This is a genomic window from Lysinibacillus sp. GW821-FHT14F06, assembly GCF_058803665.1.
Genome location: NZ_JBXAPF010000001.1, coordinates 338,389 through 438,896, shown reverse-complemented (window position 1 = coordinate 438,896; position 100,508 = coordinate 338,389). Strand labels below are relative to the sequence as shown.

Sequence of the window (100,508 nt, the reverse complement as noted above, 5' to 3'; positions counted from 1 at the left end):
GAACGTAGATCAACCCCTCGTTTTGAAAAAGGGCTATACTTTTTAAATTGTCACCTTGATTTCATGGACATAATAGTATTCAACAACATGAGGCTAGTTACTCAAATAATATTGAGTAACTAACCTTCATTAGATTAATTCATTGCGTGATACATAAACGCTAATCGATGTAACCCATATATATTTATTATCTATTGTAAGTAATAGTATGAGTATTATATAAAGGTAATAGTGCTATAAACTTTGATATATCAACCTTTTCAAGACTTTTCTTAAATTAAGAATGTATTTCACAATTAATATTTCGTGTAAAAACTGATGTAACCAGCATGACTAAATCCGTAACTGACATAGCCAAACATGTAACTTTCGTACTCAAAAATGTAACTCGTTACGTTTAAAAGTATTCATGAACTCAAAAAAACATCAATTACTATAAAAGTAATCAATGTTCTTCTTATCTTGAAAACGGTTATAAATAAAATATATTTGTCAGCTCTTTTATCAACTTTTTCATATGATTATCTTTCAATTTGTATAATCCGATATAAAAACGCCACAAATTGCGCTCTTGTTACTGGCTCATTTGGTCGGAAATTACCATTATCGCCTAAGGCAATCCCTTCACGCTCTAACACTGCAATATAGCCTGTACTCCAATGGGTGCTATCCACATCTGCAAATGAACTTGTGCCTTTTGGTTTTAGTCCAAGCACGCCAACAAGGATTTTCGCTAATTGTGCCCTTGTCATGTTTTCATTTGGACGAAAATTGCCGTTTGACCCATCCACTATGCCTGCTTGTTGTAATATCGTGATCGCTTCGTAATATGGAAGTGTTGACGGTACATCGGAGAAATCCGTAGCTTCTCGTACTTGGTCAAATGGAAAGGCTCTTGTTAGTAATACTGCCACATGCATACGACTGATAAATTCATTCGGATGGAAAGACCCATCTGCATAGCCTTTGATAATACCTCGTGTCGCTAGTTCCTCAATCATGTCTTTTGCCCAATGATTTTTGTTGATGTCACTGAATGTAACGCTTGGCTTTGTTGGCTGTGGTTCTTTTGATGGTGTCTGTTTTTCCACAGGCAATGCCGTCCATTTAGCGTAAAGTGAGATATTTTCTCGTATAACCGTATCCTCTGTCCATGGCTTTCTGAATGCTTCGTCTCGATACCAGCCATTAAAGCGATAGCCTTCTCTTATTGGCACAGGTAAATTTTTTATTTTCGTATTATACGTCCATTCCATTGGTGCTAACACTGTGCCACCATTTGTATGCAGGGTGATTTTCACAGTTGATGGTGGTGAATAATCATTATCATTTGATGTAGGTGGCGTTATCAGATTACCATCCCCACCTGTTGTTGGTGGCTTCGCTATCCACTCGGCATACAGTGTGATATTCGTCTGACCCATTCCAAATGTGGCGTTGGCTGTATAGAATGCACCTTTCCCATCTGCTGACGTGTTCCAGCCCTTAAACATATAATTCGTTCTGACAAGTTGACCGCTATTGCCTTGTACTGTTACATTATCCTTTTCTTCATATGTCTTATTATCTTGTGGCACAGTGCCACCTGTTGCTCCATTTTTATCATACGTGACAGTGTATGTTGGGTTCATTGTCCATTTTGCATACAATGTGATGGCTTCTGTGACGATATCTGTTGCGAAATTCCATGGTGCTGTGAATGCCATATCCTTATACCAACCGACAAATGTATGTCCTTGTTTGCTTGGCGCAGTTGGTGTACTTGCCTGCGTATTATACATCACTTGTTGCATTGTTATGGCACTGCCATCATTTGAATCAAAAGTTACATTATAACTATTAGGTGTCCACTTGGCATACAATTTAAGCTTTTCTGTCCCCATTGTAAAAGATGTGTTTTCCACATAGTCCTGCCCTTGACCGTCTGCTCGTGTATTCCACCCTGCAAATGTATGGCCTGCTCGTTCTAAAGTGCCCTTATTTTGTATAGTTACAGGCTGCCCTTGGTTATAAGTCATTTTATCAAATGGTACATCTCCTGCTGTTGCGCCATTTTCTTCATAAGTCACATCATAAGGGAATGCCTCATATGCACCTAAGTCAATTGCACCTACTTGACGATGGTTACCCGCAAGGTCTTCAGTTGCGTTTGTGAATATCAAATAGTCGTCTTTATTCCCCGTATCAATCGCTGGAGATTTTGCCCGTAGTCGATAGTCTTGTTGAGTAGAATCAATGAATATCTGCTCTAGCGTATACATTTCAGTTCCGATATCTGTTTTTGTTTTGTGCAATTTAGCTACCATGCTTGTGCTTTCATTTACATCTAATAAACTATTGTTAATAATAGGCGTCGTTTTAAGGAATGGTGGTTCGTTAGTATTACCTACAATAATACTGTTCTGAATAGTAGCTACTCCACCATAAATAGTCGCTTTCTCCGTTCCTGTGGTGTTATTGCCATTCATCGTGACATTGATTAGTCCGAGAACAGAAGGGAACATGAAGCCTTTCTGATTATACACAGCGCTTCCTGACGATGCTTCGTTTGCATACACTAGCGAATTAATTAAAGCTACACTTGTGCCATCTCCTTCATTGTATATGGCTCCTCCTTCGCCTGTTGCACGATTGTTATGAAATGTTGCATTGGTTAGTGTTGTTTTACTGCCAGGACCATTGTACATTCCCCCACCAAGTGTTGCCTGGTTGTTCTCAAATACGATATTTTTTAAGGTCGGACTACTGCTAAGATTGTACATACCACCCCCTACATTATGCGGTCTAGCACTATCATTTGCGTTTCCATCTTTGATTGTCACCCCATCTAAAATGGCTTTATCATTCAAATTTAAGCCTGCATGATAAAAGACATGATAAGCATTATCTGTATTATCGCCCTGTGTGCCAATATCGCCACTTAAAATGGTTGGATTCTTCCGCCAATCTCGTGCGGTGACAATGGTTTCTGTGCCTTTAAAGCCTCCATAGATAGCTACATTATTTCGCAATTGGAAACTGACTGTACGTGGTTCACCTGGCATACCCATTTCTTTTGTGGGTGTATATGTTCCTTGTGCTAGCCAAATTTGTACCACTGTTGCACCTGCATTTAATTTATTGGATGCTTTTTCAAGTGCTAGTTGTAAATCGTTATAGGCTTTTCCCCAATTCTCGCCATCGCCTCCCGATCCATTTGTTGCATTAACATAAATAATCACACTATCTGCTGTCGTTGCTTGTTGCGTGATAGTGGCACTATCTGGAGAAGTCATTGTCATCGTGGTGGTTTGCAATGGCGGTAAATTCTCGATTGCCATTGCTGGCAAACTCCCAAATAGCGTTTGCATGAACAAGACGATTATCACTATAAGTTTGAGGGTTTGCTTTGTTTTTCGTTGCATCTATGTTGCTCCTTTCGATTGATGTTGTTTTCACATGGATAGATTATACAGAGCGAAGATTAAAACTAGGTTAAAAAATAAAAAGTTTTACGTAAAACAAAAAGCTTGGGAGGAAACCTCATTCCTCCTCAAGCCCTTATTCATCCACTAAGACTTAAACATATTTGTTGCATGACTATTTACTATTCAATACCCAACTCATCATTCACCATTTGGTTATTTTCTTCATCTGTTGGCAAATAAATTGCTTCATTCCTTTTTGTTAAGTCGGATTCAGAAACTAAATTTAGATTTCCTTATTCCCATGATTCATTAGGGAATTTGATTTGAAAGCCTTTCCTTCCATGCCATCCTCCACGAATATTGGCCGTATTCGTAATTTTTCGGTATGTTTTCGTTTTAAGCAGGTGCAAATATATTCATTCTTTTCTCTATATTCCTTCCTGACATCATCGTTTATTGAAATCAATACTCTTAATAAAGTACACATTTCATCATCTAAAGGGAGAATTAATGGTCTATGCGATTTCATTATCTCTGCTTGTAATTTCAAAAGCATATTATCAAAATCAATATTCTGTTCTCTTAACGCTCCCAATGTTTTAATTCGAATACATTGATTTATCCAAAAGTGACAACAAGAGTGCCAGTTCTCTTTCTGTAGCAGCTTCCTTAACGCTTGTATTTGCATTTATTTTGATGTTTGTCCAAAACTTGATTATATCAGCCATTATCGTGACACTTGCTTAAAACAGCTTTAATTTGCTTTAAACGACCATGTAGAGAAGTGTCCTTTGCATTTTTGAAACTTAATAAATATTGATAAATTTTTTCATTGTTGATTTCGTGAAGATATTCAACTTTAGTAACTTCAACAAAACGCTTAAAATTATAGTTATAACTATCAATTGTCCTTGGTCTTAATCCGTTTAGTCGCCATTGTTGATTTAAAAATTTGTCTTGCGTGTTTAATTGTTATATTTCTGTTGTCCAACTCACCAAAAGTATCCATTTTAACTATTGAGTTATTGATTTTTTTCATCATTTCTTTCTTTTTCAGCTTTGATAGTCAATAAGTTTAAATCAATGTTTGCGTTCACTTTATTAATTGATTTTGACAAACAAAAAACCCCCTAACATTTTGTTAGAAGGTAAAAGTTACATCAGAAAAATAGATGATTTTTTTATTAAGTTCTATTCGTAGTTTTTTTCGCTACTCTACTTTAGTTCAGAAATTAAACTAAATCTTCACCGAAGAATAAGCCAATTTCGCGCTCTGCAGAAGCAAGAGAGTCAGAACCGTGGATGATGTTGTGAGAAACAGTTGTTGCGTAGTCACCACGGATTGTACCTGGGTTAGATTCTTCAGGTTTAGTTGCACCCATCATAGTACGAGCAAGCTTGATTACGTTTTCGCCTTCCCATACCATTGCGAATACAGGACCAGAAGTGATGAATTCTACTAATTCACCAAAGAATGGACGCTCAGCGTGCTCCGCATAGTGCTTTTCTGCTAATTCTTGAGGAATTACCATTAATTTAGCACCTTTCATTATAAAACCGCGACGTTCGAAACGGTCTACGATATCTCCTACTACTTGACGTTCTACGCCATCAGGCTTAACCATTAAAAAAGTTTTTTCGATTGCCATGTTAAAAACACTCCTTAAATTCGTCTAACAGGTTTTACACCTACCGATAAATATTAACAAAAAATGAGCTTTTGTACAACAAAAAGCTAGAATTTACGCTTGCCCATAAACAAAGCAACATCACGCAGTTTTTTCTTAACGGGATGTTTTGGTAAAGCATCAATTTCCTGCAAGGCTTTTTTCAAATATTTATCACTCATATGATTAGCTTGCTCAATCGCACGAGATTTACGCACATACCGTAACATATTTTGTCTATCTATCTCAGTTAATGTACCCGCAAATACCTTTACAAGGTAAGACTGCATCTCTGGATCATCCTTTAATAATAAAATCGGTAAGGTAATATTTCCTTGTAGTAAATCACTACCTGCTGGCTTGCCTAATTCTTTATCCGTCGCCATAATATCTAAAACATCGTCTATAATTTGGAAGCTCATACCTACAAAATAGCCGAAGCGTTTCAAATGTCTTACTGTTTTAGTATCGACACCTGCTGCTACTGCACCGAGCTCACAACTTGAAGAAATCAGCAATGCCGTTTTGCGTTTAATACGTCTAAAATAATCCTTTAAACCCTGATCTAATCTAAACTTATCCTCGATTTGAATGACCTCTCCGTTACAAATCTCCACCATTGTTCGCGCTAAAATTTGATGAACTAATGGGTCTTCAAGCTTCGTTATATATTCTAGTGCACGTGCAAAAATAAAATCGCCCGTGTACATTGCTACTCTATTATTCCATTGGGATTTGACAGTCGGGCGTCCTCTTCGCATATTGGAATCATCAATAACATCATCATGCACAAGTGATGCCATATGAATAAGCTCTAAAGGCACAGCAACATCCTTCATTTTCTGGATATCATAGTCCCCAAATTTTGCACCAAGCAATACAAAAATTGGCCGTATCCGTTTGCCACCAGCTTGTAATAAATGGAGAGAAGCATCATTGATCAAATAGGAAGAAGAGTTCACTGCTTTTTCTAGTTCTTGTTCAATGATATCGATATCTGATTTCAAATCGGAATAGAGTAGTTTTAACTTCATCTTTTCCACGCGTGAAAACCTTCCCCCATTAACGTACCTTTTTAAAGCCCATATGCATTGCCGAAGCACCGCCACTGTATGCTTTGTACGTTACTTTTTCTAAACCTGCCTGTTGAAACATTGCCGCTAACTTTTTCATACCTGGGAAATCATTTGCAGATTCCTGTAGCCAAGAATATTCTTTATAGCTTTTCGCAAATATTTTACCAAATATCGGCATTATATATTTAAAATAAAAACGGAATAATTGTCGATAGCCTGGAATTTCTGATTGTGATGTCTCTAAGCAAACAACCATTCCTCCTGGTTTTACAACACGATTCATTTCTTTGAGCACCTGTAAATAATCAGGAACATTACGAAGACCAAAACCAATCGTCACATAATCAAATGTATTGTCTGGAAAAGGCAGTTCCATGGCATTCCCATGTATAAGCTCGATTTGAGGATATGGCTTAACCTTTTGCTCCCCAACTTTCAGCATGTTTTTACTGAAATCAAGCCCCTTTACTTCTCCATTTTCACCAACAGCATGTGCCAAGGCAATTGTCCAATCTGCTGTCCCACAACAAACATCCAGTGCCTTTGATCCAGGTTTTACAGCCATGTGTTTCATCGTATCATTACGCCAGCCAACATGCATCTGAAAACTAATAACGCCATTCATTTTGTCGTAGTTATCCGAAATACTTTCAAATACTTCGTGAACGTGCTCTTCTTTCGTCTTAGCCATTTTGAAAACCTCTCTTATCCATTAGTAGAAGCAATAGATGCCTCTACGCGTGCTTGTAGAGCCTGTTTCACATCACCTTGTATAAACGATGCCTCAGTAATATCCTGTAATAGCTCTTTTTTTAATTGCACAACTTTATCCTGGATGACACTGTAATAGGTTGTGCCATCATACCTTGCACTCTCTTCAAGTGCCTTGCTCATTAAAGACACTTGTCCACGATGATAAGCCACCCATTCTCTCTCTAAACGTAAAATAATTAAGCTTTTTTCCACTATTGGAATATACTTTTCGAATGAATAAAGCTCAAAAAATTTGGCGATTAACCCTGATTCTATAGTGCTCATTGAAGCAATCCATTGTTCAATCGATCTTTTTGTCGCCTCATACACCTTTATTTGGTGTTCACAGCGTGCGACAATGCCTTGTGACAAATTTCGAATTAAAGCGACATTTCCAGACATCGCTAAAATCTCATAATAGCGCCCACTATAAAAATCTCCAGCTAAAACGGTTAGCTGCTGTTCTTTAGATGTGGCATCTAATTCTTTTATATGATCGTGCGCCGCAAGGGCTGCGTACACAATTCCAACTGTAATTGCAGCTTCTCTTTGCTCCTGCTGCCACTTCTCACCATTCAAAAAAGGAACTAACAAGTAAAACAATTGATTTTCATCAAGCACAGGCGCCCCTGTGTATTTTTGCAAAGTTCTATGACGAACATCCATGAAAATCTCTGTTTTTAATTGTGCAATTGAATTTTGAATGTATGTTGCATTCATAGACCTTACTCCATTCACTTTCAAATACGTTAGTTACTTTTATCTCCTAACGTTTGCTTACTGAGTCATTATAGCATACGCGACGATTTGTCATAAAAAAATTTCGCTTCCATCAACATATTAGGCAACAAGCTTTTCACCATCAAAATAGTTGAAATCCAACTGCCTTTAAAATCGGATTAAAACAATACTAAGTTTACACATCTAAGCAAGTTATATGTGTCCCATAATAGACATACAGTTTTTATTTTTTAGCCTCACTATGAATAACACCATGAGCTGTATGAATTTGCGCTTTTCCACGAATTTTCATAGCAGATGTATGTTCAGTAAATTGAGCAATCATCACTTCGCCTGCATCTAATTTTTCAGAATGGTGGAATTTTGTATCTGTCCCACGCGTTAAACCGATTACATGCACGCCATCTTCCTCTGCTTGAATAACAATATAATCTTGTGACATTATTTGTACACTCCTTAAATCCGACAAATTCTTAGTCCATCATAACATAATTAGACATGCAATTTAAGACATTTGAATAAATGACAATACTTCTCTTCGTTTTACTTCATCTTCCTCATAAATGCCACGTGCAACCGATGTCACAGTCTTAGCGCCAGGCTTCTTTAATCCACGCATCGTCATGCACATATGTTCCGCTTCAATCACCACATAAACTCCTTTTGGAGATAGCATTTCCATAATCGTGTCAGCTACAGAGGAAGTTATACGCTCTTGTAATTGCGGACGACGAGCAATTGTTTCAACTGCACGCCCTAATTTACTTAGGCCTGCAACTACTCCATCGTTAGGTATGTATGCCACATGAGCTTTTCCGTAAAAAGGAACCAAGTGATGCTCACACATTGAATAAAATGGGATGTCCTTCACAAGCACTAATTCCTCATGATCTTCATGGAAAACTGTTTTAAAATAATCTCTTGCATCTTCATGTAAGCCACTAAACATTTCAGCATACATTTTAGCAACTCGTTTTGGTGTATCCAGTAAACCTTCACGATTTACATCTTCTCCTACAGCTTCTAATATCATTTTTACTGCTTCTTCTATTTTCAATAAATTAACATTCGACATTCGTAAAAAACCTCCTGCGTATCAAAACATTACACATTTCCCTATGCATCGTAGCATATCCAAAAGGTTAGCGCAAAACGACATACCTGATTAAAAAATTTCCAATACTTACCGAGCAATGAAACCATTCTGAAATTTTGGGAAAGAGCATATTCTTGAATTATGCATATACTATCTAGAATGCTTCATTTACAATAAAACATCCCTTTTCAAATCCACTATGTATTAATAATTATCTTGCATATCATTGTAAGCCCTCAGTAAAAGTTAAAAAGAGCAGCCTCCATGTTCGATTACATGAAGACTGCTCTATGTAACTACTAGACGTGTATTATTTTACAGCGTCTTTGAGCTGTTTACCTGGTTTGAAAGCAGGTACCTTGCTAGCAGCGATTTCGATTTCTTTACCAGTTTGTGGGTTACGACCTTTACGAGCCGCACGTTCACGTACTTCAAAGTTACCAAAACCAATTAATTGTACTTTGTCACCCTTTGCAAGAGCATCTTGAATTGTATCAAATACAGCTTCAACTGCTTTAGAAGCGTCTTTTTTAGAAAGACCTGCAGCTTCAGCAACAGAGTTTACTAATTCTGTTTTATTCACACCATTCACCTCCTCTCAAAGGGTCATGAACCAATTCTGTAAAAAGAGTAACACATAGAAAACCGCGACGCAACTGTATTCATTCATGATTATAACCAAAAAGTCAGTTTTTCACCCAAAAAACAAAAATAACAGGACTTTTCGCATAAAAACGAAAAGCCCTGCACTAATTTTTTGCGCTTTATTTTTCTTTTTATTTCTACAAAATAAACGTAACTAATCCTCTGTCACCCTCGTTCACCATTCGTTCGATTGTTTGACGCATACGCTTTTTGGCTGTAGGTGGAACAGCATCCATTTTATAGCGTATTCCTTCTTTTAACACTTCATGCAATGGGGTTCCGAAAAGCTGTGTATTCCACAATGCATCACGATCATGTAAATAAGCATGATTTAAATCCTTAAGTAACTGTTGACTATGGAATTCAGAGCCAATTAACGGAGCAAATTCAGATTCCATGTCTACTCGAATGATATGATAAGATGGTGCCTTTGCTTTCATACGGACACCAAAGAAATTATTTTGCTTAATGAGCTCAGGTGCTGTTGGCTCAAATTCCTGCATCATCGGCAAAGTTACACCATAGCCAGTGGAATCAGCATCGTTAATAGCTGATTTAAAACGTTTTTGTGCTTCCTTTGCCTCAGCCGCTTCTTTAATAAATAGTAGCCAATCTTTCTTTGTTTCAATTGGTTCTTCTAGCCATTCATTACACACTGATTTATATAGCTCTCCCTGTAATGATACTCGTATAACCGCGGTCCCAGCCCCAGAGTCTACATGCACCACTTCACTTTGATCGATATAATCAATGGCTTTAAAGGCATCTGACGCCTGTTGTACATCTCGAATTCTCATAACTGAGGATAATACTTCTTCCATCGAATCAATAAGGGCCACATTCAATGGATGTGATGCATCTAAAACATCTAACCAATCGGGCTTTTCTACTTCTATTGTACGGATTGGAAATTCAAATAACGCCTCTTGCAGGATATATTGAACATCAGTTTCGCGCATTTGATCAATTGAAATCGCAATTACAGGGACATTATAACGCTCAAATAATTCATTTCGGAGCTGAACTGTCTCCTCTCTTGCTGGCATTTGACAATTTAACACAATGACAAAGGGTTTTCCAATATCAGTAAGTTGCGCTACTATCTCTTCCTCTGCCTTCTCAGCTGCACGACGACTAATACCATTCACTGTTCCATCCGTTGTGACAACTATTCCAATGTTGGCATGATCTCGAATTACTTTATCTGTACCAATTTTCGCCGCTTCCTGGAAAGGAATTGGATCTGTGTGCCAAGGTGTATGCACATATTTTGGACCATTTTCGTCCTCATATCCCTTTGTCCCATCAATAATATAGCCAACGCAATCTGCTAAACGAATTTGGAATGTCATTTCATCTTCACCGACCGCAATACGTGTTGCTTGGGCAGGCACAAACTTCGGCTCAGCAGTCATAATGACTGGCCCCGGTGAGCTTTGCGGCAATTCATCTTGTGCTCGCATTCTTTCCGTTTCATCCACAATATTCGGTAATACAACTGCTTCCATAACCTTTTTTACAAATGTAGATTTACCTACACGTACTGGACCGACAACACCAATATAAACATCGCCATTTGTGCGCTCTGCAATTTCTCTAAATACTGCTTCACTCAAGGTTTCTGCCTCCTTTATCTACGCTTTTTCACTATATGCAAGTCCTTAGACAAATATGAAAAAGCCCCCTACAAATGTAAGGAGCTTATCAACTATTCTTTTTTAGTTTGAGATTCGGCCTCTTTCTTGACCTTTTCTATCGCTTTTTCTCTAGCCTTTTTTGCATCACTATCATAGGCTTCCATAAAATAGGTTGGTTCACCATTTTCATCAACCGTATATGGCACAGAATACGCTGGTACCACTGGATATTTATCAATAAGCAGCTGACGAATATCTTCACCAGGTTTCACATCAGGATTGTCTCCTTTTAGCAGTTGTCCTAAATCAATTGAGTAGTCGACATGCATTTCACCATCACCTGTCATAAATAAAGGTAATTCGGCACCGGAATAAGGACTTTTTACAGTAACATCTTTTTTATAGCCTAATTTTTGAAAGTCAATTTGAAACACATTATCTGCAGTATTTCCTTTTATCGGTAAATATTGAGATGACATTTTACGAATATTAATCTCACGGATACGCTCCGCTGCATTTAAATCGACTAATTTAACTTGTGCCTTATTCTCAGGATCCCAAATAATATATTGGAAAATACCACCTTTTTCATAGGCATTCCCAGGAATTTGTGTAAGATATTTCGGCATAAGTTTCTCAAAATCAATTAAATATTTTATATAAATATCAGTATCCAGCTCACTATTTTTAATAGGAACTAGCCCACCAGTTGCTTCACGATATTCATCCACTGCACGCTGAACCGCTGCTAATTGATCTACATCCGGGACTACTTTAGCCCTCTTCTCGTCTTCAGGAGTTACACACCCTACTAGAAGGATCGCGGTTGCAAGCACCATTACAATAGCACTTAATTTCTTCATGTCACTTCCACCTCATTATTTTTTATGCTGGCCATGTGGCAACAATCAATACCATTAAGAAAGTACCAAGCCCAAACAATATGTATGCTGATAAATTTACGATTGTACGTAAAAAAACATTTGAAATCTTATGACGTGCTAAATAAATTAAACCGACCGAGATAATCATAAAGCCGATACAATAAAATGATACCCACATTACATCTAAGGCAGGCATATGTGCTAACGGACCCATTTAAGACAACCACCTTTCTTTAATGTCACAAAACAATCAAAGATTATTATACTATGTGCTTTCGTTAAAAAGAAATAGTTGGCCACTAACTATCATCAAATGGACAACCTTTTGATAAGCACACAATAAAAGTGTCACAGCATTACCGCTGGGACACCTTATTTATGTCTATATTATGACAAAACTATTTAACGATTGAATTTATGAAATCTCATCAATTTCTCGCTTTTTCATACGCATCATTAATGCATCAACAGCTATTTTTGGTTCTACATCATTAAAGAGCACACTATACAGTTCTGTTGATATCGGCATGGCAACATTATATTTCTCTGCTAATTGATAGGCTGCCTTCGTTGTACGCACACCTTCTACCACCATGCCCATTTGATCAAGGACCTCTTGCAGCTTCATCCCTTTTCCAAGCAAATGACCTGCGCGCCAATTTCGGGAATGTACACTTGTACACGTTACAATCAAATCACCCATGCCTGTGAGTCCTGCGAATGTAAAGGGATTCCCCCCCATTTTAACACCAAGGCGTGTAATTTCAGCTAATCCTCGAGTAATCAGTGCTGCTTTAGCATTATCACCATAACTTAAACCATCTGTAATCCCTGCAGCTAATGCAATAACATTTTTTAGTGCGCCACCAATTTCTACGCCGATAACATCTTCATTTGTGTAAACACGGAAAAACTGATTCATAAATAGGTCCTGTACTTTTTCAGCTGCCCCAATATTAGCGCAGGCTGCTGTCACAGTTGTTGGATGATGTAAGACAACCTCCTCTGCATGACTCGGACCAGAAAGCACAACAATTTCCTCTATGAATTCAGCTGGAAGACTCTCTGCTAGAATTTCTGAAATTCTTTTTAGTGAATCTGGCTCTATTCCCTTTGAAACGTGAACAAATAGAATTTTTTTATCGAGAGATACTACTATTTTTTCACACACTTCTCGAATGGCCTTTGTAGGTACAGCAACTATAATTATTTCTGAATGAGCAACTGCCTGAGCAATATCACTTGTAGCATGCAAATTTATTGGTAATATTGTTTCTGGTAAATATTTTTTATTCGTATGCACGCTGTTTATTTCTTCAGCTTGATCAGCTCGATGAGTCCATACAAGCGTATCATGTCCATTCTCTGCAAGTACCATTGCTAGCGCAGTTCCCCATGAACCTGCACCTAACACACAAACTTTTTTCATTCAAAATCCTCCTTTTTCATAGCACCTGTAATAGATTTTCAATACTGCTTGACCTTTTTTTGTAAAAAGACGCCATCCAACAAAAAACGTCGGATAGGCGTACTGTCTGTGTATCAATTTTCTAGGCACGAGCACGAGTAATTAAACGAATTGGCGTCCCTTCAAAATCAAATGTTTCTCGAATACGGTTTTCTAAAAAACGTTCATAAGAGAAATGCATCAATTCAGGTTCATTTACAAAAATCACAAACGTTGGCGGCTGTATTGCAACCTGTGTTGCATAGTAAATACGTAAACGGCGACCTTTATCTGAGGGAGCTGGATTACGTGCCACAGAATCTTCAATTACTTCGTTTAAAATAGATGATTGAATTCGCATTGAATGATTTTCACTTACACGCTGGATAATCGGTAAGATTTGATGTACCCGTTGTTTCGTATTAGCTGATACAAAAATAATTGGTGCGTAGTCTAAGAATAAGAAGTGCTCTCGAATTTGTTGTGTAAAGACGTTCATTGTCTTCTCATCTTTTTCAACTGCATCCCATTTATTCACAACTATGACAACAGCTTTCCCAGCCTCATGCGCATAGCCGGCAATTTTTTTGTCCTGCTCTTGTATGCCCTCTTCTGCATTTAGCACCACTAGCACAACATCGGAGCGTTCAATGGCACGTAAGGCGCGCAACACAGAATATTTCTCAGTCGTTTCATAGACCTTCCCCTTTTTGCGCATACCCGCTGTATCAATAATGACATATTCTTGTCCATCGTACTCATACGGTGTGTCAATCGCATCGCGCGTCGTACCAGCAATATTACTAACAATAACGCGTTCCTGCCCTAAAAATGCATTCACTAACGAGGATTTCCCTACATTAGGACGACCAATGAGCGAGAATTTAATAACATCATCCCCATATTGCTCTTCATCCTCTTTCGGGAAGTGATTGGCACATTCATCTAATAAATCCCCTAAGCCCAAGCCATGAGAGCCTGAAATCGGCCAAGGCTCTCCAAAGCCAAGTGCATAGAAATCATAAATCATCTCGCGCATATCTGGATTATCAATTTTATTCACTGCTAAAACGACTGGTTTCTTTGTTTTGTATAAAATTTTAGCCACTTGCTCGTCTGCAGCTGTTACACCCTCACGACCGTTTGTCATAAAAATAATAACATCAGCTTCTTCAATCGCAATTTCAGCCTGTTGGCGAATTTGCTCTAAAAACGGCTCGTCTCCAATCTCGATACCACCTGTATCAATAATATTAAAGTCATGTGTTAACCACTCTGCCGAACTATAAATACGGTCACGTGTTACTCCTGGGATATCCTCCACAATCGATACACGTTCCCCAACGATACGATTAAAAATCGTCGACTTACCTACGTTCGGACGACCTACGATGGCTACTACTGGTTTCGTCATCTGTACTTCATCCTTCCAAACTTCTTGTCTTTCGCTATTATACACGAAAAATGCCATTATATCATATCATATCCATTAAATAGAGCGCTATGTATCGTGACTCTGTCAATTTGAAGATCATATCCCCAATTTTAGGAATTCTATCCTGCACTTTGAAGGTTTTATCCTGCACTTTATGAATTCTATCCATCACTGCGTAGGTTCTATCCTGCACTTTATAAATTCTATTTGTCACTTTATAAGTTCTATCCGCTGCGCCAACAATAAATAAGCGAGAACGCAACATGCATCCTCGCTCGACTAGATTATTTAAAGTTCTTTAATTTATCACCAATGACATCACCAAAAGAGAAGCCTGTGTTTTCTTCTGGTAATTCATAGTCAATTACTTCTTCTGCGTCAGGATTTTCAAGTAAATCTTTAATGCTTAGAGCTAGACGCCCTTCCTCACCATTGACGTCAAGTACTTTTACTTGTACCTCTTGTCCTTCTTTTAAAGCCTCATGTGGTGTATTAATATGCTTATATGCAATTTGCGAAATATGCACTAAACCTTCTACGCCCGGGAAAACCTCCACAAATGCACCAAATGACGTTAGACGTTTTACTTTGCCATCTAATACAGTTCCTTTAGCGGCACGCTCCTCGATATTCGACCAAGGTCCAGGAATCGTTTCCTTAATAGACAATGAAATACGCTCGTTTTCTGGATCAACTGAAAGAACTTTTACCTTTACCTCTTGTCCCTCTGATAAAACCTCACTCACATCACTTACATGCTCATGCGACACTTGTGAAATATGCACAAGGCCATCAATACCTCCAAGATCAATGAATGCTCCGAATGATGCAATTCGTTGAACTTTTCCGTTTAACACGTCACCTGCTTGAATATCATTAATGACTTGTTTCTTTTGCGAAGCCTTTTCCGCTTCGACCACAGCACGATGTGATAAAATTAAACGATTTTTCTCCTTATCAAGCTCGACAATTTTAAAACTCAGTGATTTGCCTTTATAGCCTTCAAAATCGTCAACAAAGTAGTCTTCTACAAGTGATGCTGGTACGAAGCCACGTACACCTAAATCTACGACAAGACCACCTTTAACAATATCTTTGACTTCCGCTTCGAATACTTCTTCAGCGGCAAATTGTTGCTCAAGTGTATCCCATGCTTTTAAGGCATCAACTTTACGTTTTGATAAGACATAGTTCTCTTCTTCAACCTTTGTAATCATCAACTCTAATTCATCTCCAGCAGAGATAACATCAGACGCTTTTTCAATGTGTAAGCTTGATAATTCACTGATTGGTACGATACCATCAAACGGTGCACCTGGAATTGAAACAGTTACCGCTTTTTCATCAACCTGCTCCGCAATACCTTTGACGATATCACCTTCGTTAAACGTTTGTTCTGCATAGTTCATTTCTTCAGACATATGTAACCCTCCTTCGCATCTTCCCTTACTATTTTATTCGATATTGAAGACAAAGACAAAAATAAATCCTTTAAATTCAAAAAATGTCTGAAATTTTAGGATTTATACCATTTTTTCTTGCGCTAATCTTAAAATAGCTTGTGCTGCATCGTCAATGGACAATGATGTCGTATCTAAAAATATAGCATCCTCTGCTTGAATAAGTGGTGATGCTTCACGCTCACTATCAATTTTGTCGCGCAGAGCAATTTCTTCCTGAAGCTTTTCAATGGATGACTCTATCCCGCGCTTTTGATTGTCAATTAAACGGCGTCTTGCCCGTTCCTCTACTGTAGCAGACATAAAGACTTTTAATTCCGCATTTTTTAGCACATGTGTAGCAATATCTCGCCCATCCATCACAACGCCACCATTAGCTGCAAGTTTTTGCTGCTGTGCTACTAACAGTTCTCGAACCTTTGCATGAGCGGCTACTTGTGAAACAGAGGAAGTTACCTCATTTGATCGGATTTCGGCTGAAACATTATTACCATCCAAAAAGACAAGCTGCCCTTGCGGAGATGGATTTAATTCGATTGTGCTTGCTGCAAGCATTTCTGCTAATTTTGTTTCATCATCTAAATGTATGTTCTGCTGCATTGCTTTATACGTAACTGCACGATACATTGCACCTGTATCGATATAAGTAAATCCAAGAGTTTCTGCAACTATTTTAGCGATTGTACTTTTTCCAGCACCAGCAGGACCATCAATCGCAATTTGAATGTTTTTCATCATAAATTCCCCTACTTTCTATCACACCATATTGTAACATATAAAGATAAAAAAACCCTCTAACTCGCAGAGGGCTTTTCTTAAATCCATGACAATAGGGATGCCACCATAATTTAACAACATTTGTCACTCGCTCAAAAATTAGTTTCAAAAGTCAAAGGGGTTTAATTCTTTACGTCGATTGACTAGCTGACGTTCAAAACAGAAACGTACGATATGCTGCTGATCGACATCATCTGTATCGATTAACCGAATCGTTGAAATAGTTTTGCCATCTTTTTCAAAGATCCGCACGATAGTTGCTTCCGTAATAACATATTTTACATCCCCATTGGCATATGGTAATACGATTGTGATCTTAACCTCATCACCGTCTTTGAAAGCCACTTCTCCTTTTAACATAACTGCTAAACCGCCAGCACTAATGTCTTCTGTGACAAGCTGATATTTATAATCCTTAAACTGTATTGCCACATCTACAGGCGTTTCCACACGTACATACTCACGACGTTGAATTTTGATAAATTCTTCTGCCTTTGGGCAATGCAACATAATCATTGGTACGTTGCCTGCTTTACGCCCAATCACTTCTGTATTAAAAGCAAAGGATTGTTTGTCTTCGGTACGAAAAGTTACTCTAAATTCAGAGCCATCTATTAAAAATGCTGTTTTTTTTGTTTCAATATTTATCGGATAATCAATGTAAAGAATATTATCTTTTTGTTCTACAACTTTACAGCGGAATTTTTCAACACGCTCTGTATAAGTAGGTTCAAGTTGTAAAAGTGTACCAATTTTTATTTCCATGAGCATCTCCCCGAACAAAAATATATTTTCATTATCGCATGAGATGCTCATTTTGGCTATACGAACTGGTAGTTTTTTCTTGGATTAAGTTAAATATTCCACCTTTAAAACATTGTGATTTTCTGCATCAATGACAATCCTGAAGGTTTCAGGTGATTCACCATCTCGAACCGCAATCACTTCATAACAAAGACGCTGTTCAAATTGACCATTATCTGTATAAATATTTTTTACTTCCTCCACTTTAACATCCTTGTCGAAAAATGTTTTCCAGTCAATTGGTTTTGCAGTTTGTTGTTTAATTGACTCTTCCTGTATATATTCCATTGCATTCGCGCCAAGCAACTCTCCAGTATCCTTCGCTAGTTTTAACTGAACGCCATCTGCATAAATGACTGCATTATCGCCAGGGTGCACACGTGCAAATGTGACATGCCAAGCTTGATGGTTTTCACGAGATTCTACAAATGCCACATCATTTATACCAAGTCGTTTTAAATGTTCTTCAGCCTTTTTCATAATCTCATCTTGCGAAAGCCTTGCCTCGTCTACAGGTCGCTCAACTAAATAGGATAATAAATGTCCGCCCTTTTCGGTTAAGTCCACATATCCTAGACGAATCCCTTGGTGGAATTGGATATGATAAAACGGATATGGTGCTGTATCACTACTTTTCGTCACTGTAAATGTGGCATCCTTAATGATAGGGAACATATTTTTCACTTTTTCTAATGCTTCCTTTTCCGTAATAACGGAATCTTGTAATGCTTTTAGCTCTATTTTTTTCTGCCAATCGGACTCACTTAATGTCAATGGGAAATCTTTTTCACTGTAATCTTTTAGTGTTTTTTGAACATTATCAAATGTTGTATTTGGATTTTTATGATCTACTTGTCTCAGCCAAACATCCATTTTACCGTTATTCTTATAAAAATCGACTGTTGCTGCTGACCATTCATCCGAAAGTGATTGTAAATTTGTAGAGATCTGTGGCATTTTTTCACGCCACGCTTGGTAATCTCCTGTTTTAGCTGTTTTCTTTGCTTCATCTCCTAGACGCCCTAAGTAACTTAGCCATTGGTTAGAAAGTTCCTGACCAATAGGAATATTCGATATGGACGATCTAACATCGGAGCTTAATCGCCACACAGAATCTAACTCATTGTGAATGGCTTGATCATCCTGAAACAACAGAGATTGTGAAACAGAGCGTTGTAGATGAGATAACTTCTCTGAGGCATCCGTTAATTTATCAGTATACTGGGCAAGTACGGTACGTTGTAAGCTTTCCTTTTCTCCATGTATATGAATGCTGTATGCACCTAAGCCAATAACGGCTGCTGTAAGTATAGCAAGCATGGTTTTCATTTATTTTCCTCCTTTCTATGAACAGAAAATATGTTCTCCAATTTGTTTAATTTGTGGTCGTGACCAAATCCACTTACTTGTAGCTGTTTTCGGATTAAAATAATAAAGGGCATTTTCTGACGGATCCCAGCCATTCATAGCATCAATGACTGCTTCTTTTGCTCGTTGGTTTGGCTCTAGCCAAATTTGCCCATCTGCCACTGCTGTAAACGCTAAAGGTTGGAATATGATACCGGAAATTGTATTTGGGAAATCAGGACTTTCCAAGCGATTTAAAATAACAGCTGCTACCGCTACCTGTCCCTCATAAGGCTCCCCCCGTGCTTCACCATAAACCGCATTTGCTATTAGCTGTAAATCTCTTTCTGTATACTTAGGAGGAACTTGTGTTTGAGTGCCATTATTATTACTACTACCACTGCTTTTACCGCCACCGCCTCCACTGTTGCCAGTAGTATTCTTAACCTGCTGTTCCAACGGTACGCCACCAAAATAGGTAAATTGATTGCCTGCATTTAATTGGGCTTTTACCCATCCTTCATCATAGTCAGAATATCCAGATAATGTTTTTTTTGTTTTAGCCCCAGCAATTCCATCCACTGGTAAACCATATTTTTCTTGAAAATTTCGCAAAGCCCAATATGTGTTATAACCAAATTTGCCATCAATTTTACTTTTATAAAACCCTAAGTATTGTAGCCTTGCTTGTAACTCAATGACATCATCTCCATAAGCACCACGAGTAATCTGCTGCTCAGTAAATGCAATGGCGTCATTTTGCGGAATTGTAAATATACTTATCGCTAGTATCAAAGCAAAAACTATGCTTAATAAACGCATGATTATCACTCCTTTTTTTTCATAGCTTGAAACAAACGACTCATTTTATACATTTAAAAAATAGAAAAGCGTAGAAATCTTTTATTGATTTCTACGCTTTATATTTTTTTATGCATATGCAAATGCTGCACAAGGTGATAGTGAGCAAGTTTCACTTTTCTTAGGCCAAACCACCATAAAAATAGCATAAAAGGTATCATTAAATATACCCAGTAACCTTTAAATGATAATATTGTATTATATAAAATGTGTAATACTACCGGTGCACAAAGCGCCATAGCAATCATTTCATTCGTCTTTGCATGCTTCGAGAATTTGGCACGTCCATAATAATAGCCCATTACAACACCGAACAAGGCATGGCTTGATACAGGCAATAAAGCTCGCATAAATGCCGTATCTAAACCGAATGAAAATAAATATAATATATTTTCAACCGTTGCAAAACCAAGCGATACACTTGCACCATACAGTATGCCATCATAGGGATCATCAAATTCAACATGATTGTAGATTGCGATTAAAAGCACAAACCATTTAAAAAATTCTTCAACTACACTAGAAAAAACAACATCCTGTAGATAAAGATATTGAAAAACCCCTTCCTCTGTTAGAACATATTGTAAAAACAAGATAGGAAATGTTAAAAATGCACCATACAAAAACGTTTGAAGTAAGGTTTTTCTTGGCTCCGTTGCCATCTGATTGCGCAAATAGAAATAACTAAAAAGCGCTAGACCGGGAGCAATGGCAGCTGATAATAAAATGATCATGTTGCCGGCTCCTTTCAACATCAATTTCGCATTGACATAATTTAAAAACCATGACATCCTTTTGAGGGCTTTGGGACAGCTAAAATTGGTCACATTAGCGCTCTCACAAGATGTTAAATTCTTTACCTAAGTTAATTTTTATAAGTCTGTAAATACATCTATTGAGAAAATACATTTGTAAATCTCAGATGGAAAATACCTATGACATTAAACTTCCGTTTTCGACAAAAAATATCTATTAGCTGAAGTTAAACTGCTATTATTATACCATGTAATGACAAATTTTTTTAAAAGGAGCTATTATTTTTATGAAAAAAACAATTTTATTAATTCATACAGGTGGCACAATATCTATGGCAATGAGTGACGAGGGTGCTGTCATGCCAAATAAGGAAAATCCTCTTATGCAAGAAAGCAGCAAGCTCGACTCATTAGCAACGATTATTGAAACGGAAGCTTTTAACCTTCCATCACCACATATCACTCCAAAAGAAATGCTACTATTACGCAATCTAATAATTGATAAAGTATCAGTGGAAACAATTGATGGCGTTGTGATCACACACGGAACAGATACATTAGAAGAAACAGCTTATTTTTTAGAGCTGACAACTGATTTATCGATTCCTATTGTCTTAACGGGTGCAATGCGCTCTTCCAATGAACTTGGTGCAGACGGAATTTACAATTTAATGGAAGCAGTACGTGTAGCTGTAGATGAAGAAGCGCGTGAAAAAGGTGTGCTTGTTGTCATGAATGACGAGGTCCATCTCGCTGTCAATACGACAAAGACAAGCACTAGTTCTGTGAATACCTTCCAATCACCTCAATATGGACCCATCGGCCTTATTACAAAATCAAGAATATTATTCCATCATGCACCTATCCGCCGCCAATATGTTGATATACAAGGGTTATCAAAACGAGTGGCCATGCTGAAAGTCTATGCAGGCATGGAAGTCGATTTACTAGATGTTGTCCTCGCATGTAAATATGATGGCGTAGTATTAGAAGGACTTGGACAGGGCAATGTACCACCAACCGTTGTGAAGGGAATTGAGAGCTTATTAGAACGTGGTATTCCTGTTATACTCGTTTCCCGTTGTTTTAATGGTATTGCAGAAGGTGTTTACGGCTATGTAGGCGGTGGCAAAATGTTAGAAGACCTAGGCGCTATATTTGCCACTGGTATTAATGGACAAAAGGCGCGATTAAAATTATTAATAGGGCTCAATAAATCAGGTACTCCACTTAACTTAAAAGATTTTTTCATGTAAATTAATGTATTTCATTCTCCTTGTATCTTATGCTTTAACTACCTGTTGATAATAGCCCAAAATCTCTTGGAGTCGAACAATGGCTTGTTCAAAATCTGGTTGGATAACCGATAGCTGAATGAAATCATTTTCACGTAAATAACGGCTATCTCCATGAACAAATAGTTGATTTAAGGTTAAATCTGTACATAAATGTGACAGAGCCTTCGGACATTTTAACGTGATGAGCATTGGGTAATAAGTTGTTGATAATTTATAGTGCATGAACGGTAGCTGCAGTAGAGTCTCAAAACGCTGCTGTAGCAGTTCATAGCGTGCTGGATATGCCTGAAGTGCCGCTTCTACATTTCTAACCAAGGTTGCAGGCAATGTGAACGGAATGGCCCCCTGCTGATAGTTCGCTAAATCCAAATAAGCTGGTAACGAAGTTGAAGGCTTCATATGTTTCTGTGAAAAAACAAATGCTAGGCCACTTAATCCACCTATTGCCTTGCCACTCACAGCTGTTGCTAGATAACAATCCTTTAAAGAGAATGGCAACGCCCCAAAAGTGCTAATACAATCAACGCAGAGCTTGATATCGTAACATTTTGTTAGCTGCACAAGCTGCTCTAAGTTATTACAAGTACCTGTTGAGGTTTCACCATGTACAGCAAGCAACCACTGATAACATTCCTTTTGTAGCAATGCATCAATATTCGCAAAATCAAAAGCTTGCCCCCATTCCTGCTCAACTACATCAAAATCCAATGTCCAACGCTCCGCCTGCTTGCGTAAACGTTCTCCAAATTCTCCATTTGTTAAAATAATTCCTCGTCCTAATTGCTGTGCTTTTAGTTGTCCAAGCATCACTTCATTCGCTAATGTACCAGTCCCAACAACGATGGCAACATTGTGAGCCTCAGATAGTTGCAGGAGCTTAGATGTCACACGTTCATAAAGGGATTGAAATGCAGCGGTGCGATGAGATAGATCTGAATATTCTATCGAGCCCTCCTGCTTAACTGGACCTGGATAAAATGTATGACCTCCAGTTACAAGTCTATGCTGGAAGGACTGTTCAAATTGCTGTCTAGTTAATAGCATTGGTAAAAACATAGCATCCTTTGTCCCGACAGCAGGTGCAAATTGCTTGAATCCTATTTGTTTATATAGCTTTTCTTCACGAGTTGTGCCAGAAATGACAGCTGCCGTATATCCCTTCTCATAGGCAAAGGCATTCAAAGCTTGTGATAATTTTAATAGTACTCGCCCTGTTCGATAAGCCTTCTTTACAGCAAGTAAACGAATTTCGCAAAGCTTGGCACATTGTGCTGGTGATAAATATTGTTCCACCTTTCCAATCTTTTCATCAATGGAAAATGGTCGTTGATCTCGAAAGGCTACCATCCCGATTAATTCACTTCCTTTATAGACAACGAGATATGTATTTTCCTGATGAAAGCGATCGACCTTCTTTTTTGCAGAATTAGGTTCATGTTGTGGAATTTCCTCCACAAAGGTTTCATAATTTAAACGAGCAATCGCTTCAAACTCTTTATCAGTATGGGCTATTTTGCACCAGTACATCTTGTCACTTCCCTTTTTCTAATGATTCCTTAATATTTGGTATATGCTTGATCAGCATACAAAGCATAGCAATGAGTATCGGTATGTATAGTTGAAAATTTCCAGTTTGGACAATAGCCGCGCTATATAAGACAAATCCTCCAACCATACCAAGGGTTAGACTTCTAGTAAGGGCAAGCATAAGTGCAGTTCCTAAAATCATCCAGAAAAATAGACCTGGCGAAAGAGCGAGGCCGACCCCAATAAAAGTAGCTACTCCTTTTCCACCATTAAATTTCAACCAAACAGGGAATAAATGGCCGATAATAACACAGGTCACTCCTACATTTATTACCCACTCGTCAAGGTGCCATAAACGTCCTAGGAGAACGACTGCTACACCCTTCAGCGAGTCGCCCAAAAATGTCCATACAAATGCCGCTTTGCCAATTACACTCCCTGCATTACGGGCACCTAAGTTTTTACTTCTTTCTTCTTGAAGGTTAATCCCATATGCTTTTCCAACGAAAAAAGCCGTCATAAAGTTTCCTATTAAATAACTTAAAAGCCAGTACAACCCACTCAAATGGATACCTCCATACATCGTCAATTAGCTGAATTTCAACCTCAAATTACTTAAAAAAGCTGTATAAGCCACATGCCTATACAGCCATAAATTTATTTTGTTCTTTTAGCAATCGTTTGTGCAATACAATCGCCATGGAAGCGACCATTCTCGATAAAAATCTCATTGGCATTATTTCCTGCTGCAATCACACCAGCAATAAATAATCCCTCAATATTCGTTTCCATCGTCTCTGGTGTAACAAATGGACGACCTGTTTCATCATCAATAAATACGCCCATAGCTCGAATAAACGAATGATCCGGATGATACCCAGTCATTGCAAATACAAAATCATTTTTTAAAATTTCTTCTTGGCCATCTGTCTCTAAAACGACCTCATGCTCACGAATTTCTAGCACATCTGTATTGAAGTGCATCTTCACTTCTCCATTTCGTACTACCCCATCAAATTCTGGTAATACCCATGGCTTGATGCTAGATGAGTACTCATTGCCACGATAGACAACTGTTACACGTGCGCCGGCTTTATTTAACTCTAGCGCAGCATCCACCGCTGAATTTTTACCACCTATCACTAACACATCCGTATCAAAAAATTCGTGTCCTTCTTTAAAATAATGGAAGACTTTCGATAATTGCTCTCCCTTAATATTTAAATAATTGGGATTGTCATAGTAGCCAGTTGCTATCACAACATAGGGCGTTTCATATATTTCTTTATCTGTTGTAACTGTAAACAAAGCGTCATTTTTCTTCACGCTATTCACTTTTTCAAAGCGATTTACCTGAATATTTTTTAATCGCACAACTTCTCGATAATACACAAGTGCTTGATTTCGTTTTGGCTTGCGTCCTTCAATAATAAAAGGCACATCTCCGATAGCTAGACGTTCACTTGTACTAAAAAAGGTTTGATGTGTAGGATAATTGTAAATCGCGTTGACAATGTTTCCTTTTTCAATCACTATTGGCTGTAATCCAATATTTTGCAAAGCTATTGCTGCTGCTAATCCACATGGGCCGCCTCCAACAATGATGGCATCTGCTTGCTGCATTTCTTGACACTCCTATCAAATTCGATTAGCGAAAGATGCTAATCCTCTGCTTTCATACAGTATAAAATAGATTCCATTTTCATTATACGCCTTCTATCAGAATTTGGTTGTTTATTTACCCGAAATTTCAATGTCAATAATATGACACTGTGGTTTTGCACCAAGTCTAAAAGGTAATAATGTTGTACCATAGCCGTTACTTACTAATGTCATGACACCTTCACGCTCCCGATAAGAGCCATTCGGATGAGCACCATAAGGACCAATTCTAATTTGCCCGCCATGTAAATGTCCGCCAATCATTAAATCAGCTCTAAATTTTGCACGTACTCTCGAAAAAACACCAGGATTATGAGAAATAAATACAACTAAATCATTCTCATCAACTTTTTCAAATGCTTTATCAAAGCTATATTTTTTTGTCGATGTGTCTTCAATTGCACTTAACCAAAAACGATTTTTTTTCGACAAGAGAACAGCATCATTCGCAATAATTTGGACATCATGCTCATTTAATATGCTCCTCAGCCGCTCCTCACCTACTTCTCTGTCATTATTTCCCCAGACAAAAAAAGTCGGGCCTAAAGAGGTTAGCAATTTTAAATTGTCATGAATACGTTTAATCGGTGTACGTCCATCAGCAAAATCTCCACCAATAATAACCGCATCAAACTGATTATCTAATCCTTCAATCATCTGGCGATTAATTTTGCGTAAATGTGTATCCGAAATAAAAAACAGCCGAATCTTTTCCTGTTTACCCTTTAATGGCAATTGATGATGTAAGACATTGTTTTCATGTGCCACCTTCCACATATAGAGCAGGAACACAATGACTACTAAAACCAATAGTCCAATATAAATCATTCTCTCACATCTCCTTACGAAAGCAAAAAGACGATTCGTTTGTATGAAGAATCGCCTTTTTACTAAATCAGACGTACGCCTCAACCTTTTTGTTGTTAACGTTTGTCCATTATTTTATACTAGAAAAACTTCATTGCCAAAGAATGACACCCATTTTTCTTACGGTAATTTAATGACTTGACCAACCATTACTGTATCTGAAGACATGCCATTTGCTGCACGGATTTTCGCAAGCGTTGCTTCACTTCCATCACCGTAGTGATTCAAGGCAATACGGTATAAATTTTCGTTTTCCTTCACCGTATGCGTACTTGCTTTTGCAGCATTCTTTGCCTCTTCAGCCTTACGTGCTTGTTCAGCTTTTTTAGCCTCTTCCGCTTTTCTTGCTGCCTCTGCTTGCTGTTTCGCTAATTTTGCTTGCTCAGCTTTTTTAGCTTCCTCGGCCTTTCTAGCATCTTCAGCCTTTTTAGCCTCCTCAGCCTTCTTTGCTTCCTGAGCAGCTTTTTGCTCAACTGCTAATTTTTCAGCGTCTTTTTTAGATTGTTCCTCTGCTTCCTTATTCGCTTTATCATCTTCTTTATTATTGCCAGTTTTCGCAGAGGCATCTCCTTTATTTTCTGATTTATCAATCTCTAAAACTGTTCCAGGAGTATTTTTTTCAGCCTCTTCAATCGTTTTACCTGGTTCATAAAATTTCATAAAATAGATTAATATTGAAAATGGAATCAGGATAAAGATTACAAAGAGAATCGTCATTAATGGCATTTTACGTTTTGTCTTTTTTGGCTTTTTATTAGGACTTCCATTTTTATTCATTCTGGAAACTCTTGATAAAGTTTGCTGATCCTTTTGTTCATCTTCAAATGATTGTCGATGCTCTTCAATTTTATCGCGGTAATCTTCTTTACTCATTCGACCTTCCCCCAACCTTACTACGCTTTCTATCATTCTATTATGACGAATTTTGCGAAAAAAGTAAATGACCGTCAGTTGTAGCCTAAAAACCCAATAAGAGTTGCTTTAAACGGTTTTCCCATGGCATCATCTCTATTTTCTTTTCTTCCTTCAAGCGTACTTTATTGATTTCATCATAATGGATTCCACAGTTTTCACAACAGTTTTCCGGTTTTTTCTGCAATATTTGCCCAAAATACCCGACTAGTTGTGCGCGAATACAGTCTTTTGTCTGAGAAATTTTTTTCATTTCATCAACAGCCCTATATTTTTCTAATGCCAATTGATTTAATCGTGCCTTTACTTGTTCCATACTTTCTTGCTGTAACCAATAATCTAGCACACGAAAGGCCGTTTCACTTAGCTCCCCACTTTTCAGCATTTGGGATGGTTGTATACGTTGATGTAGTAATTCTTGATAGCGTTCGACATGACCAGAAGACGGTAAATCTCCTGTTACAACAAATTTCGCAAGCTCCTCGTCACCTTCACAATATAGTAAAATGGCTAAAGCTGGCTGACCATCACGACCTGCACGACCTATTTCCTGCATATAATTTTCTACATTCGCAGGCATCGTTTCATGGATGATCTGCCGAATATTTGGTTTATTAATCCCCATACCAAAAGCATTTGTTGCCACAATCCAATCAAGTTCGCCATCAATAAATTGCTGCTGGATAAACTGACGATCCTCTGCACCATAGCCAGCATGATAAGCTGCCGTACGTATACCAGCTTGAATCAGCACCTCACAGTATTGTTCTGCACGCTTTCTTGAGGACATATATAGTATACCTGGTCCTGCCGTCTTTTTGATATGCTGCAATATCCACTGCGCTTTATCACCTTTATCCTCAAAGGGAACACGACCTAAATGAATATTAGGGCGATCTACATCGTACATAAATTCAAACGGGTCATTTAAGGACAATGTTTTACATATATCTTTTACGACCTTATCCGTTGCAGTTGCTGACAGTGCTAAAACCGGGGAGCGATTCACCTGAGAAAACCATTGACCAATCCGTAAATAATCCGGTCGAAAATCAAAGCCCCATTGCGAAATACAATGTGCTTCGTCTACTACAATAAGACCTAGCTTCATTTGTGAAAGTTTTTCCTGCACTTGTGGCTGAAGCAGCATTTCTGGTGAAGTAAAAATAAATCGATATTGCTCTAAAAAATGCAGGGCGTATCGTTTTTCAGTGATGGTTAAAAAAGAGTTTAGTGCGACGACTCTCTTTTCACCAAAGCGTTTAAGCTCTTCAACCTGATCCTGCATTAACGAAAGTAAGGGAGAAACAATAAGTACTGGTTTTTGCAAAATGTAGCCCGACAATTGATAACATAGTGACTTCCCCATTCCAGTTGGTAATAAAGCGATCACATCTTTTTCTTGAAGAATCGCTTCAATCACCTCCTTTTGACCAGGACGAAATGTTGTATATCCAAAATATTTGGCCAATGCTTGTTCAAGCTCCATTTACACTTCTCCTTTCGCAAGGATAAGTTTTAATTGGAAATAACTCATGCCTTCAACTACTTCATGTAATGTTTTTAACTTCTTTGTTTGATACTGTTTCGAGGCTTGCCAAACCTTTTCTGCTTCCTCATAAGAGACGAAAGAACCAATGGAAAAGTTCGGTTCATACATGGCTAATTCTACTAAATGGTCCTCAATTGTACTTTGTTTAAGTTTTCTTATTTGCACAATCTGCTCAATTGAATAGCCCTGTTCATATAATTGTGCTGTTTGCTGTGCAGAATCGGTGATTAATGCCTTCACCCTTAGTCCTTCTGCGATTTCACTAAGCAATGGATACCCCTTTTGATGTACTTCATTTAATAATGTATGTAGAAGCTCAATAAATGCTAATTGACTATCTAAAACGTTTTCTTTACGCTCACTAGCAAGCTGCTGCCACGTCCACCCTGGTAAATTATGGCCACTTAATCGATATAGGACAAGCTGTTTATTGGTTTCTGCTAAAGGCAATCCTGCAAGAGCTCTTTCGCATTCTGCTAATAATTGCTCCTGTAAATGCCCATTTTGATAATTTTGCTTAAGTAAAAATGATCGAACCCATGACTGAATCGTAACATCCCTACTGATCGGGGAAAAAGAACGAACTCCAGCACTTTGATAGGAGAGACTTTGTACAATTAAAGACAATCTTGCAAAAAAAATATGCTCATTTCCTCGATAGTGCCATCCATCAAATAAAAAAGCAGGTGTTTGCTCTGCTCGCTGTAAACCTAGCTTTTTCATGGAATAGTGACCTGATTCCTGCATATTTAACCAACTATATTGCGAAAATAATTTTACAGCATCATCAAATGTTGGTCTCGGCAGCTTTGCCAATAATCCAAAGTATGGATGCAGCTGAAATAGCCCAATGTCTTGTATAGTCTGGCCTGAACGCTTACCTTTTAATATATGATAAGCAGCAGAAATCGTTCTTTCGTTATTGAGCTTTTGAAAGATTTGCAATAGAATTTGATGAAACATAGACGCAAATTCCTCCAATTTCATAGTATTTATGTTGAAATGTCAGATAAACATCTTTAAAATGAGTATGAAGCTTTGTAGGAACATTGTAAAAGGAGAGAATAATAATGGCTAAATTCACAATAGTTGATAAAGATACATGCATCGCTTGTGGCGCATGCGGGGCCGCAGCACCAGACATTTATGATTATGATGATGAAGGTATTGCCTTCGTTATTTTAGATGATAACATGGGGACAGCTGAAGTTCCAGAAGATCTATTAGAAGACATGCAAGACGCTTTCGAAGGCTGCCCAACTGACTCTATTAAAGTTGCAGATGAAACATTCGAAGGTGACGCATTAAAATTCGAATAGATGAAACGCAATTTGTACTTTTGAAGGCATCCAAAGCTGGGTGCCTTCTTACTTTTAAAACGCCTTAGATTAACATAAAAATTATAATGCAAGCTATTGGATTCATCTCTAAATAAAATAGAGATGTATTTTTTTGTAAAGCCTCTTGTAAAATTGCATTCCTCTGTTATCTTGTTATTGCAACCATTTTTTATGTATGATAAGATTTTAGTAGTTGGTACTAATAACAGATATTATTTCATAAAGGGGTTCGTATAAATGATGGATAATTTATTACAATTAAAAGATAAAAATATTGTGGTAATGGGTGTAGCAAATGATCGTAGTATTGCTTGGGGCATCGCAAAACGTTTATTTGATGTCGGCGCAAATGTTATTTTCACATATCGTCAAGAACGTTCATTGAAAAAATTACAAAAGCAATTAGAAAATATCGGACAATCAGATTCACTGATTGTGCAATGTGACGTGAACAGCGATGACAGCACTAAGTCTGCTTTTGATGAAATTGGTTCAAAAGTAGGCGTTATTCATGGTATTGTGCACTCTGTAGCGTTTGCCAATGCAGAAGATTTACACAACCGCTTCTTAGAAACAACTCGTGACGGCTATGCATTTGCACAAGATACTAGTGCGTATTCCCTTATCTCAGCAGCAAAAGCGGCACATCCATATATGACTGAAGGCGGTTCAATTGTAACTATGAGCTATTTAGGCGCAGAACGTGTACTTGATGGCTACAATGTAATGGGCGTAGCGAAAGCAGCATTAGAGGCTTCAATGCGTTACCTTGCTGCTGATATTGGGAAAGATAATATTCGTGTCAATGCGATTTCAGCCGGAGCAATTCGTACACTTGCGGCAAAAGGCGTTCCTTCTTTTAACACAATTTTACACAAAATCGAAGAAACCGCTCCATTAAAGCGTAATGTTCAGCAAGACGAAGTAGCAGATATGACAATTGTGATGCTTTCACACCTATCACGTGGTGTTACAGGCGAAACAATTTACATTGACGCTGGCTATAATATTATGGGATAAATACAAAGAAGCATGGAAAATCGTCATTGATTTTTCATGCTTCCTTTTCTTAGTTTGTACGAAATGAGATGATTGGGAGTGAATTTCTTTAGCATTCACTTAAGGAGAATCAACATGGACAAAAATATGGACAACACTGAAATCATTTATCTTTCTGACGCATCTGAATGCTTCATACATCCATTTTATAATAAACAAATCGTCTTTACAGGGGCTCTGTCCACTATGACACGTGCAGAAGCTGCGAAAAAAGTGCGGGCATATGGAGGGATTGTGCAAGGTGCTGTTACAAAGGAAACAGATTTCGTTATACTTGGAAAGAACCGTCGTGGGTTCAGTACAAAACAATTAAAAGCCGAGCAATTGATCAGACTCGGCCTAGACATTCAAATAATAGTTGATGAAGATTTTATTTGGCTTATTTCGATGTAATAAAAACATTGATTTAAATGAAAAAGGTATGCAAAGTACTTTCTTCACACACCTTTTTACATTATTAAAACACTGATACTCTTTCAATTAAGTGCAAAAACTTTAACTCAGTGCCAATTGACCAGCTACAGATTAATCACTTCTATTATTTGATTACCTTCGGAGCTGGGTAATCAAAGCCCTTTGTATCCACTTCCACCTTTTTCATTCGCTGATCTTCCAATGGCTTATCTGCACCATCTCGTTCAGTAGCAACAATCGTATCTACTGTTTCCATCCCCTCAATCACTTTGCCAAAAGCAGCATATTGACCATCAAGATGTGATGCTGTATCTACCATAATGAAAAATTGAGATCCCGCAGAATTCGGGTCATTCGAACGTGCCATTGAAATAACACCACGTTCATGCTTCAAGTCATTATTAAGACCATTAGAAGAAAACTCACCTTCTATCGAATAGTCTGGTCCACCCGTACCATTACCTGAAGGATCTCCACCTTGAACCATAAAACCAGGAATAACTCGATGGAAAATAAGACCATCATAAAAAGCTTTGTTAACTAAAGAAATAAAATTAGCTACCGTATTAGGTGCTGTAGTAGGCTCTAATTCAATGACGATTTTTTCGTCATTTTCCATCGTAATTGTCACAATTGGATTTTCCTTCACTTCGGAAGAATAATCTACTTTCTCTTCTGACTCCTGTGCCTTATTTCCCTTGGGTTGTCCTTCTTCTTTTGCTGTTCCACAACCTGTCACAATAAAAGCAACTGTAAGCAAAGCAAAGACAAAATAAATTCTTTTAAAACGTGCAAACATATAATTTCCTCTCCTCTTTTTAGCTCGTCTATTTATTATACCGATTAGTTTGCTTATGACAAATCATAGTTTATAGTTTTACATAACGTTAATCCTAAAACATAGCAAATATCGTTTGAATTAATAGAATAACACCTGCAGCAAATAGCATTATTGTATCAATTTCGCCTTGGCGTAATTGCGTCCGGATTTTGAATTGTACCTAGGCCTGCACGAGGGCCGACACGATGTCGGTCATTTCGGTAATGACACAGGACGTGGCGTTTTTACCGAGGCAGGTCAGTTAGCCGCTTTCGCAGGATGCGAAGATTTTAGGCTAACATCCTTTTATTCATTCCATTGAAAATCCGTGACATCTGCCAGAGGCTTTATCTTCATTCAGTAGGTGTTTGAATATTCACTGAAAAGGAACCTTAACCGCATTCATCTCACCACCTGTAGAGATAGGAGACTTCTGCTGAATTAAGATAAATCAATCTTGAAAAAAGCTTTTGGTCAAGCCTATTAAAGATAACTTGCCCTGCAATTAAACCTATTAGTAAAATTGGCAATGCATATAAAGTGTTAACCCAAACTATTTTACTTGTACCTGTCATAGTTAATTGGAAGAGTAAACCAATAAAGTAGATAAAAATATATTAGGCTAAAGTAGTAGCTCTCATCACTTCTTTACTTTTCATTGTACCTGCAAAATAAAGTAATAATGGGGGACCCGCCATCCCAATACTTGTAGTTAATAATCCTGATAAAAAGCCTACTCCATAATCTCTTTTTGTCGTTGGTTGAATAGAAAAATTTTTAATAAGTAGAATTGTTAATCCAATTAATGTAATAGCAATAATAAATTTAAAAGTGGTTATATTAACAATCGAAAATATCAAACTACCAAATGGTGCGCCAATTAAACTACCTATTACAATTTTCTTTAACAAACTAAAATCAACATCCTGTCTGACCTTCCATATTAATGTAAATGAAATACTAGAGATAAAAGGATATTGATGTGTATAGCTTCCGGTGGCGAAAATAGCAGTAACAATAGCGGTGTGGCAATAATAGAAAAGTCAAAACCTGAGCTTGTTTGCAAAATTGAAGCAAACAAGATAATTAAAAAAAAGATAATAAGTTCTAGCACAATAGCACCTCACAATAACAATAATTCCTAGTGACCGACTGCTATATGTTGTTTTTTAATAGTTCCCTTTAATAATAAAGATAGTAAGCATGCAACGGCTAAAAATACAGTAATCATCGTAATAACACCAATCCAGCCGAAATGCATCCAAAACACGCCTCCCACTGTACCTCCAACACTAGAGCCGAAATAATAGAAAAATAAATAAAGTGAGGATGCTTGTGCCTTATCATGTGTGGCACGCTTACTCACCCATCCGCTAGCAATTGAGTGTGCCGCAAAGAAGCCAAATGTAAAGATAGTAATACCAATAATCTTCAAACTTAGAAGGCCATTCAGTGTAAGTATGGCACCTATCAGCATAATAGCAATTGACAATAGCAGCATTTTTTGACGTCCATATCGATCAGCTAAACTACCAAACCAGGCAGAACTGAATGTACCGACCAAGTAGATAATAAATATCCAGCCAACAATTGTCGCACTTAAATTATAGGGCGGTGCCATTAATTTAAAGCCTATATAGTTATACAGCGTAACAAAGCTTCCCATCAAAACAAAGCTAATGCCAAACAAACAAAGCATAGATGGGTCCTTTAAATGCTGTATAAGTGAAGTCGTTAGTGCTTTTATTTGCAAAGGTCGTGCTGTAAAATGCTTGGAATTCGGCAGCATCCAGACAAATAAAATGCTGATGAGAAGACTAATTATACCAAGGACAATCATGCCTACCTGCCAATTATAAAGATCCGTTAATGTTCCGATAATAACTCGTCCACTAAGTCCCCCTACTGAATTTCCACTTATGTATAAGCCCATGGCCACACCCAAACTGGATGGGTTGATCTCCTCTCCTAAATAGGCCATGGCAATGGCTGGCAAACCTGCAAAAGCGACTCCCTGTAATACACGTAGCACTAAAATCATTTCAAAATTAGAGGCAAAGGCAAGAGCTAGGGTAAGGACTGATGCGGCAAAAATCGAAATGGTCATTAATGATTTTCTTCCCCAAGCCTCCGATAATGAGCCAACAATAATCATGCTAATAGATAGCGCAAAAGTTGTCACTGATAGCGATAAGCTTGCAACGGCTGGTGACACATCGAACTCCTCTGCAAACGTTGGCAGTAAAGGCTGCGTAATATAGAGGTTGGCAAAGGTAATAAAGCCCGCTAAAAATAAAGCCCAATTTGCTTTATGAAACGCCTTTGTTCCCTTTTGAATATAGTCCATTTGTCTCACTCCTTAACGTACAACCAATAATACTATTATTCTAATACAATTTTCTTTAAAACACACGATAGACCGTCAAAAAATCGACAAATTTTTTTCTAGTTTTATTATTAATGTTATATTTCATTTGACAATTTCTCTATAAACAATTTCTCTATTTTCCCTTCTATGACTTTTACATAAAAAATTAAGATTTACTATTTTGAGTTGGCAATTATTGTGCTACAGTGAAAGTAATCATCTAGCAACCATTGTCAAAATGAGCTTCGATGACTAGACTATTTTCGTTGCACAGACTTGGAGGAATTTTTATGAAAATTATTGAAGCCTTATCCCTTTCAGTACCGTATATCCACCTTGCATTAAAAGAGGAAGCAATTGTAGCTGTTGTTGAGAAAGAAAGTCAAATAGTTGTGAAATATTTAGCAGGCAAACGAGTAGATTCAGGCTATAAAGATGGTCAAAAAGTAAATACAAATGATCAAAATGTTTTCATTGCTTTTAATGGTCAAAATGCGGATGTCGTAATACCAAAGGATGTGTATGGCGTGGCCATCAATGCTTTTTCATTCCCAATTCGTGAAAATGGTAAAGTCGTAGGTGCTCTTGCATTTGGACTGCCAATTGACAATGAGCTTAAACTCGAAGATTATATGAGCACAATGGATACTATCGTGAACAGTTTACAGGACAAAGTACATACAATTGCCTCACATTCTGAGGAGTTAGCTGCCACAAGCGAGGAAATTAACAAACAAGCACAGCATGCCCTTGAAGATTCTGAAAAAACAAATGAAGTAACTGATTTAATAAAAAGCATCTCTCGCCAAACGAATTTACTTGGTTTAAATGCATCCATTGAGGCAGCTCGTGCTGGTCAGCATGGCGCTGGCTTTAACATTGTGGCACAGGAAGTCAGAAAGCTTTCCTTCGAAACCTCCAGCGCCACTGAAAACATAGAAGCATCATTACGAAATATCAATCGAAATCTTGAAAATCTGAAGCAAAATATGGGGCAAATCAATGACGCTACCAATGAACAGGCCCAGCTCGTTCAGGATTTCAGTGAAATTATTGAAGAGTTATCTGTTCTTAGTCGTGAAATGAAGAGCTTTATGCACGATGCCTTAAAATAACAACGAGGTGAAAGATATTGATGATAAAAATCAATCCAGATTTATACTTACGCACCATTACCTTAGAAGATGCAAATAACGTTTTCGCATTAACAGACAAGTCCCGTTCCTATTTGCGTGAATGGCTGCCGTGGTTGGATTTCACCAAAGAAGAAGCCGATACATCAGCCTATATTGAAGGGTGTATAAAGAGGCAGGAGGCACAGACTAGCTTTTCGTTTGTTATCGTTTTTCACGATGAAATTGTTGGCATTGCAGGCTTTAATACCATCAATCCTAGTAATAAAATTGCGGCAATCGGCTATTGGCTCAGTGAAGGGGCACAAGGACATGGGATTATGACAAAAACCGTTAAGGCCTTACTACAATATGCATTTGTTGTATTACAACTCAATAAAGTGGAAATCCGTGCTGCTGAGGGCAATGAGAAAAGCCGCGCCATTCCTGAACGACTAGGCTTTACTACAGAAGGTACGATTCGTGCTGCAGAATGGCTATACGATCATTATGTAGACCATGTTGTTTATGGTATGCTTGCTAGTGAGTGGCAGGACAAAAAGTAGCCACTGTCCTTGAACTTATTCTAGCAGGATATATCATAAAATGACATAAAGCTTCTTAATTTTAAAAGCTCAAACAAGCATAACCCCGTTCTAAATTTAGGACGGGGTTAAAATATAGTAAATCGCATGAAAACCTAAGTTTATCTATATCTTCGCATATCTCATTGACTGACTCTTTTATATATTTATTCTGGAACGTTTATACATATTCATAGTAACAAAACAGCTAATAATGATAATCACAGCAGACAGCAATAGTCAATAAAGACCTGATGACTTTAGTCATCAGGTCTCTATTTCCCATTATTGCTCGACAGTTTCCTTCACTTCTTCTTGCTCAGCTATAACTGGTGCCTGCTTTTTTTCTAGGCCTGCTGCAATTTGCTCTAGCTCAGGACGTAATGTATGCTTACCTGCATAGCTTTCAATAAGCTCCTTGACATCAATCCCTGAAGTTTCCTTTAAGGATTCTTGTAAAGTGGACATAAGGTTTGTTGCATAGGAAGTTACCTTGTTAGCACCACCACCTTCTCCACCACCAGTATCGACAACTGTAATCTTATCAATATTACCAAGAGGACTTGCAAGCTCCTTCGCATATTCTGGCATCATGCGTACAATCATATCTAAGACTGCCGCTTGACCGTAGTATTCAAAGGCTTCAGCGATTTTACGTTTCGCCTCCGCTTCTGCAAGACCACGCAGACGAATAATTTCTGCATCCGTTTCCCCTTTCGCACGCTCTGCATCCGCTTTTGCAAGACCGTCCAGACGAATTTTCTCTGCCTCGGCCTGTGCTAATGATTCAATACGGTATTTCTCTGCATCAGCCTGTGCGAGCTCACGCATTTTTTCGGCAGCTGCATTTTGCTCAACAGCGTAACGATCCGCATCTGCCTTTTTCTTCACTTCTGAATCGTATTGCTTCTCACGACGTAAAATTTCTTTTTCCTCTAATTCAATTTGCTTTTGACGTTCAATAATGCGAATTTGCATTTCCTGCTCGGTAACTTCCTGCTTTGCACGTGCAGTTTCCAGCTCATACGCTTGGTCTGCACGGGCTTTTGCGATATCCTGTTCACGGCGGAATTCAGCTACTTTTAATTGATTTTCTTTTTCCGCTTCAGCAATTTCAGTTGCACGCTCAAGCTCAGCCTTTTGTGCTTCTTTCGATGCCTCAGCACGTTTAATACGCGTCTCTTTATCTGCATCCGCAGTTGCGATATCTGCATCACGCTTAACCTGGGCAATTCGAGGCTTACCAAGAGATTCTAAATAGCCATTTTTATCACGTACATCCTTAATCGTAAAGGATACAATTGTCAGACCCATTTTTGCTAAGTCTTGGGATGCAACACGTTGTACTTCCTGAGAAAATTTATCACGATTTTTATAAATCTCCTCCACTGTCATTGAGCCTAAAATAGAACGTAAATGCCCTTCTAATACTTCACGTGCTTCATTTTCACGCTCATCTTTTTGCTTCCCTAAAAACTGCTCTGCTGCGGTTGCAATTTCAGAAATTGACCCGCCGATTTTAATGATAGCAGTCCCGTCAGCCATCACTGGTACTCCTTGCTCTGTATATACTTCAGGTGTTGTTACATCCAGCTTACTAGATAATAGGCTTAATGGCTGTGCTTGCTGGAAAATAGGAAATACAAATGTACCGCCACCACGAATTATTTTAATACGATTTCCTGACTCATCCTTATGTACATTTTTTGAGCCAAGATAGCTGCCTGTTACAATCAGTGCTTCATCAGGACCCGCTGTTCGATACTTTGTCACATATAGTGCCACAAGTGCGATTAAAATAAAAACTACTATTCCTATCACAATTAAAATTTCCATGGACATATAAATATCTCTCCTTTAGACAAATTTCTTCTCATAGGATCTTACAAAAAGTGTGCCTTCCTTAACTTCCACAACAAGTACCGTCGTATCATAGTCGATTGCCTCATTGTCATAGCCAGTTGCTCGCTTAGAAATCATGCCACTTGATGTTTCAATCACAACCTCTCCAAAGCCGTCACTTGGAATTGGGACAATAACCTTTCCAAGCTGACCACCAAGCGATTCTTCCGTATAGGCTAACGAAACATCCGCTGATCTAAGCGGAACAAGAACGAATAAATAAAATAATGCACTTAAAATTGCTCCGATGATAGCAGCCGCAAAGATATTCCAAACGCTAGGGAAAAAGGCTAACTTTTCTAAAATAAATCCAGCTGCTGACATCAACGTAATGAAAGATAGAATGACACTTGGATTAAAAATCGGTAGACCCTCACCGATGCCTTCGACAGCATCACCAAAAAACATAAATAATAGCGTTGCAAGACCAGCGAAGATTAATACCACTAAAAAGATTTGCTCGAGTGAATAGCCAAATAGCGTCAAGTTGTTCACCCCTTTTCATTGTATTACCTACTATACGGATGTACACATTCAAAAGTTTCATAATTTTTCTCATTTTTCTAACAAAAGAAGAGGAGCATAAAACATGATGCTCCCCATGATATGTATTAAATGTATGATGTATTAGTGCACTATGCGTAATTCCACGTCATGCCTGCCATATTGGACAGAAATCTCTTCAGATTCCACTAGTATATCAAGTCGATATCCTCTGATGGCACCACCTTTATCAGCAGCAATGGCCTTAAATTTTTCAGTAGGCGTTTTAATTTCAACAATAGTTCCTAATGGGATAATGGCAGGGTCCACAGCGACAATGCGTAAATCCTTAAAATAGATGGTCTTCTGTACATTAATGCCTGTAGCAGTAATGCCGCTACATCCTATGCAATCTTTACCGTAGTAAGTAGCGTGAAAATTTAGCCATTTCTGATCTTGTAAACTACTATTTTTTAGCTTTAATTGCTCTTTTCGAATTTCCTGTTTCCGCTTTATTCGATTTTGCTCTAGCTGCCTTAGATGATTTTCCTGTCTGATTCTTTCAGCCTCTCTTTGAATCATTTTAAATGCATGCTCATGAATGTTTTTTGGTGTATTCTGAAGAATCGCTTCCAATTCTATTTTCTTATCAACGATTTCTTCTCCCGTTTTTTCTAACATAAAAAATGAAAAGAGTAAGCTAAAGAATACTATTAACACAACTTTATATTCATTCATAAGCTAGTTAAACTCCAATTATATTTTGAAATATTGAATATGTATTTTTTATATTTAGTATGTATGTATATTTTCTCAAATCTCTAGTGCATTCATTTTTTCTAAAAAAGACTCAATGATTTTTATCGCTTCCCACTCCAGGTAATCCATTTCCTTAGCAATCGTTAAATTCAAGTCACCCATCTCCTTATAAGCTAATGCCATGGCAAGACAATCTACTTTGAAACCCTTTGTAATTTCATTCTTTACAGTACTCATTTAACTCATTCCCTTCATTAAATGATTCATAGTATGATGCAACTATGTTGTTTTTTTATTGATTTCTAACAAAAGGGCATCTAACTGTCTAAGCTTTGCTTCACTATCTGACTCAGTAGCTAATAATGCTTGATCACGCTTCAATTGTAATTCCATAAATGTTTGTTCAATTAATCTAATAGAATCCATCAATTCCAATTGAAGCTTTTTACATTTATTGATACATTCCTTTACATTTGATTCGTTTTCGAATACTTGTCCTTGGTGGATCATACTAAATACTTCCCCAAAATCTTCCATTACCTGTTTCATCTCAGTTAAAAAGATTTTTTCCACGTTTATCTCTCCTTTTCATTTTTAAATTAATTCATTCAAATTGTTTTAAGCATATGGTTTATGCATAGTTATTAATTATTTTTTGAATTACTTTTTCCTTATAGTTTGTCGATGTACAATTCTTCATCTTACTGATGGAAACAATTGCAAGTGCTTCAGCCTCTAACATGCTAATTCTTCCTCTCGATTGCTCGACAATCTCAGATGCTAGTTCTTTCATTAAATGCTTGTCCAAGCGTAACACCTCATTTTTTAGATTTCCCCCAAAGTTTCTCTCTAAATCCTTTCGAGAATTTTATAAGCAGGGTAGTGAATATCTAAATATTCTTTGAGTCCTTTCAAAGATGTGATTGTTTTATCAATAATAGATTTTCGTTGAAATCCATTGTATAAATAAATAATATGTTGAAATTCGACGACACAATAAATATTTTCTTGATCTCCATCTAATTGAACTAAGCTGTCAAAATGGATTTCCCAATTTGATGACTTTTTATAAATAAACTTTCTATCACCTATCCCCGTTATTAATTGATCCTCCACCTCCGTCTGTTTATCCATCAGTATTAAACTAGTTACTGAACTATCCATACATTGGCATTCGAGAGCATGTCCTCCTTCATCATTTAAAATTACATTCGTTATACCCCCGTAGAAATCTCTCATAAGCTCCTCGGAAATATCACGATCATTGTAAAGTACCAATTCTAATACTGCCGTCGTTTCTCTTACATTCATTTACATCCCCCTTTAAAATTGTATGGACCGACACCATACAAAAATAGCTTGTTTTCATTCTATCACGAACATTTGTTCGTTTTCAAGTCTATTTTTAGAGAATATTTACAATTATTTAGAATGTAGTATTATATGTAAATAAAAAAAACTGGTATTCAACCAGTTCTAAATGTCCATTCTTATCTGTCCATAGTTTGTATTTATAAAATCTAAGTCTATTTTATGCCGAAGTATGGAGTAACTAACATACTGGTTATTTTTATCCACATACCCAGTATCATATTTACTAGCAACCTTCTCTAATATTTCTTTATTGACTACTTTCACCTCATTCTGGCGAATCAATTCCCAAACATACCACATCATTCCAGATACCTGTATCGTACTTGCTATCAAATTATTATTATCAAAAATTACTTTCGCTAAATCCAATGCTCTATTGCCAAAGGATGCCCTTAATTGGATATCCTCACTCTTTGAATTTGCCTTCTTAAAAATATAAGTACTATCGGAAAAATATTTTTGTCCCTGTTTTGGCTGCATACTGGTAGAGGAAACCTTATCTAATTTTTCTAGCCTCCAATAAAGCTCATCTGAAATTTCAATAATCCTGCTATATCCCTTATTATTCGTCAGTTTTGCCAAGTATACCCCATTGCTATTTTCTAAATCAGCCATTTTTAAATTTAAGATTTCACTATAGCCTTCCCCCTTAATTCCCTCAAATAAACAGAGAAGAAATACAGCATGTCTTTGATCATCAAACAGGTTCATATAGCCAAATAATTGCTCTCTCGTATAACGGATAATGGAAGCTTTATAGACAAATGTACTGCAATATTCCATAGTAATACTGCTAGGAAGTCGTTGTGAGCGATTATTCGAATAGCCATTAGCTATTGCCCATTCAATATATCTAATGATGAAACCAATCGACGCACTTAACGATTGTGGACTAGGCGATTTCAAGCTGTAAAATAACTCTTCAAGCTCTACCTTATTCATATCAAATATATCTTTACTTTTTTGATTTTCGAGAATCGTTGCTTTATTAAATAATGATAAATAAGTAGTTAAACTATTTTCTTGGATATCTAATGAAGTTAAATACCACTCTTTAATATCTTTATTAAAAACATTATCTTTAAGTATCATTTTTTACACCTCATTCTTTTAGTAAATGTTGAAATACTGTTTGAATTTTAGTTCTGCTACGTGCACTCATGCTCCCATATTTAAGAATTCCAATTTCCTCCCATAATGGATTATCCATTGAAAAATCCATTTTATTGAGGTAAAGACGTAAATTATCAAAGGGAATTTTATACTCAAACATACTAGCTGCTAATTCAATATGACCTATGAACATTCTACTCTTAAACATTAAAGAGCTTTTATCTGATAAATTTGATTTATAATAGGCGAAAAGATATATCATATAGTCATTTATCACCTTCGCAGCCTCTATGACTTCTAGACGATTCTCTAGATGGAAGCTATGATCGATGGCATCCGACAATTCTGAGAAAGTAACAACTTCCCCATATGAATATTTAACATTTGAATTGGAAGTAATTCTTCCCTTTAATTCCCCACCTGCCTTTAATTCCATAACAACCTCATCGGCTAATTTATCCTTTGCTAGTTCCTGTAATCTCGGTTTAGGGATTGGATTGGCTTTTGCCATATCGACCTGGACTCTTTTACATTGTGCCTCCGTCATATTCGAAAAAATCACAATCATAGTCCCTTCCAAATCAACCTTCTTCATATAGGCATTATAAATAGAAAAGGTTCGATGGGCTCCATCTAAAACATCTATTTGTGTGCCCTCTAGCAATGTGAGCGTTTTTTCTCTTTCATCATAAATTAATTCAACACCATCCTCCCCAGTGCCAACTTTAGCATTATAGCGTAGTGTTGAAGTTATTAAATCTCCATCTAACGTTTGTTTTTCAATCTCGCGCAAAGATTTAGGATTTAAATTCATAACCTCGATTATTTCGTTTTTGACTCTCTTCTTTTTTGCCTGTCGCTGAATATTGGGATTATACATGGTGATCCCACTCATCCACAGCTTACCAATAATTGAATTGGGGATAATCGCTACATACTCATTGTGCCCTGTTTTTATAACATTCTCGAAAGTATATGGTAAAGTGATAATTTCTTCATAAGGTGATTCCTTTATGTACAATCGCAGCTCTTTAATTTCTGAAGGATTGAGCCATTCTTTGATCCACTCTTGGTCGCTATCTGCAAACTTTAAATGAAGCTGTTCACCAAGTAATAATAATTCCTCCAGCTGTGCCTCTATTAGTTTATCGCTATCATTTATCAGTTCAATAATATTGCCAATGCTTATGTTATATTTGTTAAGCTGTATGGCAATTTCATCTAAAATCCCATTATGTTGAACTAACAGAGGAATTTTAGCTTTTATTTGTTCAATTAATAATTCTTTCGTTTTGCCAACTTTCACCTCTACACGCTCCCTTATCTATTGACTATAGTCAATAGTAGCATAAGCAATTTTAATTTGTAAATTTTTAAATTATTTCATTTAAATATTTAATAGATAAATTAATTTAAAATATTGATTTATTTTCAAATTAAATTATAATAGGATAAATCATAAATTTTGGAAAAATAAAAGGGGATGTTGTGATGGCTTTTCAAACATATAAGGATACAAAGTATAGTCAACTTGTGCTATCAGATGTAATCGTTATTAAAGAACTGTTAACTTTTCGAGGCTCTATCGATGATACCAGCTTTAATCAAGGGGCATGTGCGACCAATTCATTGAAATTAAATACAGAAGTGATTAGCTTATTTGCAGATTTAGATGAATTAATTAAAAAATCTTTAAATAAAGAGCAAATTAAATTACTTCATTATATTGCTCAAGACTATTCTTACTATACTATAGGAAAAATTTTAGGAATACCTGTTAAAACAGTAGGAAGTAAATTTAATACAATTTGTTTACGAATAAAACAGGAAAATGATCGACAATGGCGCAAAGCTACCTATATTAATAAGTTACAGTTAAAAACGAAAAGCTGTAGTAAATGTAAAGATATTCTCCCTGCTACAGATGAATTTTTTAGTGTCAATAACAGCAGTAGAGATCTCCTCCATTCACAATGTAAAAAATGCAAAAAATAGGCTTGGGCGAAAAAAGTGGATTTTACCCTGCACCAGCCAACATAATATGTAGAAGGAGAAATAATATGAAATTACAATTACCTAATTCGATCATTGAATTGCGTATGGAGCTTCCTATAGAAGATAGAGTTCAATACATACAATCGCTTTTAGAAAAAGAAACAGTGGTTTATCGAGGGGAAAAGATCACATTAGATGATTATTTTAGCATAACTGCTCAAACCTATCATACAATTATAATTCTAGACATGCTTGCCTATTACATAACTAAAGGATATTTTACAAGGGATGAACTTTTACTTGAACAAGAGAATTTAACATTTATGAAAGAAGCGAAAAAGCGTCATAAAAGAAGCAGGCAAATTATGAAACTATTGAGAAATCGCAATACGCACCATCGCTTACAGGATAATTACGTGCTTTCTCATCACAAGCTAAAAGAGATGGCTAAGGGCTCTAGCAGACATAATACATTTTCAGGTATCTCCTATTTTGAAGCGATTAGCTTTGGGATTGAAGATGTGGAAGAGGATTTTATCTAATAAGTGAATTAATGCAAATTATGAAATTTTCTAATCGGGCTGTATAGTTTACAGCCCCATCATGAAGGTTTCATATAAATAGAGGAAAAATTAGTAGTAGACCTCTTTTGACAATCTTTTATATTACATGAAAGAAGGTGATGCCAATTGTATGAATAAATTAATGTAAAAAACAATATTATCCTTTTTTCCTATATTGAAACCTTCAAAAATAGCACTCTTCTTTAGGAGGATAAAGGAGAATGAAAATCGTAAAAACAATAACTGAATTTTATCACTCATTAGTAAATGATGAGAAGCTCCTCCGTTTACTATATTACCTGCCCAAAGATTCACAGGATGATCCCCTCGATCCTTTAAAAATGAATGTCTCTCAATTACCTGAGAAAGACCGTATTCTTCAAAATGTAATAGTTATCGGTGATAAAACTAGTGATTTAGCGTTAGAAACAAATAATTGTAGAATTTGTTTCTACACGGGTTCACGTATGCCTCAAAAAAATTATCTGAAAAACATCAACCAATTTACAGATAACCCATATTCAAGCAACCAGCAATATATCTTTGATATTTATACCCCTGCTTCTGCCAACAATATTGATTTTCGACTAGATTGGCTTGGTGAGGTACTAAATGAGGTATTGTTTCAGGAGGACATTGAAGAATTTGGGGATTTAAGATTCCATAGTGGGCTCCCAATCACAACTGTTCCAAATGGCTTTGTTGGTTATCGTTGGACCTACATCATGCACTCTGGACAACAGCCTATGGGATTTAAATCATGAATATGGTCACTAAAAAGGCATTTGGAAAACCAATTACATATAAAGGATTAACTATTTACCCTGTACAAATGAAGGATGCAGATGAATTTTATGAGGCTGTACAGTGCTTACTTTTACCTAAAAACGACTTTCAACAGCCTGAAATCGTCAGAATGTCTTACTTATTATTTTTGCTCACGATGACGCAGAATGAGGATGGACAAATCTTGCTTGAAAAATTAATGGCCTTATACCGTCTAGTCTTTAAAACAGAGGACATACAAATATCGATAAATGAAAAAGGTATGATCTTGATAACGGTCAATGGCATTTCATTGCATGAGCGTGATTTTGATAAAATTAAAACTTTTATTAGTGAGCAAAATCTAATTGATTTAGAGGATGAATTTATCGATCCAGATACAAAGAAAGCCATTCAGGAAGCACGGGCATTTATGGCAAAAAGAAAAACAAAGCAGGCTGACTTAGAGCAGCAAATTATAGCTTATCATTGTAAATCTGGACTCCCCTACCATGAAATTGAACAATTAACACTTTACCAATTCCATAAAGGATTAATTCGAATGGACTATATGGTAAGCAGTGATGCCATTCTCAATGCTCGATACTCAGGCATGGTTGAATTTAAAAATGAGCAAGAGCTTCCCCACTGGCTAAGTCATATCGAGGAGCCAAAGAAAAATGAGGATGTCATTATCACAAAATCAGCATTTGATCAACAAATGAAAAAACTAGGGCTTGCCTCTAGTTAAAATAAAAAACAATTACAAAAAGGACGGTAATCTTTTATGACACAACAAAATCAATTTTTAACTTCAGTAGCAAATGTTCGTTTATTTGATCGCTTAACAGATGAATTAATTTTAAATGGTAAGACATTACTAAATTCGTCCATGACTCAGGCTATTCAGACTCAGGCCATCCATGCTGGAAAAGGCTCTAAAAAGGTATATGAACTGAACTATCAAAAGGAATTAACATTCTCTATTGAGGATGCTGCTTTCGACACTGCCTATATCGCTTTACAAAATGGTACAGAAATTAATCACCAGTTGGCTGAGTACTACACAGACGAAATTATTTTACTTGATGCCAATGGTAAAGGTACTCTTGCCGAAACACCTATTGGTCAGGTCCATGTTGAGCAGCTAAACGGCACATTCACACAATATGCACCTGCTGGCAAAGAAATTACGGTTCCTGCATTAGCTGGTAAGGAAGTACAGGTGGTCTATGCTGTTCAGGAGATGATGGATACAATTGAAATCTCTGCTGATTCCTTCCCTAAGGCTGTACGTATGGAATTAAATGTAGATATCCGTTCGAATAATGGTAAAACAGGTGAAGTCATTATTGAGGTGCCAAACTTCAAGCCGAATGGTGCCGTTGAAATTTCAATGACACATGAGGGTGTAGCATCTTCTTCTCTAGCAGGTAGCTCACTTGCTGATAAAAAAGGAAACTATGCATATATTAAGCTACGAAATTTATCTGAGGAAAAAGTACAATTTACGGCATTAGCTGCAAATCCATCACGTCTAGTTCTAGATTCTGCTGTTGCTGGAGATTCTCAGCGTATTTCAGTATTAGGTATTCGAGGTGCGGGCTATAGCAATGTACTTTTACAAAATAGTGATTTAACGTGGACATCAAAGGCTCCAGCAATCGCAAGTGTTAGTGCAGATGGTGTCGTAACGTTAGGTGCCTCCGCAAAAGCAAATGATCAAACAATGATTGAAGTAACAGACGGAACATTCATTGAAACTATTGCTGTAGACATTATTTAAATGAATTAATGTAAAATGGGTAGAGATTAAATCCTCTACCCTTTCTATTTAACTTCTTTCAGCAAATGTTTTTTGTATCGAAAGCATAGCGGCAGATGTTTTATGCACGTAAGCGTAGTGGCAGTAGCAGATACAGAAGTCTCCTACCTCTATAGGTGGTGAGATGAATGCGGGTTTAGGTTGCTTTTCAGTATGGTGTCCAAACACCTACTGAAAGAAGTTAAAGCCTCTGGCAGATGTCACTGAATCGGATTTAATAAAGGATGTTAGCCTAAAATCATCGCATCCATTCGATAACGGCTAACTGACCTGCATCACGCAGGCCTAAGCACAAAGCCGATTCCAGACGCAATTATGCTGAGGCATAATTGATTATAAAGGAGCTTAAAAATGACAAAACGTGAAACAAAATTAACGTTAACAGATATTCAAAAAGGTGCTGATGCCATAAATAAAAAACAAAAATTTTATATTGATAAAGAACAAGGAAAGTTTATCTATTACTATCCAAAGTTTAGTAAACGTAAAATTACGATATTAATCAATGATTTAGCTAACTCGCTTGAATATGCTCAGCAGCATAAGCTGGAATACTTTGAAAATGATTATGAGCTAAATAATTATATCTTCTTTTTAATCATTAAGCATTTTACGGATTTACAAAGTGAACTAAAGGGTAAGCCCATTGAAACACATTTTGCCACGATGAATTATCTCGTGGATATTGGCTGGTACGACGTATTTTTAACGAAAATGTTTACGATGCAGGAAATCTCCAGTGTATTAGAGGAAATTAATAAACGATTGCAATTAAGCATTAAATTTTTAGAAATGGAAAAAGAGTACTTCAATATTTTACAAGCAACTGCTGCTAAGGACACCGAAGGAACTTCTGATGATTTTTAGCCTCTGCCCATAAATAGTTAAAATTTTGAACTACTCCCCTACCTTCTTTGGGTGGGTACTTGAATATTTTAGGATATTTACTGTTTTATACAACAATAAAGAAAGATGAATCGATTAATATGGCTGCCCTGTATTAATCGGTTATCTAAAATTAGGAGGGAAAATCGATTGAGTGCTGGTGGTGGACAAACAAAACCAATAGAGCTTTTAGCCGCTCTAGGTATCAATGACGATATTTCAAGAAAAAATATACAGACATACATCAAAAGATTAAAAAACATACCTGCTATTAAAATGAATTTAGATGTAAACGGACCTAACACTCAAATATTAGGAGAGTTTGAAAAACAATTACAAGCCCTAGAGCAACAGCTACAGAGCGTTAACCAAAAATATCAAGCAATCGGAAGTGGCTCAACCCCTTCTCTCACATTTTTTGATGAATTGAAGGAGCAGATTTCTCACTCTGTGAAATCAATTAACTCCCTTTCTCAAGCATTTGGTGATGCCAACATCAATGTCAGTAAATTTTACAAACAGCTAGCAAAAACCCCAGCTGGTGACCTACGAGCATTAGAAAATATTGTCACTAAGCTAAAAACAGAAGTAGAAACAATCAGTGTAAATCATATTCAATTTGAGGGTGTTCAAGAAACGCTCGCAAATCTACAAGCTTTAGAATCCAATTTATATTCAATATATGAATTAAATAAGGCCTACGCAGATACAGCCGACTTTGAGCAACTAACTTCTCAGATAACAGATTTAAACACCCAGTTATCCAATATTCAGCTTGGTGAAGGCTTAAACATAGCAGGATTATCAGACATCCCACAACAACTAGAAAAGATTAACCAAGGTATCGAGGCCTTCGGAAAAAATACAGCAGCTGCAGCTCAAAGTGCTACTGTGTCAATATCTACTATAACGAGTTGGATGGGTCAAGCATCCACCTTTAAAACATTTGCAGAAGAAGTTAGCGGTACAACTTTTTCTCCTAAGGCAATTAGAGGATTTAATATAGCTGGAATCGTCTTAGGTTTTAGTGAGTTTGCAATAGGTAAATTTTTGGAACATAAAGAAAAAGCAAAACAAAAGCTTGAGGAATTAAAGACTGAAGAACATGAAATATTGAACGCCTATACATCAAACGCAAAAGAAATCGATGGGCAGATAAATAAATATGCACAATTAGAAAAATCAATGGCGTTAGGAAATGCTGATCCTACTGTCTTTGCAGAATATCAGGATATTTCTAATCGGCTTGGTGAACTCTTACCTCATATTGTTGCCCATGAAGATGAATATGGTAATAAAATAATTGGCTCTTCAGAGGCTCTAAAAGTAAAAATTGAACTTCTGAAAGAACAGCAGGCTTTAGAATCACAAATTGCTGAACAAGAAGCAAAAGAAAAACGTGATGAAAATATTGATACACGTAAAGGAGCTATTTCTGATCTTAAAGACAAGCAAAAAACTATAGCCCAAAATGCAGCTATAATCTTAGACTCCAATATGGCTTCTAACATCCTAAATGATGAAAAATTTTCGGATGAAAAAGGTAAACCATTACTTAAAACAGCAGCAGATTTTGAAAAAAAATTAAACGAAATAAAAAAGCTACAATCCATTGCTGAAAAAAGCGGCGATAATGACTTAGTTGACTACTATCAGCAACTTAGCAACGATGTTAATCACTTTATGGAGGAAATAGCTGATAATGAAGCCAAATTAAATCAAAAAATTTCAGCTCAAAAATCTGACTATATTTCCAATCTTGCTTATATTATTAATGAAAATGATAGATTAACAGATAGTTTAAAGAACAACGCTGAGGGTTTTGCAGCGCAGTTAATTGATGTTACGGATGTAAAAGATTTAGAAACATTACAAAATTCTTTAACAGCATTATTTTCAAACGAAAACGCCTCTACATTAATAAATGATGTTATAGGTTCCTTTCAAAATATGGAGAATGCAACTACTGAAACATTCGATTCCATGGCTAGTAGTGCAAAGGATAAGCTATCTAATGTTAAAGCTGAATTAACTGGGCTAGGCTTAAGTGAAGAAGAAGTAAGTAGCATTATGAAATCTCTAAATTTACATTACGACGACACGATTTCAACTCAAAAGAAACTGTCAGTTGAAATGAGAGCCAATCATTTAACATTCGCTGAAGCAAAAGCTAAAACTTCAGAATTAAAACAAGAGGTACAGAATTTCCAAACAGTTTATGAACAATTAGCTGGAGTTGAACAAACACAAGTACAACATACAGATGATTTATTAAATCAATATGATGCATTAACCAGACAATTAGCGAACTATTCTGAGCAAACACTCCAAGATATATTAAACAAAGAATCGTTAACTTCTGAGGAACAATTTTTAAGAGATACCTTAGACAAACGAATGGGAATAATGAGAGAGCTATCTACCACCTATCCAGATTTATTAGAAAACGATTCAAAATTAATAGGTCTCTCATCAGAAAAGTTAAATGCAATTGAAAATGAAAATAATGCCTATCAAGTTTTGCTCAAGGCATATAAATTATACAATCAAGATAAATTAAATGATGACCAAAAAAATACAATTGCATCAGCTCAATTAGCGTTAGAGCGAATAAAAGTTATAAAAGATGAGTTAAATGCGTTACTACTTAGAGATTCTTACTTCCAAGAACTGTACGATGAAGCCGAAAAAAAAGGTGATTATATGGCAATGTATCGTATAGGGCAACTAATGGTTGGTTCTCAAAGTAAGATCGATGAAAAAAATGGAGAACTTACCAAAGATCAAAAAAGCTTAAATGGTCTTATAAATAAAATTAACTCTTACATTAAAACTACTGAAGGTTCAACCAAAAAATCTCAGATTGCCAACAAAACAACAAAAGATTCCATCTATATCACAGATAAATTTAAACAAACCTTAGAAAACCTCAACCTTGAGATTCAAAAGCAAGTAAAAATTCAATCTACTTTTCCAAAGCATTCTGATGAATATCGAAAATCACTGCAGGCTCAACTTGCGCTTGAAAGAGATAAATTAAATTTACTTGAAAACCAAGAAAAATCTCTTAAATCTCAAATTTCTTCCGGAAAAATTAATAAGACTGGAACGGTTTCAAACGCTTCCACATCTACTACATCTCAAAAGCTAAGTGGTTGGTCGGGTAAAATATCAAGTAACTTTGGAAATAGAATGTTAAACGGTGAATTAGATAATCATCGTGGCATAGATATTGCTATGTCTCGAGGAACTAAGGTAGACGCAAATATTAACGGCAAAGTAATTGCTAGTGGTCGAGCAGAAGATAATGACTATCATTCATCCTACGGTAATATCGTTGTTATTCAAGATGCTAATAATTTAAAACATATTTACGCTCATTTAGATAAAGCAGTTGCTAAATTAGGTTCAACAATTGAAGTAGGACAGCAAATTGGAACTGTTGGCTCAACTGGTAACAGCACTGGTCCACATTTACATTATGAAATTAATAAAAATGGAAATGTACCAATCAACCCCATTGATTACTTAAATGATGCAAAATCAGGCACAGTAAGTTCTACGAATTATACTGCTGTAGAAACAACTCTACAGGCCATAGATCAGGCAAAATCAGAATTGGTAAGGATGCAAAGTGACGTTCTTAATCAAAAAGAAGTAATTGCAAAGATTGAAAAAGATATTATTGATTCCCAATTATCTTATTTTGATTGGAAACGTGGCAACATTCAATCTAATTTAGACTATGAAGATGCGAAGCTAAAATTGGTCGATAAAAGCTCTAGTAGATATACAAAAACAATCGATTTACAAACAAAGTATTTAGAACAAAAGCAGGCCGTAAATAATGAGGAATTAAAATACATAGAAGATTTAATAAAAAATGGGTCTTTATCTGCAGTCACACTTGATGAGATGAAGGGCAAATTATTAGAATTAAAGACGGAAATGCTTGACACAAATAATGCTATTTCACAAATGGCATTGAATAAGCTTGACATATTTGAATATCAACGTAGTCTACCTGAATCACAGCTTGACTATGAAAATGTCAAAATTAAGGAGCTAGATACGAATTCAGCTAGATATGCGAAGACATTACAGCTAATGACCATTTATATGAATCAAAAACAAAATGTTAATCGTAATGAGTTGAATTATTTACAGCAGCAGATTGCAAGTGGTAAACATTTTGGTGAAATGTTAGAAAAGCTAAAAGAGCGTTATGTTGAACTAACGACTGAAATGAAAGCTTTAGATATTGAAATTCGCGAAAAGAATTATGAAATCGTCCTAAATATTAAAACTCAGTACGATGAAAAAAATGAGGAAATTCAATATCAAATTGATAGAAGTAAACTTATCCAGTCGATGTACAAAGAAGGCTCAGCTGATGCGACTCGTGAAATAAACTTTCAAATTGAGAAAACAAATGAGTTATATAACAACACTGTAAAAGAAATTGAGGAATTACAAGATAAATTACATTTTGATTTAAACCCAGAGGATATTAAAAAAATAGGAAAAGATTTAGATGAACTTAGTTTATTAGAAATACAAATAAGGGCCAATTTAAAGGATTATGATAAACAACTTGAAGACAGTGAAAAAAAAGTAGTAGATGAACTTGCCAATAAATTATTTAATGCCTACAAAGAATATATACAAGAAAAACGGGATGCTCATATAAAAAGCATCGACGAGGAAATTAAATGGGAAAATGAACGTCACGACAAGGTCATGGACAATTATAAAGATGAGATGGATTTATTTAGAAAAAATGTCCAGGATAAATTACTGCTAATTGATCGCCAAGAGTCACAACGTGATTACAACCAGGATATTAATAAACTTGAAAAAGATCGCAATGATATTCAAGGACAATATAATCTACTTCTTCTCGATAATTCACATGAAGCAAAAGCAAAACGGAAAACGTTACAGGAGCAGCTTCAACAAATTGATGAGGAAATTTCCGAAAAACGTCATGACAGAGAAATTGAGCTACGAAAGGAATCTTTAAATGATCAGTTAGAGGCGAAAGAAACAGAAATAAGTCAAAAAGAAGAATTAGAAACAGAATACCATGAAAAAGAATTAAATCTACTAGATGAGAAAAAACAATATTGGGAGCAACATTATACAGATCAATTAAATAATGAACGCAAATTGAAAGAGATTAAAGAGAAAATTCGTAATGAAGAATTTGAATCCTTAAAACAGGAATTTGGCGATTATAAAAATTGGTTAGTGGAAAGTATGCCTGAATTACAAAAAACTCTCTCTGAATCTATGGAAAAGGTCGGAAGTTCCATAAGGCAAAACATAATTGATGAATTAGATAATGCAATAAATAAAATTCAAGAATTTAAGTCACTAACAGAGGCAAACGGAGACTTTGGTTCTTCAAATAATTATAATAATCCTGAAAACAAATCGACACTAATCGAAGGAGATATGCAAGTTCTGTTGGGTAAATTTATGACAGATGTTCTTGCTAAGAATGAGACAAATTCTATACGTCAGGCAAATATTCGTGAAAAGGCCCATAATTTAGCGAATGAGGGGAGGTTAAAAAATAATTCTCAAATACCTATAAATATTGACTTTAAAGACTACATAACAAGTACATTATCTGATGTTGATCGCCTTAAGTTAAGCCAATATTTTAAGGAGCAAGCTAAAAAAGTTGTCATTACGCCTGATCTCCAATCACTTATTGAAAGGGAAGCGGATCTCTTAAAGTTAAAAGGTAGGAGTTATGTTTTACAGAACTCCGCTTCTGCCCTACAAGGAGGAATTACAAATTATTCAAGCAATGGCATTGACGGATTAGGTGGCAAAGCAATGATTGTTCATCCAAATGAATTAATTAACTCCCCTATCGATACAAACAACTTATTGTCAATGGCGAATATATTGGAAAGAGCAGGCTTATTTTTCCGCCCATTGTTTGATCGACTTCCATCATTCACTAATACCTTTAGCACCGTTCAAGCCGCTTCTGCTTCAACCTACGGAGATATTAATATTGAATTTAACATAGACAAAATGAATGGTGATATGAATGATTTAACGAAATTCAGCAAAATGATTAACACCGACTTATTACGTAAGAGAGGGATGAGAAATTAGTGTTAGAATCAATTCATTTTATGTATGACAATATCTCATCAAAGGATATGGGCGTTTATATAGGATGGTCTTCGGGCAATTTGTTTGAAGAAAATTTTCTCCCCATACGACGAATTATTGAGAAAAAAGTCACTAATAATGAAATACCTTACTTTCAGAGAGTGGAACATGAACCACTCTCTTTTAAATTGTCTTTTTATCTAGAGAATTGGATAGACGATGGAGACTTAAGAAAAATTGCACGTTGGCTTTTCCAGCCATATTATAAGCCACTGGTCTTTGATCATCATCCGAATCGAGTCATGTATGCCCTTGTAGAAGGTGATTCTACCTTAATCCATAATGGGCTTAAACAGGGTTATGTGGAATTAACAATCAGATGCTCCTCCCCCTATACTTATTCTCATGAGCAAATTATGGATAACATTGAATTCAGAGAATCAAATAAAAGCTACCTATTAAAGGATGACATCTCTACATTTGCTCAAGGTGAATGTCAAAATGTGAAAATCACTGCAAATGGACTAACTATTGATGAGATGAATAACACTTGGGGCATTCTGTATGCCAATACTAATCATTGGAGTGATATGTAAAAATGGAGACGACAAAAAAGCTAGGATTAAAAATAGTAACTGATTCATCATTTGAAAAGGATGATATAAAAGAAACGATTGTTAAATATGGGACAAACTTCAATAAACTAGAAGACTATCTTACATCTTCAGTTCAATCTATTGAAGAATTACAGGATAATACACTTTACTCCATTGGTCATATCCTTTGGAATAAAACACCTATCACTGGCGGTCACATTGGATGGGTCGCAACACGTGAAGGTATTCAGGCAAAAAAATGGAAGTCAAATAAAAATTATATAGTAGGTGATTTAATTAAAGCAGATCCTGATAATGGCGGGCTTTACGAGTGTATAGTTGAGGGAAAAAGCACCACTACTCCCCCAACTTTTCTTTCAGGCTTACATCTTGAGTTTTATGATGCAAATGGGCAAAATTGGCGTAAAGAGTATAACTATGAAGTTGGGGATCTAGTTTTTTCTACAAATGGCAGCAAACAGTTCTATTATATTTGTGAAACTGCTGGATACTCCTCCCCCTCCGAGCCAGAATGGTCATTAGTTCAAAACAATACTGCATTTATTGACGGCTCAGTGGTCTGGAGAAAAGCAAAAACGATTAAATGGAAACGTATCGGTAATAGCTGTGAATTTAGACCATTCGGAAAAATAGAATAGAGGTGCTTATATGAAAAACTGGGGTTCTTTATTAAATATCAAAGGCTCATACACCTCCAAGATTCATTCAATATCAACGAATTCACCGAGTTATTTAACGACCATTGCCGCCAATATTTTAAATGTACATAACAAAGAAGTTCATTTTTATTTTTCAGCGTCCTATGATTACATCACATGGACAGACTGGAAAGAAATAAATTTAAATGAAACAAATCTGTTAGATGAATATGAGCTTAAAGGATTAGCCTTTAAATATAAAATTACGATGAGTGCCTCTAAGGAACATGAAAAGCCATATGTACAATCATTTTCTATCCAATTTGATCCATGTGCTGTTTTTGAAAACTTAGGTGATTTTAATATTAAACCAAAAGTATGGATTAGAAAAAAGAATGGGAATGGAGACATAGAACTAACTAATACGATGACCAATCAAAAAATGCGGTTACGTAATTTATTACATGATGAGGAAGTCTATATTCATTGTCAAAAGGAAGACATCGTATCAAATAGGCAAAATCTTGGCGTCTATCGATACGATGACCATAATGATGAATTTTTAGAGTTAGTAACTGGGAAAAACTATTTAAAAGCAAGTGGCGACTTTGACATGCAAGTTAGATATCAGCACATATTTATTCAACAATAATTTCCTTGAAAGGAGGTGATAAAGTGAATTTAGGTGATATTAACTATAATTTAAAAGCTGTACAGCCAAAAATTTTCCTCTGTCAACCAAATAAAAAAACCATTGCACTGCTAAGTGAAGCCTATGATATTAGCTACAATACAAAAATATCAGTATTAAACCAATTGACCTTTAAAATACCAACCGTCATCATGGAAGACGGTGTTCCAAAGGATAATGAAAACATTCAAAAAATAAAAAATCGCTATTTATTTAAACTAAAGTTTGGTCCTACTACGGAATACTTCCTATTAAATGAATCAAACAAATCCTATAGTGAGGATGAGTCTATCCAATACACGGCTCTATCTCTAGGCGTTCAACTTAGCGATAAAAATATTAGAGGATACGAAGTAGTCAGTAAAACACTTGCACAAATTTCAAATGAAATATTATCATCTGCTAATACAAATTGGCAAGTTGGCTATGTAGACAGTGTTTTTGAAACATACCGCAGCTATGAGGTCTCCTCGAATAACATCCTAGAAATTATTTATGAGCTGGCGAATATTTGGAATGCTATTATAGTCTGGGACACCATTAAATGTGAGATTAACTTCTATAGACCTGATAACATTGGAAACAATAAAGGTTTTTATATTAAAGATGGGAAATATTTAGAAAGCTTTAATTTATCAACGAACACAATTGATACTATAACTCGATTAAAGGCCTATGGTCAGGACGGTCTAACAATACATCGATTAAACCCCACTGGACAGTCCTATTTAGAAGATTATAGGTATTACATGTACCCTTTTAAACGTGAGAATGGAGTTGTTATTAGCCACTCTGAATATATGAGTGATGCATTATGTATCGCAATAGAGGACTATCAAACATTAGTACAATCACTCTCAGAGAAATTCACTAATTTAACTAGCACTATTACAACACAACGCTCCATTATTCAAACGGAAGAACAACGTTTTAGCAGTCTTCTAACCGAACGAATAGTTATTGAGGATGAATTAGATTTATCCAACGCTAATTTTCAATCAAACACCCTTGCCCATCAGGACATTATCAATCGCTTAGATGCAAAAAGAGCTGAGATATCTAACCAAGAAGCCTTTATGCGAGATTTAAAATATCGATTAAATGATTATGAAAGGGAATTAGAAAGCTTAAGAAAAAAATTACTTAGAGAAAATAATTTCTCAAAGGAATTATTGGCAGAGCTATCAAATTTCGAAATTGAAAAAGAATATACCAATGATTCAATTGTGGATGAGGCCGATTTACTTGAAGAAGCGAAAGAAGTTTTTCGACAGTTTTTAGAGCCCCAAATTAAATTAGACATTAATATGATTGATTTTTTAACAATTACAGAATGTCAAAATGATTGGGACAAGCTACATTTAGGTGATATCGTTAATGTTCGGTATGACAGATTACAGGTTGATGTAAAAGCTAAGATTACAGAAATCTCTTATGATGTTGAAAAAGAAACAATCTCCGTTATTATTACAAACGAAATTGATGAGCAAAATACATGGTTAGATAAAATTGAGAAGGCTGGGAATACCTCTACTCTTGTTCAAAAGGAAAAGTGGAAGTGGAGTCTCTCTGAAGAAAATAATGGCGCCATCAACGAGATTATTAATAATAAATGGGATGCATTAAAAAACGCTGTAATGGCTGGCTATAATCAACAAATTGAAATAAGTGAACGCGGTATTATTGTCAAAGACTTAACAGATCCATTAAGCTGGCTCGTTATTCAAAATGGCTTTTTAGCCATTACAAACGATAACGGAAACTCCTGGAAACATGCGATTTCAAAGGATGGTATTTTTGGAGAAAGAATCTTTGGAAAAATCATTTCTGGGGTTAATCTTGCGATTGAAGATGAATCTGGAATCTGGCTGACACGTGGCTCACGTACAACTATTTATAATCGTAATCGAGATGAGGTAATGCGGCTAGGACTTGTAACGGATGAGGATGAGCCTGAATGCTTTGGATTAACTTCTTGGAATGATATTACAAGGGTTGCTATCACAACTTGCGAAGGCTTTTCAGTTAGTCAAAAAGATGGTGACTCTTGGAAAAAAATATTATGGGCAAATACAGAGGGAAACCTATATTCTCGAAATATGGTTGCCGAAAATATTAAAATTGTCAATAACTTAGATCAGTTAATCTTAGATGCTGAAAAAAACTATTTTGATATTGGATTATTTGACAAAATCGTAGCGGATGGCAAATTAACCACATTAGAAAAATTAGAATTGATTAAAGAGTTGTATAAAATACATTCCGATTATAAGTTATTACTGCAGCAAGCACAAAAGTATACATTCAGTGATAGAGACAATCAAACAAATATTGATGCTGAATTTAATACAACAACACAAACCTTCCCTACAACATATTCTGAAATAGAAAGATACTCTACCAAAAATTTTAAAAATGCCTATCTCGCTTTAATGGAATATATGTCAAATTATATAAAAATCATTAATAACGGTTATGTGGAGCTGCAAAATTTAAATATTGATATGATTGACCCTCTTACAGAATCCACGAGTCCAATTGAGAATCGTGGTATTTTTGTGCAAAAGTTTAAAAATTACTATGATGAGGCTACTCGGCTTCGTCAAGCAATTGAAGATTCCCTATTTTATTCTGGCATTCAAATGGGCCGATATCATAATAATCTTATCATGAATGATTTTGGCTTTATTGCAGTTCGTAACGATGGGAAATATCGAGCATTTCTAAACGCAACAAATGGTCTGGCCCTACAAAAATGGGAAAATGGCGCATGGGTTAGTAAACTATTTGCTACTCTTGGAGACAAGAAATGGGAAGATGGAACACTTTATGCTGAAGGCTTGGTAACTAAAAACCTTCGTATTGTGGACGGAGATTTAGGTGATGCCATTACATTTGATTGGGATAAAGGTATTACGATTAACGGTAAAAATGGTGAAGTTATCAGACTCAATGCGAATGAAGCCATTTCGATTTACGTTAATGGGGATAAAAAATTTTATGTTGGAACTGACGGTAGACTATATGCTAAGGATATTACAACACATAATCTTAAAATTGTAGATGGCTTTCTAGGTGAGAAAATAATTTTTGATCAAAATAACGGCATTACGATTAACGGTAATAATGGAGAAGAAATACGTTTAAATGCCAATGAAGGGATCGCCATTGATGCTAAAGGTGAAAAACGCATTTGGATTGGAAAAGATGGACTTATTTATGCGAAAAAGCTACAAATTATGGGCAACGATACGGATGAAATGATTAAGGACATAGATGGAAGCTATATCTCCGATTTAACCGTCAATAAATTAAAAACACTTAACTCCAATAAACCTCAAGACTTTATTCATATTAAAGATAATTTCTTTAAAATTAAAACAAATTATGGTGGTTCAGAAAAAGATAAGCTTACAATTACCGTAAAGGAAACTGGAGATGCGGCTTATCCTCATATGACCTGGGGGGCAGGCGGTGATGGAGGCTCAGGAAACAATGTTGGCTACCAATATAAAAAAATGGATGGTTTCTATTTCGATTACGTAGGGATAGATGGCCAAAAGCGAGAATTTGCATTGAAAAACGGAGATGACTCCATAGTTATGAAAACACCGCACTCCATGAACTTCGAAGGAAAAAATATTAATCTTAAAGCCTCTACAGCCATTACGTTAGCAGTAGGTGAAAATAAAATTGTCATTAGCTCTACAGGTGTTAAGGTGAATGGTTCAAAAATTGAACTTAACTAGGGAGGGAGAAACATGTCTGGAGTAGCTGTAAAAGGTAATAAAATACAATCTATTAGTGCATCCAATCATATAAGAATTAAAAAACCAAATGAATTAACTTGTGAACCTGGTTATATGGATGGTGAGTATTATTCAGGTTATTGGTATGGAGGAAGATGTTATGGTGTGTTAACTCCCCCCTCCTCCCCTTACGCATATAATGATATTCCTGCGACAATTGATGGCGAAATCAATGAAGGAAGCGCAAATGTTTTTGTTAATGGTAAGGCAGTTGCTTTCTCAGGAGCCAAAACATTAGAAAAAGATACATATACAATTCCTAGCGGCTGGACTATTGAAAGCGGCAATCATACAAGTGCAAATGGCTCCATTTCGGCAGGAAGCCCTACAGTTTTTGTCAATGGTAAATCACTTGCTAGACAAAATGATCCAGTTTTAACCCATGCAGGTTCGAAAACTATTGTAGATGAAGGCTCCAGTAATGTGATTTCAAATTAATAAACCGTTAAGAAAGAAGGTGAAAAATTGTCACTCCCTATTAATTATTTAGATTTCAATAATCCGATTCACATTGTTTGGAGAAAAGGAACGCCAAATGATCCATTTATTGATAGACTCGATATTGCTCGTATTGTGAACCAACGTGTTTTTTTATTAGAAATTCCTGATGAGCTTTATCGAGTACGAATTACAGATATGTTTGAAATTAACTATGAAGTTTTTATTAAGAAGAATCTCGATAAAAATGAATTTTATGTAGATTATACAAATGGTTTTGTGTATTTTCATGCATCACGAGAAGCGGAGACCGTATCTGTTGTTTATAAAGGAAGAGGTCTAATCCTCTATCCATCCTCTCGTATTGTTCATTATGATAGTACAGATTCCACCGAGACCTTACATGAAATCATTGAAAAAAGTAAATCTCAAGTCCAAGAATTAATTGATCGAACAGAGAATTACCAGGAATATTTAAATCGTCTTGTCATTGCCATTAATAATTCCAATCATGCTACTGATCAAGCTTTACTTGCTACACAAAAAGCTAATGATGCTACAGAGTTAGTAAAAGATGCTTATGAAACAACAGTTTTAATTTATCAGCCCTATGTCCATACATACGATGATATTGTGAAAAAATTCCCTTATCCTGAAATTGGGTGGACAACACAAGTATTTGATACAGGGATACGCTATAGATGGAATGGAAAAGAATGGGTTCCTATTGATGCTTTAGGCGGCAATGTTCCTTTAGCAAATGAAGTAATAAATGGATTAATGTCAAAGGAGCATTACATTAAGCTTAATGAATTGACCCAATTTGTGAATGAAAAAACGATGGTATTTATTATTCCAAAGGACATTTTACAAGGCAACCAGGATCCACATATTGTATTTGATTGGGATGGAGAAATTACAGAGATAAAAGCTTCCGTATCTTTTAAAGGCTCACAACCAACGCCAATTCACATTCAAAAATCAACAGATTTTAATAATTGGATTGATATAACAGATAATCCGTTAATGATTGCTGCGGGAAGCTATTTTGATAATAAAGCTCATACAATTACCGAAATAAAGGTACAAAAGGGCGATATTTTTAGACTACATATCCCCTCCTTTTCTGTTGATGCTCAAAATTTATCAGTCAATGTAAAAATCATGTTAAACGACTCTTTAAACATGTAATGGCTTAGAGAGTTTTTTTATCTTCATTCACCAGAAGACTCCACCTCTACAGGTAGTGAGATGAATGCGGTTTTGGTTCTCCTTTTCAGTGGGTGTCCAAACACCTACTGAATGAAGATAAAGCCTCCGGCGGATGTCGCGGATTTTCAAAGGAATGAATTGTGCGGCCACAATTCAAAATCCAGACGCAATTACGCCAAGGCGAAATTGATACAAAAAAACTAATGACGAAAGAAGGAATTTTTAATGAATAACACTCCAATCGTATCTTGGTATGAAGGCACAAATGAATTTTCAAAGAAAGTAGACTATACAGTAAATTATGGAACTGTGGATGCAAGCTCACCCTCCCCCCAAAAAACATTCTTTATTTGGAATAACAGAGGGCAGCAAGAGGATTGCCCTAAAATGGAGGAAGTCACATTTACAACACGAGATCGAGATGGTGGTACAAACGTAGAAGCCGTTAAAGATAACTGGTTTAGAGTAAAGGTTGATTCGTTAGGTGAAAGTGGCTGGACAGAAGTTGGTAAAGGCGGAGGCACACAAAATCCAACAGGCCTTAAGGATTTAGGAACTACTGGCACTACAACTAATAAAAATGCTGCTACTGCTCAGGTATGGTCGAAGGAAAAAACATTTACTTTAGGTGCTTATGTTAAGCCCACTACTGCCAATGGTTTTATTTATAAAGTTATAAATGCTGGCACAACATCAGATCAAGAACCTGCTTGGGGAAAAGTTGATGGAAATACTTTTGTAGATGCTGGAATAGAATACCTAACAGTAAAAATAGAGAAAACACCGAATGCTAAAGAAATCTTAGGATTAGCAAATGACACGAAGGCAGATGGCTCAAACGCACAATTAGCAGGTGGTAACTTCGTTCAAATTACGGTCTATGCAGAAGTACCAATGACAGCGTCAGCAGGGAAAAATTCTTTAGTACAACGCGTATCATACCGCTACGTCTAATCTTGTCAGGTTTAGAGGGCAGGGGTCTATCCCCTTCCCTTTTTTTATAAAAACTTCAATACAATGAAGGGATGGATAGCATGCTATTTACTGAGGAAAAAAATATACAAGCAATCGGTCTTCCGTTTAATTGGAATGCTGATTACGCAAATGGAAAAAACTACGCTGAGTATGATCTGCTTACGCATAAAAAAAATGACTTTTATTTAGTACAGAAAAAACAGGTTATTCGTTTCGGTTTGTTTGGTCAAGGAATGAAATTTTTCTTCGAAATGGTGGATGGATCTTTTTACCTACACGGCAGAAAAATCGAAATCAGTTATGAAGATGAAAATGGAAAAGTATATACTTTAACAACAAATTTTGCAAACAAAGACCTTATTACATATAAAGAAGCCTTCACAGATTTCAGTAATGTGCAGGGCCAACAACGCTCTAACTTAAAATCCATTAATTTTGGCTATAAAACCATTTATCAGCAAGATGATGTCCAACTATTCTTTCAGCCCATCGTTGCACTGCCTTTTAGTCAGAGTGCTTTTATTGAAGTGAAAATAACCTCTAACAAAGCCATGAATGGATACTTAATCTTTAAATCAAGGGGCATTGAAGTAGAACGATTTTATGCACCATTAGAAGAAAATCGTGCAGGACAGATCAATTGGATCATTAAATAACTAGATAAGAAAGGAGTATGGTTATGAGAAGATTTTGGTTACAGCTTCCCGATAAAAATGAACTTATTGATATAAACACCAATAATAACAAACTATCACTATTTGAATCATCCACTGAGCATAGCTATACATTAGATCCTGGCATTTACTCGCTTGAAAAGTTAATTAGCATTTTTAATAATAAAGGTCTAGATGCAAAACTAGGCGAACTGAAAGCTGATAAAAACAGGAAGTTTATCGTCCTCTTTATGAAGGATACATTCACTTTTGCAAATGGCAGCTTTATCACTTTCTTAGGTGGAATTGAGTCTATTGATAAAGGCGATAGATTAGATGACAGTATTATACATATTTAATCAATAATCAAGAAAGGAGCATACTCTATGGCAATAGTAGGAGGTAATCTAGAGCGGAAAGAGATTGGATTGTCTTTTGGTGTTTCAGGCACACATCGAAATACGGAAATTGACGAAGTCACAGGACTTTTACGATTAGCTCAAGTGGATGTTGATGGAAGCGGAAATCCTATCTATGCAGAAGAAGGTACATGGATTTCTAAAGTAATTAATCTGGAAGATAAATTTCTGGATTTTGAAAAGGTTGTTACAACTCACACTACCAATGGTGCTAGCACATTCACAATATCAACAAGAACTTCAGCTAATAGCATGGATTGGTCTGAATGGACTGCAATTGCGGTTGATGGAACAATACAGTCTGATACAAAACAGTATATTCAGGTCAAAATTGACTTGTTTGCAGGATTTGTGACGGATGTTTTTAAAATCTCAAACTCAGACTTTGAAATCAACGAGTTTGTTGAAGCTTCAAATAGTCTTAGATTAAAACGTGAATATCAAGATGATATGACATTAGATTCATCATGGTCTGATACAGGAAGTGTTCATAGAAAGAAAATTACTCGTGATGAGTGGGTAAGAATTGATAGTTTGATGGTGGTGAGTAAATAATGGCAGGTTCAATAAGACCAAATCAATATATGTTAGAAGCTAATTATAATTTCATAGGTGGCTTAGGCTCTCAAGGTTCTCAAGCAAAGGGTTTATTTAATGGTTCAGCAGTAAATGAATGGAATACTGCTAATGTAATGTATTGGGCAGGAGGAAATGAATATGTGGAATTCGAAGTTTTTAATAATTTTCACATATGGAGAGCAGGTACTACTGGATGGAATAACTTATGTAATTCTTTAAAAATAAAAAAATATAATAGTCAAACCCTTGTTTATGAAGATGTGACTATAAATTACCCTCAAAAGTTAACAGCTATTACAGAAAAACAATGGGAAAAATCTATTTCAAATTTGCCTAAAGGTAAATACAGAATAGAATACGGTACTGGTGGAAGAATAGATTCAGAGTGGTTTTTGGAGAACGCAGAAGTAAATAAAACACTTATTTTACATGATGGTGAGTATAAAAAAGTAACACCTGCTATTCCATATTCACCTCAAGTATTAGGAGCTAAAGTAGGATTAGTGCCAAATATGACATCTTATACTGCACCTAGTGGATTAGCCTTTGCAAGTTCATTTAGTGTATCAGGGAGAGAACCGTGGCGAGTGTTTAATGGTAGTAATGCTGACAATACTTACACATGGGCAACAGTAAACTATAAGACAGACGGAGAGTTTATAGGATATATTTTTACCAATCCTCAAAATATTTTTTCATATGCAATATACCCTGTAAATATTGGAGATACCTACGGTTGGGATTTACAAATTTCGAATGACACAACCAATGGAACAAATGGTACATGGTCAACAATTGATACAAAGAGAGAACAATTGATGAGTCAAACACTTAATCATTATGATTTACTTGTCAACAAAGAAGCAAAAGCCTTCAGACTTGTCACACGCCCATCAATAGGTTCTAAAATTAACTCATGGATAAAACAATTACAAGTATATAAAAGAGATATTATTTCTCCTGAAATTCAAGCAGAATCTATAAAGATTACAACAGTATCATCCTCTCTACCAAACTCAACTCAGTTTATAGAACAAGGTATGGACAATCTATCTCCCCTACTTGACCGTACAGTGACAGAATTAGAACCTATGCCAATGACTAATAAAATTGAGATTTTAGGTGTTGGAGATGTAGGAAAAGTATTTAGTAAGTCTATCGACTTGAAGAAATATTTCGATATTAGAAGTGTGAAAGTAGAGGTGAAATAGTATGACTGTTTACAACAAATATGTGGTAGAGCGAGAAATGAAAAAATCAGGTGTCGCTTGGTTTACATTTGATGAAGTAAATGAAGATATATTTGACTCAAAAGGTAGAAATTTTGGTGTTAATACCAATGTTGCTAGAGTAGAAGGAGTTAGTGGAAAAGCATTAAGCTTTAATGGAAATAGTTATGTTACTTTTTCTAGTAAGATAATGCCATTAGGAAAAAAGAGTATTAGATTTAAAGTAAAGAAAGATAGTATACCTTCTGCTAGTCAGATTATTTATTGTGATTCAATAAATAGTGGCTATCATGGTTCAACTATTGCTATTAGTAGCATTGATGGCTCTATTTCTTTGCAAAGTGACAAAGGAACTTCGGGTACAGCTAGATTTACCATTGCATCAAAAATCAACATATGTGATGGAAAATGGCACGATATATTAATTACATGGGATGGAACTACTAATATAAATGGAGTTAAGCTATATGTTGATGATATGAAAGCTCCCCATGCAACGACAATAGCACTCGCAACGGAAACAACTACACAAAGATTTAATTCTATAGTAGGTAGATATTATGATGGTACAAGTTATCCTTCTGCAAATTATTTCATAGGACAGTTGGATGAATTTGAAATATACAATGAAGTTATTGACCCTATAGCAAATAAAATCTTACTTTTATCGAATGAAAAAACTTATTCATTACAACCAAAAGAAACAGTATATAAAACAAAAATGACCTCTAATACTTCTCCTTCCCCAATGGTTGCAAGCGCTAGTAGTGTGGCAAAAACTGGAAATTTAGCCTATAAAGCATTTAATGACTCGAATAGTACAACAGATGCTTACGACATTTGGGCTTCATTATTAAATCAAACAAGTGGATGGCTACAACTATACTTTGGCTCAAAGAAAATGTTCAATGCTTTTAAGATAACTTCAAGAGCCTTTATAGATAATAGTAAAGACTACATTACTGCTTCTCCAAAGAATTTTACCATGCAAGGTTCGAATGATGGAATTAATTTTGTTGATATAAGTGAAGTATTTGATGAAACAAATTGGAGTGCTAATGAAACAAGATTATTTATGATTAAAAATCCTAACTATTATAGCTATTATAGACTTAATATTACAACTGTTAATGGAGGTAAGTATGTATTCGTTGCACTACTAGAGTTCTTGAATGTAAATTCAATATCTGAAATTCCTAACCACAGCGAACAAAATTTTATTAAGTATGGTGCAAGTAGAATAGATAATTTAGAAATAATTCAATTAAGTAAATACTACATTTTACAAGATACTGTCTCAGAAAACGAAGAAGGTCTTTGGACAACTCAATTAGATAGAAAACCACTCAGCATTGGATTTAATTGATGCTGAGTTTTTGTTTTAACTACAACTATTTACAATAAACGAGGTGAAAGAATGAGCAAAAACTCTATAAATTTTAAAGCAGGTTCTTATATTGAAGGAGGAGCTATTATCTCTCCTAGTAATATGGTAACTGTTTCTTTTTTCATTAAAGGAGATATTTCTTCCGCAAATAGTTGGCATACAGTATTGGGTTTTAATGAGGGTAAATATAATCTATATTTGATAAACGATACTGTTAAAGGCTTTGGTTTTAATACATGGGGCGCAGATATTAGAGGGATTAGTGATGTATCAAAAATTTTGGACAATAAAATTCATCATATTTTGGCTATTTTTACTGGCGATACTGCAACTGATGAACTATGGATTGATGGTGAGCAACAATCAATAAGTCTAATTACAGGAGCAGTTAACACAGCAAATATGACTGTAAACAATACTAGATTCTTTATTTCAAGAGGTTATAATATTTCTACTACAATTCATAATGGTCAACATTTTAACGGTAATATTGATGATATTTCTATTTGGGAAGGGAAAATTACTGTAGATGAAGCACTTTCAAAAAAAGGGATAATTGGCAATAAAATTGCTTATTACAATATGGACAATATGAATAATAACAATAGTGTTGTAGAGTTGGTATCTAAATTGTCTTATAGTATTGTTGGAAGTTCATGGTCTTGGGATAAAGAGCTTGCCATATTTAATAGTTTTACTATAAAAAATTCAACAACAAATAGCTACTACTCCCTATCAGATAACACTCTAATCCATCTACCAAACAGCTCAATAGAAAACATGATTTTACATGGCATTGAACAAGGTAAAGAGATTCAATTAAATGTACATTTTGATAAGATTAATTATGTCAATGAAAACCCTGTCAATAATGTGAGTGGTAAAGTGTTTACACACGATATTGGTAGAATTGATAACTTAAATATAAGAGAGGTGAAATAGATGGCAACTATTGGACAAACACTACCTTCTCCTGAAAACGGATGGAAAAGGTATGATGATAGTAATGGCTTCATAGTTTACAATGGAAATTGGTTTATAAATGGTGCTGTTGGTATATGGAATGGTTCTCAACATTATTCGAACGAACTAGGAGTCAGTCTTGAATTTTGCTTCAAGGGAACAGAACTTAGAATATTAGGTCAAACATTCCCAAATGGAGATAATAACATTAAGATAACGATAGATGGACAGACTGAAACATTCTCTCAACAAGGGTCTTCTTCGGGAGTAGATACTTATCAAATACTAAACTACGAGAAAACTGGTTTAATCAATGGAGTTCATAAAGTAATTATAGAAAAATCATCTGATACATCAAAGTATATAAGATTTGATGCTATAGATATTGATAGCAATGGATATTTAGTCAGACCTGATTATTTTGAAACAGATTATCCAGAACCACTGAAAAGTCATGGTGTAGCATGGTTTGGCTTCGATGAAACAAGTGGAAATACTTATGATAAGTTAGGTAATGGGTATGTTGGTACTGTCACAGGTGCAACAAGAACTCAAGGATGGAATAATGAAGGTTCTGCTCTTGGAGCTACAGGTGTAAATCAAATTGTTAAATTCAATGCCCCTGTAATTCCATCTAATGATTTTAGTATAAGATTTAAAATAAAATGCCTTCCTAATACTGCCACAGGTGGACAGTATTTTTTTAATACCTTTACAAGCAGTTCAGATTTGAGAGGTCTTTTTGTCAATATATATGGTGATGGCTATATAGGAGCAGGGATTTCTACTAATACAAGTGCAACAGCGTGGTCTGACTATTTTAATACAGTAGATGATGGCTTATTGATAGCTGACAATCAATGGCACGATATTTTAATATCAAGAGGTCAAGGTATTTTCACAATATATGTAATAGATAGAAACAAAGAGTATAAAACTATATCTACAGGAAGTAGCTCTTATCATGGTAGTCTAAATCTATTGAACAGAAATGACTTAGTAGCACAAGCAGGAAGATTTTTAAATGGTCAAATTGATGATTTACAAATCTACAATAAAGCCCTATCCCCTTCTGATTTCACTCAAAAACGGTTAGCAGTCAAAACAACAGACAATAAAAACCTTGTTTTATCTACTAACACAGCTCGTGTAAAAGAGATTCCTAATACAGTAGAATACATGATGTTAGCTCAAGGTGGAGTGATAAAAGAGATTGATTCAGCAGTTGATAGCACACCAATTGATTTCACTAAAACTACAACTGAATATGAAATTGTGACTAATAACAGAACACCATTAGGGAAAGGTAGATTGTTTACTATTCCTATTGGTAGTCATTTTAAAACAGCAATGATTGAGGACAACTATTAAATTAGCTGTCCTTTTAATATGGAAAAATATTGGAGGTCAATACAATGGCTAATAGTAAAGATAATTTAATTAAATATGGTAAAGCCTTTATCGGATTTGATGAAACCAGTGGTAATGCTATGGATTCTATAGGTGGATATACAGGAACATTAATTAATACCCCTACTCGTGTAACAGGTTGGAATGGTGAAGGTTATGCTATGTCATTTAATGGTAGTAATCAGTATATTGATTTTAATGAAAGAGTTATTCCCATCGGTGCAAAAAGTATAGTTTTTAAAATAAAAACAAATATTAGCAATAACTCTACAACTACATCTATCATGTGTTCGGGATACAATAGTAACAATCATGCAATTCGTATAGATTACAATATATCAAATGGTATAACAGTATACCTCTTGAGGGGTACTTCAGCAGGGGACGAAAGACTTATTATCACTAATAATCTAGTTGATTTATCAGATGGTAGTTGGCACAAGATAGTCTTTACTTGGGATGGCACTATCAATACAGATGGAGCAAGAATCATAATAGATGATAGTTTTATTACTTACGGAACCGCTAAATCAATTGAAGTAAATCCATATCATAGTAACCTAAGAATCGGTAGAGATAATTCTACGCTAAATAGGTACTTTAATGGACAATTAGACCAAATAGAAATTTATGACAGAATAATCTCCCCTATCCCTGATAAACACCTAATCCAACACAACTCACAATACAAATACCATGACGGCACTTCTTGGCAAACAACAACAAACACAGAAAAAGACTTCATCAAATACGGTATGAACAACCTAGACCATATCACAGAAACCCAATGGCAAGAGCTATCAGGAAACAAATCAATTGCTATGTGGTCTGATTTTGAGGACAAACAATTCGCTTCTGTCGTGTTGAACAAGGAGGACTTCACTGCACAAGATTTACTAGGTGATACACCTCAGGTTATATACTACACTGATTCAGACGCTTCACAAATCATCGTGGAAACAGGTGTGGAGCCATTTAGTGTCTATGACTATATCGGCGAGCTACCTACTGTAGTGGCTTATACAGAAACAACGGATGATATTATCGTATCAACGACTACTGAGCCATTTGATATTTATGATGAATTTGGTGATAGTGTGGAGGTTCTTTATTATACAGATGATGAAGCTGTGACGAGTGCTGATTTAATCCTTGAAGCAAATTGGTCACCTCTAGATGAGTTAGAGGGTGATTTTGACATAGTTACATGGACAGATGAAGCTCCTGATACTGCTAAAAGAGTGCTTGAAATGAAAGCAGTACCTAAACCTCAATTTATTAAATTAGTGAATCCTAAGCGGCTCTATGGTTATTTAGATGATGTTTTCGCAGCAGATATTTCCCAATCCTACCGAGATCAAGCTCGTTATTTTATTACAGATGAAACTATCTCTAGCTGGTATGTGTGGGATGCTTCAACCCAATCATTTATTATAGCAGACATTTCAAGTGAGGAAGCCATCCTAAAGAATGGTATGAAATTCACAGACATGAATAAAATCACCGATAAACAATGGAGAACTTGGGCTAAGCCATATTTAAATATTGGCGTGTTCCTAAAGGATAATCCACGCGATACTATTATCTCAATTGTTGATAATGTTTCATATGAAGACTATCTTCCTAGACATACTAATACTTTGGAAAAGGCAAGCTTCTATCTTTTAAATACAACAGCTAAGATTGATATTTCTTTAGTTGGCAATACGCTTAAAGGTATTCTAAGTGACGAAGATCTTACACACGTTCAATATCGTATGCTATTAAATGATGCTTATTATTATCCAGCAGACGGCAGCTTTACAAAATTAGCAGCATCTCCACAAAATATTAGCCTCTCAATCGCTAGTAAACATATAAAAATTGATGATTGGAATACCTTGAAAATAGAGTTTCAGGATTCCTTTGGCACAACAGATTATTGGCAAACTACGTTTATTGGAACTTACTCAGGACTCGTGTTCAAAGATGTTTATGGTAAGTATTATTCAAATGAAATTGGTGAGGTTTTAAAGTATCTTGACTTTGGAATTATTGTCGCTGGGCAGACCACTGTTGAGCATGAAGTAATTCTAAAAAATCAATATGGCTACGATGTTAAAAATATTCACTTGTTTGCCAACACATCTAACTTCCCTACTGGAATGAAGATAGAGTTTAGTGAAAGCTTAGCCCCATTTACCCCCTACCCTGAGTTAAAACTAAATCGAACACTCCAGAACAACGAAGAAATGTCATTCTTCATTCGATTACAAACTGAATTAGGTGTAACGCCTGACGCTAACGGTTCATTTGACATTATCGTGAGAGCAGACAAAGCCTAATCACAATACAATGTGATAAGGAAGTGAAAACTATGGAAAGCAATATATCTTCCAATCAAAAAAAACAGGAAATTGCCATTTCACCAATTACGGATACTTCTTTTATTAATGCTGAGACTGAAATAAAGCCACATAATCGCTTTCAAGCAAAGTATAAATTGTTTGCAGTCGACTATTCAGATCTATTAGCTAACCTGATCGTTAAACAATTCGAAGACGCTGATTTAAGCACAGAAATCATTCCTCGAGCAATTGGTGCAAATGAAAAAGAAACTTTAATTTCTATCGTTTATCGTGGAAATTCACATGTTTTAGCAGAAATACAGCCTTATATCCACAATTTTGTTAAAGCGGAAATTGACATACGCCCTCATAATCGGATGGTAGCTATTTATGAAGTGCAACAGCCTCCTATTGTCACTGATTTATTTCATCCTACACAAGATGCCTTTACTCGAGAGAAAGCAGATTTTCAATCCATTAATTACGGTGAATATACCTCTATGGTTGTCGGACGAAGCGATGATGATATTTGGCGATCATTCGTGCAATTTGATTTACATTCTATCCATCCATCCTATATTTTAACGGATGCTAAACTTCGTTTATATTTTAGTGGATCTATCCCGAATGACATTCAGTTAGAGCTTTATAATGCCAATAAGCCGTGGGCAGAAACTGATATTACTCACTTAAATAGACCTACACCTATTAAGCTAATAACAGATCAATATACAGTAAATGCAACAGCAGGCTACGTTGAATTTAATGTATATCCTATTGTAAAGGATTGGACATCATTAAAGTTAGCTAATAATGGCTTTATAGTTCGTCTATCAAATGAAACCTCCAATGGACAAGTGATCTTTAAAACTAGAGAATCCTCACAGCCTCCAGAATTACTTATTAATTATTACGATTCTAGAATTTTCAGTATTGGGAAAAGCCAACATCTTACAGAAATTTTTATCTTCAAGAGACAAAATTCAGATAAAAACACCGAAATTACCGTTGATTCAGTATTTGATTTTTGGAAACAAGATACTGAAATATATGTACATAGAAAAGAAGTTCCATTAGCTGCGGATATACTCACCGACATTACAGTGAATAAAGCGTATGTAAATGTAGAAATAATTGTAGCAATCCCTTTAGAGAGTAATACACCAGCTGAAATAAGTGTTAGGAATCCTCTTGTAGATAAAACAAATGCAGAGATTACCATAAATAAACCAGACGTACCTGCTGAAATAACTGTGAGAAAAAGTGAAAGTAATACCCTCCTAACAGACATTTGTGTATCTAAACCGGATATTCCTGTTGAAATTATTATTCCGTATTATGATGACAGTATTCTATTAGCCGTTATCGAAGCAAATGATATTTATCTCAATGAGATTAATACAGTTATTATTGTGTCAAAAGATATTATTAAAGCAGAAATTACATCACGGATAGCTGATCAAGAAAATTTATACACTGTCATAACAGTAAGTAAAAGTAAAATACAGAGTGAAATTTTTGTTAAATATTCAAACGATATTGATGTTGAAATTGAAGCATATGTAAAGAATGATATTGCATCGGAAATAATGGCCAGTATTCCTCTAATACCTGCTGAGATAACCGTCCAAAGATATGATAACGATGATAAACTGATTGAAATATTTAGTGCCTACACTTCCATTATAGCGACTGAAATAATGGTTCATCAAGCTGATGATTTAGAAACGGCTATAGATATTAAGGCAACCAGCAATATGGACGCTAAACTTATTATCTCTAAGCCTGCTATTTGGAGTGAAATTACCATTCCTACATGGGATGAATCAAGGATTTTAACAACCATTGAGCCGCGTATTTTTATGGTGAACAATATCCAAGCTATTATTGTGGTTAATGGTGGCGTTTCAGGATACGCATTTATTATGTAAAAGAAGGAGAATTTTTATGATTATTAAAAATTACGAGATTGGTGAACTATATTCATTTTTATTTAATTTAATTTTAAAAGGCAAAGAATCACGTATGCGAACTAGATTTTTAAAACTTTTAGAGGACCAATTAAATCTAATTAACCTTGAAAGACAACAACTAATATCAGACTATGCTGAGAAAGATGATCATGGAGAAGTTTTGTATAATTTAGAGCAAGTGGATGGCAAGGAAATGGAGGTTCCTATATTTACTGATGATTCTGAGAAGGAAATTCAAAAGCAAATTTTAGCTCTTTTAAACGAAGACTTTATTATCGAGGAAACAGCTGACAAAGCTGACATACTTCAAACATTACAGGAAATTATATTAAATTGCGATTTAGAATTTACAGGTAAAAAAGCAACTATGTATGATAGATTTTGCGAAATATTTGAGGACATTCCATTACTAAAGCAGCCAGAGATTACACAATAATTTTTAAAAAAGGTAGGTGTAGAAAATATGCGCCTATCCTTTATTTATTTTTAAAAGTTGGTGATTACATTGCAAGAAAAACTAGGTGAACGATTAGCCAGTGCTGAGGTTGAAATTAAGAATCAAGAGAACCGAATTTCAAAATTAGAAGGTAATCATGAATTATTATATCGCTTAACATTAGTATCCGAACAGCAGCAGGAGATGAATAAGCATCAGCAAATTCAATTACATCGAATGGATAAAACCTTTAATAATATTAATATCAATCTTACGAAATTAAATATGACCCAGGTTGAATTACAGGAGGATGTTAAAGGGATTGGTCAACGTGTGGATAGTATTGAGGAAGATCTAAAGCAGGAATCTGAGAAGGATTATATCTCCATTGGTGACATCATTAAACAATATCTGCATTGGTGGATACTTCTTCCTACAATTATTATTGGTGCTTTTATTTTAAAATTATTTGGCTTATAAGAAAGGAATGATGCCTGATGAAAATTAATTGGAAGGTTCGCATTCGCAATCCTCAATTTTGGATTACGGTAGGATTATCCGTAATCACTCCCCTCTTTGCCTATTATGGCATTACCGGAGCGGATTTAACTACTTGGCAAAGTGTGTGGACATTAATTATGGATGCAGTTTCCAATCCATATGTTTTAGCATTAATAGTCGTTAGTACATATAATGCCATTCTTGATCCTACAACAGCTAACCTAAGTGATTCCTCAAGAGCATTAACCTATAATAAACCGAAACGAGATGAGTGATAATGGTCGATTTTATGAGTCCTGTGAAGAATGCTCGCTTAACTAGTAAATTTGGTTGGCGAAATATCGGCTTTGGGAAGGAATGGCACCAAGGCATCGATTTAGCTTCAACAGGAAAGGTTCCAATTTTTGCTAGTGCTGCTGGCATTATTACGCGAGCACAGGCATTAAGCAGCTATGGAAATGTTGTGATGATTAAGCATACAATCCATGGCAAAACATATGAAACAAATTATGCTCATTTAGATTCTTCCTGCGTTCAAGTAGGACAAAAGGTGAAGCAGGGGCAGCAAATCGGAATTATGGGAAATACAGGACGCGCATTTGGTGTTCATTTACACTTCGAAATACATAATGGTCTTTGGCAAACGGGACAACCAAATGCCGTTGATCCTATGAAATACATAACATTAACGAATGAAGCTAAAGGAGAGCTAACCATGTCACAATACAATGAATTGCTAAATAAAATAAAAGAGCTGGAAAACGCTTTGCAAACAAAACAAGCTATTATTCCAACGCGTAAAGCCACTGAAACGCATAAGGCCGCATGGGATTGGCTACAATGCCAAGGTATTACTGATGGCTCGAACCCTCAAAATTTTGTAACACGTGAGCAATTTGCAACAATGCTCAAACGATATCATGAGTCCAACTAATAATTTCTCTCCGCCAGTAAAACCATGATACAATGAAAGGAATACTGGCAACTAAGGAGATTTTGCATGAGGCTTTCAACCATTTTAAATTTTTGTATTCTTGTATTTTTCACCCTACTCTTCGTCAATGATTTTTTCCCAGATACCACATTAGCTGCAGTACTAAGCAAAAAAATAATTCTGCTTATTTTAGTGATTTTGGTCATTGTACAAATCACGTTGGATAAGGGGCAATATAAAAGGCTATCTAAGAAAGCGTATGTTAGCGTAACATTGTATACCGTAGGACTTTGGATTATCTTAACATTGCTTGGCGGCAAATCTGAGTTTGGCCTATCCTTCAACAGCCCTATATTTTATATCATCGTACTATTACTAGGACTGGATTTACTTCGTATCTATCGCCAATCTAAGTTGGAACAAAAGTAATAGCCGCAGAATTTAAAGCGTTAACCGTCATTTTGATAATTCTATCCACCACTTGAGCTGTTCTATCCATCGTTCCAATCTTTCTATCCGTCACTTTGGCGATTCTATCCATCATTAAGCATGTCACCGACTTACTTTATTCGGTGGACATGCTTTTTCTAAATCAGTACAAAACTTTGAATTGACACATATACTGAAAATAAAAATACCCCAATTAATAACCAACCATAAACTTTTCTCTTTTGCAGAAATTCCCTAATTCCTAATATTAACATGAGTAAACCTAAGAAGAATATCATTAAGAAATTCAGCTGATAATCGTGAGTAATAAGTCCATATGCAGCGAGTGATATTACAATGATTGTAAAAATAATGTGCAAAATTTTCAGCATACTTTCACTCCTCCTTCTGTTAACTAGTATTTAGTCATAATACCGAGAGGGAAACCTTTACATACCGTTTATTTAATTAATAAAATGATAAAAAACAGCCTTCATTGTTTTTGAAAAAACCATTTATAATGCAAATTCAATCGTAGTAGCAGTTCTTTCAGCTGCTGATTCTCCAATCGTTTTCCCCACAAGATAAAGCGCCATATTTATTCCTGAAGAAACACCTCCAGAAGTGATGATGTTACTGTCCTGTATAACCTTATCTTCAGAAATCACCTGAATATCTGGATAATTTTCTTGTAGTATTTTTAATGCTAAATGATGAGTCGTTCCTCTTTTACCATTTAACAATCCTGTTTCTCCTAAAATAATTGCCCCTGTACAAACTGAGCATATGTATTCAATATTTTTATGTTTAATTATCCAATCTTGAATTTTTTTATTCTTACTAATAGATTGAACAGCCCTTAAAGGACCACCAGGGATTATTAAGATATCTAAATCAGGATGATTATTAATCGTATAGTCAGGAATCACTTTTATCCCTGAATGAGTTTTAACTGACTCCCCATTCTCCGTTATTAAAAATACTTCAAATGGTCTTGTTGGTAACAAGTCTTTTTTATAAAGAGTTAAAGCCTGCTCCGCCTTACTATTCGAGGTTAATGACAAAACCTCTGCAGGACCTGAAAAATCTAATATATCAACATAGTCATATATCAAAATGCCAACTTTTCTCTTTCTCATTTTTATCCCCCCTCAATTTCCATTATCTCACTACTCAAGGATACTCGAACTAGCTGTCAATTGTATAACGTTATCCACCCTATCCTTCCAACTTCACCTCAAAACAGAAACAGATTAGAACCTTTATAACGCCTCTTAAAGGTATTTATTTTGAATAAATACCTTTACCATTGTGGATGGCAAGCCTAAAGTGTAGTAACAAACCACCAATTGTTGTAAAGTTACAAGGTGCTGATTTTGCTTGTTTTGGAAATGTTTCTTCATACCATTTTCGAGTGATTTTATTATTATTTTGTAATTCATAGAAAGCAGCTTCTAATTCCACATAGCTTACTTTTTTATAGTTACCTATCTGCCCAATAGAATAGCAAATTCCTTTCTCATCAACTCTAATAACTCTACTGGACCCTTTCACTTTATGAAATACTAAGTCTTCATGAATTGCATTTTTAAAAGATGGAAAATCTATCTTTTACACCTACTTTCAAATTGTATATTTTATAGATTTATGCATTGTCAGAGTTATTTTTTAGCAATGTATTTTGTAATGTTTCTGAATCAAATTCTCCTGATAAATAATATAACTTTAACCAATATGCATTATTTTCAAGATAAGTATCCAATGCTCTGCTAATATTTATTTCCATAAGTTCTTTAACAATTATCATAGGAGGCATAGCTGGAAGATATTCAAGCTCCTCTTTTTCCATCAATGTCTCAAGATTTTTTGGGGTACATACAACTAGTGTGTAGGAAAAACCATCATCTAGCTTTACAAAAATATCAATGTTATCATCTTTAATATCAGTTATTTGTGATAATGCAGTTGGATATTCAATGTTAGTGATTTTCACATTCGACTCTCCTATTATTTTAGGATTTTTTTAAATATCATTCTCGTAAAACATCTATACAATTATTCTCTTAGTATTCGTCTAAAATTACCACTCAGTCATTCATCTTAGCCACATTTCCGCTAACTTAATGGATTTTGATTTCCGTTTATATTTTACTAAATTAACCATACTTTTTTTATGCGGCGTAGCTTGCGCGGTACAGGAATGTTTGAGTTATGAGCTAATCTCTAATTTTTTGTTGTTCTGTAAATTCTTTTTGATTGCTATATATTAACGCTACATGATAAAATATTTCTGCACTTCAAAGGGCATAATCAATTCTGGGCTGTAGCGTCTTCCAACGCTGCAGCTTTTTCTTTTATCTTTATATCACATTGAAAATAGCTAACCACACTCAAACCGCATTATACAGGCCTTGTTAAGGTTATTATGATTCAAGAGCATTTAATGTGAAATGAATGCATGCAATATCAAAAAAACCTATAAACTATACAATACTTTGTGATTTTAAACTAAGCAAAATAAAACATAAAAATGAATTAAATTGGGGCTAGACTAGGGTTTACTGGCGAGCATGTGTATAGGAATGCATGAGATTGGGCTAATTACTTCAATTTTTTTGTTAATCAACTATATACATAAATAAAGAGTCAGGAACAATTAAAAAAAATGTTAGATCGATTGTATTTCAGTTAACATTTTTTTGATTCAAGAAGAATTTCTTAATTCAGTACAACGAAACAGCTATTATCCATTTTCGCTATTTTACAAATTAATTGAGTTCTGACCGAGCCCCATTCTAGGTACATAAGTTAACCCTCAAAAATAATTGTTAAAGGTAACTTTATTTTCAAAATAACTACAGTTAGCACAAAGGTAATCTTTATTTATAAATATAGAACTGTACATATTTGACCAAGGAATATGTTCAGAACATCTTTCACATTTATCTACATACTTATCACGTAAAATACCATTCTCCAAAAAGACATACCATTGTTGATCCGATAAACTTTCAGGTCCATTTTTTATGACAAGCAACGATATTTCTAACGCTTCACCATCGTCAAATCTATTCTCACTAATTAATTCTTTTAAATATGAAATAAATTTAGATGGTTCTCTTAATATTCTTTGTTTAAGCTGTTCTCTTTGCATAAAACCTCTCCTTTTTCCACCTACTTCAATTCGATAAAAGGAGAGAATTTCCTTTTATTTCTGACAATAAAAATAATGCTAGTTTATATTTCATCGTCTTCGCTGTAGTTACCCACACTTTTGTTTTAAGGACAGTGCTTTAACCCCGTAATACACAATTTTTGAAATATACTTTGATTGATCAGCCCCTTCCACTGCATCTAATAGTAATCACAAAAAGCACCCATTCATAAAATTAAATAGGTACTTTTTGTATGAATAACGTCTTCAAACATTACGTATACTGTTAAAGCCTTGACGGTTTCGCCTGTTGAGGTTACTATAATGTTAGTAAGATTCTTGTCGTGAGAATCGCATGTAGTGCAAACGCTCAAGTGGCTCTTGGGCGTTTTTTATTTTACCCAAAGGAAAACGACACCCAGTAAAAAATACTGAATGGCGCTTCCTTTTTTACAGCATCATACGAAAGAAACGGTAAACAGTATCTAACACACGAAATAGATCTGTTGTGTATCGAAAGATGGCTAGTCTTTCTTCACGCTGTTTCTCTCTTTTTGCCTTACTCTTTTCTTGTCGTGATAACTTAGGCATGTAGTGCACCTCCTTCCGAAAAAGGAGTCAGCTAGATGCTGCTTATTTATTGTAGCATGTTAATATTACCCGTCAAAGTTTCCTTGAGGGCGTTCTTAAATTTCATACGGCCACACAATCACAGAAAAAAGCATCTACTCTCATGGAGTGATGCTTTTTTTGTGTATGAAGGTAAAAGTGGGGCTAGCTACCCCACTCAAACCGCTTGATCTAGACATTAACAAAGCCTTTATGATTCTAGTACATTTAAAATAGCATCAAGTTCATTGACTGCAAGATCAAGGCGTTCCTTTGCCTCGATGTTTTGCTGCTTTAATTGACTAAACTCTAGCAGATTTTTTTCATGCTTGAGCTTGATAGAGGACAGACGTTCAATTCGTGCCTCCAACTTTTCAATTGCTTGCTCACAAACGGCTGACCAAAGCTTTTCTGATTGCTGCATTTCAGTCGTGGATGGGTTGTGCTGACGCATAATTCGTGCATAGATCGCTTCTATTTGCTCAATTAATTCTGAGTAAAAATGACGCTCGACACGAGTTGTTTGGAATGTTGGGTGCTCTACCTCTTTTGCATATGGGGTAATTTGACGTAGTAGCTTCCCTGCATTTTCGCCGAAACCATGTGATAGATTAAGGACATTCATCAATTGCAATAGTAAACGGATTTCTTCAAGATTGATCAGCTGTGAATCAATGCTTTCCTTAAGCTTTAACGATTCCATATAGCGTCGATCAAAGTGCTCAATTTCGCCATTGCGTTGCTCTACTAAATGGACACTTGCATTGTCTTTTAAGCTTTTAATATAGCGAATGGCATGGCTCTTTAGCTCTTCCATCGACAGCAAGTTGTCATTGTCTTGTTGTGGTTTTTCTCGTTGAACATACGCAAATGCATCCATTTTTTTGGGCCATTTTGCTGCTGGGGTTTCTTCTGAGACATTATAGCGTATATAAATTCCGTGCATTCCATATCCTCCAAGTCCATTTAACAAGTATCTCTAAAGACAATAAATCGAATACGGTATTTTTTCAAGTAAAAAACTTTTAATATTTGAAAATCCTTCTTTTGAACAATGTTAAAAATCCCGAATAGTTGATACTATTCAGGATTTTATATAATAAGAACCTGCTTGGCTTATCCTTTGACAAGCTTAGTTCTCATACGGTTTGACGCATATTCCACCATTAAAATAAGTAAAATTAATCCTACTAAAATAGCTCCTACCTCAGACCATTTATATGCATTCATTGCAAAAATAAGGGGTGCGCCTATTCCTCCAGCTCCTACTAAGCCAAGTACGGTTGCATCACGTAAATTCATATCAAAGCGATAGATGACAATCGATAAAAATAAAGCCGTCAATTGTGGCCATATACCATAACGAATCTTCTCCATCAGCGTACAGCCTAGAGCTTCCATCGATTCTAATATACTCTTATCCAAATCCTCTATCACATCAACATATAGCTTGGACAGCATGCCTATGGATGTTAACGACATCGTAAGCACACCAGCAAATGGCCCTTGACCTGTAACTCGAATAAACATAAGACCATAAACAATCGCAGGAATGGTACGTATAACGATTAATAGTAAACGCACCACAAATGCAATTGGCTTGGGGACTATATTCGAGGCTGATAAGAAGGCCAATGGAATAGCTAGAAATGCTCCTACAATCGTACCAAGAAAGGCAATGGCCATTGTTTCAATTAATAAATAAGGAACCCCACCTGTAGTTGCATTAAATAATAATGTCCAATCTAGCTGCAGTAGCCCTAGTAATATATTTTTTGCAATTGTTGCCCCATTGTTAGATATCGAGTCAGCATGTATCGTTGATATCGACCATATAAATAGCAAACCTACAATCAAAAGGGTTAGAAAGTATGACATACGTCGATTCGGTTGTACTTGTAATTGCTTTTCGATGGCATTCATAGCTTCACCCCTACATTAATCTCTTACGGAAATATTCACTAGTTGATTCAATGATAAAAACAGTACAAACAAGCATTAGTAAAATCATGCCTACATTTGCATAGCTTCTCCACCCCAAGCTTTCATTAAGAAGCAAACCAATTCCACCAGCACCGACATACCCTAGAATGGATGCATAGCGGACATTTCCTTCAAAGCAAAATAATGATGTCGATATGTAGTTCGGGAGAATCTGCGGCAAAATGGCATAGCGAAATGCCTGAATGGTTGGCAATCCCATTGCCTGCGTAGCCTCAAATGCCCCCATATCAACATTTTCAATTTGTTCATATAAAAGCTTTCCGACATATGCAATTGTGAATAAAAAGATGGCAATAGTACCAGCCATCGTTCCAAGCCCAAATATGAATGTTGCAATCAGCGCAATGATTAGTGTTGGTAATGTGCGAAGTAAGCTCAACACAAATTTGCTTAACATCGCAATCCATTTATTTTTAGTAATATTCGCTGCAGCAAGCATAGCAATAGGTAAGGCACAAATAGCACCTGCTACAGAGCCAAGCAATGACATTTTAATAGTATCGAATAACGGCTGCCATAGCCTCGCTACATATCCCCAATTAGGTGGTACCATCTGCTGTACAATCACGAAAAACTGATCAATTCGATCCCTCAAGACTTCTAGACTAAAGCCTGTAATACGCATAGAAAGCAATGTTAAAGCAAAGAGGATAAGCCATATTAGTGGCATGATGGAGCGCTTTTCCAGCACTTCCTTACCATTAGGCAATACTATTTTTTGCGGCAATAGTAGCTTCCATTGCATGATGATTTACACCTCTCCCCACTTTCGTATCATTATAAATAAAAGCAAGCGTCTCCTCATTGATTTCATCCGCTCTCCCATCAAAAACGATTTCTCCGTTCCTTACACCAATAACACGAGTAGCATAAGCCAATGCCAAATCAACGTGATGTATATTAATTAAAATTGTCATGTTTAATTCTTGATTAATACGTTTAAAATCTTCCATCACTTGCTTAGCTGTCACAGGGTCCAATGATGCGACAGGCTCATCCGCTAAAATAATTTGGGGATTTTGAGCAAGTGTACGTGCCAAGGCTACGCGCTGCTGCTGACCGCCGGATAACTGATCTACTCGTACATAGGCCTTCTCTAAAATCCCTACTTGATCCAGAGCCATTAATGCCTGGAGCTTCTCTTTTCTTGTAAAAACACCAAAGATTTTTCGCCAAAGTGGCATATTAGGAACAAAGGAAACAAGGACATTTTTCAAAACGGATACACGTGTTACCAAATTAAAGGATTGAAATATCATACCAATATTTCGGCGCAGATTTCGTACCTCCCTGCCCTTTAACTGACCCACATTAATAGTATTTACCCGCAAAGTTCCCCCAGAGATATCGTGCATTTTATTAATACAGCGCAATAGTGTTGATTTCCCTGCGCCTGACAAACCGATAATCGCTACGAACTCCCCCTGCTCAATCTTAAGGTTAATGTGATTCAATGCAAGAAAGCCATTGGGGTATCTTTTTTCTACCTCTTTAAACTCAATCATAGTAACGCTCCTTTTATGATAGAGGAATTGCATCATAGGCTAAAAATTAAGAATCTGCGAGGCTTTCTGCGGATAAGCCGCAAGCCTCGCAGATTCAGTAAATATTTCTATGATGGTCAGTCCTTTTTCATGCTATTTACTTCGAACCAAGATTTTGAACTAGCTCCTGTGCCTTACGCTCATTGTCATAGTCGCTATCTGTGGCTGCCTGATAGCCTTCATGGCTGTAGATCGCGATTACTTCCTTCCCTTTTTCAGAATTACCAATATTAATAAATGCTTGCTGAATAGCCTTCTTTAATTCGTCATTCATGACTTTTGAATTTTTACTGACACTAATTGTGTCATTATAGATTGCAGGCATAACACCAAGTAAGTCTGTTTCCTCCCAAATAGAAGCGGAGCGACTAAAATCTCCTTGCCAGCTTTCCTCATAATCGCGACGTGCATCTGCGTACGTTACTAGGACATCTGTTTGTCCAGCAGCTAACCGTGCAAAAGCATTACCATAGGAATCAGCCTGTACAACCTGTGCTAAATCAGGAATTGTTTTATTAAATTTCTCATGCAGCCATAATGTTGGATAAATATAGCCTGCAGGTGATGAGCTTGACATAACATTCCAAGTAACATTATTTAAGTCCTCAAACGTTAATTCCTCACCATTATTTACTTTCGCTGCTAAAGCCTTTCCTTTTTCCGATGGGCCAGCAACTAAAATAGCTCGATAAGATATTGTTTGTGCTGTCGTTGGTGCAGTAGGCTCATTTTTATTCCAATCAATAGGATTATCTGAATCATTGCTTAAGCCTGCACGTGTCGCTGTTAGAATTACTTCGGCGCCATCATCATAAAGTACATAAGTCCCTCCTGGAATTAAACCAATATCCATAGTCCCAGCAGACAATGCTTCGCCAACCGCTTCAAAATTTGTTCCAACAGTAATATCAATTTCACCTACATCAAAGCCTAATCCTGCTAACTCGTCCTTTAGTAAACCCTTTAAAGGTTCTGTTGCTGTAATAATTTCATCAGGATCTCGGGAAGGCACAAAGCCGATGGTTAATTTTTTTACGGATTCATTTCCACTTACATCCGAGGAAACATCTACTGTTTCTTCATCATCAGATGTTTTAGAGGCCTCATTTCCACATGCCATCAGCAATATTGACAGCATGAATGTTACACTAAAGAATAGTAATTTCTTCAAATTATTGTCCTCCTCATGTTTGAAATGCTTCCTCAGTATAAACAGTAAATATTTTCCTAGTGTGAATAGGAGGTAAATATATGTTTCTATTTCGTAAAACCATATTTTGATATCGTAAAGACATGAAATTAATAAAAAAAACCTTATATACTGTATGTATACTAACTAACGGAGGACTCTCTATGACTGTCAAAACCATACAAATATTGGCTACTAGTGATATTCACGGTTATATTATGCCTACTACCTTTCGTGATGAACGGAATGAGACACTTGGATTAGCTAAACTAGCATCCATTATTCAAGAAAAACGACATAAAGGTCCGACACTTTTACTTGATAACGGTGATTTTATTCAGGGAAGTCCTATGACCTTTTATCATCAAAAATTTCAAGCTCACATACCTAACCCATTTATTCAGGTCGCCAATGCTCTTCAATACGATGCCATGATATTTGGCAATCATGAATTTAATTACGGACTGCCTACCTTACAATCTGTCATCAAGCAATCACATTTTCCATGGTTAGGTGCAAATATTTTAACGGATGGCGGCAGCCCTTTGACAAAGCCTTATATCATTAAAGAAGTAGACGGTATTCATATAGGCGTTTTAGGCGTGACAACTCATTTTGTGCCACATTGGGAGGAGCCACAGCATATTTTTGGACTTCACTTCGAAGACGCCTTTACAAGTGCTAGCTATTGGGCAAAATGGATGCGTGCAAACGAACAAATAGATGTTCTTATCCTTTGCTATCATGGGGGATTTGAGCGAGACCTAGAGACAGGAGCATTACTAGAGGATGAAAATGGAGAAAATCAAGGGTACCGTATGTGCACAGAAATCGAAGAAGTAGATATCATCATTACTGGACATCAGCATCGTGAAATATGTTCGATTATCAACGGAAAATCAGTTGTTCAGCCCGGTACTAAAGGTATTTGCCTAGCCAGTATCGAATTAGCCATTACACTGGATAATGAACAGAGAATTCATTCCATAGCTAATACGCCATCTCTACTGTATGTGAAGGAAGACACTAAATGTCAAGCAACTGTTTGCGATCTTATCTCCCCTACTTTTCAAAAAACAGATGCATGGCTTGATGAGACAATTGGGACTATCCAAGGAAATATGCTTGTGGAGGAAGCGTTTCTTGCCCGTATTCAAGAGCATCCCTATATTGAATTTATTAATCGTATTCAAATGGAAGCATCAGGGGCTGCTATTTCTTGTACAGCGCTCTTTCATGATGAGCATGGTGGCTTAAAGCATGCGGTAACAATGCGGGATATAGTCACCAATTATATTTATACAAATACCTTAAAGGTACTGCGACTATCTGGACTGGATATCTTGTTAGCCCTTGAACAATCAGCGACCTATTTTACGGTTGATGGAGACGAGTTAAAAGTAGCTAAAACATTTCTATATCCAAAGGCACAACCTTATAATTATGATATGTGGGAGGGCATCGAGTATGTCCTAGATATTTCAAAGCCTATTGGCGAGCGCGTCACTATGCTAACCATACAAGGTGAGCCTATAAAAATGGAGGAAGAATTTGAAGTAGTGATGAGCAGCTATCGGGCTACGGGAGCAGGTAATTTTGATTTTTTAAGAAATCGACATGTTGTAAAGGAGATACAAATAGATATGACGGAGCTGATTGCTGAGTATCTTCTAAAATATCCTATCATCCAAGCGACATGTAATCATAATTGGCGGGTAACATTTTAACTAACCTCTATAAAATAATTACGCCATACTCTTTGTGAAAGTATCTCACAAGAATATGGCGAATTTTTATTCTATCTAATTAAGAATTTTGTCGTATTTGATGAATGCTTTTTCCTTCTGTAAACGCATGGAGAGACGCTATCTTGCCTACTGATTTAAAGTTTGCCTTGTCGTAGACCTTTGCTACCTGCGCATTTATTGGCATTATCCAAAGATTTTCTAACCCTAGCTGGATTGACTGTTGCTGAATATGCTGAAGGATATATCCAATCAGCCCTTGCCCTCGATGGCTTTCGAGTGTTGCTACACTTTCAATTCTACCTTGATTTCCTGAGACAAAAAGATTAGCAGTACAGCATGCTTTTCCATCTAGCTTTAATAAATAATACGTAAAATACGGGGAGCGGTATGTTTGCTCAAAAGCCTTCTTTATCAATGAAGGTTCCCCAAATGTTGCAATACTCATTTCAACTGCCATTGCTTCCTCTACATTCGTATCTGTTACTCGTTCGATACCTATAGCTGAATTATGTGGTAGTAATGTGGATTCACCATTCCAACATTGTATATCATCTGTAAAGCTTTCATATTGAAAGCCGTGCATTTCTAATGCATTTATACATGCCTGATTTTCCTCCAAATTGTATAGGTACAATCTTGGCACAAGTGATTTAGATTGGTAGAAATCCTTTATTTTGCTCAATACCTCATCAGGATTACTTATCTTACGCCAAATATGTGCATGATTTGCATCATAATATGTTGGGTTATCCTCATTGTAAAATAATACACCTTCCTTACATGTCTCCATCTTGCTAAAACTCTTTAGATAATGAAGATCAAGCTCTATTATGTGCTCTAAACTATTCATTCCCTGTTCCTCCCTCGATCCATCTTTCGAATAAAATCTCTAACTGTCGTTCAAGCTTTTGACGCTGCTCCTTAGCAAGTGTCGGCTCCTGTAATTTTAGTTCAAGCTTTTCAATTTGCTGCTCAATAGGCATCTCTTGCTTAGCATTAATGGCCTTTGCTGTTATTTCTTTTATTACAGGTTCCTCTACTAGTTCAGCATGTTTTTTCCTTGCCCACTCATAATCACCCTCAAATACTTGAATGACTTCATGCTTGATCCATGCTACTTTTGTAAAAATCTTTCGTAAGAAATATCGGTCATGAGACACACCTATTATCGTTCCCTCAAAGGATTCCAATGTATCCTCCAATACTTCTCTCGCCTCAATATCTAAATGGTTGGTTGGTTCATCCAGTATCAATAAGTTGATATCCTCATGCATTAATTGGGCCAGACGTAAGCGCATCTTTTCACCACCGCTTAAATTCTTCACTTTCTTAAAGACGTCATAGCCATAAAATAAAAATTGAGCAAGTATATGTCGTGCCTCAGCCTCTGATACTGAGACACTTTCTCGAAAGGCATCAATTAAACGAATTGATGGATGCTCATGCTCAAACTGCTGCGAAAGGTAGCCAATTTTCACACTGCTACCAACACGACAGATACCCTCATTTGGTACAACCTCACCTAGTATCATTTTTAATAATGTGGATTTACCACTGCCATTGTCGCCAACAATCGCTAGGCGTTCTCCGAAGTAAACAGACAAATCGCATTCCTTTAATAACGGCTTATCAAATGCATGGTTAATTCCCTTCATTTGTACAACCTCTTTACCACTACGCTCAGCCATTGTCAGTGCTAAATTCATTTTCTTTTTCGTTAACGGCTTCTTAACTCTCTCGATTCGAGCCAATGCCTTTTCCATGCTTTTGGCCCGTCGATGCAAGGAAGCGTTCGGAGGATTCGCCTCATTTGCCCATTGCTTTAAACGCTTGATGGTTTCCTGCATTTTTTTAATTTTCTTCTGCTGTTCCTCAAATTCAGCAAATTGCTGTTCAACCTTCGCTTCCTTTTGTTTCACAAATGCATCATAATTGCCAAGGTACGTAAATGCCTCTCCATCTTCAATTTCTATTATCTTTTGAGCCATTTGATTCATAAAATGGCGATCATGGGATACAACAATCACTATCCCTGCGAAGTTTCGCACATAACTTTCCAGCCATTCAATTGCCTGCATATCTAAATGATTGGTTGGTTCATCTAATAGCAAAATAGAAGGATTACTTAGAAGGATTTGCCCAAGCATCACCTTTGTTTTCTCTCCACCACTTAGGCTAGTAAAAGGCTGCTCAAGTAATAGTGTAATGCCTAAGCCATTAGCAATCATCGCCAATTGTGCATCAATCTCGTAGCCTCCCTGCAGCATGAATTGTTCCTGCACATGACCATATTGCTCTAGTACCTTATCTGATACAGCTACCTGCATTTCCTGCTCCAGCTTTGTCATCTTTGCCTTCAATGCATAAATTTCAGCAAATGCCTCCTCTAGTACTTGCTTTACAGTCAGCAAAGGATAATGCGGAATTTGATGAAGATAGCCGATAGTTGCTTCCTTACTTTTTATAATCCGTCCCTTATCCGGTGTATCCAAACCAGATAATAGCTGTAATAAAGTCGTTTTGCCGCTTCCGTTCACGCCAACAATAGCAACATGCTCTCCTGTATTTACTTCTAATTGAAGTCCTTCAAATAAAATGTTCCCACCAATAATTTTTTGTATTTGTTCAGCTTTAATTTGCATCGTTTTTTCCTCCAATGAAACGTGCGAAAACATCTATAGACACAAAAAAAGACTGCTCCATTAACAAGCAGTCTTTTCCTCATTAATTTGTGAAAAAGAATGGTTAATCCGCTACGTTTGTTATTATTTGATTTTGCTTAAAAATGGACAGACCTCTCCCGTTGTTCGCAAAATCGAAAGTAATAACACGTGCAAAATACATAGCTGTATCCACTTTTACACATGTTTTCGTAGCGTTTTGTTTCATTCCTTTTCACCTCCGTTCATAATAATTAAATTTATAATACCATATTGCAAGGACATTAGAAAAGAAAAAATTTCAGTTGTCACTTTTTTGTAAATATACAAATGTTCCATCTAGCTATATACTATTTAAAATAGAAATATTTTCCTGAATTATTTCAATATAGTGAATTGACAGTAAGCTTTTTCATCATTAGCTTACTGTCTATTTTATGTGGTTAATATGTGGAGGGGCATTTATGAAAAAACTAAGTATGCAAAACAAAATGAGCTTGTTGATTGTTGCAATCATTACCTTTGTTCTGATTGCGATTAGTCTAGTAAATACAAGCGAAATGAAAACAGCTTTACAAGATGAATATAATATCCGTCTTAATCAGATTTTAGATTTAAGTGTACATAATCTCCATCAAACCTTACCAGGAGATTGGCAGCTAAAAAACGGAGAGCTTTACAAGGGAGATGCAAAGGTAGCGGATGAGACTGACATCATCGATAAATTGGGAGAATTATCTCAATCAGCAATTACAATTTTCGCTAATGATACACGTATTAATACAAATATAGTTGTAGATGGACAGCGAGCAATTGGAACAACTGCAGATCCAAAAGTAGTGGAGGCTGTACTGTCCCAGGGAAAAATATATACAGGCACAGCAGAGGTTGTGGGTGAACCCTATTTTACAAAGTATGAACCCCTTCATAATGCAGATGGAGAAATAATTGGCATGATTTTTGCAGGTGTACCTTCTTCTGATATCGATGCAGCGGCCCAAAAAATGCTCTTTAAAATGGGTGTTCTTGCAGTTATTACAGCGATAATTGCAGTAATTGCAGGTATCTTATTTGTACGAGGGATTGTTAAACCATTAAAGCACTTAAATGCTCAACTAGAAACCATTTCGGCTGGAAAGGGCGATTTAACACAACAGATTATTGTTAAGTCTAAGGATGAAATCGGTGAGCTAGCAAGTTCATTCAATGCGATGCTTGCAACATTACGTAAGATGATGCAACGAGTGGATGAAACAGCTAATCAGGTGTCTGCATCATCTGCTGAGCTTTCTGCAACTGCTGGCTCTACGACAGACACAACAGAGAATTTAACAGCCAATATGCAGGAATTAGCAAGCGGTGCCAGCACACAAAAGCATAGTGCTAATGAAAATGCTGAGGCCATGCAGGATATTGCAGGAGGCATTCAATTAGTAACAGAAACAAATAGCGAGGTTTCTTCCTATGCTTCTGATGCTTTTGATACAGCTAAGCATGGAGAACAGACAGCACAGGAGATGCAAATGCAAATGCAGGCGATGGCAGTAGCAGTGCAAGAAAGTGCCAATTCGATTGCGGCACTTGATACACATGCTAATAAAATTGACGAAATTGTTGAAGTGATTCATGCCATTGCGGATCAAACGAATTTACTGGCGTTAAATGCCTCTATTGAAGCGGCACGTGCTGGAGAACATGGTAAAGGTTTCGCAGTGGTAGCCGAAGAGGTTCGTAAATTAGCAGAGCAATCAAAAACATCTGCAGCAGAAATTACCCAGACGATTCATACAATGCAGCAGCTAGCGAAGGATGCACGTGAGCATATGCAAGAGAGTGAGCAAGAAGCTGCTTCAAGTGCCAAGGTTGTGCAGACAACAAGCGTTGCATTTGAAGAGATTACAGCTAAGGTATCTCTCGTAACCAATAAAATTCAAGAGGTTTCAGGGATTGCTGAAGAGCTCTACGCGCGTATAGAGCAGGCCAATGCTTCTACACATATTATGGCTGAGATTGCCGTTGAAGCACGTGAGCAGTCGAAGGTCGTTACACAAATTGCAGAAGCAAATCTCGAATCCATGGAGGACATCAATATAGCTGCCTCACAGCTTACAAAAAATGCTGAGTCCTTGCAAAATTTAATTCATCAATTTAAATATTAATGATAAAGATTGTTCATTTGGTAAAAGCCAATGGACAATCTTTTTTATACTTGTAGGTGAAATGTCGTGAGTATACGCTTTTTAACACTACAGGTAAGGACAATCGCAATAGTCTGTCTGATTATGATAATAATAACACGATTCGTTTCCAGTGATCGATCACCATGCTTGTCTCCCGCTACACTCTCATCTTTTTCACAAACATTTTGACAAACGGAACAAGGAAGATAGATACAACCAACACACGGAAAAGCTGAAAGGCCGTAACAATGGTGACATTTGCATGAACAGAAGCGGCGATTATCCCCATTTGATCGAGCCCACCTGGTACAATACTTAAAAAGCCTGTCCCAAAATCAAGATTGTACAAGCTCTGCATTACAAATGTTAAGCCGTAAGCACCTCCAATAAAGATACCAGCTGATACAAATGCATAAAACACATGCTTCTTTGATAAATGTAGATCCTCTTTTTTTAGTAAAAGCCCAATATAAATACCAAGCATTAGTTGAGCAATATGTAGTAAGGATATCGGCATTTGCGGTACCTCTATCCCAGCTATATTGATACCCATTAATAAAAATACAGGTCCGAGCATATAGCCGGTTGGGATTTTTAATTTTTGCGCAAGCCATCCTACAGCGCTACATAAAACAAGTACCCCAATAAGCCTCCATGTATATGCCCCATCTATAGTGCTACCGCCTCCACCAGAACCTGCTACCATTAAAGGCACAAAGCCAACGATTAGCAGTACCCTCAATATTTGAAAGAATGTAATGACAACCATGTCCATATCCCCTTGCTCCTCAGCAAAGGCCACAACCTGTGACATTCCCCCAGGTACACAGCAAGTTAATGCGGTCGCAAAATCTAAATCTGTACGCTTTGCCACGATATAACTTACAGCAAAAAACAAAGCGATAAACAAAAGATTGAGCACAATCATGCTCCCTAAAAATTGTTTAATATCCTGTACAGCTTCTGGTGTAAAAGCAAACCCAATAGAATATCCCGCTACGATTAATCCAAAATTCCGAAAATACGGATGCCATTTCAATTGTACTTTTGTTGATAACTGAACAATAAGTACTGCCGCTATGGCTCCTAGTAACCATGGCATTGGAATATGGGCAGCTTGAAAGATAAAGGCCCCTACTAGCCCAATACATAATGTAATAAACATGTGTCGATCAAAAACAAGCATAGAAGCAACCCCTCGTGACTGACTGAATAAGTCCATTATGCCGTTAACTTCCCTATTTTTCTACTTCGCTGCTTTTAGCAAGATTCTATATTGTGAAAAAAACCTGTCATCATTAAATTTCGACCTCTTATCGAAGAAATTCTCCCAGCCAATTTTTTCTATGCTACATTATTATTACCTGATTCAGTGTTAACCCAGTAATGGGAATAGGTAAAGGAGGCCTCTAATGAAGATTCATTTAACAATTAATAGCGCGCTAGAAGAAATTGAGATTCATATACAAGCGAAAGAATATAACGAACAAATTGAGCGACTGATGAAGCAACTCCAAGCTTCACAAACAACGATGATAGATGGCTATATACAGCAGGAAATTCATATGCTAAAAATTTCTGAAATTTTCTCGATTTATGCGGAGGATGCGAAGGTATTTTTGCAGACAGAAGAGCAGGAATTTGAATCAAAACGCAAATTATATGAACTAGAAGCGCAGTTTGCAAAAGATTTTACACGAGTGAGTAAATCAACACTCGTCAACATTCATAAAATTGCCTCTATTCAAATGGGGAAACTGGGAACGACGGAACTAATACTTGAAAATGATGTTACCGTACATGTCAGCCGAAAATATTTAAAAGAGTTAAAACGCCATTTAGGTATCGGGAGGGATTCATAATATGAAAACATTGCGCATGATGATTATTGGTCTACTTATTTCGCTAAGTTCTTCCTACGTCCTAGTGACCTTAAGTATGATGTCTAATAATGGAGTGATAGTAGGATCAGAATTACTTGAGCAAGTAATAATCGCTGCCATTCTAGGTGTTGTCATAGGCTTATTGTCCTTAATATATGATATCGAGCGATTACCCTTTTTAATACAACTGTCCTTACACATAATCGCTGTAACTTTGTGTGTAATCATCGCAGGTTATTTTGGCCACTGGTTCGATCATTCTAGTCTTGTATATATACTGATAGCCGAAATCGTTATTTACGTTATCGTATGGGGTATTACCTACGTGCTTCAATTAAACGATATTAAAGAAATCAACCATGAAATACAAAAAAGAAAGGAATAACCTATTATGAAATTTGCTATACAAGTTGACAACTTACGTAAGCAATATGGTGAGCATCAGGCTGTCAAAGGGATTTCATTTACTGTAGAAGAAGGCACCCTCTTCGCATTTTTGGGGGCAAATGGTGCAGGGAAATCAACAACCATTGAAATACTTTGTACCTTATTACAAAAATCAAGCGGTACTGTAAAAATTAACGGTCATACCCTTGATGCAAGCGATCACAATGCTGAAATACGAAAATCAATTGGTGTGGTTTTTCAGCAAAGCCTACTTGATGAGCGATTAACCGTTCGTGAAAATATACTGCATCGCGGCAAAACATATGGCTTATCAAGAGCACAGCTTGCTGAAAACTATCAATTTGTTTCTACCTATTTACATTTAGAGGATATAGAAAAACGCAAATACGGAACATTGTCAGGTGGTCAAAAAAGACGTGCCGATATTGCACGAGCACTCATTCATCGACCGAAAATTTTATTTTTAGATGAACCAACAACTGGATTAGATCCACAAACACGTCAATTTGTTTGGCAGGCAATTAAGCAGCTACAAATTGAAACAAATATGACTGTGTTTTTGACAACGCATTATATGGAGGAAGCGGCTGTTGCACATCATGTCATTGTTTTAAAGCAAGGAGAAATTGTCGCTGAGGGGACACCAGATGCTTTGAAAACTAAATATGCCTATGATTCAATGGCACTCGTCTTCCATAATAGTGCTGAAGGTAGTAAATGGCTCAAGGACAATGCCATTTCCTACACAGAAAAGCTTGGTATTTACACTATTCGAGTTGACTCAACGCTCCATGCCTTGGATTTCTTAAAAAAGGCAGAGCCGTTCATCGCCTCCTTTGAAGTAATAAAAGGTACAATGGATGATGTCTTTCTTCATATTATGGCAGAGGGAGGTGCAGCGTAATGGAAGCATTTATTAGCCTAGTACAACGAAATAATAAAGTTTTTCGTAGAGATAAAACACAAGTTTTCTATTCACTGCTTTCTGTTATCATAGTAATCGTGCTGTATGCCGTATTTCTACAAAAAATGCAGGTGGATGCTATTGAGCAAATGACTGAGGCTACACCTGAACTAATCACAATGGTGAATGAATGGCTTGTAGCGGGACTGCTATCCATGATCGCTGTATCTACAACACTCGCAGCCTATGGAATTGCCGTAAAAGATTTGGAATCTAAAGCACAGGCTGATTTTTTAACCGCGCCTATTTCAAGAGCCACTATTCAATTTAGCTATGTCTTCAATGCCTTTATTATCGGCTGTATCTTTTCCTTTATTGCCCTCGTTGGTTGTGAAATCTTTATTGTTTCCACTGGCGGTCAGCTTCTCAGCATTGGGGATTTTATTCATGTAGTGGGCCTATTATTTTTATCTGTATTACTTGCCAGTGTTTTTAATCTCTTTCTAGTATTATTTGCGACTACGCAAAACTCCTTTTCAACATTAAGTACCCTTGTGGGAACTGCGCTTGGTTTCTTATGCGGGGTTTATGTCCCTATTGGTGCATTACCAAGCTTTGCACAAAATTTGATTATGTATTTCCCTATCAGTCATACAACTTTACTATTACGCAATGCATTTATGGAAAGCTCCATTGCTGGAGTTTTCGAAGGCGTACCTGCTTCACATGTGGAAGAATATAAAGAAATGTATGGCATTGTCTATGATTTACATGGAAATATTCTCAGTACCTCTACAAGCGTCATCATTATTCTAGCTACTATTCTTATACTAGCTATCCTATCTATTATTCTTTTCAAAAAGAAAAATAAATAGGTTTTAACACATCGTTGATTAAACGATGTGTTTTTTATTGATTTAAAACAAACATTTTGTTATTTTAAATATAAATAAGCAAACAAAATTTTATTTTGTTTGCTTTAAGGAGGACTTCTAATGGATGTTAATGAATTATTTTGGCAAGCATCGATTGAGGACATTAAAAAGGGCTTCGTAGATGAAACAGCACATTTTACTTGCTTGCTTTGCGGTGAACGAATTGAAAAAGGAATTATTTATCCCCATGAAGGCGTACTTTATGAGGCAGAGAAATTTATGCAACATCATATTACTTCTGCACATCATTCCGTTTTTCATTATTTAAATGGATTAAATAAAAAAATGACAGGGCTAACAGACCATCAAAGTCATATCATTCGTTTGTTCTATGAGGGACATACAGATCAAGAGATGAAAGAGAAGCTTGATATCGGCAGCGCAACAACGATTCGTCATCATCGTTTTACCCTTAAGGAAAAGGAGCGACAAGCAAAAACATTTCTTGCGATGATGGAACTGCTAAAAGAAAAGAATCAAAAGGAAGATCATTTTATCCCAATCCATAAATCCGCAACGATGGTGGATGATCGCTATAATATTACGTTATCTGAGGAACAAGAGTTGCTCGAAAAGTATTTTCCAAAGGGAATTGGTAAAGAGCTTACCCGTTTTCCAACACGGGAGAAACATAAAATTGTCATCCTTCGAGCAATCACAAAGCTTTTCGATAAAACCAAACAGTACACAGAAAAAGAATTAAATGAGGTAATCCAGCCAATGTATGAGGATTATGTACAAATTCGCCGTTATTTAATTGAGTATGGTTTTATGGACCGTACAGATGATGGCAGTGCCTATTGGATAAAGTGAAACTGAATTAGAGGGGATATCTATATGATTAGTCATTACCCATCTGGTAGTTATTATAAAGGACTGCTGTTAATGCAGGATAAAAAATAAGAAAGAAGGATTTTCAATGGACCATAAAAAACAATTAAAGGAAATGTATAAAGAAATGAAAATTGAAGCGGGCGTTTTTACAATGACCAATAAACAAAATGGAAAAGTGTTTGTAGGTAGCTTCAATAATTTAAAGCGCCTAAACGGATTTCAATTTTCGCTTAAAACAAATTCATATACGAATAAAAAACTACAAGCGGATTTCAACACTTTCGGTCAAGATGCTTTTGACCTTGAAATCGTTGAATACTTAAAGAAAAAAGAAGAGGGCTATTTTGATGCCAAAAGAGAACTAGAAAAACTAGAGCAAAAGTGGCTCGACACGCTAAAGCCTTTTGGTGACCGTGGCTATAATGCCTAAATAATATTTTTCTTGGCAGTAATTTTGATGAACGTTTTCTGTTTGATCCCAAGCCGTTTCGATTGGCTTGGGGTTTCTTTTGTCCGACTTTTTAAGTTAGCCAGGGCATTGCTTCGGTTACCTGAGCGGTCTTCTCCTGCATCAGAGCATTTTCGTGGCCTACCTGAGCGCTTTTCTCTTGAAGCTGAGCATTTATTCGACCTACCCGAGCGCTTTTCTCTTGAAGCTGAGCATTTATTCGACCTACCCGAGCGCTTTTCTCCTGCACCTGAGCGTTGCTTCGGCCTACCCGAGCGAATTTTTTCAGACCTGAGCATTACTTCGACCTAACCGAGCGGTATTCTCTTGAAGCTGAGCATTTCTTGATCTACACGAGCGTTTTTCTCTTATACCTGAGCTTTTCTTTGTCTAAAAGTGCCCTTTTCCTCAATATATCTTAGAAAAAGGGCAGTTTTTTAACCTTCTATTTAACATTATACTCAAGCCGGTCACATTGTCTCTTCAAGTAAAAGAACTTCCTGCTGTGCTTTTTTTGTTAGCTTTCCGAAAACTAGCTCGTAGGAATGATCTAGGAGCTTTTCCACTAACTCAAAGGGTACATCATCTGCATCCATGTAAATAGAGTTCCAATGAGTTTTATTCATATAATAGCCAGGTATGATACTTTCGTAAGATTCCCTTAATTCTTCTGCACGTTGGGGCTCGCATTTCAACGTAAGAACTGGCTTTCCGGTAGCATTTCCACCTATCATTGCATACATTTTTCCACCAACTTGGTAGCGCTCAGCCTCCCACTCCAGTTTATAATCGTGTATTGTTCCACGAAGCTTTAAGCAATACGTATGAATTGATTCTTTATCCATTATTAAATTCTCCCTTTCTGTCCCGTAATAAAAACACACGTTCGATTATATTTATTATAACCGATAACGTGTGTACAAGAAATATTCATTTCAATTTATATTTACTTTGTGCCCCTATCAAAAACACCAATTACCTCTGTTGTTTGCAAAATATTAACAAAGGCTTTTGCATCCGTTTCCTTTATCATGCTTTTAACTTCGGCAAGCTGATAACGAGTAATTACCGTAATTAGGACCTTACGCCCTTCTCCTGAGTAAGCCCCCTTCGCATCCATTACCGTTACGCCTCGATGAAGCTTTGCTAAGAGTTGCTGCTTCACTTCCTCACCCTTACCTGTAATAATCATCAGCGTCAATTTAATATGGCTTGTATGAATCGTATCGACAACCTTGCCAGTAGCATAAATCGATACAAGTGTGAGTAAGGCGGCATCCCAGCTAAAAACGAAGCCTGAGATAGCTACCACTATTCCATTCATCCCAGAAATTAATGCGCCTAATGGGAAATCACGTTTTCGGCTTAATAGCATGGCTATAATATCAAAGCCACCAGAGGAGCCAGAAGCACGGAAAATCATACCTGCGCCGATTCCGACAATAACGCCACCAAATAAGGAGGCAAGGATGGGTTCTTGTGTAGCCTTATAAATAGGAATAATATACAGGCTAATTGACAAGACAGCCACTGATAGTATCGTATATCCGATAAACCGCTTCCCAAGCTTCATAACCCCTATAATAAGTAGCGGCAAATTCAATAGTAAATTTAAAACCCCTGTATTTAAGGGGGTAACAATACCGAGCATGATAGCAATTCCACTTAATCCACCACTTAAAATTTCATGGGGAATTAACAAAAAGTTATAAGCAAAGGCCACTAAAATCGATGAAAGTGTAATGACGATCATATTACGCATAACGATTCCCCTATCATAAGAACGAACAAGTTTCAAATATCCCTTCTAATAGGATACCCAACTTATCCATCCAAGAAACCTAGCATTTAATATAGCCTTTATTGCTTTTGTTGCTCTTTTTTCTGTTCCTCTTTAACAGGAGGTTCCTTTTTTTGCCCCTCTTTTTCCGCTACCTTATCAATTCGATCCAGCATTGGCGGGTGTGTATAACGGAACCACTTTACAAGAAGCTGTGGATTTACCTCACTTAAACCAGATATCGTTAGTTTTTGGAATGCAGTCACTGCCGACTCTCGATCACCCGTATGTGAAATAGCATATTGATCGGCTCTTATTTCCTGATACCTTGACACATAATTTGTCAGAGGATTGGAAGCAAACAGTAACATAGAGGTAATAAGTAAAAACAACGGATAAGATGCTATATCACCCATTTTATTTATTTTTAATACCTGTCCATATCTTCTAATCACCCATCGCATACATCTGGCAGTCAGCCACAATCCTCCTAAGGTTAACACCAGATACCCTGCGATACCAAAATAAATATGTTTTTCAACGTAATGGCCCATTTCATGTGCCATAATAAATAATATTTCATTGTCCGTGAGTCGATTTAAGGTTGTATCCCATAAGACAATTCTCGAATTGCTTCCAATGCCAGTGACATAAGCATTTAAAGCATTTGTTTTCTCTGCCATATTCACTTCATAAACATGTTCTGCTGGAATATTTGCTTGGGCAGCAATGGATAGAATTTTTGCTTCCAGCTCCTTATTTTTTAATGGATAAAAATCATTATATAAAGGATCAATGACAACAGGCTGGATAAACATCACAAATATTGTAAATGGAATCGTTAAAAGCCATGTATACAACCACCATCTTTTTTCACTCTTTTTAATAAGCCAATATATGACTGTTACAACAATGAGGCTCGTGCCGAAATTCACCCAAAAATCAATAACTCCATCTCGCATCCATGATGAGAATGCCTGTGTGCTGATACCGTAGCTTTTACTTAAATAATAGCGATAATAGTCTAGAGGGAATAGCAGAAGATACAATAGCAGTGATAATAAGAATAAATAGCCTGCATTTCGTAATAACTTCCACTTCGTTTGTGCTGTCGCTACTTTCTCAAAGTAACGTGAAATACCCATTAGTAAAATAAAAGCATACAATAACCATTCTAATGGAGTTGCAACAAAGAAAAGGAAGTTCCTTATTTTCGAATATTCACCACTTAGAAACAGCTCTTTTTCAGACATAAACATAACTGGATCTGCAACTGTTCCCTGCAATGCTCGTGGTACCGTACCACCACCACTATGGAATATATACCAATACATACACAGCAAATAAACACCGAATACTAGTAGCGCGACAATTCCCATTTTTTTCGCTATGTCATTTCCTCCCTTGTGTTTAAAGCTAAGAGTTCGTCCTATAGTAAGTGTAAGCGAAATTAAAAAAGTTAGAACAAATTTTTCTCTGTTTTTATTTACCTTCTATTTTCTTTTACATGAAGTGTAACTTAATCAGTGGATGTTTTCTTTATCTCCTGCTAATTTGCTTTCGGTGAATGTTAAAATTGATGAAGTTTATCTTATCCTATTTATTTTAACCTTTACATGATAAACTAATAAACCGCCACTGTTGGCGAAAAAGAGCTAGCCAACAAGCACTTTCACCTGATGGCTACCCCATTTTTATAAATCTTTATGTTACTAGTCGTATTCAATCGTCAGGAAAAAAGTTTATTAGCTCTAAACTAAAGGAGGCAGATTTTACTCCTCATTTTTAAGTAATTGCAAAAAAGTGGTTTCTTTATTCGTAAATGAACTATGAAAATAAATGGTCGTTTGAGCTTGTATTTTTTTAGAAAGCGTTAAAATATCATGATAATCTGGATGTGTTTTATAAAAAAATTCCTTGTATTGTGTTTGTGAGAACATCAGTTTATAGTTATCTTTTTGCCAATAGCCCGTAAAAATAACGATAGCTTTCGGTATTTTTTGTAGCAGCTCCAATAGCCTCGACTTATCACGATCTGGCACAAAATAAATATTTTCAAGATTAGTACTGTTTGTCAGACATTTTTCCTTAAATGATGGGACATTTGTAGACAGTAAATTTTCAGTTGCCTTCTCATACTGTTCAAATAACGATACTAAATCCTGATCGATATGCAAGGTTCTTTGTGTATGCTGATGAAGGAATGCTGCAATATCGACAGTTTTCCCTGAAAATGAAGATGGAAAAATAAATGGATATTCTGGATGATCGCTAATACATTCTATTATTTGTTGCAATGTTTGAAGATTATTGATTTGTTTTTCAACATGACCACTGTCGATAAATGCAACATCATAAATCGTCCCATCCGCTATTGGTAACGTAGCCTTTAATAAATAAGAATCCATGACATAATCGCCAGTGTAAAAGAGCATCTTCCCCCAAAAACGAATTTTATACCAAACACTTCCAATGAGATGACCGCTATACCCCCACTGATAG

98 protein-coding genes and 1 pseudogene (1 of these 99 running past the window's edge) are annotated in these 100,508 nt (G+C 36.2%); 42 read left to right on the top strand and 57 right to left on the bottom strand.

Annotated features, from left to right (window positions below):
• Positions 1 to 521: 521 nt before the first annotated feature.
• The 19 genes from AC1RNS_RS02170 to prsW all read right to left on the bottom strand — a co-directional run bounded on the left by AC1RNS_RS02170 (position 522) and on the right by prsW (position 20,771).
• Entirely contained in the window at positions 522 to 3,404 is a 2,883-nt protein-coding gene (locus AC1RNS_RS02170; protein ID WP_492990436.1) for an InlB B-repeat-containing protein, read from the bottom strand.
• Positions 3,405 to 4,639: 1,235 nt separating this feature from the next.
• Entirely contained in the window at positions 4,640 to 5,056 is a 417-nt protein-coding gene (ndk, locus tag AC1RNS_RS02165) for a nucleoside-diphosphate kinase (RefSeq protein ID WP_492990435.1), read from the bottom strand.
• Positions 5,057 to 5,142: 86 nt separating this feature from the next.
• Positions 5,143 to 6,117, bottom strand: coding sequence for a heptaprenyl diphosphate synthase component II (gene hepT, locus AC1RNS_RS02160; RefSeq protein WP_492990434.1), 975 nt, complete (start codon positions 6,115 to 6,117; stop codon positions 5,143 to 5,145).
• Between the two features lie 19 nt (positions 6,118 to 6,136).
• Positions 6,137 to 6,841 (bottom strand): demethylmenaquinone methyltransferase, encoded by a 705-nt coding sequence (locus AC1RNS_RS02155; RefSeq protein WP_492990433.1) that lies wholly within the window; start codon positions 6,839 to 6,841, stop codon positions 6,137 to 6,139.
• 14 nt (positions 6,842 to 6,855) lie between these two features.
• Positions 6,856 to 7,623: a heptaprenyl diphosphate synthase component 1 gene (locus tag AC1RNS_RS02150; protein ID WP_492990431.1), complete on the bottom strand. Its 768-nt coding sequence runs from the start codon at positions 7,621 to 7,623 to the stop codon at positions 6,856 to 6,858.
• Between the two features lie 244 nt (positions 7,624 to 7,867).
• Positions 7,868 to 8,086, bottom strand: a complete 219-nt coding sequence (gene mtrB, locus AC1RNS_RS02145; protein WP_008180408.1) for a trp RNA-binding attenuation protein MtrB — start codon at positions 8,084 to 8,086, stop codon at positions 7,868 to 7,870.
• Between the two features lie 63 nt (positions 8,087 to 8,149).
• The gene (folE, locus tag AC1RNS_RS02140) at positions 8,150 to 8,719 is read right to left on the bottom strand and encodes a GTP cyclohydrolase I FolE (RefSeq protein ID WP_492990430.1); all 570 of its coding nucleotides are present in this window, start codon (positions 8,717 to 8,719) and stop codon (positions 8,150 to 8,152) included.
• Positions 8,720 to 9,050: 331 nt separating this feature from the next.
• Entirely contained in the window at positions 9,051 to 9,323 is a 273-nt protein-coding gene (locus AC1RNS_RS02135) for an HU family DNA-binding protein (protein WP_054770292.1), read from the bottom strand.
• Positions 9,324 to 9,522: 199 nt separating this feature from the next.
• The gene (spoIVA, locus tag AC1RNS_RS02130; protein ID WP_492990428.1) at positions 9,523 to 11,001 is read right to left on the bottom strand and encodes a stage IV sporulation protein A; all 1,479 of its coding nucleotides are present in this window, start codon (positions 10,999 to 11,001) and stop codon (positions 9,523 to 9,525) included.
• 92 nt (positions 11,002 to 11,093) lie between these two features.
• A complete protein-coding gene (locus AC1RNS_RS02125; RefSeq protein WP_492990427.1) occupies positions 11,094 to 11,885 on the bottom strand; it encodes a YphF family lipoprotein in 792 nt (263 codons plus the stop codon).
• A gap of 22 nt (positions 11,886 to 11,907) precedes the next feature.
• Positions 11,908 to 12,120 carry a DUF2768 domain-containing protein gene (locus AC1RNS_RS02120; protein ID WP_427544444.1) on the bottom strand — a complete coding sequence of 71 codons (213 nt, stop codon included), beginning with the start codon at positions 12,118 to 12,120 and terminating at the stop codon, positions 11,908 to 11,910.
• Between the two features lie 201 nt (positions 12,121 to 12,321).
• The gene (locus AC1RNS_RS02115) at positions 12,322 to 13,335 is read right to left on the bottom strand and encodes an NAD(P)H-dependent glycerol-3-phosphate dehydrogenase (RefSeq protein WP_492990426.1); all 1,014 of its coding nucleotides are present in this window, start codon (positions 13,333 to 13,335) and stop codon (positions 12,322 to 12,324) included.
• A 121-nt stretch (positions 13,336 to 13,456) separates the two neighbouring features.
• Complete coding sequence (gene der, locus AC1RNS_RS02110) at positions 13,457 to 14,767, bottom strand: ribosome biogenesis GTPase Der (RefSeq protein WP_492990424.1); 1,311 nt, start codon at positions 14,765 to 14,767, stop codon at positions 13,457 to 13,459.
• Positions 14,768 to 15,072: 305 nt separating this feature from the next.
• On the bottom strand, positions 15,073 to 16,209 hold the full coding sequence (rpsA, locus tag AC1RNS_RS02105; RefSeq protein WP_492990422.1) for a 30S ribosomal protein S1: 1,137 nt from the start codon (positions 16,207 to 16,209) through the stop codon (positions 15,073 to 15,075).
• A gap of 102 nt (positions 16,210 to 16,311) precedes the next feature.
• Positions 16,312 to 16,986 (bottom strand): (d)CMP kinase, encoded by a 675-nt coding sequence (gene cmk, locus AC1RNS_RS02100; protein WP_492990421.1) that lies wholly within the window; start codon positions 16,984 to 16,986, stop codon positions 16,312 to 16,314.
• Positions 16,987 to 17,130: 144 nt separating this feature from the next.
• On the bottom strand, positions 17,131 to 17,790 hold the full coding sequence (locus tag AC1RNS_RS02095) for a flagellar brake protein (RefSeq protein WP_492990420.1): 660 nt from the start codon (positions 17,788 to 17,790) through the stop codon (positions 17,131 to 17,133).
• A gap of 84 nt (positions 17,791 to 17,874) precedes the next feature.
• Entirely contained in the window at positions 17,875 to 19,158 is a 1,284-nt protein-coding gene (locus AC1RNS_RS02090) for a PepSY1/2 domain-containing protein (RefSeq protein ID WP_492990419.1), read from the bottom strand.
• Between the two features lie 15 nt (positions 19,159 to 19,173).
• Positions 19,174 to 19,998, bottom strand: a complete 825-nt coding sequence (gene sleB / locus AC1RNS_RS02085; protein ID WP_492990418.1) for a spore cortex-lytic enzyme — start codon at positions 19,996 to 19,998, stop codon at positions 19,174 to 19,176.
• A gap of 98 nt (positions 19,999 to 20,096) precedes the next feature.
• The gene (gene prsW, locus AC1RNS_RS02080) at positions 20,097 to 20,771 is read right to left on the bottom strand and encodes a glutamic-type intramembrane protease PrsW (RefSeq protein WP_492990417.1); all 675 of its coding nucleotides are present in this window, start codon (positions 20,769 to 20,771) and stop codon (positions 20,097 to 20,099) included.
• A gap of 308 nt (positions 20,772 to 21,079) precedes the next feature.
• Here prsW and AC1RNS_RS02075 point away from each other — a divergent pair, with 308 nt between their 5' ends.
• On the top strand, positions 21,080 to 22,048 hold the full coding sequence (locus tag AC1RNS_RS02075) for an asparaginase (RefSeq protein WP_492990416.1): 969 nt from the start codon (positions 21,080 to 21,082) through the stop codon (positions 22,046 to 22,048).
• A 27-nt stretch (positions 22,049 to 22,075) separates the two neighbouring features.
• Here AC1RNS_RS02075 and AC1RNS_RS02070 read toward each other — a convergent pair whose 3' ends face one another.
• The 7 genes from AC1RNS_RS02070 to AC1RNS_RS02040 all read right to left on the bottom strand — a co-directional run bounded on the left by AC1RNS_RS02070 (position 22,076) and on the right by AC1RNS_RS02040 (position 29,573).
• Entirely contained in the window at positions 22,076 to 23,617 is a 1,542-nt protein-coding gene (locus tag AC1RNS_RS02070) for an aminotransferase class V-fold PLP-dependent enzyme (protein ID WP_492990415.1), read from the bottom strand.
• A 4-nt stretch (positions 23,618 to 23,621) separates the two neighbouring features.
• A complete protein-coding gene (locus AC1RNS_RS02065; RefSeq protein ID WP_492990414.1) occupies positions 23,622 to 24,182 on the bottom strand; it encodes a glycerol-3-phosphate acyltransferase in 561 nt (186 codons plus the stop codon).
• Positions 24,183 to 24,274: 92 nt separating this feature from the next.
• A complete protein-coding gene (locus tag AC1RNS_RS02060; protein WP_492990412.1) occupies positions 24,275 to 25,240 on the bottom strand; it encodes a YpdA family putative bacillithiol disulfide reductase in 966 nt (321 codons plus the stop codon).
• 111 nt (positions 25,241 to 25,351) lie between these two features.
• Positions 25,352 to 26,107: a metallophosphoesterase gene (locus tag AC1RNS_RS02055; RefSeq protein WP_492990410.1), complete on the bottom strand. Its 756-nt coding sequence runs from the start codon at positions 26,105 to 26,107 to the stop codon at positions 25,352 to 25,354.
• Between the two features lie 159 nt (positions 26,108 to 26,266).
• Positions 26,267 to 27,019 (bottom strand): LysM peptidoglycan-binding domain-containing protein, encoded by a 753-nt coding sequence (locus tag AC1RNS_RS02050; RefSeq protein WP_492990409.1) that lies wholly within the window; start codon positions 27,017 to 27,019, stop codon positions 26,267 to 26,269.
• 85 nt (positions 27,020 to 27,104) lie between these two features.
• Positions 27,105 to 28,547 (bottom strand): RecQ family ATP-dependent DNA helicase, encoded by a 1,443-nt coding sequence (locus AC1RNS_RS02045; protein ID WP_492990408.1) that lies wholly within the window; start codon positions 28,545 to 28,547, stop codon positions 27,105 to 27,107.
• The gene (locus tag AC1RNS_RS02040) at positions 28,548 to 29,573 is read right to left on the bottom strand and encodes a YpbB family protein (protein WP_492990407.1); all 1,026 of its coding nucleotides are present in this window, start codon (positions 29,571 to 29,573) and stop codon (positions 28,548 to 28,550) included.
• 107 nt (positions 29,574 to 29,680) lie between these two features.
• Between AC1RNS_RS02040 and AC1RNS_RS02035 the strand changes: the two genes are divergently transcribed.
• The 3 genes from AC1RNS_RS02035 to AC1RNS_RS02025 all read left to right on the top strand — a co-directional run bounded on the left by AC1RNS_RS02035 (position 29,681) and on the right by AC1RNS_RS02025 (position 31,402).
• Positions 29,681 to 29,929, top strand: coding sequence for a ferredoxin (locus tag AC1RNS_RS02035; RefSeq protein WP_054771236.1), 249 nt, complete (start codon positions 29,681 to 29,683; stop codon positions 29,927 to 29,929).
• Between the two features lie 258 nt (positions 29,930 to 30,187).
• Positions 30,188 to 30,970 carry an enoyl-ACP reductase FabI gene (fabI, locus tag AC1RNS_RS02030; protein ID WP_492990406.1) on the top strand — a complete coding sequence of 261 codons (783 nt, stop codon included), beginning with the start codon at positions 30,188 to 30,190 and terminating at the stop codon, positions 30,968 to 30,970.
• A gap of 114 nt (positions 30,971 to 31,084) precedes the next feature.
• Positions 31,085 to 31,402 carry a BRCT domain-containing protein gene (locus tag AC1RNS_RS02025; RefSeq protein WP_492990405.1) on the top strand — a complete coding sequence of 106 codons (318 nt, stop codon included), beginning with the start codon at positions 31,085 to 31,087 and terminating at the stop codon, positions 31,400 to 31,402.
• A gap of 145 nt (positions 31,403 to 31,547) precedes the next feature.
• Here AC1RNS_RS02025 and AC1RNS_RS02020 read toward each other — a convergent pair whose 3' ends face one another.
• The 3 genes and pseudogenes from AC1RNS_RS02020 to AC1RNS_RS02010 all read right to left on the bottom strand — a co-directional run bounded on the left by AC1RNS_RS02020 (position 31,548) and on the right by AC1RNS_RS02010 (position 34,590).
• Positions 31,548 to 32,222: a peptidylprolyl isomerase gene (locus AC1RNS_RS02020; RefSeq protein ID WP_492990404.1), complete on the bottom strand. Its 675-nt coding sequence runs from the start codon at positions 32,220 to 32,222 to the stop codon at positions 31,548 to 31,550.
• A gap of 428 nt (positions 32,223 to 32,650) precedes the next feature.
• Positions 32,651 to 33,357 (bottom strand): annotated as a pseudogene (locus AC1RNS_RS02015) (sulfite exporter TauE/SafE family protein).
• Positions 33,358 to 33,384: 27 nt separating this feature from the next.
• Entirely contained in the window at positions 33,385 to 34,590 is a 1,206-nt protein-coding gene (locus tag AC1RNS_RS02010) for an MFS transporter (RefSeq protein WP_492990402.1), read from the bottom strand.
• Positions 34,591 to 34,901: 311 nt separating this feature from the next.
• Between AC1RNS_RS02010 and AC1RNS_RS02005 the strand changes: the two genes are divergently transcribed.
• Together AC1RNS_RS02005 and AC1RNS_RS02000 are read left to right on the top strand one after the other, a co-directional pair.
• The gene (locus tag AC1RNS_RS02005) at positions 34,902 to 35,726 is read left to right on the top strand and encodes a methyl-accepting chemotaxis protein (RefSeq protein WP_492990401.1); all 825 of its coding nucleotides are present in this window, start codon (positions 34,902 to 34,904) and stop codon (positions 35,724 to 35,726) included.
• Positions 35,727 to 35,743: 17 nt separating this feature from the next.
• Positions 35,744 to 36,289, top strand: a complete 546-nt coding sequence (locus AC1RNS_RS02000) for a GNAT family N-acetyltransferase (RefSeq protein WP_492990399.1) — start codon at positions 35,744 to 35,746, stop codon at positions 36,287 to 36,289.
• Positions 36,290 to 36,592: 303 nt separating this feature from the next.
• Here the strand turns inward: AC1RNS_RS02000 and floT are convergent, their stop codons facing one another.
• The 9 genes from floT to AC1RNS_RS01955 form a co-directional block, all read right to left on the bottom strand.
• On the bottom strand, positions 36,593 to 38,149 hold the full coding sequence (gene floT / locus AC1RNS_RS01995; protein WP_492990397.1) for a flotillin lipid rafts scaffold protein FloT: 1,557 nt from the start codon (positions 38,147 to 38,149) through the stop codon (positions 36,593 to 36,595).
• A gap of 15 nt (positions 38,150 to 38,164) precedes the next feature.
• Positions 38,165 to 38,695: an NfeD family membrane protein gene (locus tag AC1RNS_RS01990; protein WP_492990395.1), complete on the bottom strand. Its 531-nt coding sequence runs from the start codon at positions 38,693 to 38,695 to the stop codon at positions 38,165 to 38,167.
• Positions 38,696 to 38,836: 141 nt separating this feature from the next.
• Positions 38,837 to 39,430, bottom strand: coding sequence for a 3D domain-containing protein (locus tag AC1RNS_RS01985; protein ID WP_492990394.1), 594 nt, complete (start codon positions 39,428 to 39,430; stop codon positions 38,837 to 38,839).
• 75 nt (positions 39,431 to 39,505) lie between these two features.
• Positions 39,506 to 39,688, bottom strand: coding sequence for a hypothetical protein (locus AC1RNS_RS01980; protein WP_427546028.1), 183 nt, complete (start codon positions 39,686 to 39,688; stop codon positions 39,506 to 39,508).
• A gap of 42 nt (positions 39,689 to 39,730) precedes the next feature.
• The gene (locus tag AC1RNS_RS01975) at positions 39,731 to 40,024 is read right to left on the bottom strand and encodes a hypothetical protein (RefSeq protein WP_492990393.1); all 294 of its coding nucleotides are present in this window, start codon (positions 40,022 to 40,024) and stop codon (positions 39,731 to 39,733) included.
• 58 nt (positions 40,025 to 40,082) lie between these two features.
• Complete coding sequence (locus AC1RNS_RS01970) at positions 40,083 to 40,259, bottom strand: hypothetical protein (protein ID WP_492990392.1); 177 nt, start codon at positions 40,257 to 40,259, stop codon at positions 40,083 to 40,085.
• Between the two features lie 41 nt (positions 40,260 to 40,300).
• Positions 40,301 to 40,762 (bottom strand): hypothetical protein, encoded by a 462-nt coding sequence (locus AC1RNS_RS01965; RefSeq protein WP_492990390.1) that lies wholly within the window; start codon positions 40,760 to 40,762, stop codon positions 40,301 to 40,303.
• 165 nt (positions 40,763 to 40,927) lie between these two features.
• A complete protein-coding gene (locus AC1RNS_RS01960; RefSeq protein WP_492990388.1) occupies positions 40,928 to 41,917 on the bottom strand; it encodes a phage lytic cycle repressor MrpR family protein in 990 nt (329 codons plus the stop codon).
• A 10-nt stretch (positions 41,918 to 41,927) separates the two neighbouring features.
• Positions 41,928 to 43,244 (bottom strand): ParB N-terminal domain-containing protein, encoded by a 1,317-nt coding sequence (locus AC1RNS_RS01955; protein WP_492990386.1) that lies wholly within the window; start codon positions 43,242 to 43,244, stop codon positions 41,928 to 41,930.
• Between the two features lie 185 nt (positions 43,245 to 43,429).
• Here AC1RNS_RS01955 and AC1RNS_RS01950 point away from each other — a divergent pair, with 185 nt between their 5' ends.
• The 28 genes from AC1RNS_RS01950 (at position 43,430) to AC1RNS_RS01815 (ending at position 75,726) form a co-directional block, all read left to right on the top strand.
• Positions 43,430 to 43,933 (top strand): hypothetical protein, encoded by a 504-nt coding sequence (locus AC1RNS_RS01950; RefSeq protein WP_492990385.1) that lies wholly within the window; start codon positions 43,430 to 43,432, stop codon positions 43,931 to 43,933.
• Between the two features lie 65 nt (positions 43,934 to 43,998).
• Complete coding sequence (locus AC1RNS_RS01945; RefSeq protein ID WP_492990384.1) at positions 43,999 to 44,475, top strand: hypothetical protein; 477 nt, start codon at positions 43,999 to 44,001, stop codon at positions 44,473 to 44,475.
• A 242-nt stretch (positions 44,476 to 44,717) separates the two neighbouring features.
• On the top strand, positions 44,718 to 45,260 hold the full coding sequence (locus tag AC1RNS_RS01940; RefSeq protein WP_492990382.1) for a hypothetical protein: 543 nt from the start codon (positions 44,718 to 44,720) through the stop codon (positions 45,258 to 45,260).
• Positions 45,257 to 46,012 carry a hypothetical protein gene (locus AC1RNS_RS01935; RefSeq protein WP_492990380.1) on the top strand — a complete coding sequence of 252 codons (756 nt, stop codon included), beginning with the start codon at positions 45,257 to 45,259 and terminating at the stop codon, positions 46,010 to 46,012. The genes AC1RNS_RS01940 and AC1RNS_RS01935 overlap by 4 nt, the downstream gene beginning before the upstream one ends.
• A gap of 36 nt (positions 46,013 to 46,048) precedes the next feature.
• Positions 46,049 to 47,047 carry a YomU family phage tail tube protein gene (locus AC1RNS_RS01930; protein WP_492990379.1) on the top strand — a complete coding sequence of 333 codons (999 nt, stop codon included), beginning with the start codon at positions 46,049 to 46,051 and terminating at the stop codon, positions 47,045 to 47,047.
• 390 nt (positions 47,048 to 47,437) lie between these two features.
• Positions 47,438 to 47,953, top strand: a complete 516-nt coding sequence (locus AC1RNS_RS01925) for a hypothetical protein (RefSeq protein ID WP_492990378.1) — start codon at positions 47,438 to 47,440, stop codon at positions 47,951 to 47,953.
• A 168-nt stretch (positions 47,954 to 48,121) separates the two neighbouring features.
• Positions 48,122 to 54,106: a peptidoglycan DD-metalloendopeptidase family protein gene (locus AC1RNS_RS01920; protein ID WP_492990376.1), complete on the top strand. Its 5,985-nt coding sequence runs from the start codon at positions 48,122 to 48,124 to the stop codon at positions 54,104 to 54,106.
• Positions 54,106 to 54,702 carry a distal tail protein Dit gene (locus AC1RNS_RS01915; protein WP_492990374.1) on the top strand — a complete coding sequence of 199 codons (597 nt, stop codon included), beginning with the start codon at positions 54,106 to 54,108 and terminating at the stop codon, positions 54,700 to 54,702. The genes AC1RNS_RS01920 and AC1RNS_RS01915 overlap by 1 nt, the downstream gene beginning before the upstream one ends.
• Before the next feature lie 2 nt (positions 54,703 to 54,704).
• The gene (locus tag AC1RNS_RS01910; protein WP_492990372.1) at positions 54,705 to 55,361 is read left to right on the top strand and encodes a hypothetical protein; all 657 of its coding nucleotides are present in this window, start codon (positions 54,705 to 54,707) and stop codon (positions 55,359 to 55,361) included.
• A gap of 10 nt (positions 55,362 to 55,371) precedes the next feature.
• Entirely contained in the window at positions 55,372 to 56,013 is a 642-nt protein-coding gene (locus tag AC1RNS_RS01905; protein ID WP_492990370.1) for a hypothetical protein, read from the top strand.
• 23 nt (positions 56,014 to 56,036) lie between these two features.
• On the top strand, positions 56,037 to 59,801 hold the full coding sequence (locus AC1RNS_RS01900; protein WP_492990368.1) for a phage tail spike protein: 3,765 nt from the start codon (positions 56,037 to 56,039) through the stop codon (positions 59,799 to 59,801).
• Between the two features lie 12 nt (positions 59,802 to 59,813).
• On the top strand, positions 59,814 to 60,299 hold the full coding sequence (locus AC1RNS_RS01895; protein ID WP_492990366.1) for a PAAR domain-containing protein: 486 nt from the start codon (positions 59,814 to 59,816) through the stop codon (positions 60,297 to 60,299).
• 27 nt (positions 60,300 to 60,326) lie between these two features.
• The gene (locus AC1RNS_RS01890; RefSeq protein ID WP_492990364.1) at positions 60,327 to 61,490 is read left to right on the top strand and encodes a hypothetical protein; all 1,164 of its coding nucleotides are present in this window, start codon (positions 60,327 to 60,329) and stop codon (positions 61,488 to 61,490) included.
• Between the two features lie 246 nt (positions 61,491 to 61,736).
• Positions 61,737 to 62,465 carry a hypothetical protein gene (locus tag AC1RNS_RS01885; RefSeq protein ID WP_492990362.1) on the top strand — a complete coding sequence of 243 codons (729 nt, stop codon included), beginning with the start codon at positions 61,737 to 61,739 and terminating at the stop codon, positions 62,463 to 62,465.
• Between the two features lie 80 nt (positions 62,466 to 62,545).
• Entirely contained in the window at positions 62,546 to 63,142 is a 597-nt protein-coding gene (locus tag AC1RNS_RS01880; RefSeq protein ID WP_492990360.1) for a hypothetical protein, read from the top strand.
• 23 nt (positions 63,143 to 63,165) lie between these two features.
• On the top strand, positions 63,166 to 63,498 hold the full coding sequence (locus AC1RNS_RS01875) for a hypothetical protein (protein ID WP_492990358.1): 333 nt from the start codon (positions 63,166 to 63,168) through the stop codon (positions 63,496 to 63,498).
• A 27-nt stretch (positions 63,499 to 63,525) separates the two neighbouring features.
• A complete protein-coding gene (locus tag AC1RNS_RS01870; protein WP_492990356.1) occupies positions 63,526 to 64,113 on the top strand; it encodes a hypothetical protein in 588 nt (195 codons plus the stop codon).
• The gene (locus AC1RNS_RS01865; RefSeq protein WP_492990354.1) at positions 64,113 to 65,348 is read left to right on the top strand and encodes a hypothetical protein; all 1,236 of its coding nucleotides are present in this window, start codon (positions 64,113 to 64,115) and stop codon (positions 65,346 to 65,348) included. The genes AC1RNS_RS01870 and AC1RNS_RS01865 overlap by 1 nt, the downstream gene beginning before the upstream one ends.
• Before the next feature lies 1 nt (position 65,349).
• Positions 65,350 to 66,732 (top strand): LamG-like jellyroll fold domain-containing protein, encoded by a 1,383-nt coding sequence (locus AC1RNS_RS01860; protein ID WP_492990352.1) that lies wholly within the window; start codon positions 65,350 to 65,352, stop codon positions 66,730 to 66,732.
• Positions 66,733 to 66,783: 51 nt separating this feature from the next.
• The gene (locus tag AC1RNS_RS01855) at positions 66,784 to 67,695 is read left to right on the top strand and encodes a LamG-like jellyroll fold domain-containing protein (protein WP_492990350.1); all 912 of its coding nucleotides are present in this window, start codon (positions 66,784 to 66,786) and stop codon (positions 67,693 to 67,695) included.
• Complete coding sequence (locus AC1RNS_RS01850) at positions 67,696 to 69,087, top strand: LamG-like jellyroll fold domain-containing protein (RefSeq protein WP_492990348.1); 1,392 nt, start codon at positions 67,696 to 67,698, stop codon at positions 69,085 to 69,087.
• Positions 69,088 to 69,131: 44 nt separating this feature from the next.
• Positions 69,132 to 71,450: a LamG-like jellyroll fold domain-containing protein gene (locus tag AC1RNS_RS01845; protein ID WP_492990346.1), complete on the top strand. Its 2,319-nt coding sequence runs from the start codon at positions 69,132 to 69,134 to the stop codon at positions 71,448 to 71,450.
• Positions 71,451 to 71,482: 32 nt separating this feature from the next.
• Complete coding sequence (locus AC1RNS_RS01840; RefSeq protein WP_492990345.1) at positions 71,483 to 73,384, top strand: DNRLRE domain-containing protein; 1,902 nt, start codon at positions 71,483 to 71,485, stop codon at positions 73,382 to 73,384.
• A gap of 16 nt (positions 73,385 to 73,400) precedes the next feature.
• Positions 73,401 to 73,862 carry a hypothetical protein gene (locus AC1RNS_RS01835; protein WP_492990344.1) on the top strand — a complete coding sequence of 154 codons (462 nt, stop codon included), beginning with the start codon at positions 73,401 to 73,403 and terminating at the stop codon, positions 73,860 to 73,862.
• Between the two features lie 69 nt (positions 73,863 to 73,931).
• Positions 73,932 to 74,342 carry a hypothetical protein gene (locus AC1RNS_RS01830; RefSeq protein ID WP_492990342.1) on the top strand — a complete coding sequence of 137 codons (411 nt, stop codon included), beginning with the start codon at positions 73,932 to 73,934 and terminating at the stop codon, positions 74,340 to 74,342.
• Positions 74,343 to 74,359: 17 nt separating this feature from the next.
• Entirely contained in the window at positions 74,360 to 74,638 is a 279-nt protein-coding gene (locus AC1RNS_RS01825) for a phage holin (RefSeq protein WP_492990341.1), read from the top strand.
• A 2-nt stretch (positions 74,639 to 74,640) separates the two neighbouring features.
• Positions 74,641 to 75,297 (top strand): M23 family metallopeptidase, encoded by a 657-nt coding sequence (locus AC1RNS_RS01820; RefSeq protein WP_492990340.1) that lies wholly within the window; start codon positions 74,641 to 74,643, stop codon positions 75,295 to 75,297.
• A 66-nt stretch (positions 75,298 to 75,363) separates the two neighbouring features.
• Positions 75,364 to 75,726 carry a hypothetical protein gene (locus AC1RNS_RS01815; protein WP_492990338.1) on the top strand — a complete coding sequence of 121 codons (363 nt, stop codon included), beginning with the start codon at positions 75,364 to 75,366 and terminating at the stop codon, positions 75,724 to 75,726.
• A gap of 158 nt (positions 75,727 to 75,884) precedes the next feature.
• Here the strand turns inward: AC1RNS_RS01815 and AC1RNS_RS01810 are convergent, their stop codons facing one another.
• The 11 genes from AC1RNS_RS01810 to AC1RNS_RS01760 form a co-directional block, all read right to left on the bottom strand.
• Positions 75,885 to 76,118: a DUF3953 domain-containing protein gene (locus tag AC1RNS_RS01810; protein ID WP_492990337.1), complete on the bottom strand. Its 234-nt coding sequence runs from the start codon at positions 76,116 to 76,118 to the stop codon at positions 75,885 to 75,887.
• 123 nt (positions 76,119 to 76,241) lie between these two features.
• Positions 76,242 to 76,865: a DJ-1/PfpI family protein gene (locus tag AC1RNS_RS01805; protein ID WP_492990336.1), complete on the bottom strand. Its 624-nt coding sequence runs from the start codon at positions 76,863 to 76,865 to the stop codon at positions 76,242 to 76,244.
• Between the two features lie 145 nt (positions 76,866 to 77,010).
• Positions 77,011 to 77,190, bottom strand: coding sequence for a hypothetical protein (locus AC1RNS_RS01800; RefSeq protein ID WP_492990335.1), 180 nt, complete (start codon positions 77,188 to 77,190; stop codon positions 77,011 to 77,013).
• Positions 77,191 to 77,371: 181 nt separating this feature from the next.
• Positions 77,372 to 77,719, bottom strand: a complete 348-nt coding sequence (locus AC1RNS_RS01795; RefSeq protein ID WP_492990334.1) for a hypothetical protein — start codon at positions 77,717 to 77,719, stop codon at positions 77,372 to 77,374.
• Between the two features lie 822 nt (positions 77,720 to 78,541).
• Positions 78,542 to 78,880, bottom strand: coding sequence for a hypothetical protein (locus tag AC1RNS_RS01790; RefSeq protein WP_492990333.1), 339 nt, complete (start codon positions 78,878 to 78,880; stop codon positions 78,542 to 78,544).
• A gap of 450 nt (positions 78,881 to 79,330) precedes the next feature.
• Entirely contained in the window at positions 79,331 to 79,471 is a 141-nt protein-coding gene (locus AC1RNS_RS01785) for a hypothetical protein (RefSeq protein ID WP_492990331.1), read from the bottom strand.
• A gap of 229 nt (positions 79,472 to 79,700) precedes the next feature.
• Positions 79,701 to 80,435, bottom strand: coding sequence for a hypothetical protein (locus tag AC1RNS_RS01780; protein WP_492990330.1), 735 nt, complete (start codon positions 80,433 to 80,435; stop codon positions 79,701 to 79,703).
• Between the two features lie 170 nt (positions 80,436 to 80,605).
• Positions 80,606 to 81,412 (bottom strand): phosphonate ABC transporter, permease protein PhnE, encoded by an 807-nt coding sequence (gene phnE / locus AC1RNS_RS01775; protein WP_492990329.1) that lies wholly within the window; start codon positions 81,410 to 81,412, stop codon positions 80,606 to 80,608.
• A 10-nt stretch (positions 81,413 to 81,422) separates the two neighbouring features.
• Entirely contained in the window at positions 81,423 to 82,238 is an 816-nt protein-coding gene (phnE, locus tag AC1RNS_RS01770) for a phosphonate ABC transporter, permease protein PhnE (protein ID WP_492990327.1), read from the bottom strand.
• Positions 82,195 to 82,998 (bottom strand): phosphonate ABC transporter ATP-binding protein, encoded by an 804-nt coding sequence (gene phnC, locus AC1RNS_RS01765; protein WP_492990326.1) that lies wholly within the window; start codon positions 82,996 to 82,998, stop codon positions 82,195 to 82,197. Before phnC ends, phnE (AC1RNS_RS01770) begins: the two co-directional genes overlap by 44 nt.
• A gap of 136 nt (positions 82,999 to 83,134) precedes the next feature.
• The gene (locus AC1RNS_RS01760) at positions 83,135 to 84,208 is read right to left on the bottom strand and encodes a phosphate/phosphite/phosphonate ABC transporter substrate-binding protein (protein ID WP_492990325.1); all 1,074 of its coding nucleotides are present in this window, start codon (positions 84,206 to 84,208) and stop codon (positions 83,135 to 83,137) included.
• 182 nt (positions 84,209 to 84,390) lie between these two features.
• On the opposite strand from AC1RNS_RS01760, the gene AC1RNS_RS01755 reads away from it, so the two are divergent.
• Complete coding sequence (locus AC1RNS_RS01755; RefSeq protein ID WP_492990324.1) at positions 84,391 to 85,953, top strand: bifunctional metallophosphatase/5'-nucleotidase; 1,563 nt, start codon at positions 84,391 to 84,393, stop codon at positions 85,951 to 85,953.
• 79 nt (positions 85,954 to 86,032) lie between these two features.
• Here AC1RNS_RS01755 and AC1RNS_RS01750 read toward each other — a convergent pair whose 3' ends face one another.
• The 3 genes from AC1RNS_RS01750 to AC1RNS_RS01740 all read right to left on the bottom strand — a co-directional run bounded on the left by AC1RNS_RS01750 (position 86,033) and on the right by AC1RNS_RS01740 (position 88,863).
• The gene (locus AC1RNS_RS01750) at positions 86,033 to 86,824 is read right to left on the bottom strand and encodes a GNAT family N-acetyltransferase (protein WP_492990323.1); all 792 of its coding nucleotides are present in this window, start codon (positions 86,822 to 86,824) and stop codon (positions 86,033 to 86,035) included.
• Positions 86,817 to 88,616, bottom strand: coding sequence for a ribosomal protection-like ABC-F family protein (gene abc-f / locus AC1RNS_RS01745; RefSeq protein WP_492990322.1), 1,800 nt, complete (start codon positions 88,614 to 88,616; stop codon positions 86,817 to 86,819). Before abc-f ends, AC1RNS_RS01750 begins: the two co-directional genes overlap by 8 nt.
• 103 nt (positions 88,617 to 88,719) lie before the next feature.
• Entirely contained in the window at positions 88,720 to 88,863 is a 144-nt protein-coding gene (locus AC1RNS_RS01740) for an RAxF-45 family protein (RefSeq protein ID WP_283871464.1), read from the bottom strand.
• A 235-nt stretch (positions 88,864 to 89,098) separates the two neighbouring features.
• Here AC1RNS_RS01740 and AC1RNS_RS01735 point away from each other — a divergent pair, with 235 nt between their 5' ends.
• Positions 89,099 to 90,793, top strand: coding sequence for a methyl-accepting chemotaxis protein (locus tag AC1RNS_RS01735; protein WP_492990320.1), 1,695 nt, complete (start codon positions 89,099 to 89,101; stop codon positions 90,791 to 90,793).
• Between the two features lie 178 nt (positions 90,794 to 90,971).
• On the opposite strand, the gene AC1RNS_RS01730 is transcribed toward AC1RNS_RS01735, so the two are convergent.
• The gene (locus tag AC1RNS_RS01730; RefSeq protein WP_492990459.1) at positions 90,972 to 92,000 is read right to left on the bottom strand and encodes an AbrB family transcriptional regulator; all 1,029 of its coding nucleotides are present in this window, start codon (positions 91,998 to 92,000) and stop codon (positions 90,972 to 90,974) included.
• A gap of 226 nt (positions 92,001 to 92,226) precedes the next feature.
• Between AC1RNS_RS01730 and AC1RNS_RS01725 the strand changes: the two genes are divergently transcribed.
• The 6 genes from AC1RNS_RS01725 (at position 92,227) to AC1RNS_RS01700 (ending at position 96,208) form a co-directional block, all read left to right on the top strand.
• Entirely contained in the window at positions 92,227 to 92,676 is a 450-nt protein-coding gene (locus AC1RNS_RS01725; protein ID WP_492990319.1) for a LytTR family DNA-binding domain-containing protein, read from the top strand.
• A gap of 1 nt (position 92,677) precedes the next feature.
• Positions 92,678 to 93,082: a DUF3021 domain-containing protein gene (locus AC1RNS_RS01720; RefSeq protein WP_492990317.1), complete on the top strand. Its 405-nt coding sequence runs from the start codon at positions 92,678 to 92,680 to the stop codon at positions 93,080 to 93,082.
• 6 nt (positions 93,083 to 93,088) lie between these two features.
• On the top strand, positions 93,089 to 94,009 hold the full coding sequence (locus AC1RNS_RS01715) for an ABC transporter ATP-binding protein (protein WP_492990316.1): 921 nt from the start codon (positions 93,089 to 93,091) through the stop codon (positions 94,007 to 94,009).
• Positions 94,009 to 94,884: an ABC transporter permease gene (locus AC1RNS_RS01710; protein ID WP_492990315.1), complete on the top strand. Its 876-nt coding sequence runs from the start codon at positions 94,009 to 94,011 to the stop codon at positions 94,882 to 94,884. The genes AC1RNS_RS01715 and AC1RNS_RS01710 overlap by 1 nt, the downstream gene beginning before the upstream one ends.
• A 120-nt stretch (positions 94,885 to 95,004) precedes the next feature.
• A complete protein-coding gene (locus AC1RNS_RS01705; RefSeq protein ID WP_492990314.1) occupies positions 95,005 to 95,757 on the top strand; it encodes a DUF2087 domain-containing protein in 753 nt (250 codons plus the stop codon).
• A gap of 106 nt (positions 95,758 to 95,863) precedes the next feature.
• Positions 95,864 to 96,208, top strand: a complete 345-nt coding sequence (locus tag AC1RNS_RS01700) for a GIY-YIG nuclease family protein (RefSeq protein WP_492990313.1) — start codon at positions 95,864 to 95,866, stop codon at positions 96,206 to 96,208.
• A gap of 488 nt (positions 96,209 to 96,696) precedes the next feature.
• On the opposite strand, the gene AC1RNS_RS01695 is transcribed toward AC1RNS_RS01700, so the two are convergent.
• From AC1RNS_RS01695 to AC1RNS_RS01680, 4 genes are all read right to left on the bottom strand, one after another.
• Positions 96,697 to 97,071 carry an MmcQ/YjbR family DNA-binding protein gene (locus AC1RNS_RS01695; protein ID WP_492990312.1) on the bottom strand — a complete coding sequence of 125 codons (375 nt, stop codon included), beginning with the start codon at positions 97,069 to 97,071 and terminating at the stop codon, positions 96,697 to 96,699.
• 101 nt (positions 97,072 to 97,172) lie between these two features.
• Positions 97,173 to 97,988, bottom strand: coding sequence for a YitT family protein (locus tag AC1RNS_RS01690; RefSeq protein ID WP_492990311.1), 816 nt, complete (start codon positions 97,986 to 97,988; stop codon positions 97,173 to 97,175).
• A gap of 98 nt (positions 97,989 to 98,086) precedes the next feature.
• Positions 98,087 to 99,397: a M48 family metallopeptidase gene (locus AC1RNS_RS01685; RefSeq protein ID WP_492990457.1), complete on the bottom strand. Its 1,311-nt coding sequence runs from the start codon at positions 99,395 to 99,397 to the stop codon at positions 98,087 to 98,089.
• 381 nt (positions 99,398 to 99,778) lie between these two features.
• On the bottom strand, positions 99,779 to 100,508 hold the 3' portion of the coding sequence (locus AC1RNS_RS01680) for an MBL fold metallo-hydrolase (RefSeq protein ID WP_492990310.1). 347 nt of this gene lie beyond the right edge of the window; the window shows 730 of its 1,077 coding nt (coding positions 348–1,077); the start codon falls outside the window, past its right edge; it ends in the stop codon at positions 99,779 to 99,781.

Excerpts from the sequence above, each read along its gene's own strand:
- AC1RNS_RS02170 (WP_492990436.1), bottom strand. The coding sequence starts at position 3,404 with ATGCAACGAAAAACAAAGCAAACCCTCAAACTTATAGTGATAATCGTC.
- ndk (WP_492990435.1), bottom strand. The coding sequence starts at position 5,056 with ATGGCAATCGAAAAAACTTTTTTAATGGTTAAGCCTGATGGCGTAGAA.
- AC1RNS_RS02155 (WP_492990433.1), bottom strand. The coding sequence starts at position 6,841 with ATGGCTAAGACGAAAGAAGAGCACGTTCACGAAGTATTTGAAAGTATT.
- AC1RNS_RS02150 (WP_492990431.1), bottom strand. The coding sequence starts at position 7,623 with ATGAATGCAACATACATTCAAAATTCAATTGCACAATTAAAAACAGAG.
- mtrB (WP_008180408.1), bottom strand. The coding sequence starts at position 8,086 with ATGTCACAAGATTATATTGTTATTCAAGCAGAGGAAGATGGCGTGCAT.
- folE (WP_492990430.1), bottom strand. The coding sequence starts at position 8,719 with ATGTCGAATGTTAATTTATTGAAAATAGAAGAAGCAGTAAAAATGATA.
- AC1RNS_RS02125 (WP_492990427.1), bottom strand. The coding sequence starts at position 11,885 with ATGAAGAAATTAAGTGCTATTGTAATGGTGCTTGCAACCGCGATCCTT.
- AC1RNS_RS02120 (WP_427544444.1), bottom strand. The coding sequence starts at position 12,120 with ATGGGTCCGTTAGCACATATGCCTGCCTTAGATGTAATGTGGGTATCA.
- AC1RNS_RS02115 (WP_492990426.1), bottom strand. The coding sequence starts at position 13,335 with ATGAAAAAAGTTTGTGTGTTAGGTGCAGGTTCATGGGGAACTGCGCTA.
- der (WP_492990424.1), bottom strand. The coding sequence starts at position 14,767 with ATGACGAAACCAGTAGTAGCCATCGTAGGTCGTCCGAACGTAGGTAAG.
- rpsA (WP_492990422.1), bottom strand. The coding sequence starts at position 16,209 with ATGTCTGAAGAAATGAACTATGCAGAACAAACGTTTAACGAAGGTGAT.
- cmk (WP_492990421.1), bottom strand. The coding sequence starts at position 16,986 with ATGATGAAAAACATTCAAATTGCGATTGATGGTCCTGCTGGTGCTGGA.
- AC1RNS_RS02095 (WP_492990420.1), bottom strand. The coding sequence starts at position 17,790 with ATGGAAATAAAAATTGGTACACTTTTACAACTTGAACCTACTTATACA.
- AC1RNS_RS02090 (WP_492990419.1), bottom strand. The coding sequence starts at position 19,158 with ATGAAAACCATGCTTGCTATACTTACAGCAGCCGTTATTGGCTTAGGT.
- sleB (WP_492990418.1), bottom strand. The coding sequence starts at position 19,998 with ATGCGTTTATTAAGCATAGTTTTTGCTTTGATACTAGCGATAAGTATA.
- prsW (WP_492990417.1), bottom strand. The coding sequence starts at position 20,771 with ATGATCATTTTATTATCAGCTGCCATTGCTCCCGGTCTAGCGCTTTTT.
- AC1RNS_RS02075 (WP_492990416.1), top strand. The coding sequence starts at position 21,080 with ATGAAAAAAACAATTTTATTAATTCATACAGGTGGCACAATATCTATG.
- AC1RNS_RS02070 (WP_492990415.1), bottom strand. The coding sequence starts at position 23,617 with ATGTACTGGTGCAAAATAGCCCATACTGATAAAGAGTTTGAAGCGATT.
- AC1RNS_RS02060 (WP_492990412.1), bottom strand. The coding sequence starts at position 25,240 with ATGCAGCAAGCAGATGCCATCATTGTTGGAGGCGGCCCATGTGGATTA.
- AC1RNS_RS02055 (WP_492990410.1), bottom strand. The coding sequence starts at position 26,107 with ATGATTTATATTGGACTATTGGTTTTAGTAGTCATTGTGTTCCTGCTC.
- AC1RNS_RS02050 (WP_492990409.1), bottom strand. The coding sequence starts at position 27,019 with ATGAGTAAAGAAGATTACCGCGATAAAATTGAAGAGCATCGACAATCA.
- AC1RNS_RS02045 (WP_492990408.1), bottom strand. The coding sequence starts at position 28,547 with ATGGAGCTTGAACAAGCATTGGCCAAATATTTTGGATATACAACATTT.
- AC1RNS_RS02040 (WP_492990407.1), bottom strand. The coding sequence starts at position 29,573 with ATGTTTCATCAAATTCTATTGCAAATCTTTCAAAAGCTCAATAACGAA.
- AC1RNS_RS02035 (WP_054771236.1), top strand. The coding sequence starts at position 29,681 with ATGGCTAAATTCACAATAGTTGATAAAGATACATGCATCGCTTGTGGC.
- fabI (WP_492990406.1), top strand. The coding sequence starts at position 30,188 with ATGATGGATAATTTATTACAATTAAAAGATAAAAATATTGTGGTAATG.
- AC1RNS_RS02025 (WP_492990405.1), top strand. The coding sequence starts at position 31,085 with ATGGACAAAAATATGGACAACACTGAAATCATTTATCTTTCTGACGCA.
- AC1RNS_RS02020 (WP_492990404.1), bottom strand. The coding sequence starts at position 32,222 with ATGTTTGCACGTTTTAAAAGAATTTATTTTGTCTTTGCTTTGCTTACA.
- AC1RNS_RS02010 (WP_492990402.1), bottom strand. The coding sequence starts at position 34,590 with ATGGACTATATTCAAAAGGGAACAAAGGCGTTTCATAAAGCAAATTGG.
- AC1RNS_RS02005 (WP_492990401.1), top strand. The coding sequence starts at position 34,902 with ATGAAAATTATTGAAGCCTTATCCCTTTCAGTACCGTATATCCACCTT.
- floT (WP_492990397.1), bottom strand. The coding sequence starts at position 38,149 with ATGTCCATGGAAATTTTAATTGTGATAGGAATAGTAGTTTTTATTTTA.
- AC1RNS_RS01985 (WP_492990394.1), bottom strand. The coding sequence starts at position 39,430 with ATGAATGAATATAAAGTTGTGTTAATAGTATTCTTTAGCTTACTCTTT.
- AC1RNS_RS01980 (WP_427546028.1), bottom strand. The coding sequence starts at position 39,688 with ATGAGTACTGTAAAGAATGAAATTACAAAGGGTTTCAAAGTAGATTGT.
- AC1RNS_RS01965 (WP_492990390.1), bottom strand. The coding sequence starts at position 40,762 with ATGAATGTAAGAGAAACGACGGCAGTATTAGAATTGGTACTTTACAAT.
- AC1RNS_RS01960 (WP_492990388.1), bottom strand. The coding sequence starts at position 41,917 with ATGATACTTAAAGATAATGTTTTTAATAAAGATATTAAAGAGTGGTAT.
- AC1RNS_RS01950 (WP_492990385.1), top strand. The coding sequence starts at position 43,430 with ATGGCTTTTCAAACATATAAGGATACAAAGTATAGTCAACTTGTGCTA.
- AC1RNS_RS01945 (WP_492990384.1), top strand. The coding sequence starts at position 43,999 with ATGAAATTACAATTACCTAATTCGATCATTGAATTGCGTATGGAGCTT.
- AC1RNS_RS01940 (WP_492990382.1), top strand. The coding sequence starts at position 44,718 with ATGAAAATCGTAAAAACAATAACTGAATTTTATCACTCATTAGTAAAT.
- AC1RNS_RS01935 (WP_492990380.1), top strand. The coding sequence starts at position 45,257 with ATGAATATGGTCACTAAAAAGGCATTTGGAAAACCAATTACATATAAA.
- AC1RNS_RS01930 (WP_492990379.1), top strand. The coding sequence starts at position 46,049 with ATGACACAACAAAATCAATTTTTAACTTCAGTAGCAAATGTTCGTTTA.
- AC1RNS_RS01925 (WP_492990378.1), top strand. The coding sequence starts at position 47,438 with ATGACAAAACGTGAAACAAAATTAACGTTAACAGATATTCAAAAAGGT.
- AC1RNS_RS01910 (WP_492990372.1), top strand. The coding sequence starts at position 54,705 with ATGGAGACGACAAAAAAGCTAGGATTAAAAATAGTAACTGATTCATCA.
- AC1RNS_RS01905 (WP_492990370.1), top strand. The coding sequence starts at position 55,372 with ATGAAAAACTGGGGTTCTTTATTAAATATCAAAGGCTCATACACCTCC.
- AC1RNS_RS01895 (WP_492990366.1), top strand. The coding sequence starts at position 59,814 with ATGTCTGGAGTAGCTGTAAAAGGTAATAAAATACAATCTATTAGTGCA.
- AC1RNS_RS01885 (WP_492990362.1), top strand. The coding sequence starts at position 61,737 with ATGAATAACACTCCAATCGTATCTTGGTATGAAGGCACAAATGAATTT.
- AC1RNS_RS01880 (WP_492990360.1), top strand. The coding sequence starts at position 62,546 with ATGCTATTTACTGAGGAAAAAAATATACAAGCAATCGGTCTTCCGTTT.
- AC1RNS_RS01875 (WP_492990358.1), top strand. The coding sequence starts at position 63,166 with ATGAGAAGATTTTGGTTACAGCTTCCCGATAAAAATGAACTTATTGAT.
- AC1RNS_RS01870 (WP_492990356.1), top strand. The coding sequence starts at position 63,526 with ATGGCAATAGTAGGAGGTAATCTAGAGCGGAAAGAGATTGGATTGTCT.
- AC1RNS_RS01865 (WP_492990354.1), top strand. The coding sequence starts at position 64,113 with ATGGCAGGTTCAATAAGACCAAATCAATATATGTTAGAAGCTAATTAT.
- AC1RNS_RS01860 (WP_492990352.1), top strand. The coding sequence starts at position 65,350 with ATGACTGTTTACAACAAATATGTGGTAGAGCGAGAAATGAAAAAATCA.
- AC1RNS_RS01855 (WP_492990350.1), top strand. The coding sequence starts at position 66,784 with ATGAGCAAAAACTCTATAAATTTTAAAGCAGGTTCTTATATTGAAGGA.
- AC1RNS_RS01850 (WP_492990348.1), top strand. The coding sequence starts at position 67,696 with ATGGCAACTATTGGACAAACACTACCTTCTCCTGAAAACGGATGGAAA.
- AC1RNS_RS01845 (WP_492990346.1), top strand. The coding sequence starts at position 69,132 with ATGGCTAATAGTAAAGATAATTTAATTAAATATGGTAAAGCCTTTATC.
- AC1RNS_RS01840 (WP_492990345.1), top strand. The coding sequence starts at position 71,483 with ATGGAAAGCAATATATCTTCCAATCAAAAAAAACAGGAAATTGCCATT.
- AC1RNS_RS01835 (WP_492990344.1), top strand. The coding sequence starts at position 73,401 with ATGATTATTAAAAATTACGAGATTGGTGAACTATATTCATTTTTATTT.
- AC1RNS_RS01825 (WP_492990341.1), top strand. The coding sequence starts at position 74,360 with ATGAAAATTAATTGGAAGGTTCGCATTCGCAATCCTCAATTTTGGATT.
- AC1RNS_RS01820 (WP_492990340.1), top strand. The coding sequence starts at position 74,641 with ATGGTCGATTTTATGAGTCCTGTGAAGAATGCTCGCTTAACTAGTAAA.
- AC1RNS_RS01815 (WP_492990338.1), top strand. The coding sequence starts at position 75,364 with ATGAGGCTTTCAACCATTTTAAATTTTTGTATTCTTGTATTTTTCACC.
- AC1RNS_RS01810 (WP_492990337.1), bottom strand. The coding sequence starts at position 76,118 with ATGCTGAAAATTTTGCACATTATTTTTACAATCATTGTAATATCACTC.
- AC1RNS_RS01805 (WP_492990336.1), bottom strand. The coding sequence starts at position 76,865 with ATGAGAAAGAGAAAAGTTGGCATTTTGATATATGACTATGTTGATATA.
- AC1RNS_RS01790 (WP_492990333.1), bottom strand. The coding sequence starts at position 78,880 with ATGCAAAGAGAACAGCTTAAACAAAGAATATTAAGAGAACCATCTAAA.
- AC1RNS_RS01785 (WP_492990331.1), bottom strand. The coding sequence starts at position 79,471 with ATGCCTAAGTTATCACGACAAGAAAAGAGTAAGGCAAAAAGAGAGAAA.
- AC1RNS_RS01780 (WP_492990330.1), bottom strand. The coding sequence starts at position 80,435 with ATGCACGGAATTTATATACGCTATAATGTCTCAGAAGAAACCCCAGCA.
- phnE (WP_492990329.1), bottom strand. The coding sequence starts at position 81,412 with ATGAATGCCATCGAAAAGCAATTACAAGTACAACCGAATCGACGTATG.
- phnE (WP_492990327.1), bottom strand. The coding sequence starts at position 82,238 with ATGCAATGGAAGCTACTATTGCCGCAAAAAATAGTATTGCCTAATGGT.
- phnC (WP_492990326.1), bottom strand. The coding sequence starts at position 82,998 with ATGATTGAGTTTAAAGAGGTAGAAAAAAGATACCCCAATGGCTTTCTT.
- AC1RNS_RS01755 (WP_492990324.1), top strand. The coding sequence starts at position 84,391 with ATGACTGTCAAAACCATACAAATATTGGCTACTAGTGATATTCACGGT.
- AC1RNS_RS01750 (WP_492990323.1), bottom strand. The coding sequence starts at position 86,824 with ATGAATAGTTTAGAGCACATAATAGAGCTTGATCTTCATTATCTAAAG.
- abc-f (WP_492990322.1), bottom strand. The coding sequence starts at position 88,616 with ATGCAAATTAAAGCTGAACAAATACAAAAAATTATTGGTGGGAACATT.
- AC1RNS_RS01740 (WP_283871464.1), bottom strand. The coding sequence starts at position 88,863 with ATGAAACAAAACGCTACGAAAACATGTGTAAAAGTGGATACAGCTATG.
- AC1RNS_RS01735 (WP_492990320.1), top strand. The coding sequence starts at position 89,099 with ATGAAAAAACTAAGTATGCAAAACAAAATGAGCTTGTTGATTGTTGCA.
- AC1RNS_RS01730 (WP_492990459.1), bottom strand. The coding sequence starts at position 92,000 with ATGCTTGTTTTTGATCGACACATGTTTATTACATTATGTATTGGGCTA.
- AC1RNS_RS01725 (WP_492990319.1), top strand. The coding sequence starts at position 92,227 with ATGAAGATTCATTTAACAATTAATAGCGCGCTAGAAGAAATTGAGATT.
- AC1RNS_RS01720 (WP_492990317.1), top strand. The coding sequence starts at position 92,678 with ATGAAAACATTGCGCATGATGATTATTGGTCTACTTATTTCGCTAAGT.
- AC1RNS_RS01715 (WP_492990316.1), top strand. The coding sequence starts at position 93,089 with ATGAAATTTGCTATACAAGTTGACAACTTACGTAAGCAATATGGTGAG.
- AC1RNS_RS01710 (WP_492990315.1), top strand. The coding sequence starts at position 94,009 with ATGGAAGCATTTATTAGCCTAGTACAACGAAATAATAAAGTTTTTCGT.
- AC1RNS_RS01705 (WP_492990314.1), top strand. The coding sequence starts at position 95,005 with ATGGATGTTAATGAATTATTTTGGCAAGCATCGATTGAGGACATTAAA.
- AC1RNS_RS01700 (WP_492990313.1), top strand. The coding sequence starts at position 95,864 with ATGGACCATAAAAAACAATTAAAGGAAATGTATAAAGAAATGAAAATT.
- AC1RNS_RS01695 (WP_492990312.1), bottom strand. The coding sequence starts at position 97,071 with ATGGATAAAGAATCAATTCATACGTATTGCTTAAAGCTTCGTGGAACA.
- AC1RNS_RS01690 (WP_492990311.1), bottom strand. The coding sequence starts at position 97,988 with ATGCGTAATATGATCGTCATTACACTTTCATCGATTTTAGTGGCCTTT.